The following is a 115343-nucleotide window of genomic DNA, read 5'->3' on the forward strand; positions in this document are numbered from 1 at the left end:
CCTGTCAATGGTTCAATTACCACCTGGATCAACACAAGAACAAACTCAAGCTGTATTAGATGAAGTCAACAATTACTACCATACTGACGAAAAAGACAATGTTGAATCTGTCTTTACCGTTGGAGGCTTTAGCTTTGCGGGTCAAGGTCAAAATATGGGTCTCGCCTTCGTCGTTCTGAAAAATTGGAGCGAACGTAAAGGTGATGAAAACCACGTTGATGCGATTGTACAACGCGCGAATATTGCGATGTCCAAGAAACAAGAGGCACTGATTTACGCCTTTAACCTACCCGCAATTGTTGAGTTAGGTACCGCAGACGGTTTTGACTTCGAGTTAGTGGATAAGGGTAACTTAGGGCATGACAAACTGATGCAAGCACGTAACCAATTACTTGGTTTAGCGGCTCAACATCCAGAAATGCTCCAAGGTGTTCGTCCAAATGGTCAGGATGATACGTCACAATATCGTATCTACATTGACCAACAAAAAGCGCAGGCACAAGGTGTCGCAATCAGCGATATTAACGCAACACTCAGCTCCGTCTTTGGTGGAAGCTATGTAAACGACTTTATCGACCGCGGTCGTGTTAAGAAAGTTTACGTACAAGGTGATGCAGAAAGTCGTATGTTGCCATCGGATATTAGCAACCTGTATGTTCGTAATAACCAAGGCAAAATGGTTCCATTCTCGGCATTCTTAGATGAATCCAAAGACCCTTGGAAATTTGGTTCACCACGCTTAGAACGTTATAACGGTGTGCCAGCAATGAATATTCAAGGCCAAGCAGCACCAGGAAAAAGTACGGGTGATGCGATGCTATTGATGGAAAAACTCACGACTGAAAACCTGCCAGAAGGTATTGGTTATGAGTGGACAGGTATGTCCTATCAAGAACGCTTAGCGGGTAACCAAGCTCCTGCTTTATATGCGATTTCCTTGATAGTGGTATTCCTCTGTCTGGCTGCTCTTTATGAAAGCTGGTCAGTGCCATTCTCCGTTATGTTAGTGGTTCCATTGGGTATTATCGGTGCATTACTCTTCACCAGTATTCGCGGTTTAGATAATGACGTTTACTTTAAGGTTGGCTTATTAACAACCATTGGGCTCTCAGCGAAAAACGCAATCTTGATTGTTGAATTCGCCAAAGACCTAATGGAAAAAGAAGGTAAAGGGTTAGTTGAAGCAACGCTAAATGCCGTTAAGATGCGTTTACGACCAATCCTGATGACATCACTGGCATTTATGCTGGGGGTTATCCCGCTAGTGTTTAGTAATGGTGCAGGTTCAGCTTCTCAGAACTCAGTAGGTACAGGTGTTCTGGGTGGTATGTTTGCTGCTACCTCTCTGGCTATCTTCTTTGTTCCTGTATTCTTCGTGGTGATCCGTCGCCGCTTCTCTAAGAAGTCTGAAGATATTGAACACAGTCATCCACCTGCAGCACACTAATTGCTGATAAGTAACATATTAATAAGAGCCACTGAAATGTGGCTCTTATTTTCTTCTTAACTCAATATAATTCCCCCCTTTTACCTGTTTCTATCAATCCCATACTATTTTTTGATTGCTTTGAAAAATGCATTCCCCCTTATACTCCTTAGCGATTACGGGATTTTTTAATAGCAGGGAGCTGATAAATGAAATCAATAACGACACAAACTATCACTGTCTTTTTCTTATTTTCGCCATTCATTACTAATGCAAATGAGCTCAGTATTAATAAAGCCAAAATCATCAATATCAATGCACCTCTAAAAAACCATATTTCATTCAATACGTTCGAGACCTTATCTTCAAATGAACATGGTTTGATTTTTAATAATGATGTAGCGAGCAATAATAACTTGGGTGATAAGGCAGCAAAGTTAATACTCGCAGAAGTGACAGGTACCGAAGAAACTCAGATTCAAGGGGTATTAGGTATCAAGGGACAACGAGCAAACCTTGTTATTGCAAACCCAAATGGTATTTCTTGGAAAAAAGGCACGATAAATAATATCAATAGCCTGTCTTTAATTGCAGGGAAATTAGAACAGCAATACGCTAGAAATAAAGAAAATAAGAAGCAACTTGAACCTAAAAAAAAGGAGGATTACAGTAATCTTAAATTTTCAACCCACCCGGCTGGGCTAATCAGCATAAGCCAACAACAAGGCAATCCTATTCAGTTATCTAAAATGAATATATTTGCCGATCAAATAAAACTGCAAAATAACCTCAATATCAATGCTGCCTTGCAAAACTACATAAGTACGTCAGGTAGTGGAACACTTTCACCAAGTGAAGGTGTGATAAAACATAACACTAAATTCAAAACAGATATCCCATATTTTCAAGGAAATCACTTTGAATTAAGTGAACAAGCGAAATTAACAGGGCATACTGTGATGTTAGAGAGTCATCAATATCAATGCAGTAATGATTTTCTTTGCCCTCAAAACAAAATCGATATTCATGGGACAATTAAAGCAATGAATTTCTCATTACGTGGTAACAGTGAAATAACATTTTCAAATACAGGAGTTCTTCAGATAGGGAAGAGTCAACAAGCACTCGTCGCACGCCCCCCTCAATAATATCGAAATGCAAAACAACAATGTAAAGCGGCCTCAAAAGAAGAGGCCGTAAGGTAGATTTTTGAATTACATCCAGAAGAACCAAGCAAATAATGAAATCACAATGATACAAGCGACATTCAGTACAGCTCCAACTCTCACCATTTCTATTTGGCGTATATAACCCGAACCAAACACAATCGCATTAGGTGGTGTTGCTACAGGTAACATAAAGGCACACGATGCACCGATACCAATAATCATGGTTAGCACAATGACAGGCATACCCAACGCTTCAGCCACTGTTGCAAAAATAGGAACTAATAACGCAGCACTTGCCGTATTACTGGTAAATTCTGTCAGAATGATAATAAAGGTCGTGACCGCTAAAATAATGACAAACCAATGACTTTGGCCAAATGTTAGCTGCATCCAATCCGCCATAATTTTACTTGCGCCAGAAGAGCTCAAAATTGCACTCAGTGTTAAACCACCACCGAATAACATCAATACGCCCCACTCTGTATTTTTTTGAATCTGAGACCAATTTGCGACGCCCGTGACACAAATTAGAATTGCGGCGCTCATCGCAATGATGGTGTCTAAATCTTTCACACCACCGAATGCATCGCTGATAAAAGTACTAGTGATCCAACAGACTACCGCTAACAAAAATATTATCATTGCAGTAATACGTTTACTGTTCCATTCAACATGTTCTAATTCAATTTCAAAGCGATGTTTAAGGTTTGGACGCAACATCATGTACATTAAAACAAACATCATCGGCAATAACACAACCATAATTGGAATGCCGTATTTCATCCAAGAAAGGAAGTCTAAGCCTAAAGCAGAAGCCGCAATGGCATTTGGAGGGCTACCAACGATCGTCCCTAATCCGCCAATACTTGCACTGTAAGCCACACCAAGCAAGACAAACACAAATGTATTACGTTCATGACGGACATCAAGATTGGACAAAATACCGAGCACAAGCGGTAACATCATTGCTGCTGTTGCCGTGTTACTGATCCACATTGACAAGCCCGCCGTTACACCAAATAACAGCAATACAGCAACTGAGAGACGCCCACGCGCAGCCATTAATAAGCGATTCGCGATAAGCCTGTCTAAACCTTGAATATGCAAGGCTGTGGCTAATGCAAACCCACCAAAGAATAAGAAAATAATGGGGTTCGCAAAGGATTTAAGCGCATCCCCAGTATTCATTAGCCCAAGTCCCACGGCTAAAATAGGAATGCATAGCGCTGTCACCGTAACGTGTATAGCTTCAGTAAGCCAAAGCACGCCAATGAAAACCATCATCGCTAACCCTGCATTCGCTTTCTCATCAAAAGGTAGGTATTTCAAAAGTAAAACCAACAGCACAATATCAATTGCTAAAATAATCCAACCACGCTTATTGGCGGGAGTTGGACTTACTGCCGGCGTCAAAGATTCAGAAGCATCCATGTAAGACTCCATAGCTCGGAAGCAAATTGTTTTCGAGTATTATTGTTAATATTTATTTACAAGGTCTGAAATATAGAGTTAATTGAATGGAATGAAAATGTGGAGTAACCAAAAGTGCGATCTATGCCGTGTAATTTGCTAATCTTTACCATAAACTCTAAAAAACCGAGCTATTGCATCGCAAAAATCGAAGAATTAAAAACCATCATATGAAAAGTCTGCAATATAAATCTCTTTTTATTCCCTTGGGTAAGAATAAACATAACTTGCTGATTTTTATATAATAAAATAACTTATTCCATTGGTTAATTTATTGCTATAAAAACCAGCTATGAAATCAATCAGTTAAATCTATAAGTAAGGTGATAAAAGTGGTGGCATCAAACTTAATGCACGTTCTGATGGAAAATAAGCACCAGTGTCTTGCTGTGATAAATCAAGGTCAAAATTAAACATCACTGCTTTTTCAATAATTAATTGAGTTTGATGTTCACTCATTGCGCTAAAATCACCTTGTTGTGCATTAAATAAACTTTCTGTATGTATTGTATCACGAGTAAATTCACTCAGACTCATAGAGTATGATTGATTGTGTATTCGGATCTTTAAATGATTATGTGTTTTAGCGTTTTGACCAAACACCTGCCTAATAACTAATGATGTTGATGAATTTATATCAAAAATAACTAAGTCATCATCCCGACGAAACGTCATAAGTGAACGGCGATTTAATGCAGGCAAAATGAGAAGATCCTCTTTTTCATCATAGCTATCATTATCAATAATAATCGTTTGGTAATTCAGCCATGATTCTTGGCTGATTAAATAACTATCTTGTCCTTCTCCGCCACTTAAAATAATATTTTTCACGTTTTTGATTATTGATGGGCTAAGAATATCATGCTCTTTTCCACCTTGAATAATCAAAGAAGAACTTAAATGATTAGCACTAAATTCATTATTTGACTGGCTGTTTAATAAACCAACATAAAGTATTTCTCCATTTTCAGCGGAAATTAATAAACCTTCATCTACTCGTTCTACTTTATTAATTTGAAAGCCAGAGTAAAGGTCAATTATAGCAGGTAAATCAGTTGGGTTATTGAGTACTGAGCCTTCAGAAAATGCAGCCATTAATTCTTTTTCTGTAGCGAAGTGTTGTTCATACAATTTTTTTTGCTTTCTATCAAAAATTAACCCTCCAGAACACGTTGCGTTCAGACCTAAAAATTGCAGTTCATTTTCTGAAGAAAGTTGATGTGCAATGATGACTTTCCCTTGAACACTCCATGCTGGAAGTATTTTGCTATTATCAACACTTCTAATACCAAGTAATGGAAGAACCGTTTTATCCCGATAATCAGATTCTAAGTCCCGCCACCAATATGCATGCTCTCGAAGCCATTTATCAGTCAATGCAACTGTAGATGAAGACCTATTAACATTTAACTGGCTAACAACACCAATGCTATCAACAAGTAGTAAATTTCCTTTCCATGTAAATACACGCTCTAAATTAGGCATGAACATAAACCAGGCTGAAGGTTTTATTACATTTAATACATCTTGCCCCGCACCTCTTTGTTGATATAGTGATTTTTCCTTATCACTATAAAAGTAAAAGACTTCAGTCCCATCGTTATCAAATAATGATGAGACTAAATGTAAATCCTCAGGGATTGCCCAATGACTTTGCCTCAAAGTACGATCGACGGGAAAATGACCAAACCCTAACGAAGCAGATAGGTTAGGCTTAATCAGTTTATTATCTTTGAGTCTAATCCAGTAGCGGTGCTGAGCTTGATTGTAGTCACTTCCAGATATCATCACCAAACTGGCTAAGCTGGAGTATTTCAATTGTGACATTCTAAAATTATTTTTATTATCAATTAAGTAACGCTGTAAAATTTCTTCAGGTTCAGTACTTCCTAACTGAGTATGAGTGCTAGCTAAATCGACTAACAGTTCAGGTGCTGAAACAAGACTCACCAATTCAATGTTGTTTTCTACAATTTGGTAATTTGCTACCTCGAGTGAATCTTGATAGCGACAAGAAAAATAAATAATATCTTCTTCTGACCATACTTTTAAAACGTCTAAATTACGTGCCATTTTGTTTTCTAATCGGTATTCAGAAAGAACCTTTCCACTATTAAGGTCTGTCACCCAAATCAGAGGCGAGCCTACTGAATAAAAAATAGCCTTATCTTTTCTAACCCACGCTAACAGTGCATTTTTTTTCTCTGCATCAATTGAGTCTGTAAATAGTATTTTTTCCGTTTTCACATCAAAATAAGCACGGCCTACATTGTTTCCATTATGCTGATAATTTTCAATAATAACATACTGTTGATGTGTTCTATGTTCCAAGGCTAAAGTGTGTAAATATGCATCAAAACCTTTTATGTTATTTTTCCATACTGTTTCATCAATACTCACAACTGTCATCGATTTTGTTTTGAAATTTATTTCGTTTACTTCATTCTCATTTCCAATAATATAATATTTACTTCCTGGATTTTTATTCTTGATAAAAAAATCAACCTCCCCAACGCTTACTCGATCATCAAATATTTTTATATTATTATTATCTTTTGAGTTAATTATCCATTGAGAAGAGTTCTGGCAGCTTGAGCAATCTGATAATAATACATTGACTCCTTCATTAATATTAATGGTATATTTTCCCCCACACCCTTCTAGATCATAACTAACAAATCCGTGCCACTCTTTTGGTAAATTAGGTATAATTAGATTACGTTTTTTATTGTCTAACCTAACACTTATTGGGGTATTAACATACTCATGGTAAATATGAGTAATTGTATTTTCGCTTGGGAAAATATAAAAATCATAATCAAATTTATCAGTCCGCTCTAGCCTACGAATAACATCAAAACCATTGTCGTGCCTTGTTGTTGCCCCAGGCCATAAATTATAGTCATACTTTATATATGATTTTGGTGTCACTGGTAAAAAAACATTCTCTTGTGAAGCGAAATCCACAGTATGGTACCTACTTACATAGCCTATTCCTGTACGAATATTAATTGCTTGTTGTCTATCATGTACCATAGTTGGAAAATTACCCGCCCAAAAAATATAATTTTTTCGCCCCCCGCCAGAAGATTTCTCACTCGTGCGATAAATATATTGACTATCAAATTCGATTTGATCCGCTTGTAAGTCGATAGTTTTAAATACAGCACCATATTTAGGTATTAAAGTTTTATTATCTTTCGAATATTCATAACCGTTACCTTGGTATGCTTTATCCAGTGCGCTAAAATACAAACCAACCGCTTTGGCATCCTCACCTATGATGGCAAAATTACGCGCAAGTGCTGTGAAACCAATCCCAAGCCCAGAAACAATGACCCCCATTCCACCGAAAGAGGCTGATGCAGTCGTGTAACCAAAAGCATCAGCACCTATAGCCATAGTATTAGCTAAAAAACTTGCAGAATCAAAAACGAGTTGAGTACTAAAAGTGATTGTCTGTGGCTCATTTTCAGCTTGTGTTATTTCATAAATATCAAACCCAATCAATGCACCATTAAATAATGTCGATAGCCCCTCATTAGCAACTTTAGCGAGTGATGATGAAAAGAGATTCATTGAGGGAGATACTGCTTTTGTTTGGTAACTTAATGCGGTTTTAGCTAATTGCGTTATATGAGCAATATCTTTTACTGTGCTCTGGGTGATTAATGCATAATTTACATAGGTATGAATTTTTAAAGCCATAGCTAAATTTGATGTATTCGAAGTCTTTGTATTTTCAATCCGGTTTCTGTCTTCTACCCATTGGATGATTGATTGAATCACAACCCCCGCATTTAAACCATCAATAGAATTACCTTCTACAGTTAGGCTTTTTTGTCTGAACTCTTCTTCAATAAAATGATAGTCGCGCCCAAACTCCGTCATTTTTTCAAGGCTATATTGGTGAAAATCTTTAAATGTTTTATCGGTTGTTTCAACCCATTGAGTTAAATCTGTGTCATCTAAGTGAATAAATTGAATACGATAATGCCCCTCTTTCTCTTCTTCTATATTAGAAAACAAGGGAAGCCATCGATCATCAAGGTTATTTTCTACAGATAGTTTAACGCTTGCTTCATGAATTTTTTCTGCCCACTGGTTTGCATCCAAGATGGATAGTGAACATTTTAATTGTAAATCTTCTTGGTATATTTCATTTTGGCCTCTTAATATTAATCTTGCTTTATTCTGCCTCGCTTCTATTGTGCTAATCTCATTTTCATCGCTTAAATTTTCAACGGTAAGCTGGTTACCTATCGAAACCCCACTCATTTTATGAGTATCGATATAAACCAGATTAAAAGCCGGCTTTCCATCTACGTCAAATGCAGAGTAATAAGGTGCAAATTTTTTCTCAATAAAGAACTTTGTTATTGCATTAAATAAACTTTGGCTATTATCAAATACAAAAATACCAAAGTTAGGATCATAAAAATAGTAGTTACTCTTACCATTTTCCACTTTTTCCCTAACATCATTGAATGACTATTAGTATTTAATGCAAACATCATTGTGTCATCACGAACAGTTAATAACTCTTGGATCTTGTTTAAGCTCATTTTCCCATAGGAAAAAGAAGATTCAACAGCACCGGTATTTGAGTGTAGGTTATTCAACCCCTCCTTTAATAAAATGGAATTTTCATCATCTGGATTTGCAGCAGCGACATAGAGTTTATCTATGAGCTTATCAGCACTATTTTGTCCCCCTTTTGCCAATGCAACAGACATCGCCCTAACCAGTGGATAACAGCGTCCACCAGATTCACTTTTAATAATTGATAAGTAAAAGTCCTGGGGGATCAACCTATTTCTTTTACTACCATTTTCATAAAAAAACTCACTGATCTTACCCGTTTCAATAAGAATTTTATCGATATACTCCGCATAATCAGCATCTTGAATCAATCGATATAATGCACCTCTTTCTTTTGCGGAAATCTCCGCTAATACATACTGTTTTTTTAATTGCCAAGACGTTGCATTACTATTAATTTCTTTAATTACAATATTATTATAATTTTTCATTCCTTCATTAAATTCATTTCTAAAATCAATATTCTTTGATGTTCTATGTAAATACAATAAATTTTCATAGCGCTCGATTATTGTTAGCCGACTACGTTCATCTGCTTTAGATGATGAAGACCCTGAGTTTATTCCTCGAACCACAAAGTCCATACCTTTATTCTGTTTAAGTGTTTGCAAATAAAAAGCATATTCAACCTCAAGCAAGCTCGAGTATATCTCATTAAATTGTTCGTTTTTTATTCTATCTAAAACCTGATTAACATCTATCGTTGCTTGCATATCAGAAATAATATTTTCATCATTAATTCTCTTTAAATTTAGTTCTATATTTCTAATTCTATTTTTTAACTCATCTGAACTCGCTTGGACTTTTCTTTTTAGTTCATTAGCTAAATTTACCCAATGAATAGAGTTAACTTTTTTTTCATCTGTGACTGAATACTCTTCAGCTGTAGAAAAATAGACGTCTAGTTTTTTTGCAAAAAGATTCAACTTTTCGTGTACATTTTTTCTGTAAAGATTAAATTCCGTTATTTTTTCATCTAAAAAATAACTCTCCGCTGATTTAATTTTTACACTATCAGGAAAAAAGTGTAATCCATCCTGATTCGTTCTATCTTGAAAAACCAACTTCCAATGTTCATCATCAAAATATAAAAAAACAAAGGGGCTATCATGCTCCCTATTTTTATAATCCCGCTCATCTATAGCCATGGTAACATTATCATAAAGTAAAGAACTGTTATAACGGCTATCATAGAAAACTCTATATTTTTCTGAATCTAACTCTGTTACAACAACAGAGCCTTTATTAACCTTACTTAAAAATAAAAATTTATTTTCTGGAGATGTTTTTTCTATATCAATATAATTAGAAAAGTCTTTATCTGCCCCTTTTGAGTTAGTATCTAAAAAATAACTCTCTAGCGCATAAGCAGGATTTGAATGATAAGTATCATCAACATACTTTATTTCATATTCGGATTTTTCATTACGGTAAAATACAACTTTCCCACTTACTGGTATTTCGTCTATATCATTGAGATAACCTGCATTAACTTTATATGAGTAGCAAAATTGCTCGGGGTTTAATACAAATTGTTGTATATCTCGACTTGGAGCAGCAGTACCTAACTCTAAATTTGAACCATTCAGCCCTGTTTTCAAAAACCTATCTTTAATCGTTTGAGAAATAAGCGCAGGGTCTTTAGGATCATAGCCAAAACGTTGTAATGTTCTTGGTAATGTGTTTATTAACCTTTCACCTGTTAATAACGATTCAGTGACTGCCTTGGCCATAATCACTGCCCTTAATTCACCATAGCTACTAGATTGCCCCTCTACCGTTTCAGAATAAGAGATCCCAGTCATTAGCCTTTTCATACCAACGGGCGTATGTTCAATAAGTGCATTTGGTGGTAACAGTGATTTTAATTGCTGGCTAACTTCTTTAGCAGACACAGAACTCGCCTCTGCAAGGTAAATAACGGCTTGATTGGTTCTGTTACCTAATTTTCTTGGCCCCATAATTTTTGATTGAAAGACATTTTTTTGCGGATCATTGTCATATAACTTAATTAAAGCATTTGCTAAATCAATGTAATTTTTCTTATTAACATTAACCGTTAATCGAGCCATTAATTTGGATCTACTCAAATAACGTTGACGGTAATCTTTTGGTAAAATACGATAAGCACTTGCATTCAATTGTTGTTCTGAACTTAATTTAAAAAAAGATTCTTCATTTTGCCCTTGGGCTCTAATACTGACTTTATCCCTAACCTCTGAATTTAGAAGAGTTTTAAACTCATCTAAAAATAAATTTCTTTCTTCAAGATTTAACCTACTTGATTCTGCCGGGATATCATTACTATATAATTGATAAATAATGTCAGTTATTTTATCTTCAATATACTTCTTTTTTTCTATTAGTGTCGAATCCCAATTAAAACTATTATTTTTATAACCAACTTTAATCTCTTTAATTAAATCGATAATTTCCTGAGCAGTTCTTGCTTTATCTCTGCCTTCCCTTGAAATGGCAAGTAACGACTCATAACCTTCCTTTTCCATATTCCACCATTTAATATCAAAATTAATTTATTTTAAAGACTTATTTCTATCACAGAAAATAAATATTATTGAATTCGTTTTAATAAAATAGGTAAATTTAAGATTAACTTTAATATGGAAAAAATGATTTTTTTATCGTTTTTTAAAATATCATTTATTTTAAGCATAAAAAACGGGAAGCCGATGCCTCCCGTTGCAATCAATTAGCTTAGCAATTAAATTATGCTTGGCCTTTAACTTCTTTTAAACCGTTGAATGGTGCACTGTTACCCAGAGCTTCTTCAATACGGATTAATTGGTTGTATTTAGCAACACGGTCAGAACGACTCATAGAACCTGTTTTGATTTGCCCCGCTGCAGTACCCACTGCTAAGTCCGCAATAGTTGCATCTTCAGTTTCGCCTGAACGGTGAGAAATAACAGCAGTATAGCCTGCATCTTTCGCCATTTTAATTGCAGCCAAAGTTTCAGTTAACGAACCGATTTGGTTGAATTTAATTAGGATTGAGTTAGCGATACCTTTGTCGATACCTTCTTTCAGGATCTTAGTATTAGTTACAAACAGGTCATCACCAACCAATTGGATTTTGTCACCAAGAACTTTAGTTTGGTATGCAAAACCATCCCAGTCAGATTCGTTCAGACCATCTTCGATAGATACGATTGGGTACTGTTTAGTCAGCTCTTCTAAGTAATGAGTGAACTCTTGAGACGTAAAGGTTTTACCTTCGCCTTTCAGTTCATAATTACCTGTTTCAGCGTTGAAGAACTCAGATGCTGCACAGTCCATCGCTAACGTTACGTCTTTACCTAATACATAACCTGCTTGTTCAACCGCTTCTTTGATAGCGGCTAACGCTGCTGCGTTAGATTCTAAGTTAGGTGCATAACCACCTTCATCACCTACAGCCGTGTTCATACCTTTAGATTTCAGTACTTTTGCTAAGTGATGAAAAATCTCAGAACCCATGCGAACCGCTTCTTTCAGCGTTGGTGCGCCAACAGGCTGGATCATGAATTCTTGGATATCAACGTTGTTATCTGCGTGCTCACCACCGTTGATGATATTCATCATTGGCAGAGGCATTGAATATTGACCGTGAGTCCCATTCAGATCAGAAATATGCTCATACAGAGGCATACCTTTTGCCGCTGCTGCTGCTTTTGCGTTTGCTAAAGAAACAGCCAGAATTGCGTTCGCACCAAATTTAGATTTGTTTTCAGTGCCATCAAGGTCAATCATGATTTTATCGATATTTGCTTGATCTTTTGCATCTTTACCGATCAGGGCTTCTGCGATTGGGCCATTAACTGCACCAACAGCTTTCAGAACACCTTTACCCAGGAAACGTGCTTTATCACCGTCACGCAGTTCCAGAGCTTCACGAGAACCTGTCGATGCACCTGATGGTGCAGCTGCTAAACCAACGAAGCCACCTTCTAAGTGAACTTCAGCTTCAACAGTTGGGTTACCACGAGAGTCAATGATTTCACGGCCGATCACTTTAACAATTTTGGACATTAGGTTTTCCTCAGTACAAGTTAAATTTCGGGAAGTTGGTGCCAATGCGCCGACTTCCCCATATCTTATTTCAACTCACCTTTCTGGTACTTACCAGCGGCTTTAACAAAACCTGCAAATAATGGGTGACCATCTCTTGGGGTCGAAGTGAACTCTGGGTGGAATTGGCAAGCCACAAACCAAGGGTGATTTGGGTTTTCAATAATTTCTACCAGTTTGTTATCTACTGAGCGACCTGCGATTTTTAGGCCCGCATCTTCGATGCGTTTCAGTAATAAGTTATTCACTTCATAACGATGACGGTGACGTTCAACGATGGTTTCAGCACCATACATATCACGCACTAAGCTACCATTCACTAAATGGCATGGCTGCCCGCCAACACGCATTGTACCGCCAAGGTCGCTCTCTTCAGAACGCACTTCAACGTTACCCTCTTCATCACGCCATTCTGTAATCAGCGCAACAACTGGATATTTACAATCTGCTTTGAATTCTGTTGAGTTTGCATCTGCCATATTGGCAACGTTACGTGCAAATTCAATCAGGGCAACTTGCATACCCAAACAAATACCTAAATAAGGGATTTTATTCTCACGTGCGTATTGCGCTGTCAGAATTTTCCCTTCTACACCACGCTCACCAAAACCGCCTGGAACTAAAATTGCATCAAGCCCTTTCAGTAATTCAACACCACGGGTTTCGATATCTTGCGAGTCGATTAGCTTAATATTCACGGTTAAACGATTTTTCAAGCCGCCGTGTTTCAGTGCTTCGATAACTGATTTATACGCATCTGGTAACTCAACGTATTTACCCACCATTCCGATAGTTACTTCCCCAGCAGGATTGGCTTCTTCGTAAATAACTTGTTCCCACTCAGACAGATTCGCTTCAGGCACATCGATACGGAAACGGCTACAGATGTATTCATCCAAACCTTGGGATTTTAACAAGGCTGGGATTTTATAAATAGAATCAACGTCTTTTAGTGAGATAACTGCTTTTTCTGGCACATTACAGAATAACGCGATTTTCGCGCGCTCGTTTGCAGGAATCACACGGTCTGAACGGCAAATTAATACGTCAGGTTGAATACCAATGGACAGCAATTCTTTCACAGAATGTTGCGTTGGTTTGGTTTTTACTTCACCCGCAGCTGCAAGATATGGCACTAAGGTTAAGTGCAAATATAGTGTGCGTTCACGACCCACTTCCGCCGCCATTTGACGAATAGCTTCTAAGAATGGCAGAGATTCGATATCACCGACAGTTCCGCCAACTTCAACGAGAACAACATCATGGCCTTCACCACCACGGATGATACGGTCTTTGATTTCATTCGTAATATGCGGGATAACTTGGATGGTAGCGCCTAAGTAGTCGCCACGGCGCTCTTTGCGCAGAACTTCAGAGTAGACACGGCCTGTCGTAAAGTTATTACGACGTGTCATTTTGGTACGGATGAAACGCTCATAATGACCCAAATCCAAGTCAGTTTCAGCGCCGTCTTCTGTAACGAAAACTTCCCCGTGTTGGGTTGGGCTCATTGTACCTGGATCTACGTTAATGTAGGGATCCAGTTTCATAATCGTTACATTGAGTCCACGGGCTTCGAGTATAGCCGCCAACGAGGCTGCGGCAATGCCTTTACCCAGAGAGGATACGACCCCGCCGGTCACAAAAATATAGTTAGTTTTCATGCTGAACCTGAAAGTTTAGGTTTAAAAGATGATGGATATAACAGGACGGGAAAACAGTATACCCGAACCTTAATTTCGCTACAAATGTTCTAAGCATAATAAGGCTAAATTTCATCAACACTCTAATATTATCAGCAAGTTAAAAACGAAAATTATTTATCGCTTCAAAAATAGTCATCTGCGTCTGTTTTTATACATTAACACAGTTTAAAGGCAAAAGCTAAATCCTTTCAGCTCATTCTATAGCGTAAAAAATGCAATTCTGCACTAAGTTTGATTTTGAATAACTATTTACTCTATCACTCGCTATTTGACGCCTAAAAATGCCATTCTATTCATTGTTTTTGAAGCTTTATTTGGGAATATTAAATAAATTACTTTTAGAATAAACCAACAACATCCAAATCTTAAAACGACAAATAGTTTCAATACTTACATGTAATGGCTCTAAATAGTTCGCATTACAGCTAGGCGGCAAGAGAGGATATCTCGGGGAGCATACATAAGTATGTGACCCATGTGCCGAACGCAGCCAACAACGCTGTAGTGTGAAATATGACGAGACATTTTATTCTTGGCTTTTAACCTGCAGCCAAAGTGCCTCCATCTCTTCAAGTGTAGCACCTTCTACAGACTTACCACTTTCGGATAAGCTTTTCTCGATTTGCCTAAAACGTCGTTCAAATTTATTACAGGCTTTTTGCAGTGCAATTTCGGGCTTATGGCCTAGGTGACGAGACAAATTTACTGTCGCAAACAGCAAGTCTCCAATTTCTTCTTCTAAGCGGTTTTGATCTACAACCACCTGAGTGGCTTCTTCCATGACTTCTTCAAGTTCTTCATGCACTTTTCCAACCACTGGGCCAAGCGTATCCCAATCAAAACCGACAGAAGCACAACGTTTTTGAATTTTATAGGCTTTCATCAGTGCAGGGAGTGAGTTTGGAATATCATCAAGTACAGAAAATTGAGACTTTTCAGCACGTTCTTTTGCCTTACGCTTTTCCCATCCCTCAATCACTTCGGAACTTGAAAGTTGGTTGTTCGCATCAAAGATATGTGGGTGACGATGCTCAAGTTTGTCACTCACCGCTTGGCAGATATCATTAAAATCGAAAAGTGATTTTTCATTCGCCATTTGTGCATAAAAAACGACTTGGAATAATAAGTCACCCAATTCGCCTTTTAGATCAGAAAAGTCCTCACGCTCTATCGCATCAAGTACCTCATAGGTTTCTTCAAGTGTGTAAGGTGCGATGGTTTTAAATGTTTGTACTTTATCCCAAGGGCACCCCGTTTTTGGGTCGCGCAGCTGTGCCATGATGGATAGTAAGCGTTCAATTTGGTGATTTTGCTGACTCATTGTATTACCCTTTGATTTTCTTTTGTTTCTACATTGCTACCTTTATTTCAAACTTACCAGATATAAAGGCTAATCAACAAAGAAAACTTGAAAAGGATCATTTCAAAATAGTTGATGTTGTCGCGAGGAGAGCGCGCAGCCAACAACGCTGCGGCTCAAAATATAAAAATGGTTAATTATAATGGTGCCGATTTTCAAAATAGTTTACGTTGTAGGTAGGCGGCAAGATTAGCTATCTCGAGGAGCATACATAAGTATGTGACCCGAGTAGCTAAGTGTAGCCAACACCCCTACAACGCAAAATATGAAGAAAACCACTGACAATATAACAGTACTGATTTTCAAAATAGTTTGAGTTGTAGGTAGGCGGCAAGATTAGCTATCTCGGGGAGCATACATAAGTATGTGACCCGAGTAGCTAAGTGTAGCCAACACCCCTACAACGCAAAATATGAAGAAAATCACTGGGAATGGCGTTTTGCCTCAATAACATCCGGCAACTGATTTAATTTTGCTAACACCCGGCTCAGCACCTCAATATTATACAGCTCAATTGTCATATCTATCGTTGCTAATTGCTGCTTCACATCGCTGCGGCTACTGACGCCAAGCACATTAACCTTCTCATTAGCTAATATTGTCGTGATATCACGTAGTAGACCACTACGGTCATTGGCGATAACTCTAACCACGAGAGAATAACCACTGGAATAGTTTTCTCCCCAAACTGCATCTATCACGCGTTCTGGTGCGTGACTTTGCAGCTCAGCTAATTGTTCGCAATCCGCACTGTGAATAGAAATACCTCGTCCTTTCGTGATAAAACCGACAATTTCATCCCCTGGAATTGGCTGGCAGCAACGTGCAATATGGTGCATTAGGTTACCAACCCCTTCAACCACCACTCGACCACTACCATGGGATGGTGCTCTTGGGAGTGAAGACTTACTTTCTAATGTCTTCATTGCCGCGCGGTCTTCTTCTTCCGCCGTTGCTTTATTGAATTTGCTTTGTAAGAAATTCACCAACTGGTTAATTCGAATATCACCGCCACCAATACCTGCTAATACTTCGTCCAGAGAATGAACGTTATAGCGGGCAATAAGCAGTTTTTCCGCTTCACGCAGGCTAATATCAAGCTGAGATAGTTCACTATCTAAAATCTGGCGTCCAGCAAGAATGTTTTTATCTCTGTCTTGTTTACGGAACCAGTTTTGAATTTTGGCACGCCCACGGCTGGTTGTGACATATCCTAAGTTTGGATTTAACCAATCACGGCTTGGGTTCGGATGTTTTTGGGTGATGATTTCAATTTGATCCCCCATTTGCAGTTGATAACTAAATGGCACGATCCGACCACCAATTTTCGCACCGATACAACGATGCCCTACATCACTGTGAATATGGTAGGCAAAATCAAGTGGAGTTGACCCTGTCGGTAAATCGACAACATCCCCTTTCGGTGTAAAGACATAAACGCGATCATCAAATACCTGGCTACGAACTTCATCAAGCATTTCACCTGAGTCTGCCATTTCTTCCTGCCATGCAATTAATTTACGCAGCCATGCAATACGATTTTCGTAGCTGCTTCCCTTGCCAATTCCTGTTGCGCCTTCTTTATATTTCCAGTGTGCAGCGACCCCTAACTCTGCATCTTCATGCATTTGGCGGGTACGAATTTGAATTTCAAGGGTTTTACCGTTGGGGCCCAACACAACTGTATGAATTGATTGATAGCCATTTGGCTTGGGGTTTGCTACATAGTCATCAAACTCATCAGGAAGATGGCGAAAATGGGTATGCACAATTCCCAGTGCCGCGTAGCAATCTTGCAAACGTTCAACCACGATACGTACAGCCCGCACATCGAACAGCTCATCAAACGCCAATGATTTCTTCTTCATTTTGCGCCAAATACTGTAGATATGCTTGGGACGACCGTAAATATCAGCCTGAATGTTTTCTTTTAGCATATATTTACGCAACGTACCGACAAAATTATCAATATAATCTTCACGGTCAATACGGCGTTCATGGAGTAACTTAGCGATTTTTTTGTATTCATCAGGGTGCAAATAACGGAAGCAGAAGTCCTCTAATTCCCATTTTAATTGCCCTATCCCTAAGCGATTCGCTAATGGCGCATAAATATTGGAGCATTCTTTTGCGGCTAATACGCGTTCATCTTCTGTGGCGTCTTTGACTTCACGCAAATGCGCGATACGCTCTGCTAGCTTGATGACAACACAACGAAAATCTTCCACCATCGACAATAACATACGACGGATATTATCGACTTGGACTGAGCTTGTTTCACTGGATTGTGTCGCTTTTAATTGACGAATAGCATCCATCTCAAGCACGCCTTTAACAAGTTCGTGTATCGAATTTCCGAACTGTTCAATGACTTCGTGCTCTTCCAGCTTGCCTTCTTCTACTAATGGAAATAATAATGCGGCTTGTAAGCTGCCGATGTCCATGCTGAGCGTAGATAAGATTTCGGTCATCTCGATGCCACGCCACAGCAATAAAGGCCCAATTTCTTGGCCTGCTAATTTATCGTGACAAAACTGCCAGGTATGGATGAGCTTTTCTTCTGATTGTTTATTGCTCAAACCCAGACCGCCTACCCATTTTTCTGGGGCAAACTCACCTGCTGGGGTAAGATGTGCGCTTCTTACTGCAACCATATATTCTCCCTACCTGTTAATGCTCTGGCCGACGGATAAATAGTGCCATTGATTCTAAATGGCTAGTGTGCGGAAACATGTCTAACATCCGCAAATGTAACAATTGATACCCCTCATCAAGCAAAACTTTACTGTCCCTTGCTAATGTCGTTGGATTACAAGAAACATAGACAATTTTTTCAGGCATCAGTTTAATTAAATGTTCCATCACGCCCGCCGCCCCTGCTCGTGCAGGGTCTAATAATACTTTATTGAACCCTTGAGCTGCCCACGGTTGTGTATGAATTTCGGCTTCTAGGTTCTCATTATAGAAGGTCGCGTTGGAAATAGTATTGAGCTGAGCGTTGTTTCGCGCCTGTTCGACTAAATTTTCGACACCTTCAACCCCAACAACTGATTGCGCTAATCGTGCTATTGGTAACGTAAAATTACCCATTCCGCAAAAAAGGTCTAATACCCTATCTTCACGCGTTAGATCTAACCATGCTAACGCTTGTGCCACCATCAATTGATTTACTTGCCCATTCACTTGAATAAAATTCAATGGGTTAAATTTAAGCACTTCACCTACCACTTGATATTCTGGCATTGGTGAGCTCGACGTCAGCGCTTCTAATGCATTGTCATTTCCTGCCAACCAGATAGACACGTCATATTGCCTTTCAAAATCGTTAAGTTTCTGTTTATCTGCATGTGAAAAAGGCACTAAATGACGGATCATGATGATATTGCTGTTATCCGCATGGATAAGCTCAACATGGCCTAATTTCGGCTTAATGCTAAGTTGGTTAAGACACTCAGAAAGGGGGGTAAGTAACATATCCAGTTCAGGCACTAACACTGGACAGTTTTTAATATCAACCAGCGTATTGGACTGTACTTGACGAAACCCCATCACCAACCGTTGATGTTTAGGTTGATATTGCAAGCCTAAGCGAGCACGGCGGCGATAGCCATAAGGTTCACCACTCATCACGGGAGCTGCACTTTTATCAACTCCCGTTTCTCGCATCATTAAATATTGTAAAGCCTCGGCCTTACTTGCTCTTTGTAATTCAATATCAATATGTTGCTGTTGGCAGCCACCACACTGATTAAAATAACGGCATTGTGGCTTCACTCTCTGTGGACTTGTTGATAAGCGCTTAACCACTTTCGCTTTCGCAAAACTACGCTTATCTTCCGTTAACTCAATCTGAGCTTCCTCCCCTGGTAATAAATCCGCAACAAAAATTGTTTTCCCGTCAAGACGTGCTATACCTTGCCCTGCTGCATCTAAGCTATCAGCAATGACCGTAAGTTGACGGCGTGGAGTGGTGCGGCGGTTCGGAGAGTAAAATTGAGCCATAAGTAGTCACAACGAAGTATTAGTTACAAAAAAGGGTCCTTGTTTGTTTCCATTTCAGGCATTTTTTATTTCTGAAAAGAGAAAAACAGACACACCTAGTATACCTGTTTTTCCTTTTATTTTATTGCCTGCTTTTCGATTTTATTACTTAGCGAATTAATATTATTAATTACTCACCATAAATTTTCTATATTCTTCATAAGCATAGTGATCTGTCATACCGCTGATGTAGTCTTGAATCAAGCGGGCTCGATAGTAAAACTCAAGAATAGATTTATCCGCTTCATTCGTTGCAGAGACTTTCTCAAGCGCCTCGTTATAGGATAAACGGTGCTTATTGGATAACTTATGGAATAACCGCGTTTCAATAAAAAAGTGTTTGTGGTAATTTTTTTCCACTAAATCTGCAAAGTCAGTTCGGTTCATCATTAGCAACGGACTATAAAAATCGAGTAATCCACTGATAATTTTATAACCTTGTAACTCTAGCTGCTCGACTTCGTGATGGTTAAATACATGTTTAAATGCAACGGTTTTCAACACTTTCAGCAAACGATGCTCAGGGCTTTTGTCTTCCAATAATGCGCTATTAAAACAACCATGATAAATTTCAGGTAGGTTTTTAATAAAGCGCTGGGCACTATAGTGCGCTAACTTACCTGTAATATTAACGCGTAAGTACATAAAAAACTGGTCTTGCTGAATCCGCCTTGTGTGGTTATCACTAATATTGTTATAAGCACGCATAATGGTTTGATCGAATAAATCATTCTGCTCAACTTTCCCCCACTCTGCGCGCAAATAATCAATTAATTGCTCAACGGTAAAGATCCCTTTTTCTGCAGCATCATCCAAATCAGCAATACAATAAGAGATATCATCTGCCGCCTCCATAATGTATGAAAGTGGGAAACGGCAATATTTCTCCATATCGAGTTTCTTGGTAAGTTCACTGACAAAATCCGCTTCAGACCAGTAATACCCTGGTTTTTTCATCAAATAATCAAATTCTGCTGGGATTGGTTCTAAATCATAAGCTCCTCGCGTATATTTCAAGATAGAACCAATTTGTGCGTAGGTTAGGTTAAGTTTCAACAAGCGGTGAGCCATTCGTAAACCTTGTGCATTCCCCTCAAATGAACATAAATCTCGCTTCAATTGGCGACGAAAAAGGTCTTGCTTTTCATTGCCTGTTAATTGCAAAGCTTCAATTTGACAAGGGTCGGGTAGGTCAGATGAAAATAGATACTCAGGGGCGAGTAGTTTGCTAAACCAGCGCTGAATAGCAGCCTCACCAAAATGTCCGAAAGGTGGGTTACCAATGTCATGCATCAGGCAGGACATCTCCACTAAGCTTTCAAAAGCATCACAACGCTCATCTAACCCATAGGTTTCTAACAATTTTTTCTTTTTCAGCTCACCAAGCACAGTTTTACTGATATAGCGCCCCACTTGCTGAACTTCAAGTGAATGAGTTAATCGGCTGCGCACCGCCGCATTTTGTTCTAATGGGAAAACTTGTGTTTTTTGCTGTAAACGACGAATAGCAGCGGAATTAATAATACGCCCACGGTCACTTTCAAATAAGCGGTTTACGGCGTCTTCATCCTGTGGTGAGACTTTCTGGTTTTTAGCACTGCTCATATAGTTACGCTGAAAGCTCAGTTTCTTTAGAAAATTAATTTCACCCACACTGCCACCTTCCCTATCTCAATTGATGCTTCATTATATAGCCTAAACACAGGAAAAATACTTCACGACTCACCTTTCAATGTTACACTTCGTGCATCTTTGTAATTTCGTTGTCGAAATTCGAGTTGTTGCAATAAAATTTGCGAACCCGCTCGAAGAACACAGCACTAACACAATAAAACATTATCTTCCCTAGTCAAAATATTGACACTAATCGTACAAATTGAGCAGGGAAAAGGAGACAAAATGAAAGTTGGGATCATTGGAGCGATGGAGCAAGAAGTTGCTATTCTTCGCTCACAAATTGAAGGCTGCCAAACCATTAGTCGTGCAGGTTGTGAAATTTACACTGGGAAAATTAACGGTGTTGATATTGCCCTATTAAAATCAGGTATTGGTAAAGTTGCTGCTGCTATTGGTACGACTTTGTTGTTAGAACATTGTCAGCCTGATGTTGTGATTAATACAGGTTCCGCTGGCGGGTTAGACCCTCGCTTAAATGTGGGTGATATCGTTGTTTCGACCGAAGTACGCTACCACGATGCTGATGTTACGGCATTTGGCTACGAGCCCGGCCAGATGGCACAATGCCCACCTGCTTTTGTCGCTGATAACAAACTCATTGATGTTGCTGAGCAATGCATTAAGTTGCTCGATATGAATGCAGTTCGTGGCTTAGTGTGTAGCGGTGATGCCTTCATTAATGGTGCAGAACCTTTAGCACGCATTAAAGCGACCTTCCCACAAGTTGCTGCTGTTGAAATGGAAGCGACGGCGATTGGCCAAGTCTGCCATCAATTCGGCGTACCATTTGTTGTGGTTCGCGCGATTTCAGATGTTGCAGATAAAGAATCGCATACCAGCTTTGATGAATTTCTTCCCGTTGCAGCTCGCCAGTCTTCACTGATGATCAATGCAATTTTAGCTAAGCTGGCTTAAATTCAACAAAAAAGGCATAACTAATTGTCAGGTATGCCTTTTATCGCCACATGATGATGCGCCATGAAAAAATTAACTGCCTATTCATCCCACGTTATTACTTTATTATTGGCTTGTTTTATCTCCTTTTCTGCTCTGTCTGAGCCAAAACAGCGCGTAGTTAGTTTATCCCCCGCAAATACAGAGCTCGCCTATGCTGCTGGGTTAGGTGATAACTTGATTGCAGTTAGTGCTTACTCCGATTACCCCGAACAAGCAAAGAAGCTGGAGCAAGTTTCTGATTGGCAAGGGGTTAATGTCGAACGTATTATCGCGCTTAATCCTGATTTAATTTTGGCATGGCGAGGGGGAAACCCGCAACGGCCGCTTGATCAGTTGGCATCCTTTGGCATTCCCATTATCTATTTTGACCCACAAACCATTGATGGAGTCATCGACGCTGTCAATGAGTTATCCCAATACAGTCCTAGACCTGAGCTGGCTCAGCAAAATATTAGCGCTATGCGAGCTAAGTTGACTCCTTATCGAAATCAAAAAAAGTCAGATCTCAAAACCAAAAAAATCTTTATCCAACTGGGGACTCAGCCTTTATTTAGTACGGGTAAACATACATTGCAAAATGATGTCGTGACATTTTGTGGAGGGGAAAATATTTTTGCTAACAGCGCCGTGCAATGGCCGCAAATTAGCCGTGAGCAAGTGCTCACTCGTAATCCTGATGTGATTGTAATGACTGGCTCAATTGAACAGGAAAAAGTTGTAAGAAATTTTTGGCAATCACAACTGGATGTCCCAATCATTCGTCTAAATGAAGATTGGTTCCATCGTGCAGGCCCACGAATCATCGACGCCACCGAACAACTTTGTGAGCAGTTAAACGCTTTATCCGATTGATAAAGAAGAATTACGAATTACGAATTACGAATTACGAATTACGGAAATTTTCTAAATAGTTCGCGTTGTGGCAAGGCGGCAAATGAAGATATCTCGGGGAGCATACACAAGTATGTGATCCGAGTAGCTGAATGAAGCCAACACCGCCACGTAGCAACTCTGCAAACAATAAATGTCTTATCCAATTAAGAATTAAAAATTAAGAATTAAGAATTAAGAATTAAGAATTAAGAATTAAGAATTAAGAATTACAGAAATTTTCTAAATAGTTCGTGGTGTGGCAAGGCGGCAAATGAAGATATCTCGGGGAGCATACACAAGTATGTGACCCGAGTAGCTGAATGAAGCCAACACCGCCACAGCACGAAATATGACGAAAATTAGACGCTAAAGGATGAACCGCATCCACACGTAGACTTAGCATTTGGATTTGTTACGATAAAACGAGAACCCTCTAAGCCCTCTGTATAGTCGACACTTCCACCCACCAAATATTGCAGACTCATTGGGTCGACGACCAGCGCAACACCTTGTTTCTCAATGGTCATATCACCATCGTTGATTTGATCATCAAAGGTGAAACCGTACTGGAAGCCGCTACATCCGCCACCAGTGATATAAACACGCAGACGCAGATTTGGGTTGTCCTCATCAGAGACTAAATCTTTAACTTTAATTGCTGCCGCATCAGTAAATTGCAATGGCAGAGCTGCATCATCACTCATTTTTCACTCCAAACCGGTGACCGGTAAATTCATGTGTGGGCTAAAAACCACTCAGATCAATTAACCCAATTATCCGCCACTTGACTAAATCGTTCAAGTGTTGTTACGCAATTAGACACATTGTGCATATCTTGCTAGCAACATTTGGTTTAATTGATGCAGTGCTTTAGAATGGTGGCAAATTTTTATTTCGCCCTTTTCTGGAGCCCTGCCATGTCGCAATCTGAAATTCTGTATGAGCAAGCAAAACAACAAATTCCTGGCGGTGTGAATTCGCCAGTTCGCGCCTTTAATGGTGTCGGTGGTACGCCTTTATTTATCGAAAAAGCGGATGGTGCTTATATTTATGATGTTGATGGTAAAGCGTATGTCGATTACGTTGGCTCATGGGGACCAATGGTCTTAGGTCATAACCATCCAGAAATTCGCGATGCGGTGATTAAAGCCGTCCATAAAGGTTTGAGTTTCGGCGCACCAACTGCCGCCGAAGTTGAAATGGCCGAATTAGTATGCGAACTTGTTCCTTCTATGGATTTAGTTCGCATGGTGAACTCTGGTACTGAAGCTACCATGAGTGCTATTCGCCTAGCTCGTGGCTATACAGGCCGCGATAAAATTATCAAATTCGAAGGTTGCTACCATGGCCACGCAGATTGCTTATTAGTGAAAGCAGGTTCTGGTGCGCTGACCATGGGCGAACCAAACTCGCCAGGTGTTCCTGAAGATTTCGTCAAACATACGCTCACTTGCACTTACAATGATCTTGCATCTGTGCGCCAAGCGTTTGAAAATTATCCTGAAGATATCGCTTGTGTCATCGTGGAGCCTGTTGCTGGGAACATGAACTGCGTGCCACCCACTGCAGAATTCCTACCTGGTCTACGTGCGTTATGTGATGAATTTAATGCCGTACTGATCATTGATGAAGTAATGACAGGCTTTCGTGTTGCATTAGGTGGCGCACAAGATTACTACGGTGTTGAGCCAGACTTAACCTGCTTAGGCAAGATTATTGGCGGTGGTATGCCTGTGGGTGCATTTGGTGGTCGTCTTGAAATCATGGAAAAATTAGCGCCTATAGGCCCTGTTTACCAAGCTGGTACTTTATCGGGTAACCCTGTTGCAATGGCAGCGGGCCTTGCTTGCTTAAAAGAAGTGTCCCAACCAGGCGTTCATTCACGTTTAAATGAGCTAACAGAAAAATTAGCCCGTGGGTTAAAACGTATTTCCCAAGAACAAGGCATTCCAATGGTCATCAACCATGTCGGGGGGATGTTTGGTATTTTCTTCACGGATGCAGCAACAGTGACTTGCTACCAAGACGTGATGAAATGCGATGTGGAGCGCTTCAAAAAATTCTTCCATTACATGTTAGAACAAGGCATTTACCTCGCACCATCCGCTTTTGAAGCTGGGTTTATGTCTATCGCACACAGCGATGAAGATATTGAAAAAACCATCAAAGCTGCTGAAACAGCGCTGGCGAAAATCAAAGCGAATTAATTTGCATTAAAAACAAAGAGGTGAAGCACTCTAGTTTCACCTCTACCTTTCTAAGGTTAACTTTTATAGTTATACATCTTACACAATAATTCCTTATATAGTTCGCCTTGTGATAGGTTTCGGGAAAATTATTTTCTAGGCATTGAAGTGGTCAATTAAAAGAATTAGATAGCAGAAAGTTAGAAAACTGAATATATCGTTAATTTTCTAAATAGTTCGAGTTGTGGCAAGGCGGCAAGTGAAGCTATCTCGGGGAGCATACACTAGTATGTAACCCGAGTAGCTGAATGTAGCCAACACCGCCACGGCTCGAAATATGACGAAAATTTAGGGATTATCGCCAAACATATCCTTCACCCAATCTGGCGCATCACTTTTTTGCTCATCATTATTGCCATTTAAATTCCACGTTGGTGCTTGGTCTTCTGAGGCTTGGCATAGACTGTCTGGGTTATCAGTCCAAATCGGCAACATTCTACCACCACCAAAGTTTGAGCAGCTTAACTGACCATCAGCCGTGACTTGCATATCGACAATGCCCTCTGGTGCACGATTAATCAGAGCTAATGGCGCTTGGTTATCAAGGTAGCGTTGGTAGACTTTTAAAGCCCCTGTTGCCCCTGTTAACTGTGTCGGACCATTGTTATCACGCCCTACCCAGACGATTGCCACCTCTTTGCCATCAATACCCGCATACCAGCTATCACGCAAATCATTGGTTGTCCCTGTTTTACCAGCCAAATTGTACTTACCGTATTTGGATAATAAAACGCGACCTGTTCCTTGATTCACCACTTGCTGCATACCATAAAGTGTTAAATAAGCAGCTTGTGAAGGTACAGCACGCTCTGCGGATGGGTAACTTTGATAAATTTCGTTACCATCACCGTCGATGACGGAACGCAGGGAGGACAATTTCGCCCGATTGCCTTCACCACCAATGGTTTGATAAACCTGAGCCACTTCCGCTGGCGTTAAGTTAACAGCACCTAAGAACATTGCTGGCACTTTTTCCATCGCTGCGGCTGGTGCCCCTAGACGAACAAACGTATTAAACACTTGGTCGAGGCCAATATCTAACCCTAAGTTTACGGTTGGGATATTCTGTGATTTTGCAAGCGCATCAACTAGCATCATACGGCCATTGAAATTACGGCTGTAGTTTCTTGGGCTCCAATTTTGGTTGCCGACTTTAACCGTCAGCGGTTCATCTTTTAACCATGTGTTCAAACGGTAACGATCAGGCTCACTCAGTGCGGCGAGGTACACAGGCGGTTTTGCTAATGAACCAATACTACGACGTGCGTTCAAGGCACGGTTAAACCCTGAGAATTGTGGCTGAGAACCACCCACCATGGCACGCACTTCACCGTTAATACGGTCAACCACCACCATTGCACCTTCAATATCGTCTAATTTACGGGTTTTGCGTAAATCTGCGACACCATTTTCTACGGCATTTTCCGCTGCAGTTTGCGCGACAGGGTCTAAGGTTGTGAAAATTTTCGCACCTGATAATTCTTTGACTTTATCGCCCAATTTTTCATTGAGTTCTAAGCGAACCATTTGCATAAAGGCAGGTTGGGATGCCACCAGCCCTTCTTTATTTTTCACGCCAAGTGGCCTTGCGCTAAGGACTTGGTACATTTCTTGGTCAATCACACCGCGCGTTTCAAGAATTTTCAACACGATATTACGGCGTTTGATGGCATTTTGTGGTTTTGTCCAAGGGTTATAGGTTGATGCCCCTTGTACCATTCCCACCAACAAGGCTTGCTGATCGAAGCTTAATTCATTAATTGGACGACCAAAATAGTACAAGCTCGCTAATGGGAAACCACGAATTTCATCATTACCATTTTGACCTAAGAAAACTTCGTTTAAATACAGTTCTAAAATACGTTCTTTGCTGTAATTATAGTCCAACAGGAGAGCCATATAGGCTTCGTTAGCTTTACGCTTTAAGGTTCGTTCATTAGTCAAAAACAGGTTTTTAACTAATTGCTGTGTCAGGGTACTTCCCCCTTGTACTGAGCGCCCAGCAGTTAAGTTAGCAACAACAGCACGGCCGATAGAGTACAAACTGACACCATCGTGCTCGTAAAAGTTTCTATCTTCGGTTTCAAGTAAGATTTTCACCAGAGATTCAGGAAAATCCGCTAATGGCAGCACCAAACGCTGCTCATTATTTGCAGATTGCATCATGGTGATAAGTTTTGGATCTAAACGGAAAAAACCAAATGAGCGGCCATTCTCCATATTTTCAATCTTACTTAAGGCATTATTTTCAAACACCATACGAGCCAGAATCTGCCCTTCTTTTTGATCAGGGAAGTTAAATGGACGGCGTAAAATTTCAATGGTATTGCCACGCACCACAAACTCACCCGATGTGGTGATTTTACTGACTTTGCGATATTGCATACCTTCGAGCAAGCGTGTCATTTCCGCTTGGCTATAATCCATCCCTGGCTCCAGGTTGACCATGCGACCGTAAACCGCAGCGGGTAGATCCCAAACTTTGCCATCGAGACGCTCTTTAATTTGTTGATTTAAATAAAAACCATACGCCGCTAATAGCACCGCAAACACGATCATCAACTTGACGAGTAGCCAAAACCAACGCCATTTGCTTTTTACTTTGCGCTGTTTTTTATTTTTTGAGCCTTTTTTAGCCATGTGCTCTTCTTCATCTTCATCATCGAGATATTGTTCTTCAATATCATCATCTTGGTATAAATCTTCATCATCATAATCATCGCGATCTCTACGGCGGCGTGATGAGGATTGTTTTTTATCAGCCGTTTTTTTATTACGTCGGCCAATTGGTTCAAAATCTTTACCGGACATGGTCGCTCCATATCACCTTACAAAATTACTTAACAACTTAATTATTCACTAATTGCTTAACGCCTAGTGGTTAATTTTGGCCCATAACCCTTGAGATTTCACCAAAGAAAGCTCTTAATTACATTTCCTTACTCTGCTTTGCCCATTCAAGCCCGTTTTGGAAACTCGCTATTAGAGCACAAAAATCGGTTATTTCGTACTCATCATCGCTTTTTTTGTTTGCCTTGTGGGTGCCGTATTCGCGGGGTCATCTGGCCACAAATGCTTTGGATAGCGTCCTTTCATCTCTTTTTGAATCTCTTTGTAGCTACCTTGCCAAAACGCACCGAGGTCTTGAGTAATTTGCAGTGGTCGCATGGCAGGCGATAATAAAGACAGCGTTAAGGTAAGTTTTCCCTGAGCAACAGTTGGGTTTGTTTTTTCACCGTACATTTCTTGCATGCGAATTTCGATAAATGGCGGTTTATCTAAGGCATAGTGAATACTCACATCGTGTAAGGATGGCGCGTGGTAAGTGTCTGGAAACTGACTCTGCAACCACTGCTGTTGCTGCCAATCCAAACGGTTGATTAATAACTTGGCTAAATTAATTTGCTGCAATTTTTGCTTGTTCGTCACGCCATCCAAATAGGGCTCTAACCATTCACCCAAAGAATCCAATAGTGCATTTTCATCAAAATCAGGGAAGTTAACTTCAGGAAACAACTGTTTCGCTAATGTGCAACGAATACACAATTGAAGTGCATCTTCCTGCCAATTCAGTTGTTGTAAGCCATTTTGCTTTAGCCAGTAAACCAATGCTTGGCGAATTTCCGTTTTATCTGGGTTAGTAAGCCGCTCTGATTTCACCACCAGTTGCCCACATTGCAAGCGTTTCCACGCTAATAAAGTGCCCTTTTGCTCATCCCATTCCACAGTTTCTTGCGACCTAAATAAAGTAGGGTTATCAACTTGCAACTGTTCAATTTCAATCGGATAAGCTAATGAAATTCGTGCATCTGCCGAATTTTCAGGCTGCCAAACCGAGACGACCATTAACCATGGCGAGCCAATAAGCGAATCCGATTCATTCAGGGATGCACCTAAGCCGCTAGCGAGTTGATAACGCAATTGGTTATCACGAGATTTGGCGATACGATCTGGGAAAGCCGCAGCTAACAATGTTGGTAACCACTCACTTATCAGCGCACCTTGTTGACTAATTTTATTCGATACTTTTTGTTCACTCAGCATTGATGCACGTTTACACCAATTGTCTGTCGGCCTTTCTATAAAACTACGTAAGTCGCATCCCCCATTACGTGGAGGTTCTTCAATGATTGCCGTTAACAATGCGGCGAGCTGCATCACATTTTTATTTTGACTTTCTTGCGCTTTACAGAGCATCGCAGCAGTTCGCACCTCGCTAGCGAAAACCGCCATCTTTTGCCCTAATACCGTTAACTTGCCTTGGCTATCTACAGCTCCTAATTTTGTTAATAACCCCTTCGCAGCGGCAATCGCAGGTTGCGGTGGTGGCGATAACCAATTTAGTTGCGCCGTATCATGACATCCCCATTGTAATAAAGAGAGCCATAACCCACTGAGATCGCTTTGGTTAATTTCAGCCTCGCTAAACTGGGCGGCACGTTCGGCTTGCTCCTCACTGAATAAGTGCCAACACATACCCGCTTCTAAACGTCCTGCTCGCCCAGCTCTTTGAGCCATTGACGCTTGGCTTATTCGCTGTTTTACCAATTTTGTTAACCCTGTACGTGGGTTAAACTGCCCAACACGTTCAAAACCGCTATCTACCACTAAACGAATACCCTCTATGGTTAAACTGGTTTCTGCAATATTGGTTGCCAACACCACTTTGCGTTTTCCTTTGGGAGCAACTTGGATGGCTTGTTGTTGAGCTTGCAGTGAAAGTGCACCATATAACGGACACAAAAGTATGTCCTCACTTACCATAGAGGAGAGTTCTGCTCTCACTTTCTCTATTTCCCCAACGCCTGGGAGGAACAAAAGTAGTGAGCCTGGTTCTTGTTGCAATAATTGCCACACCACTGATGCCACTTCTTTATGGAATAACTTGTTAGAGTTAATTGGATGGTATTCACGCACAACAGGGAAAGTACGACCTTGAGATGTAATGACTGGCGCTTCAGGAAATAACTGTGTCAGGCCTTGGTTATCCAATGTTGCTGACATTAATAAGATACGCAAATCATCTCGCAGTGCTTGCTGAGTATCTAATAACAGGGCAAGGCCGAGGTCTGCCTGTAAATTTCGCTCGTGAAACTCATCTAAAATCACCAACCCAATACCTTCAAGCATCGGGTCACTTTGTAACTGCCGTGCAAGTACGCCTTCCGTTACCACCTCTAGACACGTATGGCGGCTCACTTTCGTTTCCGAACGCATACGTAACCCTATCGTGTTACCTACCTCTTCGCCAAGCTGCTGTGCTAAACGCGTTGCGACTGAACGCGCAGCAAGACGACGCGGTTCTAACATAATAATTCGCCCATCAATGACGCCACTTTTGAGTATTTCAAGGGGTAATACCGTTGATTTACCCGCGCCTGTTGGGGCGTGTAATAAAACTTGTGGAGAAGATTTTAAGGCTGCCAGTAACGATTCACTGACTTCTAATATAGGTAACACGAAAGTAACTACTCCCTGCATTTAACTTTTGCTATCAGACATTGTAGCATTAGCCTCTTTCATCAGTCAGCTTATCACTGGTTAGCACCGCGGAGACCTTATGGAATTTCATCCCCCTTTACAACCTGCCACTTTAATTAAGCGTTATAAACGGTTTCTAGCGGATGTCACCTTACCTAATGGCGAAGAGATAACAATTCACTGTGCCAATACAGGTGCGATGACTGGATGTGCAACTCCTGGAGATACCGTCTGGTATTCCACCTCTGACAATGCAAAACGCAAATATCCCCACAGTTGGGAGTTAACTCAGACAACACAAGGACACTTTATTTGTATCAACACCCTTCGTGCAAACCAACTTGTCGCTGAAGCCTTAACCGGAAAGTGCATTCCAGAATTATCTGACTACAGCAAGATAAAACCTGAAGTGAAATATGGAACAGAAAATAGTCGCATTGATTTTCTTCTCTCACACGATGGGTTACCTGACTGTTTTATTGAAGTTAAATCAGTCACTTTACTGGAAAATGAACACGGTTTTTTCCCTGATGCGGTGACGCTTAGAGGACAAAAACACTTAAGAGAACTCATGCATATTGCGAAAGAAGGAAAAAGAGCCATACTATTGTTTGTTGCGTTACATACAGGTATTCACGTAGCATCAGCAGCGGCGCATATTGATAAGAAATATGCGCAATTATTAGAGGAAGCAAGGCAAGGCGGTGTTGAAGTACTTTGTTATCAGGCAGATATAACTGCTCAACAAATGTCGTTAAGTAAACAGATTAGTTTTACATCTATTAAATAATATTTTTTAATAGATTTTTATACGGGGCCGCTGAGTTCTGGGGCGCTAAAAGGGAATAAACACGCTCGCCCTCACAGCATTACAAAACTCATTGCATGAACGATTGCCAAGAGAGCTCTCTTCTGCTATTTATAGCGACCTTAAATTTTCCCCCTTGGGGTTTTTGTAAAATTTGCGTGTGTAGGAGAAGCATTATGCAAGAAGGGCAAAAACGTAAGACATCGTCCTTAAGCATTCTCGCCATTGCTGGGGTTGAGCCCTATCATGAAAAAGCTGGCGAAGAGTACATGAACGAAGCCCAATTGGCGCATTTTAAGCTCATTCTCGAAGCATGGCGCAATCAACTCAGAGATGAAGTGGACCGGACTGTTACTCATATGCAAGATGAGGCAGCTAACTTTCCAGACCCCGTTGATAGAGCCGCTCAGGAAGAAGAATTCAGCCTTGAATTACGTAACCGGGATCGTGAACGTAAATTGATTAAGAAAATCGAGAAAACGCTGAAAAAAGTTGAAGATGACGACTTTGGCTACTGTGAATCATGTGGTGTAGAAATTGGCATCCGTCGTTTGGAAGCCCGTCCTACCGCTGATTTATGTATCGACTGTAAAACATTAGCTGAAATTCGCGAAAAGCAAATGGCAGGCTAATTGCTCAAATGGAGTCCTGAACGGCGCATATTGCGTGCGCCGTTGTAAGGGTTTCGCCCCTTTAAAATCCCCTCTTTTTCACACAATCTAATACGCGCCTTTATTCATTCCTTATTTTTGCTATCATTTTTGATAAAATTCATGGCTAGCAAACGAATACGTTAATCAGATCTTAATAAAAATGCGATTTTTCAGTAAATTTTTTATTGAATTTTACAGTGTATTTTTCAGATTATGGTTTAAATAGCGCTTAATGTCTTTGTGGTAAAAACCCACTAAAATAAGGTATTCTGCGCCATAAGTGATGAAACCAAGAAAAATATCGCTTGTTTTTTAATCTATTTTTATTGATAAAAAAAATGATTAGACGTGACTTTTATTCGTTTAACCATTCTCAAAGAAACTTCTGTGAGCTATGATTAGCCGCTTATTTTGTTTATTGAACATTGGTAATCACATCGAGGTGTACTATTTTTAACCGAGTAGCAAATTTCTGCCGTCACATTTTATCTCGTAATACCACTGCATCGAATAGTGAAGATTCCTTGCAGCACACGCATACTCAGCGAGATACCTCGGCAGCCGGTAAAAGGCCAGTCACTCATTCCGATAAGGAGCAGACATCTCCTCGTACTCGGAACGCTAAACAAACGCCAAAAACAGCATCTATTAAAAAAACGGTTCGTCAATCTCAACGTGCCGATTCTTCGTCTGAGAAACACCCTACAATGACAACCGAAAATAACGAAAACATTACTGTTATTCCGCGTTCTGAACACTCTATTTCCCGCAGTGACATCAGCGATAATGCGCTGAAAGTCCTCTATCGTTTAAATAAAAGTGGCTATGAAGCCTACTTAGTGGGTGGTGGTGTTCGTGATTTATTATTAGGCCAAAAGCCAAAAGACTTTGATATCACAACAAATGCAACGCCAGAGCAAATCCGTAAGCTATTTCGCAATTGCCGCCTTGTTGGCCGCCGATTCCGCTTAGCGCATATTATGTTTGGCCCTGAGATTATTGAAGTTGCAACTTTCCGCGGACATCATGACCAGAATGCCTCAGATGATAAGAACTTGTCATCACAGGCACAAAATGGCATGTTGCTGCGCGATAACATTTTTGGTTCTATCGAAGAAGACGCTATTCGTCGCGATTTCACCGTTAATAGTCTGTATTACAACATTGATGATTTCACTTTACGTGACTACGTCAATGGATTGGCTGATCTTAAAGCGGGTGTTATTCGTCTTATTGGTGACCCTGAAACTCGTTACCGCGAAGACCCTGTTAGAATGCTCAGGGCAGTACGCTTTGCGTGTAAGTTGGACATGACTATTGAGCCAAAAACCGCAGACCCAATTTATCATCTTGCTCCATTATTAAGGGAAATTCCTTCTGCAAGATTATTTGAAGAGTCCTTAAAATTACTTCAAGCAGGTCAAGGTTATTCAACGTACAAGATGCTCAAGAAATTTGGTTTATTTGAGCAACTATTCCCTGTTATTTCGAGCCGTTTTAGTGAAACTGATGACTCGCCAATGGAAAAAATCATTGAGCAAGTCTTGAAAAACACAGACTTCAGGCTTAAAAACGATAAGCGTGTCAACCCTGCATTTTTATTTGCGGCCATGTTATGGTATCCCGTTACTGAACATGCAGAGAAGCTGTCCCAAGAAGGTGGCCTCGCTTATTATGATGCCTTTGCCCTTGCGATGAATGATATTTTAGATGAGCAATGTCGTTCAATTGCCATCCCTAAACGTATCACGACAACAATGCGTGATATCTGGTTACTGCAATTACGCTTACCACGCCGCCAAGGGCGACGCGCCAATAAATTAATGGAGCACCCAAAGTTCCGTGCCGCCTTTGATTTATTAGAGCTTAGAGCCAATGTAGAACATCGTAATGAGCTACAAGAACTGGCACTATGGTGGGCAGATTTTCAGCAAGCTAACAACAGCAAGCAGCGTGAGATGATTTCAGAATTAGGCAATGCCCCAACTCGCCGCCGTCATCGCCCGCAACGCTCCTCTCATGCAGGGGCACGCAAACCCAATAAATCGTCATAAATAGAGAGCCCGTTATGGAACAAGTCTATATTGCTGTAGGAAGTAACCTTGGTGAGCCTCTTAAACAGGCACAACAAGCTATTGCAGCATTAGACGCTATTCCTAATAGCCATGTTACTGCAACATCATCTATTTACCGCACGAAGCCGTTAGGCCCGCAAAATCAGCCAGATTTTTTAAATCTGGCTGTATGCCTTGAAACAACGCTTGAGCCAGAAGCACTACTCAACTATACCCAACAAATCGAGCTTGACCTTGGTCGTGTGCGCAAAGACGAACGCTGGGGGCCGAGAACCCTCGATCTCGATATCATGCTTTTTGGTAACCGTGTTATTAATACACCACGATTAACGGTTCCACACTATGGGCTGAAGGAGCGAGAATTTATGTTGTATCCACTCAGCGAACTTGCCCCTACTCTTGTTTTTCCAGATGGTGAATTGCTGTCTGAAAGACTCACACACGTCCCGCGTAACGGCCTAACATTTTGGGATATTAACGCCTAAAATAATCAACCTCTTCTGAGGTGTGGTCGTTGGGAGATCATTTCCGGAGGTTATTATAATGAAACCAATTTCTCTGGCTGATTTATGTCAGTTTAAAAAAGACAAACGCAAATTTGCTACCATGACCGCCTACGATGCAAGCTTTGCTCAATTATTTTATGAGCAAGGGATCCAAGTGATGCTGGTAGGTGACTCGTTAGGTATGACTATTCAAGGTGAAACCAGCACATTACCCGTTACTGTCGAACAAATTGCCTACCATACCCGCTGCGTCCGCAAAGGTGCACCAGACGCCTTTATCATCGCAGACATGCCATTTATGAGCTACGCTACCCCAGAGCAAGCCTGTGCTAATGCCGCTATTCTTATGCAGGCGGGAGCAAACATGGTTAAAATCGAAGGTGGTAGCTGGTTATGTGATACGGTCAAAATGCTAACTGAACGTTCTGTGCCTGTTTGTGGCCATTTAGGGTTAACACCACAAGCGGTGAATGTACTGGGTGGGTACAAAGTACAAGGTCGTGACGAAGTGACAGCTAATCAGCTAGTAAAAGATGCAATTGCCCTCGAAAATGCAGGGATACAGCTATTAGTACTTGAATGTGTGCCAACGTCATTAGCTAACCACGTCACAGAAGAATTGTTATTACCCGTTATTGGTATTGGCGCAGGAAATGGAACGGATGGGCAAATTTTGGTGATGCATGATGCGTTAGGGATTACCGCTCGCCCACCGAAATTTGCGAAAAATTTCCTTGCGCAGGCAGGCAACATGCATGATGCCATCCGCTTGTATATTCAAGAAGTGGAAGCAGGCATTTACCCAGCTGAAGCTCATTCATTTTCTTAATTGACTCATATATAAGGACGACTTGTATGCTTATCGTTGAAACGGCACTGATACTTCGCCGCGAAATTCGCCGTTGGAAACAAGAAGGCAAACGCATCGCACTTGTCCCAACGATGGGAAATTTGCATGATGGTCACTTAACGCTGATTGACCAAGCCAAACAGCAAGCTGATATTGTTATTGCGAGTATTTTTGTTAACCCAATGCAATTTGATAGACAATCAGACCTCGCAAATTACCCTCGCACACTGCAAGAAGACTGTGAAAAACTCAAACGTAAGGGCATAAATTTAATTTTTGCACCCTCTTCGCAAGAATTCTACCCTGACGGTATGGAAAAACAGACTTTTGTTGAAGTGCCTGAGTTATCAACGATGTTAGAAGGTGCAAGCCGCCCTGGGCATTTTAAGGGCGTAGCTACGGTTATCACAAAGCTGTTTAACCTCGTTCAGCCTGAAATTGCCTTATTTGGTGAAAAAGACTATCAACAACTGCAATTAATTCGTAAATTAGTTAATGACTTATCTTTTGATACCCAAATTATCAGTGTCCCAACAGTGAGAGCCAAAAATGGTCTAGCACTGAGCTCTCGTAATAACAATTTATCTGCCGATGAGCTAAAAACCGCACCTATGCTGTATCAAATTATGCAACAAGCGGGAGAAAAATTAGTAATTGAGCCAAGTTCATCTGACGATATTATTGCCGACATGAATAACAGCTTACGTGAAGCAGGTTTTACCCCTGACGAGCTGTTTATTCGTGACGCAGAAACATTATTGCCACTTAGTGATGCAAGCAAACGTGCTGTAATTTTAATGGCTGCATGGTTAGGTCAAACCCGTTTAATTGACAATTTACAAGTTGACCTGAAACGCGATATTAAATAAAACAATAAGACTTATAATACTTTCACAGCAACCATCTTGCTGCGTTGATAATCCAGTTACGACTTACATTGCACGTAGCCAACAACGCTGCAGTTTGAAGGCACAATGATTTCTTCAAAGTCATTCAGATTGCAGCTAGGCGGCAAGTAAGTGAGCTCCTGGGAACATACATAAGTATGTGACTAGGGCGAATGCACGTAGCCAACAACGCTGCAGTTTGAAGGACGAAGAAGAAAAAAATGTTAAGAAAAATGTTACAAGGCAAACTCCACCGAGTCACTGTCACTCAGGCTGACCTCCACTACGAGGGTTCTTGTGCTATCGACCAAGACTTTATGGACGCTGCGGGTATCCTTGAATACGAAGCCATTGATATTTATAACGTTGATAATGGTGAACGCTTTTCAACTTATGCTATTTCGGGGGAAAGAGGCTCGCGTATCATTTCCGTTAATGGCGCTGCTGCTCGTCGTGCTGCGGTGGGTGATAAGCTGATCATCTGTTCATATGTGAATATGAGTGATGAAGATGCTCGCACTCACAAGCCAAACGTCGCTTACTTTGATGAAAATAATGTGATGAGCCGAATTGCAAAAGCAGTCCCTGTACAAGTGGCTTAGCCCGTAACTTACATATTTAACTAACTGATAATTATGTTATTTAAATATAAAAAGCTGCTTTTGCTATATTGCATAGCAAAAGCAGCTTTTTCATACAGAATTCAATCGTCCATTCTTAGCTTCTAAGCCCTCTACCCTGCTCAATTAAATACCAGGTCAGTAAATAGAAAACGACTAAGAAAATCATTAGTACTCCAAGTGTAATTGCAATTGACACATCTGCAATACCAAGAAAACCATACCTAAACCCGCTAATCATATAAACGATGGGGTTTAACTTTGACACGGCTTGCCAGAATGGCGGCAATAACGATAAGGAATAAAATACCCCACCCAAGTAAGTTAAGGGTGTTAGTACAAACGTTGGTACAATACTAATATCATCAAATGTTTTTGCAAAAATCGCATTTAATAGCCCAGCAAGTGAAAACACAATCGCTGTGAGCAATAGTGTCACCACGACCATAATCCATGAATGCACCTGTAGTGGAATAAAAAACAAAGAAACCAATGTGACGAGGAAACCAACTAAAATTCCTCTCGCAACACCACCACCAACAAAACCAGCGATAATAATATGCGTTGGAACAGGCGCAACAAGTAATTCTTCAATATTTTTTTGGAATTTTGAACCAAAAAATGATGAACAAACATTTGAATATGAATTGGTAATAACAGCCATCATAATCAGACCAGGAACGATAAATTGCATATAATCTACCCCTCCCATATCACCAATTCTTGAACCAATTAAATTACCAAAAATCACAAAATACAGCGACATGGTGATCACGGGTGGTAATAATGTTTGTATCCAAATACGGCCAAACCGAGTGACTTCTTTTATCCAAATAGTTTTTAATGCAACCCAGTATAATGAGATCATCTTGTTATCTCCTTTTCGGTCGCATTACTTTCTTTTTTGACTAAACTAACAAATAATTCTTCCAAACGATTTGCCTTATTACGCATACTTAAAATTTGGATACCTTGTTCGCTAAATTGACTAAAGACACTATTTAGCCCCTGCTCTCTCTTTACATCCACTTCAATCGTTGATGTGTCTACCAAACGAGATTCATACCCTAATAATTGTGGTATAGGACTTTTTGGCATTAAATCAAAAATAAAGGTCTCTGACTCTAATTTGCTCAACAACTGTTTCATACTGGTATTTTCAACAAGTTCACCGTGTTGAATGATACCGATATTACGACACAGCATTTCTGCTTCTTCTAAATAGTGCGTTGTTAAAATAATTGTTGTGCCTTGTGCATTCAAATTCTTTAAAAAAGACCACATAGAACGGCGTAATTCAATATCAACACCCGCAGTAGGTTCGTCCAAAATTAATAACTTTGGTTGATGCATTAACGCTCGAGCGATCATTAATCGGCGTTTCATCCCGCCTGATAAATTACGAGCGCGTTCATCACGTTTCTCCCACAAATCCAATTGCGTCAAATATTGTTCAGCACGTTGGATGGCAACAGAACGCGGGACACCATAATAACCCGCTTGGTTTAGGACAATCTGCAAAACGGTCTCAAATGGGTTGAAGTTAAATTCTTGAGGGACCAACCCGAGTTGCTGCTTCGCAAGTACAACTTGTTTTTCTAAGTCATAGCCAAATACTTTAACTGAGCCGCTCGTTTTATTTACTAATGAGCTGATAATACCGATAGTTGTTGATTTGCCTGCGCCATTAGGCCCAAGCAAAGCATAAAAGTCACCATCTTCAACATATAAGTCGATTCCTCGCAGAGCCTTAACGCCACCTGAATAGGTTTTTGTTAACTGCGATAACTCAAGTGCATACGTCATATATAAAAAAACCCTTTATTCTTAGGACGGTTTGGAGGCAATATACTCTTATGATGCCACTTTTTTCTGCTCTATGTTATGCAGAAAAGAGATAATAGATTTATATAAGATAATTCAATATGTTACTAATTGAGGGTTGTCTTGTCTAAATGAGTGGTTCATTATACCAATGTTGTAATTAGTATAACTAATTATTAATTAATCAATAAATGTTGTATAAGATTTTATCGCACAGTAACACAACTAGGCTATAAGTCATGATGAGAAAAATCGAAGAGCTGTTTGCTAATAATGAAGCATGGTCAGCCTCTGTAAAAGAACAAGATCCTGAATTCTTTAAAGAATTATCAAAAGCACAAAAGCCAAGATTCCTATGGATTGGCTGTTCAGACAGTCGAGTTCCTGCTGAAAAATTGATCAATGCAGCGCCTGGTGATCTATTCGTTCACCGTAATGTTGCAAACTTAGTTATCCATACCGACCTTAACTGCTTATCCGTCATTCAATATGCTGTCGATGTTCTGCAAGTTGAACATATCATCATTTGTGGCCATTACGGCTGTGGTGGTATTGAAGCGGCTGTTGATAATACCGAACTTGGTTTAATTAATAACTGGTTACTTCACATACGTGACATATGGTATAGGCATAGCTCAATGTTAGGCGAACTCAAACCTTGTGAACGCTTAGACCGTTTATGTGAATTAAATGTTGTTGAACAAGTTTATAACTTAGGACATTCTACAATTATGCAATCAGCGTGGAAGCGTGGCCAAAAAGTGATGATCCACGGTTGGGTCTACGGTATTAATAATGGCCGTTTACAAGATTTGCATATTACTGCAGATAGCAGAGAAAAACTCGAACTTTGTTATAGGGAATCTATTGCAACATTAACACAAAAAAATAAATAAAGTTACAAATTGAAAGCTCTCTTATGAGGGCTTTTAATTACAAACATCCTAATTCAGAGTAATAAAAAATAAATAAAAATATAAATAAAAGAAACAAATAAAAATATAAAACAAAATTTAACATTAACAATAATTAAGAGTAAATAAGTAAGTATACAAGCATAAGTAATAACACATACCCACCCCGCCGCAGAGTAAACATTATCAATTGATAATAAAAGAATTAATCATTAAATATACACTTTAACCTGCTTTTATTAAATCCCCAACATTTTGTTTCATAAAAAAACCACAATCTCAATTAAGTATTTTTAAATATACTTATTTTTATTTTCACTCATAATTTATTGGTCATAATAAAATATCATTATTTTACAAATATTAATCTCAAATCATATTTAGGGATATTTCTATGAGTCAGCCTATTCAAATTGGGTCCTATACACCCACGTTAAAGCTAAAACCGATTGTTTTATGTGTTTCCGCCATTTTAGGTATTACTTCTGTCGCTCAAGCAGAAATAATTAATACCAATGGTGCTGGCGTCATGAATAACAGTAATGGCCCAACGATCGTCCATATTAATAAAGCCAGCGATAAAGGTGTTTCTCACAATATATACAGTAAGTTTGATGTTGATAATAAAGGGGTTATTCTAAATAATAGCAAGGATAATGTTAATACCCAATTGGGTGGAATGATTAACGGCAACCTTAATTTATCAGGTGGTGAAGCCTCCGTTATTATTAACGAAGTCAACTCCAATAATGCAACAAACTTAAACGGTATGGTTGAAGTTGCAGGTAAAAAAGCACAAGTGATTGTTGCTAACGCATCTGGAATTACTTGTAATAGTTGTGGATTTATTAATACCGAAAGTACCACACTCACAACAGGTAAACCTATTGTGACTAACGGAGAATTGCTTGGCTATAACGTAGCCAAAGGGCAAATTATCGTTAATAAAGGTTTAACTTCTGATTCCCCTACTGAAATTATCGCGCGTTCAGCGGTGATTAACGGCCAACTAAAAGCAAAAGAGCTCAAAATCGTCACTGGACATAACTTTGTCGATACTAACGGTGATGTTGTCTCTACTGTTGCAGCTACAGGTAGTAGACCTTCTGTGGGTATTGATGTTTCTGCGTTAGGTGGTATGTACGCTGATAAAATCACCTTAATCTCTACTGAAAATGGAGTCGGTGTAAAAAATAAGGGGATTATATCAGCGGGTGATAAAGGCTTATCGGCTAAATCTGCATGGGTTTTCTCTAATGAGAGTAACAAAATAGAGTCTTCTGGTGATATTGACTTAAACGTAAACACTTTTCATAACAAAGGGTTAGTCAGTGCTAAAAATGATCTTAATATTCTGACGAATGAAACTAATTCTGGATATGTAACCTTTGATAACGATAAAGGCAAACTTATTTCAACCTCAGGTGATATTAATTTACGCACCAATAATACTGTTTTAAACCGTAACGGTGGGAGCATCCAAGCTAAAAATAATATTAATATTAAAACCAATGAGATTCAAAATGGTGGCGGTTTAATCAAAGCCGAGACAGGTGATGTCAATATTGACGCTAGAGGTACAATTTATCAGTGGCGTGAATATTCAAGTGTCAGACCTGAAGATAGAATTATTGCTGGTAGAGATATTAATATTACCGCAGATAGAATTATTAGTGAAAATGCTAAAATTGATGCAGGCAGAGATGTCATTTTAAACACTGTATCCTCTATAGAAAATACTAACTCTGTTATCACGGCTAAACGGAGAATGAGCATTGATGCGAATAGTCTAACAAATAAATCATCATCGATTACTGCCACTAATGCTAAATCTGATTTAAATGTCACTAATTATATTACTAATGACGCAAACTCAGTCATCAGTAGTGGTCGTGGATTAAATATTACATCTGCAAGGCTCACTAATGCAGGTAAAATCATTTCCCCAACTAATGTACCAAATACGGTTCCAACGCCAACCTACGAGTCCAACATTAATGTTAAAGATATTGATAATAAAGGCGGTTTCATTGCTGGCGATAAACTAAGCATTACGTCTGATTTTATCTATAATGACCAAGGTTTTATTGATGCAAAAACACTTGATATCAATGCTAACTATTTAAACAATAACGGTGGATATATTCGTTCATATAACAATATGGCGTTAAATACTCATCAACTAAATAATTATAATTCAAGTAATTTTAGCCGAGTTTCCAGTAAATTTGGGTTAATCAATAAAGTGGGTGGTATTGAAACCTTAAATGGTGGCATTACCGTTACAGGTCATTACCTATATAATAACTACAGGTTATTCAAAAGCGCAGCCCAAGATAGAGCTGCACCTTTGGGTGGTATGGAGTTTAATTTAACGGGTGATTTTAATAATACTTATGGTGAACTAACCAGCGATAATAGTATTGCTATCAACACTAAATCACTCAATAATTACTGGGGTAAAATTAACTCTGGCAATAAATTAATCATTAAATCGACAGGTTCCATTAATAATTACTATGGAAAACTATCGTCACTAGGTGTTACTGAACTTTATACCCCTTCAGTTTTAACCTATGATTCAAACGAAACCTATAGTGTTGATGGTACTGGTATCATTTATAGACCTGATGGTCTAAATATTATTCACATCAAAAAGCCTACTGATAAAGGTATTTCACATAATACTTATCAAAGCTTCAATGTGAAAGATAAAGGAGTCATCTTTAATAATAGTAGTTCATTAACCACAACTCAGTTAGCTGGCAATATTAATGGTAATGACAATATAACAGCAGGAAAAGAAGCTCAAATTATTCTTAATGAAGTTGTCGGTAATAGCATCAGTACCATTAATGGTATGATGGAAGTTGCAGGTAATGCGGCTCAAGTCATTGTGGCTAATGCATCAGGTATTACCTGTAATAGTTGTGGCTTTATTAACGCAGAACGTGGGGCATTTGTCACCGGTACACCATTAGTCGTTGCTGGTAATTTAATTGGCTATAATGTTACTAAAGGACAAGTCACTATAAATAAAGCAATATCCTCAGCTGATGCAATTGATTTTATTGCTCGCTCAGTACTTATTAGTGGTGATGTTAATGCAAAAGAGTTAAATATCGCTACAGGTAATAACTTATTTGATGCAAATGGTAATGAGTTATCTACACTGACTAATACCAATATCTCTAGTAAAGGGGTGACCATTGGAGCTAATGGGAAATTAAATGCTGATAAAATCAATATTAATTCAGTCGGTTCAGGTTATTTACTTAATAACAATGGTTTAATTAATGCAGGAAGTACGGGATTAACCGTTAATTCGGATTCTATTTACAATACCGCAGTGATCCAATCTGTCGGTGACATTAATATAACATCGACTAGCAACATTGTATTTAATAATAAAAATTCCATTACATCTAGTGCCGGCAATGTTGATATAACATCTAATGGCCAAATGGTAAATCATCCTAGTGCATTAATTAGCGCTTACAAAAATGTCAGTATTAATTCCCTTGATAGCTTTTACGGTAGTGGAAGCTTAGTTAAATCAATCACTGGTAATATTGATTTTAATTTAGCAAAAAGTTTCATTCATTGGAGTGGATATTACAGTAAATGGGGTGCAGATACAGTTATTGCTGCAGGCGATATTAATATAAATGCTGCATCAGCGACTATTGAAAAAGCAAATGTTAGCGCAGGCAGAGACTTTACCTACACGGGTTCTAATTTAAGCATTGGTAAGTCTAGTACTGTGAGTGCTAATCGTCGTGTTATCATTGATACTGACAATTTAAATAATAGCGCTTCCGTTCTTAAGGCTGAAACTGGTCGTATGGATATTACCGCACGAAATGCAATACAAAATGACAGTACCTCAGTAATTAGTAGCGATAAACTGTTAAATATTACAACGCCTAAATTAACTAACACAGGTGTTATCGCCTCAGGAAATGGTAAATCAACATTCCGTGTCGATAATTTGGTTAATACTGCAGGTTATATTAAAGGTTTTAATCTTAACTTTATCTCTGAGTATCTAAACAATACAAACGGGTTGATTAAAGCTGATAATAATATTGTGATGGATGCAACGTATGTCTCTAATACTAATTCCTCTAACTTTAGCAGATATGCGACCTACCTTGGCTTAGTACAACAAAATGGTGGAATTATCGCTGAAAATGGCAGTATCAAAATGCAAGGTACCCAATTGAATAATACTTCTGGCATTATTCAAACCAATGCTGTCTTCCCTGCTTCTGGCGAAGCCGATATTAATATTACAATGGGTAATGAAATCATTAACAACTATGCTCAAATAAAAAGCGCAGGAAATCTGAAAGCAACTGCAAATACAATTTCCAACTATAGTGGTTTAATGAATGCAGACCTTGGCTTAACCGCTAAAGCTACGCATTCTATTAATAACTATAATGGAAAAATTAACTCAAGAAATGTCACTACAGTGACAACACCTAGCCTATCAAACACTAACGGGCAAATCTTGGGCAGCAATGTCATCATTAATACCCCCTAAAATATGACAGGTATGCCATAAAACAAAAAGGACAGCTTAGCTGTCCTTTTTTATGGGATTGCCCAGAATATTAATCTTCGAGTAACGTTACATGGCCAATATAAGGCAAATGACGGTACTGTTGTGCGTAGTCGATACCATAACCAACAACGAATTTATCTTCGATTGAGTAACCAATCCATTCAACTGGAACATCCACTTCACGGCGTGATGGTTTATCCAACAATGTGCAAATAGCGACAGATTTAGGGCCGCGTAATTCGAAAATCTCACGAACTTTATTTAAGGTATTACCAGAGTCGATAATATCTTCAACAATTAAAACGTGCTTATCACGAATATCTTCGTCCAAGTCTTTGACAATTTTAACATCACGGCTTGATGTCATCGCATTGCCGTAACTTGAAACAGTCATAAAATCAACTTCATGGGGAACATTAATTTTACGGCATAAATCTGCCATAAAAATGAATGACCCTTTTAATAAACCAACAAGGACTAAATCGCCTTCAAGTGGTTGATAATGAGCACTGATTTTTTCAGCTAATTCGCTGATTCGTTGAGCAATCTCTTCTTCAGAGATCATGACTTCAAGGGTATGTTTCATCTTCAATTACGCATCTATGGGAATGGAAAGCGCGTAATTTTACCATAGGCGAGGCGTAGATACTAATAAAGGAAAATGCAGCAATAACATTTAATGCTGCATTTCGTCCTAAAACTAAAGTATTTGGTTAACTCACTGTAAAACCAAGCATCATTCCTGTGTCTTCATGTTCTAATAAATGGCAATGTGCCATATACGGATGCTCTTTCGTCGCAGGGTGTTTAAATTCCACTAAAATTTCGCTCACCTGCCCTTCAACTTTAACAATATCTTTCCAGCCTTGGCGATGCGGCTCAACAGCCTGGCCATTTTCTTTCAGGATACGGAATCGAGTTCCGTGTACATGGAATGGATGCAACATCATGTCACCACGCCCTGAAACGACCCATATTTCTTGGCGGTTCATTGGCGCATCAAATGCTGGGTGTGTCATTGAGAACACTTGCCCGTTAATGGTATTCGCGTTATGGATATCTAAATCACCAGTCCCTGTGCCGCAATGCCCGCCATTCCCCATGCCACCTCGCATATTTCCACTACCCATATTACCTTGACTCATATTACCATGGTTCATGGTGCCATTGTTCATCATCGCGCCATGATCCATATTGCTCATCATCGCGCCATGACCGCCCATGTTCCCCATCGCTTGAGCACCATACTTTTCGCGCAGCATCATCATACCTTGCATGTCTAAACGCATATCCATCATAAGGTGGAAACGGCGGCGATTTAATCCTGCTAAAGAAGGGATTGCAGAAATTGCAGCAAGAGTTGAAGGTAATTTACCTTCACCATTTGTTAATGTAGTTTCGATACGTAAAACAGGTAGAGGTTGGTCAAATGGTGCAATAGTCATCCCCATTTGCCCTACGGGTAATGTCACTAAATCAAATGCACGACCATCTGAAGCATCAATTAGCACCTCAAAACGCTCTCCCATTAAGATAGGTAACTCTGTTACCGCAATCGGCTCGGCCAACAAACCACCATCACTCGCAACGACATACATGTTACGTCGATCACTGGTGGAGATATTTAAACTACGAGCGTTACAACCATTTAAGAGCCTTAAACGTAACCAGCCTTTGGGAGCGACATGTTTAGGATAAACTGCACCATTGGTTAACATTATGTCACCAAACCAACCTACCGCAGCGCTCATCACATCTAGTTGGTAATCGATTTGCCCATCATCTTTCAACCGTTTATCTTGTAAAATCACAGGGATATCATCAACGCCCCAATGGCTTGGTAAACCATGTTTTGCCGTGTCATCATCTTGAATTAGCACAAGGCCTGCCAGCCCCATCGCCACTTGGTATCCGGTTTTTCCATGAGTGTGAGGATGGAACCAACAAGTCGCTTCGCTTTGATTTACCGTAAAATTTACGTTACGACTGGCACCAGGTTGGATTATCGCTTGAGGGCCGCCATCTTGTTCACCTGAAATTTCTAAGCCGTGCCAGTGAACAGTGGTATCTTCAGGGAGCTGATTCACAATATTAATATTAACACTTTGGCCATTTTTTAAGCTGATTGCTGGGCCGAGCAAATCACCGTTATACCCCCATGTAGTCGTTTTCTTACCAGGGACAAATTGGGATGTTCCTTGCTTGATCGCCAATTGAATATGCCCTTGAGCATCAGGCTCTAGTAACGGGGGAATTGCCAATGTGGGATAGTTTTCAGCCGCTACTGCGATGCGGCTCCAAATAGGCAGCGCACTTGCAGCATATGTGATAGCACTTAATTTTAAAAAATCGCGACGTAACATTGATAACCTTCCTTTTATTATCAAATCAATAATCACTGGCAGAGTATGTTGAGGGAAATTACCCTTTCTCTGCAAAACATGGTTTAATAAAACAAATGATAAAGCCTCCCCTTACAGGAAGGTCAATAAACCCACTCAATAATTATGGGTTTATTACATTCATTTAAGAAAAATATAGTTGACTAACAATTCTATTCTTATGCTAACGTTACTTGACATAGAAACCCGATAGAATAAAGAATGCGCAAATTTATATTAATGATGTCATGCATAATGACTCTGTTAGGGATAACCAATTCTGCCAGAGCTCTTGCCCCTAACGAAGCTGAAGATCTGGCTGATCTGACGGCTGTTTTTATTTACCTAAAATATGACTGTGGGTACTCACAAATTCCCGATAGAGAAATTGAACGCGCTATCGTGTACTTTGCGAAAAGCAATAAATGGGATTTGAGCAACTACAACTCTGAAAAAATGACTCAGCTAAATAAAGAAAGTTATAACGACTTGAAGGGAATACCACTCACACAAGAGTTTAAATGCCAGTCACTCGCACGGGATTCACTTGGCCTTTTCGCCTACGTAAAATAACCCCATGCTCTAAGTCGAGAAAACATGCAAGGATTTAAGTGCATGTTTTCTTCTCCTACTAAGCACATTTATTGCATTTTTTTAGCCCTACGTTCTTGCCAAAATAAAACAACAGATGGAATGCTTTGAATAATCACCATGCGGATAATATGATTCGACATGACAAATCCTGCATCCAAATTCATTGTAATTGCAGCAAAAGTCATCGCTTCCATACTACCTGGCGCCCAAGCAAGTAATAATACCGAAATATCATACCCCGTTAACCATGCTGCAAATACCGTAATCAAGAATGTCAAAATAATATTGATGACGACAACTTGTGCAGAGGAGTAAATATTTTTAATTAATGATGAAAGCGGAAAAACTACAAAGTGATTACCGATATTCATCCCAATTAATACCATACTCAGTTCAGTCAGCATTAATGGGAAGTTTAATGGAATATCAACCCAACTTTGTATTAATGTTGCTGCGGCTAATGATGTGAGCATATAAGGTGCAGGAACTCTAAAACGCTGCAATATCAAGCCTGTAATCACCCCAACAACAACAATGAGCAATAACCACATTGTTGCAGCCAGCGTTAATGAAGGAAACTCAATAATCGGTTGCGGATCGCCATCGCTCCCAACCACAATCCCAGCTAATAAAATTAATATAATAAGGCGAATAGTATGGGAAATAACAATCTTCTGTGGTGGTGTGTGGGTATGGTCAGTTAAGGCCAAAATGGCAGCCATTGCCCCTGGTACAGACCCCAACATAGCTTCTTGTTTTGTCCAGCCAACCTTGCGGTAAAACCAAAAAAAACTAAAGGAAAATTGCACAGCTAGGCACACAACTAACATCAATAACAGCAAGAATAAATTATCAGCCTCATTGAGCGAAACCTGGTTAAACATCAAACCAACCGAGGTACCTAATGTCACTTGAACAAAAGAAATTGTGTGTTTTGGTATAGCAAAAGAAATGCCAAAGCGATGAAAAATGATAACAGCGATAATTGGGCCAAACATCAGTGCAAGTGGGACACCAAGGTAAGTTAGTCCCCCTCCAATCACTGCGCAAACAACGATCCCAATTATCATATTAAATAATTTCATCATACAACATTAACCGTTAAGATTATTTATAGTCTTAATTTATATCATATTATTAATGCCTGATGACCTTAGTTTTCATTTATTTATTATGATAGTGATCATTCACTGCGGTTTTACCATTATTAGTTTTTGATTTCCTTATTTTTACTGCCTCCCAATCTGTCTTTAAAGAGCCTTATTTTGACATTTAGCATTATCGGTTATGGCTTGGTTAATTATCGCTTTTGCCATCCATTGTGCTAATTCAATGACCTGCTCATTATCCATCTTCCAAATATCCTTTAGCACTAAGAAAATCTCCGAGCCATAAATAACGGAAAATGCTTTGATTACCTTATCAATAATTTCTTGCGGATATTCCGATTTCATCGGTGCTGTGACCATTGTTAAAATATCTTTGCGGTTTCCCCGTTCGAATTGCTTATTTTTTACCTCTTGCGGAGCAGAACGCCCTTGTGCCCATTGCTGCAATGAGGCTTGTAATGCAGCTCTTAAAGCGCCTTCATGCTCAAACATTCTTGGAAAAGCGAAGGTCAGCAGTTCATCAATACGCTCTTCCGTTTTTTCACTCTGAGGCCGCCATGTTAAAATGGGCCCTAAGCTTTCATTAACAGTTGCCGTGATTAAATCACTTTGAGTGGGAAAATACCGATAAGCGGTTGCACGGGAAACCCCCGCTTCAAGTGCTAGCTCAGAAACGGAAGGCATTGCCCCTTTTTCAAATAAATCTAAAGCCGTTGTTACCAATAATAGATAAGTCCGTTTTCGCGTTCCCTTATATCCCTGAGCCGAATTAGTTTTAGGCATTTTATTTATCCTTAAAATACTGTCTCTTACATCAAGTCTAGTCAATAATACTGAGAAAACACAAGCAAAAATAAGTTATCCTTCTCAGTGACATACCGTTAAATGTTTAATCTCCCAAACTATCCTGTATATACAATTAAATATTGTATCCCTATCACAAATTTAGCAACCCTATGATACAAAGCACTAATAATATTTCTGATGTTTTATCAATATGATATGCATAATATCAACTAATTGTTTCTTCAATAAACCCAAAATGAGACTGCAATCTCATTTTACAAACGTAAAAAATGATACTATAGTCTCATTACGGTGAAAAATTCAACGCGAACTCTAATCTGAAAGGATTTTTATATGAAAAAACACCCTGGTTTTATCTATATTGCCACAACGCTGGATACCAAAAGTGCTGAAATATTTTATGTCAGTGAATTAATTAAAAGCGCTGGGTTAGCTGTTCGCACCGTTGATTTAACCACTCAACCAACGCAATTAGAAAAAGAGGCAGATGTCAGCGCACACACCATCGCAAGCTTTCACCCTCTTGGTGTGGATGCGGTTTTTTGTGGTGACCGTGGCAAAGCGATTGAGGCGATGGCTCACGCTTTTAGCCTTTACCTTGCTGCACAAACTGATGTCGCGGCAATCCTTGGTTTAGGGGGCTCGGGCGGGACCGCATTAATCACCCCTGCAATGCAAGTGCTCCCTGTTGGTATTCCTAAGTTAATGGTCTCCACTATGGCGTCTGGGGATATCTCAGGTTATATCGGTGCAAGTGACATCTCGATGATGTACTCAGTCACCGATGTTTCAGGATTAAATATTATTTCTCGTAAAGTGTTAAAAAACGCAGCAAATCAAATAGCAGGTGCCGTCTGGTTTAACCAAGAAGAAGAAAATATTGATATCAAACCTGCCATCGCCCTAACTATGTTTGGCGTAACGACACCTTGCGTTCAACAACTTACCGCACAATTAGAAGAGCAATACGACTGCCTCGTGTTTCATGCCACGGGGAGTGGTGGTAAAGCGATGGAAAAACTGATTGATAGTCAATTACTGCATTCTGTGCTGGATATGACGACAACAGAAGTGTGTGACTATTTATTTGGTGGCGTTTTAGCCTGTGATGAAGACCGTTTTGGCGCCATTCAACGTACACAAATACCTTGCGTCATGTCTTGTGGTGCGTTGGATATGGTGAATTTTGGTCGCCCCGCCACAGTACCTGAAAAATACCAAGACCGCTTATTTTACCATCACAATGCGCAAGTCACATTGATGAGAACAACCAAAGAAGAAAACCAACAAATGGGTCGTTGGATTGCTGAGAGATTAAATCGCTGTGATGGCGAAATCCGTTTTATTGTTCCAACATCAGGGTTTTCCGCATTAGATACCGAAGGTGCACCGTTCTGGGATCCTATTGCGGACCAAGCGTTTATCGATGCACTGACAGAAAATTTGATAATAACAGAAAAAAGACAGCTTATTTTGAGTCCTCACCACATAAATTCCCAAGATTTTTGTGAACAGGTTATTCAGCTACACCAGGAAATTTTGAACAAATAATAGAGGTTAATATGAAACATAACCGCGCAGAGTTATTGAAAAAATTCAGAGAAATGATTGCTCGTGGAGAACCAATTATCGGCGGTGGTGCAGGTACAGGTTTATCCGCAAAATGTGAAGAAGCTGGTGGCATTGACTTAATCGTTATCTACAACTCAGGCCGTTACCGCATGGCGGGTCGTGGTTCACTTGCAGGCTTGCTCGCTTATGGCAATGCCAATGAAATCGTTATGGACATGGCAAAAGAAGTCTTGCCTGTTGTTAAGCACACTCCTGTTCTTGCAGGTGTTAACGGTACTGACCCATTTTGCCAGTTTGATAAATTTTTAGATGACATCAAAGCGACAGGCTTTGCGGGCGTGCAAAACTTCCCGACCGTTGGCCTGATTGATGGTAATTTCCGCGCTAATTTGGAAGAGACGGGAATGGGCTATGGCCTAGAAGTAGATATGATCCGCATGGCACACGAAAAAGATTTATTGACCACTCCGTATGTTTTTAGTGCTGATGATGCTGTTGAAATGACCAAAGCAGGTGCGGATATCATTGTGCCACATATGGGTTTAACAACAGGTGGGAATATTGGTGCCGAAACAGCACTAACGCTCAAAGACTGTGTACCTCTTATCAATGAATGGGCAAAAGCAGCTAAAGCGGTGCGTGATGATGTCATTGTCCTTTGCCACGGCGGCCCTATCGCAACACCTGAAGATGCCGAGTATATTTTAGCAAACTGCCCTGACTGCCATGGTTTTTATGGTGCAAGTTCAATGGAGCGTTTACCTACCGAAGTCGCACTAACAAAGACTACACAGCAATTTAAATCAATAACACGTTAATTTTTTTATTTTTTGCCAACACCAGGCGCCTATTTCGATAGGCGCTTTTTTTATCTCTTTTTTGGGTTTAAAAAACGCCACAAAACCCAAAGTAGCGATGTTGAATAATACAAAACACCGAATTGAATAATCATAAGCGGTTTTTCCGTCATCCCTGTCATTTTTAACATGCCATAATAGTTATTATCTTCAAGGTATTGATCCGTAAGCCCCCCTTCAGGCAAATAATGCGTTAAAAATACAGCAATAATAAAACACGCAACATAATGACGTAATTTAGCAATCCCTTCATCGAAGGCATTAAAATTATCAAACTCATTCCCTTGCTGACGCCCAATAATAATTCGGTTTATTAACGTAGCCGCGTAAATATAAAGAATGGCGGAAGAATTAATTTGCGTAGTATGAAAAATATAAGCCACGCCACCTAAAATAGCGGCCACAAAAATAAAGAAAAAACCACGCTGAAGTACTGCCATCATTGTGCCCATATGCACTAGAATAAACTCAAACAACAGTATTAATACCATATTGTAAACCACTTCAACACCTGACCAATCAGGGGAAAACCACAAAGACAATAAAAAACCGATATAAAAAATAGTTAAGCCGTGATCCACTAGCGAAGGTAGAAAGTGCATAACACCTTGAGGTTTACCTGATGCAATAAAATGGCGCTTCCCTTTTACTGAGAATGATGATGAATGCTTATTGGTATTTTTTTTGTTTCTTATCTTCCTTGCCACGAACTTACTTTCCTTTTTCTCGGTAAATAGAGTGACCTTTACACAAGAAATTCATTAAACAGGCCATAAAAATGGGTAACCCAAAGTAGAGCACTCCAAACGCAAAAGCGACATGAGGCTTGTCAGGAAACTCTCCCCCCGTGGAAATACTGGCGTAATAACCAATAGACCGCAAATACTCAGGTGTTAACCCACCATAAGGCACAAGGAAAGATAAAATTAATACGAGAAAAATACAAAACATAAAATTGAGCGCCATTAGCGCTGAATAGCCCATATTTTCATTGCGTTCTTGTTCGCTGCGGCTGGTTAAACCAAATAGCATCCGGTTCGCGACTGTCGCACTATATAAATAAAGTATCAAGGGTGAATTCCCTAATACTGACATATTAATTACCAATGCAAATAAGCCATAGAAAAGCGCAAATAAGGTTAATATTCGCCAATCACGAAATACCGCCATAAAGACGCCAGAGTGAATCAAAATAAATTCAAAAATTAGAATAATGGTCAGGTTATAAATAATTTCCACAGTGTAGTACTCAGGAAAGAACCAAACGGATAAAATAAACCCAACATAGAAAAGGGAAAAACCGTAATTAATTATTTTAGAAAAAGCACGAATAAGGCTAAAAGAGTGCGAGCTTTCTTTCACACTTTTTACTGAGGGTTGTTTTGGGAAGAAACCTTGATTTTTATTTTTTCCTGTTTTTAATTGCTCATTCCCTGACGGCTTAACCATGATCTCACTCCAGATTATCAATTTTACTTTCTGAATAAGCTACTTGATAACGCAAAAAATAAATAGTGGCCAAAATCCGAATGACAAAGTACAACCAAGATAAAGTGTAAAAAACATCAGCAAGATGGCATGAACTTAACGTTTCATGCCACAAATAGAAGCGTAATTAGACGAGTTTGGCAATCAATGTGTCTAAATCACCTTGCAGGAAATTCACCGGTGGGATTTCAATTACAGTATAAGCACCCGCCGCCTGCTTCATTGAAGCGCGCGCAGCTGAAACCATAAATTGTGATGTTAATGCAGGGTTATTGATACGCATTGAATATTCGAACAATTGGTTGTGTGTAGCACCCGAAACGCCTTTGTGCGTCATGTGTACACCGTGCCCAACGTCTTTTAATGCGTCAATGCTATCGACCTGGCGAATATGGGTTTCATCAGAGGCAAAATAGCTATCCGCTTTAATCGCTTGAGCAACATCATCAAATTTTGCGCCTGCGTCTAATTCAATGTACACCATACGGCGATGTACCCCAGTTCCTAATGGAATCGTTACCGATAACGCATCTTTCACGCCATCAATCGCTTTTGCCGCAACACTGTGCCCCATGCTCATACCTGGTCCAAAATTGGTGTAAGTCACCCCTTTTGGCGCCATGGCTAACATTAAAGTACGCATGATAGAGTCAGAACCTGGATCCCAGCCAGCTGAGACAACGGCGACGCTATTATGCTGCTTGGCAACATCATCGAGGCTTCTTTTCAGCGCCACAATGTCTGAATGCACATCAAAGCTATCAACAGTATTGATGCCTAATGCTAAAATTTTTGCCGCAAGTGGCCCGATTGCACGGGTTGGTGAGCACAGGAGCGCAACATCCACTTTCCCTAGTTTTTCAATATCATCGACGACTTTATACGAGGCAAGTTCAGCAGGGATATCTTGTGTATTGCGACGAACGATACCAACAAGCTCAAAATCATCAGCGGCCAGAACAGCTTCTAGCGCATAATGGCCAATATTGCCATATCCCACTATTGCTGCTTTAATTTTTGTCATTTTTACTCCTATACAGTTCTGATGTTGCTTATTAATTAATTTATAGCGAAATTAAATCTAACAGATTAATTAAAAGTAAACAAAACATTCACTTTACGAAATTGGGGGCATTTTAACCCTATTTTCATTAATGAATTCCATGTAGAATTCCCAGTTCAAACGACTATTCTTAATTCTCATAAATATATAAAGGTTCTCAATGCATCAGTCTGATGTGACTGAGCGGTCACTCTTTTCGCTCAGTTGGCCAATTTTTATCGATATTTTTCTGCATTTGGCCACATTATTAATTAATACTTACATGGTTAGCCATGTATCGACGGCTTACCTTGCTGCAATGGGGGTGGGTAACCAAGTCTTTGATCTTTTTATCACTATTTTTAACTTTATTAGTGTGGGATGCAGTGTGGTTATCGCACAATATTTAGGGGCAGGCCGCCGTGAAAAAGCCAGCCAAGCGATTCACATCTCCATCGCCTTTAACTTTATTCTGGGTTTTTCCAGTGCATTAGTCGCGGTATTCTTTGGCTATACCATCCTAAAAATCATGAATATGCCATCCCATTTAATGGCGGATGGTTATACTTATTTACGTATTTTAGGGATTTGTTTAATTCCTGAAGCAATTTCCATTATTTTAGCGGCATGTTTACGGGTTTATGGCAAAGCACAGCCTGCCATGTGGGTAACATTGATTGCCAACCTGATTACTGTTGTTGGTAATATCATTGTACTTTATGGTTTCTTTGGCTTGCCACAATATGGTTTAGAAGGTGTGGCATGGTCAACCGTAGTCGGACGTATTGTTGCTGTCATCTTACTTTTCTGCTTATTATTCTATGGGTTACGAATAAAGTTTGTCCCAATGATGCTCATTCATTGGTCACGTAAGATGCTCGGTAAAATTTTGCATATCGGTTTACCTTCAGCGGGGGAAAACCTTGTGTGGATTTTACATTTTATGACAGCATCTGCCTTTATTGGGTTAATGGGAGAAACTTCCCTCGCTGCGCAAACGCTTTATTTCCAATTATCTTTATTTATCATGCTGTTTGGTATTTCTGTCAGTATAGGTAATGAGATCATGGTGGGTCATCTGGTTGGCGCAAAACGCTTCCAAGATGCCTATATTCGCGGTATCAAGAGCCTAAAAATGGGCTTTTATGTCACTATCGGTGTTGTTATTGCTTTCTGGTTACTTCGCGATCCAATTCTAAACAACATTACCGATGACCAAGGTATTATCGATCTCTTATTACCCTTATTTTTACTCTCAGTATTTTTAGAGCCAGGGCGCACCATTAATATTGTCATGGTGAATGCGTTACGTGCCTCTGGGGATGCGCGCTTCCCATTATGTACTGCCATTATCTTTATGTGGGGAGTGGCGATTCCACTCGGCTATTTTTTAGGGATAAAAATGGAAATGGGCTTGCTGGGAATTTGGCTCGGCTTCTTTGCCGATGAATGGCTGCGTGGCTTAACTAATGCATGGCGCTGGCGCTCACGGAAATGGCAAAGTAAACGCCTTGATGTAGAGAGTTAATCGGTAAAACAATCACAATGTCCTGCCCTGTTTTATAGGCAGGATTTTTGTGACAAAGCTCAAATTTAAAAATATTTTATTTTTATCTCAACATTTGGAGATTTTTTTTCTCCATCTCCCCAATATATCCCCGAACATAGTGAAGTTTTTCTCCAACAGGTTGTTTAAAATAATAAAATCAAAGAAGATTTCATTAAGGGAAGCTGCCATGCATGCGCAATCACAACCATTACTTTGGCAATATTTTATCAATGCGGTAAAACAAGAAGTTAAGCCAGCTTTAGGTTGTACCGAGCCAATTTCACTGGCTTACGCTGCAGCAAAAGCAGCGTCCTTCCTTGACGGTGACATCACTCGCGTTTGTGCCTTTGTCTCCCCCAACCTGATGAAAAATGGTATGGGTGTCACGGTGCCAGGTACAGGCATGGTAGGGTTACCTATCGCTGCCGCTTTAGGTGCGGTTGGCGGCGATGCGGATGCGGGTTTAGAGGTTCTAAAATCCGCTTCGGCCGATGCCATTGCATGGAGTAAAACTATGTTAGCACAAGGACTAGTGACTGTTGATATCAAACACCCTTGCGAAGACGTTATCTATTCCGAAGCGACGGTACATACCCAAACAGGCTCAGCGACTGTGATTATCACGGGTTCACATACCAACATTGTGAAGATAACCCATAATAATGAAACTGTGTTTGATACCTTATCAAGAAAACCCCTAGAGGATCTTCCTGTTGATTGTGCAGCAGATATCCCTTTACCGCCCGTTACCGCAAAGGCCGTCTACCAATTTGCAACTGAAGCCCCATTAGACGATATCCGTTTTATTTTAGAAGCCGCCCAGCTAAATGAAGCCCTTTCCCAAGAAGGTCTGCGTAATGTCTATGGCCTACATATTGGGAAAACGTTGCAAACTCAGCGTGATCGCGGTTTGTTATCGAAAGACTTAATGTCCGAAATTATGATCCGCACCTCTGCCGCATCCGATGCCCGTATGGGCGGCGCGGTTTTACCTGCAATGAGCAACTCTGGCTCAGGTAACCAAGGTATTGCTGCAACCATGCCTGTTGTGGTAACTGCAGACTATTTACAATCCTCTGAAGAACAGTTGGCTCGTGCGTTGATGTTATCCCACCTAATGGCTATTTATATTCATAATCAGTTACCTGCGTTATCTGCACTGTGTGCGGCAACAACCGCTGCTATGGGTGCAGCGGCTGGGATTGCATGGCTATTGGAATCACGCTATGAAGTCGTCGCAATGGCGATTTCCAGCATGATTGGTGATGTCAGCGGGATGATTTGTGATGGTGCATCAAACAGTTGTGCAATGAAAGTCTCCACCAGCGCCAGTGCAGCCTATAAAGCTGTCCTCATGGCCTTAGATAATAGCTGTGTGAGAGGATCTGACGGTATTGTGTCGGATGATGTTGACCAGTCGATTGCTAATTTGTGTGCATTAGCAGCAGGGTCAATGAGGCATACTGATGTGCAGATTATTGAGATTATGGCGTCAAAAGCTCGTCCGTAGCGTTGTTGGCTACATTCACCAACCCTAGTCACATACTTGTGTATGCTCCTAGGGATTATTTCTTTTGCCGTCTTGCTACGCCGCTAATTCTTCGTCCTTAACGCCGTAGCGTTGTTGGCTGCATTCACCAACCCTAGTCACATACTTGTGTATGCTCCTAGGGATTATTTCTTTTGCCGTCTTGCTACGCCACTAATTCTTCGTCCTTAACTCCGTAGCGTTATTGGCTGCATTCACCAACCCTAGTCACATACTTGTGTATGCTCCTAGGGATTATTTCTTTTGCCGTCTTGCTACGCCGCTAATTCTTCGTCCTTAACGCCGTAGCGTTGTTGGCTGCATTCACCAACCCTAGTCACATACTTGTGTATGCTCCTAGGGATTGGCTCTTTTGCCGCCTTGCTACGCCGCTAATGACTTTGAATTTTTTTTGAATTTCTTTTTTTAATTGTTCTATTTTGAATTAACTTCTAGGGCGGCGAATTTTTCACGGATCATATCTTCGGGTAGGTCAATACCAATAAATACCAATACACTGCGGCGTTGTTCATCAACCTCCCAGTCTCTATCCCAGTCTGCACTATAGAGGCGCTGAACCCCTTGGAATAACAGACGTTTTGGTTCGCCTTTGATGGATAAAATACCTTTGTAACGCAATAAATTATCCGCAAAGCCGAGCAGTAAATCTTCCATTACCTGTGAAACTTCCATTAATTCAACAGGGTAATCGAATTCCACGACAATAGATTCCACTTCATTTTGCTGTTTTGGTGCAAAACGGAAAGTCGGTTTATTCACCTTCAGTTGCGAGTCTAATAAAAAACCTTCAATATCTAATAAAAGCTGTAAGTTAATGTCGCCATGAATAACTGGGTAAATTGGCGCTCTGGCATTAATACGTTGCAATCGCTCTAACAGGGCATCAGTATCTGGATTGATATCGGTTTTGGTTAATAAAATTCGGTCTGCATAGCCAATTTGGGCTTGAGCAATCGCAAAATCATTCAGTTGTTTCTCTGCATGAACTGCATCCACCAACGTAATAATGCCATCTAATAAAAATCGTTCGCATAACACGTCATGGGAAAAAAAAGTCTGCGTAATAGGGCCAGGATCTGCCATTCCTGTACATTCAATGACTAGGCGATCAAAATCCAATTTGCCACTGTCGAGGCCATCTAATAAATCCAATAATGCATTTTCTAATTCGCTTGAACGAGAACAACAAATACAACCGTTACTCAAGGTAGTGATTTGTGTGGCTCTGTCACCAATAATGGCATTATCAATGGGGACTTCACCAAATTCATTTTCAATGACTGCAATTTTATGCCCATGTTCTGCATGAAGAATATGGCTAAGGAGCGTGGTTTTACCCGCACCGAGAAAACCGGTTAGGATTGTGACATTAATTGGTTTCATTATTATCCTCTTTGCATCATTGTTTCACTGTGAGCATCAACAGCAGCGGAATCCGCCTTTACCACTTCCACCATACCGCGCATCTTGTCTTTCACGAAAAAATTCTTTGTAAGTCATGACAGGCTTATCAGGGTGATTGTCACTCATATGTTGAACATAAGTATCATAATCAGGAATACCAATCAGCATACGAGCTGCCTGCCCTAAATATTTGCCTGTTTTACCAAGGTTTCCAAACATCAGCCTCTCCAAATACAAATGCCCTACATCATGAACACACAATGTAGGGCTACCGTTCAGTTATCGAGCCACATTAACCGCTCGATGGTGTCGAATGGTCACTAGTGTGTAGATGAAACTTTCACGCCCTCTTTCGGTACAGGGACATATGGTGTTTCTTTGTCTGTACGCTCTGGGTTTTTGTGTGCTTTCATTCCCACGCGGATACCATAGAAAATGATACCGTAAACAACCACTAAGAATAGGATACTCAGGCCAGCATTGGTGTAGTTATTAATAATAATGTGATTCATATTAGTAATTTCTTGTGCTGTCAGCTCTGCACCACCTGCGGCAATCTTATCTTTATAAGATTTCGCTAAGTACAGGAAGCCTTCAAGCTGCGGGTTATCACTGAATAATTTCAGTCCTAACGCCCAAGTGGTACAAATCAATAACCATACCGCAGGTAATACTGTCACCATGATGTATTTACTGCGTTTCATCTTAATCAGGACAACCGTACTTAAGACTAACGCAACTGCGGCTAACATTTGGTTCGAGATACCGAACAGTGGCCACAGGCTCTTAACGCCGCCCAGTGGGTCAACAACGCCTTGATACAGTAAGTAACCCCATAAGCCAACACAACCTGCCGTACCAATGATACCTGCAACCAGTGAGTCAGTTTTCTTCAAGAATGGAACGAAGTTACCCAATAAGTCTTGCAGCATAAAGCGGCCAGAACGGGTTCCTGCATCCAATGCAGTTAAGATAAACAGCGCTTCAAACAGAATACCAAAGTGATACCAGAAGCCCATATTTGCCGCAGGCATGATTTCGTGGAATACGAATGCAATACCAACAGCTAATGTTGGGGCACCACCTGCACGGTTCAGAACAGACGGTTCACCGATATCTTTCGCCGTTTGCATGATTTGCTCAGGTGAAATCACAAAGCCCCATGAACTGACCGTTGCCGCTGCGTGAACAGAAACATCTTTCAGTTGAGCCATAATAGCCGCACCATCTGGGCCACCCAATTCATGCAGGTTAGGCATTGTAATGCCTAATGCTGCTGGTGGGGTGTTCATCGCAAAGTATAAACCTGGTTCGATAATCGATGCAGCAACCAATGCCATAATCGCAACGAAAGATTCCATTAACATTGCACCGTAACCGATGTAACGTGCATCTTTTTCGTTTGCTAACAGTTTCGGTGTTGTACCGGAAGAAATTAAGGCGTGGAAACCAGATACCGCACCACAGGCAATGGTAATGAACAGGAATGGGAACAGCGTACCTTTCCAAACTGGACCTGAACCATCAACAAATTGCGTCACAGCTGGCATTTTTAACTCAGGGTTTAGAATAACGATACCAATCGCTAATCCAACAATAACCCCTATTTTCAAGAAAGTCGCCAGATAGTCACGAGGTGCTAAAATTAGCCATACAGGTAATAGTGCAGAAACAAATGCATAACCAACCAGCGCATAAGTGATCGTAGTGTCTTTAAATGTCAGTGCAGGACCCCAGTATGGGTCGTGAGCAATAACGCCACCGAACCAAATGGATGCCACCAGCAACACGATACCGATGACGGAAACCTCACCAACACGCCCTGGTCGGAGATATCGCATGTATATCCCCATAAACAAAGCAATTGGTACCGTCGACACCACGGTGAATACACCCCATGGACTTTCTGCCAAGGCTTTTACGACGATCAACGCCAATACGGCAAGGATAATGATCATAATGAGGAAACAGCCAAAGAGTGCTAGCGTTCCTGGAATTGGACCTAACTCTTCTTTAACGATTTCCCCGAGTGAAGCACCATTACGGCGAGACGAAATAAACAACACCATAAAGTCTTGTACCGCACCCGCTAATACAACCCCTGCCAGTAACCATAGCGTACCTGGTAAATACCCTACTTGCGCTGCCAGTACAGGTCCAACTAATGGCCCTGCCCCTGCGATTGCCGCAAAGTGGTGACCGAATAGGACATTTTTATTAGTTGGAACATAGTTTAAACCGTCATTATTAATGACCGCTGGAGTCGCACGGGTTTCATCCAGCTTCATCACTTTTTTCGCGATATACAAGCTGTAATAGCGATAAGCAATAAGGTAAACCGCCACCGATGCGACGACTATCCATAGCGCACTAATGTGCTCGCCGCGCCTTAGCGCAACAACCCCTAAACAAATTGCACCGATGATCCCAAGGATCATCCACGGAACGTGCTTTAAAATACCATTTTTGTTCATAGAACACCCTTCTGAGGTAAAACGAACATGCCTTTGATTTTGTATTTACCATCACGCTAACAACATCATAGTGCTGCTTGTCATTGATGGTTTTTTAATTGGCAGTGGTTGAACTGTATTAAATCGAAAATTTTGAGCTCTGCCATGGTGTCTATGGTAAGAAATTACACTCTGCAAATGACTAAAGTTACACTAAGCGGTGCCATACAGAATTAAGCGGTTTGAATTTTGCCGTGAATGGTTTTAAGGAAGGTTTAACAGGATGAAAACTGTGATCTACATAACAATAACAACTGTTTTTCAATAAGTTAAGTAATATAAATAATATGGTTAAAATCGAATTAATTGTAAATAAATATCATGAAAATCGTAAAAAACGTCTTAGATACCCGGAAAAAGCGTATCTAAGTACTTAGTCCCCTTAGGGTAGTGTGATTGTTGTCCAATCCCCGCCAACCCACCAGCTGTGTTCACCATCTGTTTGCGTTTTACACCCTACCCCAACTTTAGCTTTGCCGTCTTCAAAGGGATAGGCGCAATCATATGTTGCCTCAATAACCACCTTCCCTGTTACGGCATCTGCAAAACCAATTTTATTTCCCTTTCGAATTCGATAAACCCCCTCTTGGGCTTCGTCAGGCCAATTATCAAAATAGTAAATTTGATAAACTTCTTGATTATGTTTATCCGCAACAATTAACTTGCCATCTTCTGATTGTTGTAAACAATATTGAAAAGGCGATTTGGCTTCAAAGCAACGAATTTGGCTTTTTTGGTCATCCACCCATAGGCTGTACTGTTGATCCAGATTTTGTGCAAACAAAGGTGCAGAGCCAAATAAGGCAAGTAACACAGCAATTTTAGATCGGTTCATCCTATTCCTTATTCCTTTATGGCTTATAATTTAGCGAAGCATCGCTGGATTGGTTAAAAGTCACTGGAATTAATAACACTTTATTTTGAGACGCTGAATTAAACCGCCACTGATAGGCAACTGAAATTAAGTCATCATCAAAATAATCCACACCACTACTCTGCTGTAACATGATAGAGCTTGGCACGCCCCCTTTTGGTACATCAATTTTCAAAATTGCTTCACCTTGCTTATTCCCCACAAATTCGGTTGAGATAATAGGAAGTTTCAATGTTTTTTCTTGAATACCAAAAGCCGAAGCATCTACATTTACTATCACTCTGTCAGTCAGGTTTTCATTTCTCATAGGCGAAATGCGGGGGGATGAAACAAAAGGTACTGCCGCAGGCATCACTTGTTGAGCCAACGCCTTTTGTTCTTCAAGCTCTTGACGTTCCTGCTCTGTAGCTGATGCAGGCAATTCACTTTTACTATACAGCAGTGCCATACGCGCATTAATAATATTCACCCGCGCTTTGGTTTCATCAGGCAAACCAAATAAAAAGAAACGAGATTGCGCCACCATCAAACGCTGATCTAGGCTATTACCCGCATTATAATGCATTAATGCAAATGCACCTGCCGCCAACTCAGGGTCTTCATCTATCATCGTCACCCCCCAAGCAAACCAGGCGTCAATGCGGTTTGGGTTAATGGTGATAATTTGTAGGTAGTGTGCCCGTGCACTCAATAGTAAATTACGCCAATGTTGCTCATCATCAACAAAGCCATCTTTTATGGCAGATGCTTTATTTTCGGTTAATAACGTGCGCGCCGCATTGAAATGCATTAATTCCATTCTTGCCGTTGTACTCAGCACTTCAATGTTATTTGGGTACTTTAGTAATAATGAACGAACTCTTTGCGTGTTACTTTCCCACGCTTCACCGTTGGATTTAGAACGGCTATCCGCTTGTCGCAATGTTGCGCGTATCTCTTTTGAGATCTCCTGCTGCTGCTGGTAATATTCATAAGATGAACCAGCGCTGCGTGTATATTTAGCGGGGACTGTATTATTCACATAACTCACGAGTCTTTTGATCACATATCCGAACGATTTTTCATTATGCCTTGCTAAAGCCTTACTGGCGCTCTCCACTAAAAGCCCAACTTCTTGCGCATAATCATCCAGGCTTTTCACCGTACTTTTAAAGCTAACAGTGACTAGGTGGCGAGCTGGCTGCTTTGTCGGCTCAAATCGTAATTGACTCACTGCATATTCTGCTGCGATATCATAATTTTTTACACCACTGGTGGTATCGATTAACGTGAATGCAGGAACACCTTCTTCATTCACATCTACCGCAACAGTTGCGGTAACATTATCGATGTCATATTTAATCGAAAGGTAACGAACGTCATTAATAGAGCTAGGCACAATCGCAGTTCCCTCTGTATTAATCGTCATTTTCCCAGGGTAACGAGGGTCACTTCGATCATAGTACGTCGCAAGCTCTACAACCCCATATATTCCTTTAATTGATAATGGTTGTTTTGCCAATACTTGTGTTTGTTCATCCACGGTTTCTCTGAACCAATCTAATACCTGTATATTGCTCCTTGCCTGCAAGATAAAAAAGTTTTGGCGTTCCACTGTAGAAAGATGTTGAATTTCTTTTGCAAATATTGCGGCGCTTTGCGTATCAAATAATTCAGAGGGGGATTCTGACCATTTATCACTGAGACTCAGATATTGTGCAAAAATAAGTGCAGCATACGCATTCTTTAAATTCGCATCGCTATTATCGACTTGGCTTTTTATCAAGCTATATGCGAGCCCCAAACCTTTCCAATAAGTGGCGTTATTCGGCTGCGCAGCAATAGCACGAATAAAGAAAATAAGGCTATCTTCTGCGGTCTCAGTTTTGCGTAATGTAAGCAAACCAACGGCGAAAGCAAGCGCCCCATCTTGCGGCAAATATTGGCTCGCATTTTGTAATTGAAAAATTTCGTCGTTTGAAACTGGCGCATTTGTTTGCAATAAGGGTTGCCATATTGCACGCATTGCTGCGCTTTGTGGCTCTAATTCTGCAAGCTTATCCATCTTATCAATACGCGCTTGCAATTCATGGTATCGCGCTTCAACTTCAGTGTTAGCTTCATGGTTATAAATAATTCCTGATAACACACCACTCACAGCCGTGTTTTGTTCATTCTGGAATAATTGCCAATCACGCTGTTCAATGAGTGTTTGTGCCCGCCAACGTTGGTTTGATTCCGAACTTAACGGAATATTTAAAAGTGTAATGACGCTAAATACTGCCAATGTAATAATAGCTGCCCGCCAATATTGCCTCGCTTGAAAGCGAACAGCACCTATCGACAATGCAATAATAAACGTCAATCCAAATAACCACATCACTGTCAGGAATAAGTTATCACTGACATTCAAAGCACTCGGCCAAATTAATTCACCGAGTTCAAATAACGCAATAAACACACCATAGCTAAAGAAAAAAGGCAATGCAGGCACAGCAAACAACAAGACCAAAGGTAATAAAAGAAGTGGGCTCAGTTTTATTTTCAACGTCATCCTTCCTTATGGCTTTTTGGTCAAAATCGATTTGATGGGTAAAAAGAGCCCCAACCAGAAAAATAAGCCCAGTCCCAATATGCTGACTAAAGTAATAAGACTCAGAGCCATATCAGCCCCTAAATTTTCCTGCGCCCAATGTTGATAAAAAGTCGCAGGTGATAATGTTTCGGGTTTCATGTTTTGAGTAATGCGACTAATAATAAACGCCATCAATAAGGGAACAGCGATAGCAAAAAATGTGTAAATATGTACCTTTTTAATCGCCGTAAACCACGCTGGTGGTGTAAAGGTAATTGGCGGTGCAGGTTGAGGACGAACAACTCGACGAGTTTGCGTTTGCCCCCTAACTTGTGTTTTATACACATTTTTTTGCTGCCGTGTTTTTTGTAATGCTTCACTGGCAACTTTTAATTGCTTAACCCGTTCACAGGCAGCACATTTCAATCCAACAAAATATTGATGTTCTTTATTTTTGCTACATACCACCATCTTCTTCTGGCTACGCAGTGCATAAGTGCGTAAACACTGTACCCACTCGGCTGCACTTGGCCTTTGCGCTGGAGAGCCACTAAACGCTTTATCAAATAATTGGCGAATATCATTAGGTAAGAAAGTATGTCCACTGGTTGGCACAGGGCTTATCCCTTGATGCGCCTTTACCCCATAGGCATAATATTTTCCTGCAATTCGGCTGGGTAAATCATTTGGCACTTGATTATGCAAAGGTCGACCAGAAAATGGATGAATGCCAAAATTCAATAATTGAAATAAAATCACGGCCAATGAAAATCGGTCTTGCTGGGATTCTTGAGATTGAGGAACACTTTTGGCGTGTTGAAATTCAGGGGCAAGGTAATCGACCGTAAATTGACCTGCGGCAAAACGTTCTTTTTCCCCTTGAATACTAAAGCCATCACAATCTAACATTGATACATATAAGCTTTCCCGATAAAAACGCAAATTCACGGGTTTCATGTCAATGATAAAGTGGTTTTGTTGATGAATCGCCTCAACCAATATTGCCAAATTGGTTGCGAGTTGAATTTTAGCCCCCAATCCAACGGGTAAATTATTTTCCCTCGCCTGCCTTTCTTGCAAAATATATTCAAGCTCAATGGATGCTCTCACATCCAGCTCAGGCATAACGAAACCAACAAACTGTTTTTTCTGGTTAAATAACTGGCTGATTGGCCATGCCAACTGAACGACGGGAATTGCAGTATCAGTAATCGGCGGTAAACTCGGCTTTAATGCTAACATTGCTGATGTCTTTCGACGATATAACGCTTTATCAATTTTATCGTGGTAAAGCTTAGCGACTTGCCCCTTCGCTGATGCAATATGATAAACACTGCCCGCCCCACCGCTTTTAATTAATTTACCCAGCTGGATAACTTGCCCTTGCCCATCGACAAGTTTTATCTTATTAACCACCGCCATTACATTTCCCTAAATGCTACAAATAAGGTTTTATCATCCCCAGTGATTGAATAAGTGCGAGGGTCATCAAGCGTCCCTTTTAGTGCTTCACTTCCCGTTTGCTCATCATTTTGCTGTAAAAAACGAGTGACAGGCTCAATAAAAGGGAGATAAAGCGCGTCACATTGTTTATTCATAGCAAAGGGTTGTACGCCATCAGACATTAAAATGATCCGCTCTATTTTTGTAACGATAGGCGTAATACGTAAGTGTTCCTGCCAATCACTTGAGGTTAAAAACCACGTTTGATTGGCATACTCCCCATTTTCTGGCACGGAAACCTTATCAATAAGACGCCCATTTTGTTGGTAAGAAGCGATGGCTACCCCATCGCCTAAATGAAAAAGAAAGCCTTGGCGTTTGCCAACCCATGCAGCGACAAGCGTGCAAGCAAAATCCTTTAACTCACCCTGCTTATCATTTGCAAGGGAAACCAATTGTTCACGAATAGCACTCAGTGTACGAAGAATAACAGGTTGTATTTCTTCAACACTTAAATAGTCAACATGACCAAATTCAGAAATTCGCTGAACAAATAACCTTGAAACATAACGTGAACCAATCTCACTATAACGAGCAGACCCTGCGCCATCACATACACAAGCCGCTAAGCCATTTGTGGTATGCTCCACAGACCATGCATCTTGACAAGGCTGGTTATTTTCCCGATGAGAGTGCCCTTGAACTGATGCGCAATAAATTGACCAACTCATACGTTATACCGACACTGTAGACCAGCTATCCGTTGAAGGGAGTTGAGCTTGCCCACCTGGTGTCGATTGGGAAACCACTTGCATACTCGCACTCAACCACAAAAAGAGTTCTTTAAATTGCAATCCTTTTAGCTTTTTCACGCCATTCAAGCCTGCAATACTGAACTCCCCCATAACTTGCGCACTTGCCCCATCAACCATAATAGGGAACATCGCCACTTTTTGATCTTTTTGCGCTTGGCGACAAACTTGTGCCGATTCTTCCCATAAATCTGTAGGAGCACCATCTGACATTAAAAATAACCAAGGACGGGTATAAGCGACGCCCGCTTGGCGAAAACGTTGTTTTTCAGCTTCTATTTCATCTAACGCCACCATAACAGCTTGCCCTGTTGGTGTTGTCCCATTCGCTTCTAATATAGGTGCAGTAAAATCCATGGCATCACACCAATCACCAATAATCGAACATTGGTCGTTTCCACCATATTGAATAACAAGGATCCTAACCCGCTTTGCCGCAATAACATCATCCTTCAATTCTTTTTCGAGTATCTGTAAACCTGCATTTAATTCATTTATCGGCTCGCCGTACATACTGCCAGAACAATCTAATACTAAAACCAATGGTGTTCGTTGCTCACTGTTATCAACTAGAGCAACATCAGGAATGATAAGTTGACTCATGCACTTTCCTTATTTTATTGGGACGAAAATACCAATATACAGAATCACACCACGAATGAAACTAAGAAAAAAAGAGGAATAGATAAATATAATAAGAATAATCTCAAGAATATGATAACTTTTATCTCTTATATATTTTATCTTAAATGAGAATTATCCTAAGTATTTAAACCTAAAAAATTAACCAATATAATTAAAAAAAAGAAAAACAATGAATATTTATAAAAATACCAGCTTAAAACTAAATGTTTCTAACATCCATTATTCATTAGTAACATCCCTTACCTATACGCACGATAAGCGTAAAAAAGAGAGACAAATTATGAATAATTGTTAATATAAGATTTATAGTCTTTATTTACAATCAAAATGGACAATTTTAAGAATAAAAACCCAATAAAGACAATGAAATTTAACTTAAGAAAATGAATAAAATTACAATACATTGAAATAAAACAAAAATAACATTTAGAAAACTATTAAAAAGCACTATAAAATTATTTTCACCTAGTTTGACAACAATAATGAGTACAACTAATATTAACCCCGTAGTCAGCGAGCAAGAGTTCGCAAATACTCAGAAAAAAACAAACTTTAAATTAAGCCGAAATAAATACTGTCTATTTAAATGAGATGGAAAATAAATTTAAATATTTATAATTTTCAAATCAAAAAAAATAGCAAGATTTAATGCTATTAAAGCAAATAAAAGCTTAATTGATATCTCTAAAAATTAGATACAAGAAACTTTAAATTTTTAAATTATCTATCTCACATACTTAGGAATGATTATTATGAAATTAAATAAACTTGCTTTCATCGGTGCTTTAACCGTTGCAACTCTTTCTTCACAAGCTTTTGCTGCACAAGATGCAACAGTAAACTTCAATGCTCGTTTAGTTGCTGCAACATGTGATATCAGCGCATCTAAATCTTTAGTTAATTTAGGTACACACTCAATTGAAAAAATTACTGATATCAACAAAGCATTAGCAGAATCAAACTTCAACTTAGTATTAAACAAATGTACTAAAACTTATTCTGATGACACTACTGCAACAGAAGTTTCAATTCTAGCAACAGGTGAAGCTTTAACAGGTCACTCTGATATGTTTGCAGATGCTCAAGCATCACAAGTTGGTGTTAAATTAAAAGCAGGTACAACTGAGTTAACACCTAATGCAGAAACTACTATCAATAACCTGAAAATTTTAGGTGAGAACGACTATATCGTTGAAGTAACTGCTGGTTTATATGCAACAACTAAAGATGCAGTCGCTCAAACGTTAAATGTTCCAGTAACTTTCAGCGTTGCATACGACTAATAACTACTTTTGTTAATTAGCTAGTTGAGCAGGCAGTATTTATTTACTGCCTGCAATAAAGGAAATAAAAATGACAAAATTAAAATCCTTATTTTTTATCTTATTAACTTTTTCATTTGCAACCCAAGCGGGTGTTGGCTTAAGCCAAACACGTATCGTTATTGAGGAAGCAACGAATTCAGCCTCTATTTCAGCACGAAATGAAGATGACAAGTCTTATTTAGTCGCTAATTTTATTACACAACAATTAGATAGCAAAACAGCTACTGAAGGTTTATTTGTTATTACTCCTTCAATTTTCAAATTAACGCCGAAACAACGCAATATCATTAAAATTAAGGCTATTACAAGTAAGTTTCCAAAAGATAGAGAGTCAATGTACTACTTTCACTCTCGTAATGTACCCGAATTAAACGAAAATGATGGTGTGAAAGTCGGCTTAGAAAATGTCATTAAGGTTTTCTATCGCCCAACAAATTTATCGATGCCACAAGAAACAGCTTTTAAAAATATAAAAACAAAAAGTACTGCAAACGGTATTAAGTTAATTAATGATTCACCTTACTACGTCAATTTAGCTGGATTATTTGTTAACAATAAAAGCATCAAACTCAATAAACAAAATAATGTGTTGGCCCCATTCTCTGAAATAAGCTATCCAAGCCAAATAAAGAATGGAGCAGTGAAATGGGCTGTTATCAATGATCTTGGAGGATATAATGAATACCATGGGACGGTTCAGTAAAATAGTACTCGCTCTATGTGTTATCCTATTTTCAAGTCAACTTGTTGCCCAAAACGGACAAATACAGTTCAAAACCCGGATTACAAAAGGAACTTGCGAATTCGACGATAACAGTGATTTAAATAAAACTATCGACTTTAATAAAATTGGAGTCCTTATTGCATCAGAGGTTGATGGGCAACCAATTAAAAAACCGATTTTAACTGAAAATTTCTCTTACACCATTATTTGTAAAAACTTCCCTGCTAATACTGAGAAGAATATAAAAGTAAAATCAAAATCAGCTGCTTCAACACTATTTAGCAATGGAATGTTTTACGGATCAAATGATACAACTAAAACGGGTTTTTTACTTGAATCATGTAACAAAAGCAACCAAACTTGTAAGGAAGTGAATGAAGAAGGTGTTGCTACTTTTCCATCCACAACCAGTGACTCAGTTGAAGTTAATTACCGAGTAAGTCTAGTAAAACGCGAAAATGGTGTAAAACCAGGTGATTCTAACGCTGCCGTGACTTTTGAATTTTATCAGGATTAGGTGTCATGAAAAAAATAGAACAAGTATTAATCACTTTTTTAATGTTTTTCATGTATTTCCCTGCAATAGCGGCTGATGATTACATGGTTAGATATGAATTCTCTGTTTTATTTTTAGCTAAAACTTGTGATATTGATGTTCCTTCTGAAATATTACTGGGTAATCAAGCAGGTATCACCACCGTAACAGAAATTAAAAATGATAGCGTAACCAAAAGCTTTACCATTGGTTTGAAAAACTGTAACAACCAATCGCAAAGTACGGCACTGGTTTATCTGTCATCAGGTAATACATTGAACGGAAGTAATAATTTTTTCAATGATGATCCAAACGGTGTTATTGGGGTTCAATTACTAGATGGAAATCGTGTTATCAATATTAACGGAAACCCTTTGGGTAAACCCAGTCCAGCATCAGTTATCTGGGAGAATATTGAAAGCACCAGCGCAACGAAAAACATCAATGCTAAGTTACGTTGTGTAGTAGATAATTGTGAACCTAATGAAGGTGATTTCTCTGCAACATTAACTATTGGTTATTACGCCGATTAATAATAAAGCGGAAATTTACATGAAGAAGATGGTAAAAGCTTTTCTGGGAATTTTTTTTATTACCCAAAGTTCTGTTGCTGCTGTTTCACTAGATCACTCAAGAGTTATATTTACTCAAGATGATAAAAGTCAAAGTGTAAGCGCTTATAACACAGCAAATAAAAAATACCTGATTCAAAGCTTAGTTTTTTCTGACTTAAGTTCAGAAAACGAACCAAGCCATAATTTTACGGTAATACCACCAATCGTAACATTAAATGAAAACTCTAATAATGCATTAAAAATCCTGCCAAAGGGATTGAATGAACTACCACAAGATAGAGAGTCGTTATTTTATTTGATGGTTAATTTTATACCTGAGACAACAAAAAAAAATAATGATCAAAATAATCAAATAAATACAAAATTTAATTTATCTACAAAGATAGTCATAAAAATGTTTTACCGTCCAACTGGCATTAAAGGTAATGTAAAAAACTATATTAATGAACTAACAGCTAAGCAGTCTGGGAATAAAATTATTATCAACAACCCATCTCCTTATCATTTTACGTTAGTTAATATCAAAATGGACAATGAGTCATATAACAGTGATAGAGCACCTATGGTCGCCCCTTTTTCTACAATTGAGATACCAGCAAATAAAAAAGTATCGAAATTAGAATGGGACATGATTAATGACTACGGAGGGGAAACCCCACTACAGCCAGTAATATTAGGTGGAACTAAATAATGATAAAAAATAAATTACTAATATTTTTTCTTTTGTCTGTTTGCTTGCCAGTAGCCGTATTAGCAAAATCGCCTACAGGCTTTGATTTTCTGCTTAAAAGATACGTCTATAACGAAAGTAATAAAAGTGGTATCAGTATCGAGATACTGAATGGAAACGACAAAAGTTATTTAATGGAAGCCTGGATAGCAAACGTTGATAAAGAAACGTTACTACCAAAAGAAAAAAAAGAGACTGAAATAGTTCCTTTTATTATCTTACCACCATTAAAAAATATGGGACCAGGATCCCAAACTTCATGGAATATAAGGCGTACAGGTATTGATATTAATGGCGTTAATATGCCAAAAGATAGAGAAAGTCTCTTTTGGATTGGAATCAGGGGCATTCCTAGTGAAGAAAAATCAAAAGAAGAAAATAGTATTCAGTTAAATGTTATCCCTAATTTCTACTTTAAACTACTGTACCGTCCAAAAGAAATTCAAAATTTAAAAACGAGTGACTTAGCTAAAAAAGTTAAACTAACTCAAAATAGCAGTGTATTAACAATAGAAAACCCAACACCTTTTTATTTAACATTTGATTATTTAAAAGTTGCAGGGCATGAAATTAAAAATGGCGAAAGAGAAATAACATTGACACCTTTTTCAACAAAGGAAGTCACGCTACCAAACAATAAAGTTGGAAAGATCGAGTGGCGATTCACGGATGAATATTTGATGGAATTAGATAAAGAGTCCTTAAATTAAATTTCAGTTGAAATATTATTAACTATAACGATTGACGATGAATGGTGATGCTGTGAAAGGGATGAAATTTAAAATAATAGCATTAGAAGTTTTTGCATGTTGTTATGCAATGACTCCTGCTTTTGCACACGCCGAATCTTATTTCGATCCCGGCCTGTTAATGCATGGTAGTGGTATTGATATCAATCAAATCAATTTAAACGATTTCGTACAAAACAACACCCTAACACCTGGTACTTATGACGTCACAATCAACGTTAATATGATCCCTTCAGGGGAGTTGAGTATCCCATTTACTAAAGCTGATGGTGATAAAGTTTCTCCCGTTTTTACTATTGAGCAATTGCAAAAACTCGGTATTAATACATCTGCAGTGCCAAGTTTAAGGGGCTTAGCTGAAACCACCGAGATTGCTAACTTATCTGACTATATTACTGATGCTTCGGTCACTTTTGATGTGCAAACCTTGACTGTCAATTTGTCTATCCCACAAATTGCGATGGTACCTAATTTTACAGGTTATGTTCCGCCAGATGCTCGCGATGATGGTGTAACAGCGTTAATTATGAATTATGTACTTAACTACAGTAATAACCGTCAGCTTTCCAAATACCACCAAAAAGCAAGCACCTCAGATTCAATATTTACGAATATTAACGTGGGGATTAACTTTGGTGCATGGCGCTTAAGAACGAGTTATTTGTACAACTACAGTAAAAATAGCGGGGCCTCAAGTTACAGTGATTCTGATTTCTCAAATACTTATGTATACAGAACCATTAATGCGATTAAATCAACCTTAAGAGCCGGTGAAATTTCATCTGGTGGTACAATTTTTGATTCAATCCCAATGAAAGGGGCGAGTTTAAAGTCAAACCCAAACCTTAATCCGAATAGCATGCAAGGGTATGCCCCTGTTGTTGAGGGTTTTACCAACTCAAATGCGACAGTGACTGTACGTCAAAATGGTAGTGTTGTTTACCAAACGTTCGTTGCACCAGGTAGATTTGTGATCCGAGATATTCCTGCCAGTGGTTTAGCTGGGGATATGGAGGTCACCATTGAAGAAGAAAATGGTAAGCAAACGGTTTATACACAAGCTTATTCATCATTACCAATGATGGAAAGACAGGGTATGTACAACTATGAAATTGTTGCAGGCCGCTATAACGGAGGTATCGCTACGGACTCCAAAAGAAAAACATTTACCTTAGGTACGTTCAGTGTTGGTTTACCATACAACATAACGAGTTACGGTGGTTTATTGGTCTCCAATGGTTATAACTCTATCGTGGGGGGGCTTGGCTTTTCTTTAGGTGTACTCGGCGCTTTATCTACGGACGTGACTCATTCTGATGCGAAATTTTCTAATCAGCGCTTAAAAGGGCAATCTTACCGTATTCGTTATTCGAAAAGTTTACTCTCAACAGGAACATCGTTTGACTTAACAGCATTACGTTATACCACAGAAAATTTTTATTCATTCTCTGACTATAACAATACGGGTTACGATATTAAAGAGGGGTTAGCGCCGTGGACAGGCTCAAGGCAGCGTTATAGTTTCCAAACATCAATTAGCCAGTCCTTTGATTCTTATGGTTCTTTATCATTAAGAGCAGCGAAAAATACCTATTGGGGTGGGCAAAGCTCAAACACCTCTGTTGGTATGTCATACAATAATAACTACAAGGGTGTATCTTACAGCTTAAGTTATATGGTTGACCGCGTGAAAAGCTACAATAACTCATGGCCAGAAAACCGTGTTGTTTCTTTAGATATTTCAGTACCTTTAAGCTTACTGACGAATAGCGAGATGGCTCAAACCATGAGTGCTCGCTATGGTATCAGCGTTGATAACCATGGTGAAACACGAAACCAAGCAGGTTTGACGGGAAGTGCGCTGGAAAATAAATTCAGCTACGGTTTATACCAAAACTATAACAGCCAAGGCAGTAACTACGGCGGTAGCGTAAATGGCACATACTCAGCAGATAACTCCACATTATCAGCAGGTTATAGTTATTCTGACTCGAACCGTACAATGAATGCAAGTATGAGCGGCGGAATGATCGCCCATTCAGATGGTATCTCACTATCCCCAAGTGTGGGTGATACTCTCGCTATCATCACTGCGGATGGTGCTAGAGGTGCAGAACTCACCATGGGTGCCAAGTTTGACCGTTTTGGGAACGCGATTATTCCACAGTTAGCAAGCAACGCGGCGAACCAGATTTCAGTCAACGTTAATACGTTGCCAGATGATACTACCTTTAAAGATACCTCAATGATGGTGTACCCAACGGAAGGGGCAATCATCAAACGTAACTTTAAAACGAAAATTGGTTACCAAGCCATGATTAATATTAACACAACGGGAAAAATGCCACCATTTGGGGCGATTGCAACACTCGTCTCTACTGATAAAAATAATGATATTAATACAGGTATTGTTGGCTCTAATCATCAGCTGTACATGAGCGGTTTACCTGATTCAGGAAAACTGAATATCAAGTGGGGTAATCAAGGTGATCAATGTTCAATCAGCTATGCTTCATTGGAAAGTATTGCTGTCACCGCTGACTCACCAGTTAGAACAATAACAGCTGAGTGTAAATAATAAATATTCACTGTCAAATTGACGAGCAAAAGAATAACTATGAAAAAATGACATCCTATTTCTCATTTTCACACAAAGTGGCATCCGGCTTTCTACTAGCGCTTTTATTTGGAGCACGCACTCCGATAAGCTAACCATTCGTGCGGGGCAGATAGGTTATTTAGTACCCAATTGGCGGGTAATAGAACCAACCAGTTGCTAGAAACGCGTCCTGCGTCAATGTCAATAGACTGTGTTACCACGGGTAAATTGCTGATGGTGTTATCCGCTAACCAACAACTGCATGGACAAAGCAATGCAGGAACTGGATCAAGTACTAACCTTGCAGGTATGGCATTAGACTCGGTGACAGGTAACTCATCTAACTAGACTGAACGCCCTTATATCGTGACGTCGAAAGTTCCACCGTCTTCAGATATCTGTAGAAGAGGAAACTCAGATGCTTTAGTGTATTATGACCGTATAAAGCTAGGGGATATTGCCACGACCAATTTACGCCAAAACCTATACTTTAACCTTTGCCAAAATGGGAACGTACAAGCGGGTGGCTATAGAGGTAGCATCGACGTCTCTTTCTACCTTGAATAATCGCTTGTTATTATTTTCATTTTTTGGCCCATTAATTTTTATATTAAAGGGCCATTTTTCATATCATATCTAACCTGACACATTTACTGCACTTGCCGCTTTTTTTGCCCTTTCGAGTGCTTTTTCGATTGAATCTGCAATGGCTAACGCAACACCCAACCTGCGAGTTCCTGCAATTTCAGGCTTACCAAATAAACGTAGTTGGATATCAGAATCGAATGCATTCTTAATATTAGAGAACACCACATTTTGGCTATGAAGTTCAGGTAAAATAACCGCAGAAGCACTTGGGCCATATTGGCGAACGTTACCAATAGGGAAGCCTAGAAATGCACGTACATGTAAGGCAAATTCAGAAAGATTTTGCGAAATCAGCGTCACCATTCCAGTATCATGAGGGCGTGGGGATACTTCATTAAAAATGATGTCATCACCACACACAAATAACTCAACGCCAAACAAGCCGTAACCACCTAACGCAGAAACGATTTTTGCAGCAACATCTTGAGCCTTTTTCAGCGCTTTCTCGCTCATCACTTGCGGCTGCCAAGATTCGCGATAGTCACCTTTTTCTTGACGATGTCCTACAGGAGCACAAAAATGGATCCCATCTACAGCGCTAACCGTTAACAGGGTAATTTCAAAATCAAAATTGACCATTTTCTCAACAATGACTCGACCTTGCCCTGCGCGCCCCCCCTCTTGAGAATAATGCCACGCCTTTTCTAAGTCTGCACTTGAACGAATGACACTTTGCCCTTTTCCTGATGAACTCATGACGGGCTTTACAATACATGGGAAACCCATTTTTTCAGCGGCTTCAATAAAATCTGATTTATTTTCTACGAAATAATATTCCGATGTAGGTAAACCTAATGTTTCAGCAGCAAGACGACGGATACCTTCTCTATCCATTGTTAAAAAAACGGCTTTTGCAGAAGGGACGATTTTTTGCCCTTGCTCTTCGAGTTCAACTAACGTTTGGGTCGCAATTGCTTCAATTTCAGGCACAATAAAATCAGGCTTTTCTGCGATCACTAACTGTTTTAGTGCCTCACCATCCAGCATATTGATGACGTGGCTACGGTGAGCAATGTGCATAGCGGGTGCATTTTTATAGCGGTCTACTGCAATCACTTCGATACCTAAGCGTTGGCATTCAATGGCAACTTCCTTACCTAACTCCCCTGCGCCCAGTAACATAACTTTTGTTGCAGATGCACAAAGTGCCGTACCTAACTGTTCCATGATTGATGACCTTATATGCGAAAATAATACCGATGATTATATACGCAAACGTTTGCTTTTGCTATCCACGTAATAAAAAGGCCATGATAAAACATATTCGTGTCTTGAAATTAAATGAAATATTGTCTAATTCTGCGGGGTTTCATCTCGCCCGGTAATAAAAGGTTCTTTTTGGGAAAATTTGGCATATTGCTTATGCAATAAAGCCAAAATACAAAATAGTAAACCAATCCAGATTAATGCAAAGCTAATCCCTTTAACCCAATCAAACAGTTCATTAAACAAGAACACAGCGAGTAAAAATTGGATAGTTGGCTCTATATATTGGGCCAAACCAATAACAGTGAGTGATGTGCGTTTGATAGCCGCAGTAAAAAACAGCAAGGGAATAATCGTCACAGGTGCCGCTAACATATACAAAATACGAAGCTGCCAATCTCCCGCCTCCACTGCGCTTAACCCTTTTGACGATAACCACCAAGTAATACCCATTGCAATAGGCAACAACCATAATGCTTCTAAAAACAATGAAGTAATAACATCAAACCGAATAAATTTACGGATCAATCCATATACCGCAAACGCACTCCCCATCACGAGTGCTAAAATAGGCAATTCACCATATTGCCAGATTTGATAACCAACCCCAGACAAAATAAACGTAACGGCCATTTTTTCCGCAAAAACTAACCTTTCACGTAAAAAAACAACACCGAGCAAAATAGAGAATAATGGATTGATAAAATAGCCCAAACTTGCGGCTAACACTTGCCCATGAGTGAGTGCATAAGTGAATGTGGTCCAAGAGATAGCCATAATGGACGAACTAAAAAGGCAAAGGATAATGGACTTTTTATCAACCCATACTTGTTTCCATATTGTTTTATTTTTAATGACTAAACGGATTAAAAATAGCAATGGAATTGACCAAATAAGACGTTGGGCAAGGAGTTCTAGCGGTTCAGCTTCAGGAAGCAGCCGATAAAATAAGGGCGTTATTCCCCATAAAATATAGGAAAAAATAGCTAGAGCCACACCTGAACGCAGCAACATAATATAGCCTACAATAAAGTCAAATAAGGTAAAATTTGCTCCACATCATACGCCAATATAAAGAAAATAAAATGTTACTAACGCTCATTCTAAAGCTATCTATTTAAGATTATATGCAAATAAAAAATAGCATATAAAGCCAAATTTTATTTGCACGTTAACTCTTCACATTAAAAAATCTGTTTTTGGTGCAATGGCGGCTGCTGCTGCATAAATTCAACAAGCTCTTGAGATGTTGGCGCTGCGGAAATTGCCCCTTTTTTAGTTGTGGCTAAAGCCCCACAAGCTGTTGCCTGAGAAATAATCTTCATCAAATTATCTTTTGTATTAGCCATGCCATATTGATTAATTGCCGCTAACAATCCAGCCATAAAAGCATCTCCAGCGCCCGTGGTATCAATACTATCGACTAAATAAGCACTTACTGAAAAATAATACTCTGTCGTAAATACCCTGCACCCTTGCGAACCTTGCGTCACGACCTTAAGCTCCGCAGGATAATCACGCAATTTTTCAACCGCCTTATCAAATAGGCTCTCACCCGTTAACCAAAGTAATTCATCATCAGAAAGCTTTAAAATGTCAGCCTGTTTTGCAAAGGTGTCCACAACTTGATGCATTTCTTCGTGATCTTCCCACATTTGTGGACGAATATTTACATCAAAACTTAATCGGCCCCCAGCTTGCTTAATTTGAATTAACCCTTCCGTTAATGATGTACGGCATATTGGGTGAACAAGCGCGAGTGAGCAAAAATGCAATATATCCTGACCAAACTGAGGTAAGTTTTTTGAACTTAAAAATTGATCTGCTGAAGGCGAAACTAAAAAAGTAAACTCACGTTCGCCATTTTCATGTAATGAAACTAATACTGTACTTGTTCGATATTCTTCATCAAATTCCATGGCCTGTGTATCAACACCTAGGTCAAATAAGGTTTTTTGCATAAAATGACCAAATGTATCTTCTCCGACTCTACCGATAAATCCGCTTGGATGGCCAAGCTTAGCAACGCCAGCCGCAACATTGACAGGGGCCCCCCCTGCACAAGCTTGATACCGCATATTTTCTAATGGAATTAAATCAATAACAGCATCGCCCAATGACCATATTTTCATATTTTCACCTTTTTAGTTTCCGACCAGGAAAATTTAAGCTAGTAAATCTAAGTTGTTAACGTTAACATAAAGTATAAAGTGATCGATTAGAAAACACACGTATTATCTCACCCCATTTTATCCATTTCAGATTTGTTATAGCAAAAAAGGTTAGGGATCCATTATGGAAAAACAGATTGAACGAGCAAATCAAGCCATTAAAAAAAATGCAAAACAGCTAAATACCCTGTTTTATCCGCACTATCATTTAGCACCACAATCAGGTTGGATGAATGACCCTAATGGATTAATTTATCATCAAAACCTATACCATGCTTTTTACCAACATCATCCCTACAGTTCCGTGTGGGGGCCAATGCACTGGGGTCATGCAACAAGCACTGATATGGTACATTGGCAACACCAACCGATAGCGCTTGCTCCGAGTGAGGACTATGACCGTGATGGCTGTTTTTCTGGCTCAGCCGTCAGTCACGAAGGTAAACTGTATTTATTTTACACGGGCCATATTTGGTTAGCCGAAGAAGGCGATGACAGCCAAATTCAGCAATCTCAATGCTTAGCAGTAAGTAATGATGGCATTCATTTTGTGAAAAAAGGTATTGTTCTTCCCGCCCCTGAGGGATACATGCACTTTCGCGATCCAAAAGTGTGGCAACAAGAGGGCAAATGGTGGATGGTTGTTGGTGCAAGGGATACATTTGACCAAGGGAAAATTCTGTTATTTAGCTCAATGGATTTACTTCACTGGGATCCTAATTTTCAGATACTCGCTAAAACAGATGACAAAAATGTCTACATGTGGGAATGCCCTGACTTCTTTCCACTCGATGACCAATTTATTGCTTTATTTTCTCCTCAAGGAAAAAAAGCAATAAATTTCCAATACAGAAACCTCTATCAAAATGGTTACCTTATTGGGCGTTGGTCTCCCAATTCACCTTATAAGATTACCCAACCCTTTACTGAATTAGATTTTGGACAAGATTTTTATGCACCTCAAACTTTTTTAGCAAAAGATGGGCGCCGTATTGCGATCGCATGGATGGATATGTGGGAAAGTCATATGCCTTCAAATAAACATGGATGGTCAGGTTGTTTCACATTACCAAGGGAGCTTACCTTATCAAAACAAGGTAAAATTATCGCAAAGCCCATTCGTGAATTAAAAAAATTGCGACGGTCAGCGGTCCATTTTCCAGAAATGTGCTTGCAAAAAAACACCACACTTTTGCTAAGTGAAGATGCAAGTAGCTGTGAAATTGAATTAATTTGGGACTTAACACAAAGTGCTTCAGCAGAAAAATTTGGTTTCTGGATTGGAAATGGGCTGCAATTTTATGTTGATAACCAAAGCCAGCAGTTAACATTAATGCGACACTATCCTGAATATATTATCAGTGATAGTCGTTGCGCACCTTTACCACAAGTCAAACAACTCAAAATTCATGCCTTCGTTGACCAATCTTGCCTCGAGATTTTCATCAATGAGGGTGCAATAAATTTTAGTTGCCGCATCTATCCAGAGCTACAGCAGAGAAAACTACAACTATTTACGATAAACCAGTCAGCGCACTTGAAAGAAGCTACTTATTGGCCGATAAACAACGCGATTGAATAAGTCGTTATGTTCGTTGGAATAGTTTGAATGCCGTTAAAATGAGCTGCGCTCAAGAAGGTCACATGCCACATATTGAATATCTTGTTGCTGACGCCCTTCTATTATGTGAAGCGCAGCTTGTTGCCCCAACTGATAGTGCGGCAATACAACTGTGCTCAATGGGGGATAAAATAAATGCCCCACCCCAATCATGTTATCGTAACCAAGAATGGCAATATCATTTGGGATATGTAAACCCCGACTTAATAAAATTTGATATGCTAAAAAAGCAACACGGTCATTTCCACAAATAATAACATCAAAATCAGGCTTATTATTTTGAAAATGAGAATCAATTAGAGAAATAATATCAATATAATGCTCATCGCCAAGCTCAAGATGATATTGCATCAAGTCTTCGTGCGGTAAATTAGCATTTCCCCATGCTGTTTCCACTGCTTCACGGCGTATTTTCCCTGCTAACGTCTCATATGGAATATATAAACATAATGGCTTTCGGTAACCTTTCTCTATTAATCGCTCCACCGCTCTGTATTGACCATTAAAGTCATCAGGAATATAAGCAGGGAACAATTTATTTTTATCAACGCAGTTCGCTAAAACCAACGGGCTTTGATGCAAAGCTTCAGGAATTGTGACTTCCCTTAACCCCATTGTCGTAAAAATAATACCATCAGGACGTTGAGACAATAGCTGTCGAACCGCCCTGTCGTTATCTTCCTTTGATGTAATATTCACAACAAAACTGTTCCAACCATATTGCCTAGCTGTTTGCTCTATTGACAAAATAATTTCAACAGAAAAAGGCGTCGTTGCTGTATCTAAAGCTAGTACCCCTACCGTTGAAACCTTAGAACTTTTTCCTCTAATTTTTCGCGCTGAAAAATCAGGAATGTAGTTGAGTGCATTAATTGCTAGCTGAACTTGTTTTAATGTATCTGGTTTTAACAATTCAGGGCTATTAATTGCCCTAGAAACTGTCATTAAAGATACATTTGCAAGTCGAGCAACATCTTTTAAAGAAGCCATTAAGTATATTCACTCAGTTAAAAAGGTTTGTAATAAATTCTACCATGTCAGAAGCAAAAAGCACCTTAACTTCCAAAACTACATATCGCCCCCCTTACTTAATAAAATCGCATAAAATATACTCCTTAGGCTTTTTATGACTTACTATTTAAGATATTATTGAGCCAGTCATAAAAATTTCAATCTGATTTTTGAGCCTAAAAAACTCGCCAAACAAGTAAAAGCACCTAAAATGTTACATAAGATTAATCGATTCTTACGCATTGACACAAAATTTAACCATTGTTTCTATTTTATATTAAATTTAACTAGATGATAATTTTAATATAAATTAAGGTCAGTAATACATTAATAAAAAAAACAACGTTCTGTAGAAAACATTATCGCTAAATTTATTTTTAACGATATTTATCTACTTATTTTATCAAATTAATATGAATATCAAATCAGTTCAACAGGAGTATGGTGATGAATAACACCATTCACGTAATCATAGATAGTGATAATGTCTTTAAGAATAAACTGAAATTAATGATGGAATCATTTGGTTTTGTCTTTAATTTTTATAATAACGAAGACACATTTATTAGTAATTATACTTACCCTTTAGAAAGCAATGTAAAGGAATGTATTTTGTTATTTTTAAAAAATAACGAAAATCGTATTAGCCGATTAACCAATATAAATAACTCTTTTGGTATTGTTCCTTTTATTGTCCTTGCTGAAGAACCTTCGGTTAGCCTCTGTAAAGAAAGCTTTAAGTCTGGCGCTTATGACTTCTTCCCTTTTCCATTCAAAGACATTGAGATTCTCAATGCAATCAATAGTGCCACAGAGCAATTTTTAAGTTCATATGAAAAGCACAAGAAATATACCTATCTATCTGACAAATTTGAGCGTTTATCCGTCAGGGAAAGAGAAATAATGGATATGATCTTAGAAGGTAATACCAGTAAAGAAACTGCAGAAAAACTTTCATTATCTCCGAGAACTGTTGAAGTACATCGTTCGAACATCTATACAAAATTAGGTATAAAATCACTCCCTCAACTTATTCAAGAATACGAATATATTAATACCTATTCAAAATATAGGTAATATATACTATATGCTTTTACAATCTAGTAGTCATTATATCTGATGGTTTTATTTCAAGCCGTCAGATATTATTTCTCACAAAATATTAACACATAAGAATTTTGATAAACATAGATTAATATGCTATTAATTTCACAAATTACCCTTACTCTCATGAATAAGGGCAATTTGATTACACGACTATTACACAAAATGCACTTAAGTTAATTAATGATTACAGATGTAATAATTACATAGATTATTTACTATTTTAGATGGAGTAATATTGTTTATATTGCACATTTCCATTAAGCCCTCATTGATAAAAATCTAAATTACACCTCTCATGCATTATTTTGACATCTATTTTCTTAAACTAAAAAAATAAGGCTGCTATTAACATACTGACAAGTAATATTGAAAGATAATGCAGTCTCTTTTTCATTGCTCTTTATCTCAATACAGCCAACTTCAGAGGCTATTTGCAGTAAGTGTTGGTCAGCCTTTTACGCTTCAGCTATTTTAGATGATACATCTCCATCCAAAATACGCCGAAGCATTTTTTTTACATAACCACATGAAAAAACACCGAGCGTGACTACTTATATTCTTTAATATTAATGTCATATTGCTTCAGTTTTCGCCACAGCGTCGTTCTTCCCATGTTCAAAATCTGATGCATTTGCTGAACTTTACCTCGACAGTTTTTTGCCACTTCAATAATGAGAGCTTTTTCAACCGACTGAATATTCAAATCTGCAATGCGTGGAGCCTGAAATGGTTTCGTTGAGGATGGTTGTATATAAGATTGGCATTTCAGCTTTGCAGTAGATTCTCTTGCCAATGATTGCAAAAGAGCAAGAAGAATATTGCTATTCATTTGAGCTGTTGATAAAGCCACAATCAACCACAACTCGCCAAATTGCGAATATATCGGCGCTAAATAATAAAATTTCCCATGTAATTCAATAGGATTAGCAAAAAGACGCTCCTGAGCGTTCTTGCTCATTTCACCTGATAGTAAATCAGCTATTGCAAAATAGTCTTGTGACTTTTGGCTTAACCATAATGTTTCACCTTGAATATTCAGCAAAGAAACATCGGCGTTAAGTTCATGAAGTGAAGACAACCCTGATAAAACAGTATCTCGTATTAACGAGATTAGAAGCTCATTATCATCTAAATAAGCTGTATTTTCTTCTATTGGTGTATTTGTAAATAATGAATGAGCCGACATAGTTATCCTTATTCTTCGATAAGAGTTATTTGATTATGTCAACTTGCCATTTAATTTTTATATTCTAGATCAAGTTATTCTTTAATAGATTTTCGACGCTTGATCTACGTCAATTTTGAACAAAAGATAAGGAATGATTTCAAAATGAAACCAAAAAAGCCTACTTATTAAACAATAAGTAGGCTCGAAAAGATACAAACAATCTTTGTCTATTATTTAGTAACGATTGCGCCCCATAGGTCATACTCATCAGCGTGCTCAACAAGCACTTTAACGATATCCCCGACTTTTACATCAAACTCACCGTTTAAATACACCATCCCATCAATTTCAGGTGCATCTGCCATGCTACGGCCAACAGCCCCCTCATTATCAACCTCATCAATAATCACCCAAATTTCACGACCAATTTTATCTTGCAGCCTCTGCGTTGAAATTTGTTGCTGTAATTGCATAAAGCGATGATAACGTTCTTCTTTGACGTCTTCAGGAACTTGATCGGCAAGTTCGTTAGCTTTCGCGCCCTCCACTGGGCTATATTTAAAGCAACCAACGCGGTCTAATTTAGCTTCAGTTAAGAAATCCAACAACATTTGGAAGTCTTCTTCTGTTTCGCCTGGAAAGCCCACAATAAAGGTTGACCGTAATGTTAATTCAGGGCAAATTTCACGCCAGCGCTTAATACGCTCTAACGTCCTTTCCACCGCACCTGGGCGTTTCATTAATTTTAATATTTTAGGGCTTGCATGCTGCAAAGGAATATCCAAATAAGGTAAAACCTTACCTTCTGCCATAAGTGGAATAACGTCATCCACATGCGGATAAGGGTAAACATAATGTAAACGAACCCAAACACCCATAGAAGCGAGTTGTTCACATAACCCAATCATGCTTGTTTTAACTGGCTGACCATCCCAAAAACCTGTGCGATGCTTAACATCCACACCATAGGCAGAGGTATCTTGTGAAATAACCAAGAGTTCCCTCACACCAGAAGCGACTAAACGTTTCGCTTCATTTAATACATCACCAATTGGGCGGCTATCTAAATCACCACGCATCGAAGGAATAATACAGAAGGTGCAACGGTGATTACAACCCTCTGATATTTTTAAATAAGCATAATGCTTTGGCGTTAACTTAACGCCTTGTTCAGGCACTAAACTCAAGAAAGGATCATGTTCTGGTTTCGGGACATAATGATGAACATGGTTTAATACTTGCTCATAACTATGCGGCCCCGTTATCTCCAAAACTTTTGGATGGACTTCACGAATTTGGTTTTCTTTTGCACCAAGGCATCCTGTCACAATGACTTTACCGTTTTCATTTAACGCTTCGCCAATCGCTTCTAACGATTCTTGTACCGCGCTATCGATAAAACCACAGGTGTTTACAATGACCAAATCAGCATCATCATAGCTTGGGACAACTTGATAACCATCAGTACGCAATTCAGTTAAAATACGTTCTGAGTCCACCAAGTTTTTTGGGCAGCCGAGTGAAACGAAGCCAATTTTTGGCACCGGATTAGTATTTTGCGACATAACTCACTTCTTTTATTGTTTTAAAAAATGGGCGAAATTTTACCTGAAGAATAGTGGAAATTGTATAATTTTCTGCCAAAAAAATGATTTTCCGAACGAAAAATAGATTGTCATTCGCTCGGAAATAAAAGAGATTTAGCGGTTAATTGACCGCGCAATTCGAGCGTAAGTATGGCGAACACCACGGATAACAATGCCATAATTTAAAATATTTTCAGGTAAGGCAATTCCGTTGTACCCTGAGTCACCAATGTGGTGCAAATCAGTCCCTGCCATTTTGCACATCAGGGCAATTTGACGGATCGTCTGTATATCCGCACCTTCCTGTGAAGTGCCAATTGCCGTCATTGTCATCACACCTTGGGAATGGCAGTAACTCACCATTTTTTGCACAAATTCTAATGAAATACCTGGAACCGTTCCTGGCGCTGGCAATAAAATAATATCTGCGCCACTGGCAATAAATGCCCGAATATCATCCTCAGTGATAAGTTGCTCTGCCGATGCATTTAACACACCTGCGGCATGCATTTTTCCTGTAATCAAAATGACATCCTTGCCAACAACCGCCTTCAATTCTTTCAAGCTTTGATTAATTTCTTGGTTGGTGACACCATTGCCAGGATTCCCCGTCAGAACAATAATATCGACCCCCATTTCTTTTAATTTCATCGCATTTTTAACGGTTGCTAAACGCCCTTCAGACATTTTCCACTGAGCATCTTGAGTTGGGTTATTAAACCCAGCAGGGACCGGCTCTAAATTAACACCTATCGCACGCCCTGTTAAATGTTTCAATGTGCGGATAATTTCCTCTGGTGCAATACCTTGGGGTAAACCTTGCATAATAGGTTGATTAACATCGAAAACGTTTAACAACAAAATATCAGCGCCTTGGCTTGCTGCAAGTTCTGCATTCGTTACCGTCATTAAAACAGGCTGAATCGTCCCGATAGTTTCAGAGACGAGTAACCGCCCTTCACTGGCTTTTATTGCTTCTAACAGACTCTTTTTACTTAAATTTGCAATCTCTGAAGCTGAACAATCAAGATAACGTTTTTGCATTTGCAACACCTTTATTTATCAACAGATTTCTCAGTAAAATAATTTCCTTTAATGGAATATATCATGTAATAAATAATAAACTGTTTTACAGTGCACATTCTGTATAAAGTTATTTTTCAAAGAATAATAACTTTATCTAACACCTAGATTTTTATCAAAAAACAACCATTTCGTGCATTTAAATGGCCACTCATCGAAAATACTCACTTGTAATCTTACAATAGTAATGATTATCATTACGACTCTAACTTAAATAATGGTAAGGACGTAATAATGAAACTCGCCTACAAAGCTGCTGTTTCGGGTCTCGCGTTGTTTTCAATTTCTGCATTTGCTCAAGAGTATCCGCTTGGCCACCCAGTGATTAAAAACGGAATGGAAATTCAAGGTGTCTATTTACAACCCATTACAATGGATACTGAAGAAGGGCATCATAAAATGGCCCACTTAGCGGCAGATAAAGCCGATATCCACTTAGAAGCTGACATCCATGCAGTAGAAGATAATCCGAATGGCTTCGCAGAAGGCGATTGGATCCCTTACCTAACTATCGAATACTCCGTGACGAAACTAGGTGATAAACCGCAAACTCAAACAGGCACTTTTATGCCTATGGTTGCCAGTGATGGCCCTCACTATGGGGAAAACATCAAGTTAGATGGCAATGGGAAATATCGTGTGACCTATAAAATTTACCCACCTTCACATAATAAAGATGTTGCCTTTGGTCGCCACATTGATAAAGAAACGGGTGTTGCTCCTTGGTTCCAACCCTTTGAAGTCTCTTGGGACTTTGACTACGCAGGTGTAGGCCGTAAAGGAAGCTACTAGTTTTATCTAAAGTGAGCAAAGGGTCTTGTAGGAACTCTCATTGTCTGCAAGCCCTTTTTCTGTTTGCGCTAATAAATGGACTCCCTAAGCCAAAATGAAAATATTACTGAGCTTTTTACTGGTTATTGCCTGCTCTTTTTTGCCTCAATCTGTTTTTGCGGCAGAAAAATACACCGTGGAATTAGAAATGAAAAATGGCGATTTAATTCCACGCGTACTGGAAGTTCCTGCAAAAACAATCATCCGTATTAAAATAACCAACACAGGAACTGAACCCGCTGAATTTGAAAGCATTCAACTACGTAAAGAAAAAGTGTTAGCGCCAGGAGCCAGCTCCGTCGTTGTTATTGCGCCTCTCAAACCAGGTACATATACCTTCTTTGATGATTTCCATCTTTCTAGCCCTAAAGGCGAAATTGTAGCTAAATAGAGGGGTTAAATATGGGACAAGTTCTGTTTGTTGTTTGGCGAGAAAGCTTTGAAGCCCTACTCGTTATTGGCATTATCTATGCGTGGATAAAACGCCACCCAGATGCCCGTAATGGTATGAAATTCCTGTGGGGTGGTGTCGCTCTTGGTGTCATCATCTCAGTCTTGCTCGCCTTGCTTATTTATGGCGTGTTTAATGTTCTTGATGATACTGGCCAATCCTTATTCATGATCTTCATGGAATTACTTGCCTGTATATTAATCGTCCAAATGGTGTACTGGATGAATAAACACGGCAGCTCGATGAAATCAGAAATAGAATCGGGTATTAACCGTAATGCTGCACACCATAATTGGTGGGGAGCCGCATTGATTATTGCCATTGCTATCGCACGTGAAGGCAGCGAAATTGTGGTGTTTCTCTCCAGCTTTATCATGTCGCTTACATCAGCAAATGCATCTGCATTTTTTGCCGAAGTGGGAGGAGGAATTGCCATTGCAGGCTTAACGTTATATCTATTCCTTCTCACTAACCGCCTTATTTCATGGGCAATTTTCTTCCGAGTAACTGGCGTTATCCTGTTATTTTTAGCCCTATCCTTGCTACTTAAAGGTGTCGAAGAAAGCGCGAATTTATTCATTGAATATGATTATTCAATCCCTGAGTTTTTAATCTATCCTGCATGGGATACCACTGGATTACTCGATGATTCAGGCATTGCAGGGAACTTTATTTCATCTTTCTTCGCATATCGTTCTCAGCCTATTTGGTTAAGCGTAATCACTTTTGTCCTTTATTGGCTCATTGTTATTCCATTATTTGCACGGAGCAAAAAACATGTACAGCTCGCTAAGGCATAAGACGAGATGGATTTTTTTTAGTTTAATACTCACCATAACCATTTCAACAACGGTTCAAGGTAAGGCGCTACGCTCCCCTGTGCAAACAGGGGATGAGATTATTGTTGCCAAAGGGGATATCCCAACCCCCGAAAAATACCAAACGAGTATCCAAACTTATCTTAATTTTGCCAACGCTGAGTTGGCAGAAATGGTTGAAGAATTAAACCTACTACAACAGTCGCTAAAAAAAGGGGATTTAGCCAAAGCCCAATCCGCCTATATTGCGGCCCACCAGCATTATGAAACAGTGCGTCCAATCATTGTGCTATTTGGTAATACAGATAGAACCATTAACCCTCGTGCTGATTATTTTCTCGATAAAGAAAAAGATTATCGCTTCACTAGTTTTCATCTCGTTGAATACCAATTATTTGACCAAAAATCTGCCCAACAAGCGCTTGCTCCTGCCGAAGAACTATTATTAAAAGGGCATGACTTACAAAAGCGACTCATGACAGAAACGATTGAAATTCCTAAGCTAGTTCAGGCCTCTGCTGACTTTATGGAAATGATTATTGAAACAAAGTTAGACGGTAAAGAAAATATCTACAGTTTGTCAGATTTAACCGATATTGCAGCAAACCTCAAAGGTTCTCAAGAAATCATTGAAATTCTTAGCCCTTTTATTGAGCCTAAAACCTTAGATCAAATAAAAGAAAATGATCAAAAAATGAATAAGATTGTGCAGGCCTATCAAGTTTCAAATGGTCTGTATCAACCTCACAGCCAATTACAACAAAAAGACAAAATGGCACTCTACTCCTTATTAACTCAACAAGCTGAAATCTTAGCGACATTAAGAGCGCAGCTCGATGTTGATGTTTACTATAAATATTAAGGCATAAATTTATGCAAGCTAAACTTAGAAGCCAACCCCCTGCCAATGGGCTATCTCGCCGTTCTGCATTAAAAGCCCTCGCGATTGGTAGTGCCATTTTTGCAGCCCCTGCGTTAAAAGCGAAAGAGCAAATCGCTAACTGCCAGTTAAATTACGATAAAACAATAAATTATCTCGGTCAGCACCAAGCTGGGGTATTAACACCCGAGCAAAAAAATGCCTCTTTTATTGCTTTCAATATCACCACGACCAAGTTTGATGAACTACAAACTGTTTTTTCGCTTTTATCGCAGAGGATAGCCTACCTAACACAACCTCAGCAGGCACCATCAACCACAAATGATAAAATGCCACCTGCTGAATCAGGTATTCTTGGTACCCACCTACAACCTGATTCGCTCACCGTCACCGTAGCACTTGGAAATAGCCTGTTTGATTCACGCTTTGGATTAGACAAAATAAAACCAAAACAGCTCGTGGAAATGGCCAGCTTCCCAAATGATCGGTTAGAAGCAAAATGGTGCGGTGGTGATATCATGCTGCAAATTTGTGCGAACAGCCAAGAAAGCGTCATCTATGCCTTAAGAGACATCTTGCGTCATATTTCACCTTACAGTTTTCCACTGTGGAAAATTGATGGTTTCTTGCCTTCCCGTGACATCGATAACCACAGTACACCTATTAACCTATTTGGTTTCAAAGATGGTACAGGAAATGCTTCAGCCGATGATGCCGCGCTGATGAATGAATTAATTTGGATCTCTGGCGGTAAAGAGCCCGCATGGTGTGATGGTGGGACTTATCAGGCTGTGCGCTTGATACGTTTTAACCTTGAATTTTGGGATAGAACGCCTTTAGAAGACCAAGAAAATGACTTTGGTCGCCATAAAGCTACTGGGGCACCAATGGGCATGAAGCAGGAACATGACGATCCAGCTTTTGATAAAGACCCTCATGGCGATCGTGTGTTATTTGATTCCCACATGCGTCGTGCTGAGCCGCGTAATCCTGAACGCCATACCGCCAAGTTAAGACGCCGAAGTTACAGTTATTCATTAGGATTAACAGACGCTGGCGCTCTGGATATGGGGTTAATTTTTATTTCTTACCAAAGCAATTTAAAAGCAGGCTTTATTGATACTCAAAAACGGTTAAATGGTGAACCGCTTGAACGCTATATTAAACCATTTGGCGGGGGATATTATTTTGTTTTACCAGGCATGCAATCACCACAAGATAGCCTTGCAAAAACAATGTTTGACGCACTAAAACAAGTAAACTAATTGATAAATGCCCTTAGGATATAAACTATTCTTAAGGGCATTTTAGTCTACAACTTCACATTCATTTATGGATCCAATCTTATGTTAGCCTATCTCCTGCGGCTACTCATCCCTGATTCCCCATCCTTGATAAACTCCCTCTAGGCTTGGTTACCTTATTATTTTTTGCGTTCCTTCACATCAGCTTCAACTTCCTGTTTCCAATCCTCTGATATTGGTGCAGCTTGTTGCTTCGCTTCGACGGCTTTATTTACAGCGCGATACGCTTTATCGTACCCTTCACCGTCTTGTACATATCCCGTTGCATTCGAACTTTTAATACCAATATTTTCAGCTTCCGAAATCGCATCAATATTGGCACCTAAGAAAATAAAGTCCCATTTATCTTCTGTTTCTGCCGATTTAATCATGGCTTTAATTTTAGAAGATGAATATTTGCGGCTACTATTCTCTTGTCCGTCTGTAATAATGACAAAAAGAACATTATTGTTTTTGGTGATTTTTCTATTTTCACGCATTTTTTCGATGCCCTCACCAATAGCATCAAGTAATGCGGTATATCCACCAACAGAATAATCATTCAGCGTTAAGTTAGCCACTTTGCCAATTGGTTCACGATTATGCAATAAACTTGTTTTGTCATTAAATAAAATAGTCGTGATATAAGTTTTTGATTTTTTATCTTTGTTTTCAGCAAGTACGCTATTGTACCCACCAATAGTGTCTGACTCGAAACCAGACATCGAACCGCTTTTATCGAGAATAAAAACTAAATCTAATACTTCAGGATCTTGTTTCGTCTCAATCACAGTTTTACTGCTTGAAACCGAAGAAAACAGCAATAAAAATGCTGTTGATATGACGGTGAAAATTGATTGTTTAGATAGGTTCATCGCCGAGTTCCTTGGTGAGATTAATATGAGTATTGCCACACCAATGTCTCGTTTTATGACATTATTTCACATAAGATTACTCTGCTTGCTGAATAAGCATATTCTGAATTAAAAACAAACAAAATAGATTACCTTAAACACGCAAAATTAAGGTAATCAACGAGAAATATCTATAATAAACTTAATTATTGGATTTTACCCATATACCATTTCCTCTAAGCATATTAACTTCTTGAATAAAATCGTTATATTTTATATTTTCCTCAACTGTATTATTGGTGGCACTCACAGCATGCTTATCAACTAACTCAATCGTTGCCTGATGAAATTCTTTATTTAATTTTTTATGAATATCAACATCATCTGTATTTTTCAACTGTTCAGTAAGCGCAACAAGTTGTTGCGCTTTTAATTGTACATTTTTATCATTAAATACAACTTTCGGTATGTCATAATTAAAAACCATATTAATAGAATTAATACCTTCGTCACCGAGCGTAGCTGGCATTAAATTTTGGTCATATTCATTAGCCATATACTTAACCAATTCAAGTTGGTCAAAACATTTAGATTTAATATTACCATCTGAGTTATCATCATAAAGTGTAATTGAATCAGGAAAAGCTTCTCCTATTGGGTAACTACATCTAAATAAATTAGTATCAATGATTACTGCATTAGCACTGCGGATCGGTAAATCTAACTTATGACCATTAATAGTAATAGGGTAGCTTACAGGTTTAAAGCGGTCTGACTTTTCATCTACGGCATAAACCTCAGATAAGGTATAATAGATAAAATGATTTGGGTTAAGGATACCCCCAGAGTTATTTTCAAAAATCATAAACTCGGTCATTTCGCCTTTATCATTTTCTAAATGATGGACACCACTAGAGAGCATAATAACGCCACTTCCATTAGGTAAAATTTCATAGCGTTTCCCATCAACTTTAAACCAAATATTACTGGTACTTGGGTTGCTATAATAAAACTTACCTTTACTTCCAATGGCATCAAAATCGTCACAAGCTGAAAGTAGTAGCAACGAAACCGTTAAGCAGCTGAATCTCAGGAGTGTTTTCATTAAATATTCTCAATAGACTGAGCATTATAGTAATATATTTAAAATCAATTGGTTATATTTTATAATATTAAACATCTACTAAAATGCATTTTTATTCATCTATACGATTTAAATATAAATAGACAAAAATAACTTTACGTTAAATGCTTTAATCTTGAGTGTGTACTGAGTTATGTTTTTATAATAATAAATAGCGTTACACTCGATAAGAAAAAAGTGTAATAATTTCGTTACCCTCTCTTATCCTTTAATGCATTTAAAAGCACCTGAAAAATAGACTCTATCATTGGTGTCTCCGCTGCATTATTGCGAATTAACGCTACAGTTCGAGCAAGTTCAGGTTGTTGTAGTTGCAGTACTTTTAGTTCAGGGTCACGTAAATTGACAGTATACAGTTGAGGCAAAATCGCAATGGCTAATTTTGATCGTACCAAACCATACAGCGTTTCAATATAATCCACTTGATAGCGTGGATTTAGTTTCAATCGATGACTTTCAATTGTTGCAGTCACCAACCGCTGGATATTTCCTTTTGAAAAAACAGCGATATCACGACCATTAAGTAATTTCCAAGGTAAATGAAACTCATTACTAGCCAATACATCATCGGAATGAATTACCGCTACAAATGGGTCATCTTGTAGAGGGAAAATACGTAAGTCTTGTGGAACAAAGCTATCAATGACCCCTATCCCAAAATCTATTTCATGATTAACCAATTGGTTTACCAGCGAATCATTGGTTTGGTCATAAAATTCAATTTTTAACCTCGGAAAATGTTGGCTTAATAATTCAGGCACCGCAGGAAACAATAATGAACTCACTGAAGGAACAAGGCCAATCCGTAGTGTGCCATCGCCCCCCTCTTCGATAATTTTTTGAATTTCACTAAATGCGCGATGGGAAACACTCAATATCTGTTGAGCATGAGGCAAAATAGCAATCCCTAATTCTGTTAAAGAGACGGATGAAGCCGTTCGGTTGATCAATTTCCCGCCTAAAACAGACTCGATTTGCCGTATCGCGCTACTCAACGCAGGCTGACTGACAGATAAGCGGCTTGCCGTTTCTGTGAAATGACGTAACTTTGCCAACGTGACAAAATACTGAAGTTGCTTAAGCGTGAGCGCGGGCAAGCGTTGCCAAGGTTCAGTCATAGCGGCCTATTATTAAATTGATTAAATATTCCTGAAGTATTCATCGCATTATAACCTTTTCTTATGAACTGATAAATTTTATCATCTTGGCAAACGTTTGCGTTACTCATAAAGTAACTGTCATAAATTATAGGGATGGTGTCTTATGTGCAAAAAAGAGCAAAGTCGACGTCACGTCGTTCAGTCTGCAAAAGGGGATATTCCTTTTGACCTTTTACTGACCAATGCCAATATCATTGATATGGTCACGGGGGAAATTCGCCCCGCGGATATCGGGATCACGGGTAATCTTATCGCTAGCGTTCATCCAACAGGTACACGTACAGATGCAAAAGAGACTCATAATTTATCTGGCTATTTTATCTCTCCAGGGTTGATTGACACACACGTGCATTTAGAAAGTTCCCATTTGCCTCCTGTACGCTACGCAGAAATTGTCTTAACACAAGGCACGACAACCGTCTTTTGGGATCCCCATGAGCTTGCTAATGTATTAGGCCTTGACGGTGTACGTTATGCCATTGATGCTAGTCGAAATTTACCACTGGATGTCATGGTCGCCGCACCGTCTTCAGTGCCTTCCACTCCTGGATTAGAAATGTCAGGTGCCGATTTCGAAGGTGAAGAGATGTCGACTATGCTGAGCTGGCCAGAAGTCCACGGCGTCGCTGAAGTCATGGACATGTTTGGTGTGCTTCATGGCAGTGAACGCATGGAAGAAATCTTAGAAGCGGGATTACGCTCAGGGAAATTGATTGAAGGGCATGCCCGCGGGCTAAAAGGGGCGGATTTACAAGCCTATCTTGCAGCAGGTGTCACATCTGATCATGAGCTGACGTCAGCGGAAGATGCCCTCGAAAAATTACGCGCAGGGCTCACTCTCGAAATTCGCGGTTCACACCCTTACCTGTTACCCGACATTGTCACCACGTTGAAATCACTGCCCCATTTATCTTCACAAATTACCGTGTGCACGGATGATGTACCACCCGATATGTTATTGGAAAAAGGCGGTATTATTGCGCTACTTAACTTATTAATTGAACACGGAATGCCCGTGACTGATGCACTACGCTTTGCGACACTGAATGGCGCAATCCGTTTACAACGTAATGACTTAGGTTTAATTGCTGCAGGTCGAAAAGCCAACTTGGTGACTTTTGATTCACTACAAACATTAAAAGCCCATTCAGTGTATGTTGCAGGCCAAAAAATTGCCGAAAAGGGTAGGCTACTCACCTCTATCCATTCACCAAGTGATGTTTTACCTCCTCGTGAAACGATGCGACTTTCCCCGATTACTGCCGATGATTGCCAACTTAGAATTGATGGAGTCAATAACGGTACGGCGCGTTTACGCCATATTCAAGGCGCCCGTTTTACCCAATGGGGGGAAGTTGATGTAGAAATTAATGAGGGTGTTGTCCAGCTTCCTGATAATTTTAGCCTTATTAGAGTTCAACACCGCCATGCACGCCATGAATCAAAGCCCCAAATCGCGCTACTAGCAGGTTGGGGAGAGCTCCGCGGAGCCATAGCAACAAGTTACTCCCATGATTCCCATAACCTTGTTGCATTAGGCCGTGATCCACAAGATATGGCCATTGCATGTAACTTACTAATTGAAAGCGGCGGTGGTATGGCATTAGTGCAAAATGGCAAAGTCTTAGCCCATGTTGCGATGCCAATTGCGGGAATGTTATCAGACCTCCCAGCTCCTGAGCTTGCAGCACAATTTCGACAACTCCGTGATTTAAGCAGTGAAATTGCGGATTGGGAGCCACCTTACCGTGTATTTAAAGCGATTGAAGGCACTTGTCTTGCGTGTAATGCAGGGCCGCACTTAACCGATTTAGGGCTCACCGATGGCACAACGCGCCAAATTGTTGATGCAGTTATCCACCGTAATGAACATGCATAACGTAATTAAAATAATAAAAGGAGAGCCAACTCATGGCTGACAATTCAATTAATAAGCCAGTATCAGGGAATTGGCTTGAAAAACGCTTTGCCTTGCGTGAACGCGGCAGTTCAGTCAAAACGGAATGTTTAGCGGGGATCACAGGTTTTTTGGCTGCGGCTTACCTTCTTGTGGTGATCCCTGGGTTACTGGCTGCGGGCGGGATGGATAAAGGCGCTGCAACCACTGGCACTATTATTGTGTTCGTACTCGCGAGCTTATTAATGGCTTTTTATGCGAATTTACCTTTTATTGTCGGCCCTGGAATTGGCGGTTCAGTCTTAGTCGGGATCACCCTTGCTGGCAGTGAAGGCATTGATTGGCAAATCGGTTTAGGTATCGCTTGTTGGTCGGGTATTTTATTTTTCCTGCTCACTAAGTTTGGCTTGCGTGAGGTCGTGACGCGCTCTGTACCGCAATCCATAAAGCTTGGGCTTACCGCATCAATAGGCTTGTTTGTCGCGATATTAGGCTTTCGTAATGCAGGGTTAGTCCTTGCTAACCCAAAAACAAATGCACTGATGTTAGGGGATTTTTTGTCGCCTGGAGCCCTGGTTGCACTTGCAGGATTTTTTGTCGCCATAGCCTTGCAAGCTCGTAAAATTCCAGGCGGTATTTTGTGGGCCATCTTATTTGCCACCCTTTTAGGTATCCCTTTTGGTGTGACAAAACTACCTGAAAGCTTTATTGGCGTGCCACATTCTGTTGCCCCAGTATTAGGCCAAGTGGACTTAATTGGCGCCTTAAATATTGCCTTTTTACCGTTTTTATTTGTCTTTTTTGCCGCCGAATTCTTTTCCACAATGGGCACCACCTTAGCCGTCGGCGGGGAAGCAGGTTTATTAGATAAAGAAGGCAATATGCCTAATATTAACCGCCCGTTTATTGTGGACTCCATTGCGGCAGCATTAGGGCCATGGGTAGGAATTCCTGCAGCAACAGCATTAATTGAATCATCCGCTGCCGCAGAAGCGGGTGGCAAAACAGGGATGACTGCGCTGGCCGCTGCAATTATGTTTTTATTGATGCTACTATTTACCCCAATCGCATTAATGATCCCTGCGCAAGCCACTGCACCAGCCCTGATTTTAATCGGCTTAAATATGTTCAGCGGATTACGGAAAGTCGATTTAGCTAACTTTACCGACGGATTGCCTGTATTAATGATGGTAATGATTACGTTAATCGCCAATAGTTTCGGGACAGGCATTGCTGGTGGGCTGCTATTTTACATTTTAATTAAAGCCGTTGCAGGGCAATGGCGAGAAATTCCAATTAGTTTGTGGATACTTGCAGTTCCGTTAGTTTACTACTTCTCAACGCTCGTTAAACACTAATAAGCTGTGATATGAAAAAGCTGATTTGATTATCGGCTTTTTCAATTTTTTCGGGTTAATTTAAGACCGCATGGGCTTCAATTTCAATTAGCCACTCAGGTAATGAAAGTCCTGTAACAATAATCCAAGAAGAAGCGGGTGGTGCATCACCAAACTTTTCTTTTAATGCCTTAGCGATGTCTAATTGTTCTTCGTGGCTATTCGCCCCATCTTTAATGTAAATACGCAAAACAGTCACATTCGATAAGTTTCCCCCCACCTCACGCAGCACATGTTCGATATTTACCAGTGACTGAACAGTTTGTTCATAAATTCCCCCCGCCACTGTTTCTTGATTAGCGTTTACGCCCACTTGGCCTGATAAAAATAATTGGCGAGTTCCCGTTGTTTCTATTGCTTGGCTAAAACCATACTGCAAAGAATTAAAGACAGTTGTAGGGTTAATTGATTTTTTTTCCACGTTTTTGTTCCCTCGTTAATCAAACAGCAAAGCAGTATAAATCATGTATTTTTTAGATTCTTTAAACATCCAACAAACAGGGTTTTAATCGCACTTAAAGAGCACCAAAACACACATCGATTGAGCTCATCTAAGAACAAGTACGAATACATTCAGCTAAATAATCAACACACGGCTTAATGCCCTCTGTTTGGTCTGCCCAGTCAGTAGAAGCCCCCGTTAAATAGTCATTTTTGGCCATTATAATTATCGAGGATAACGCCGTAGGCATTAAATCTATTGCCCAATTGGCAGCCCCATCCTTTGAAATAAATAACCCTGTCTTCATGGTGTACCACATTCGCACAAGGGTGAGTAACACATTGCGTTCATCCCCCTTCAAAGATAACAGTAAGTTAGGAAGAGCATCTAATATCGCTTTTCGTATATCAGGCTGGCCTATCATGGGTAAACTGTGCATTTCCTTATGCCATAAAGCGACCGCATCTTGTGCAGCTTGCGCTAACATCAATGTAAATTCAGGGTCTTGGGTTTGCCCTTCAAATACCCCTTGTTCATACTCTGTGCGTAACCACTCCCCGTACATTAATTCACATTTTGCTGGGGAAGAAAGCATGTTTAATTCACTTGATAAAAACACGGCAACTTCAAGTGGTCGGCGCCCTTCTGGATCAATCGGGTATAAGCCAGAAATCGCCATTAGCCCTCGCACAAGCTGTTCACGGCATATCTCTGTCAGCGGCTTGTCAACCACAACAAGTAAATCAATATCACTCGTTGGTCTTAGGCCACCCGAAACAGCCGATCCATGCAGATAAACTGCAATTAATGAATCAGATAAATATTTTTGCAAAATAGCTAAAGCGAGCTTTGCTTGAGGATGGGGCGTCATAAATATCGAGTCCTGTCTAACTTTATTAAATAAACATCATAATTTATCGACTCTATCTATTCCTTGAATAAAACATAGATAAAAAAATAGCCCCTAACGAGGAGCTATCCAATAAAGTCACTAACATTAAATGAGTGGTGGAATTGAAGGCAAAATAGGGACTTCAATTACCGTCGGCCCATTACGCTTAAACGCCTCTTCACACGTTTTTTTCACATCCTCCACCGTTTCAGCTCTCACCGCAGTGCAACCATACCCCTTACCTAAAGCCACAATATCTAAGTTTGGAATATCAAGCCCTGGCACGCCTGGGGTCTCTTCCAATACCGCAAATGATTTTAAAATTGCATATTCATTGTTTTTCACAATGATAAACACAATTGGTAAATTCTGCTGCGCTGCACTCCATAAACCTTGAATAGAGTACTGCATGGAGCCATCTCCAATAATGGCCATCACTGGGCGATGACGCCCACTATCCCTTTCTGCTAATGCAATCCCCACACTTGCAGGTAAATTCCAACCTAATGAACCGCTTGCAAATGTATAAAATGAATCAGGGGATTCAATTGGCCATTCACGATGAAGCTCACCTAGGTTTGAAGGTGATTCTTCTACTAAGACAGTCTCTTTCGGTGAAACTTCCCTTAACGTGCGAAATAACTCTGTTGCACTCAATATTGAGCTCTGGCTCGTTTGTTCAGGTGCTGCTGGGTGCGGCGCCAAACCATGAGGCTGTTTCACCACACTGTTTGATGCAGCACGCGGTGCAACTAAGTTGATTAACCCTTCTAGAGCAAGCACCGCATCACTTAATAAGCTATCGCCAACAGGGGCTCTCCCAGCTTCTATGGGGTCATCCGTGATATGCAATAATCGCAACTTTTCAGGAATATAACTCCCTGCAACATAAGGGTAATATCTAAATACTGGCGCACCAATAACAATGGCTAAGTCATGTCCTTCCAGTTTTTCAGATAATGGTTTAGTCGCAAAAGGTAACCCGCCTGCATATAACGGGTGCGTCTCAGGGAATGGCGGGCGTTCAGAAGCAGGCGCCGCCCACACGGGGACATTTAATTTCTCTGCAAGCTTAATGCCGATATCCCACCCTTGCCCTCGAGCAATGGCGGAACCATAAATTAGCACGGGATTCTTTGCATTAGATAACGCAGTGGCAAACTCTTGTAATCGAACAGGATCATAACCAATACGCTGTGGCACTGAACGAACGACTGCCTCTTGTGCTAATGCAGGTTTGTCCCAATCATCCAGCGGGATTGACAAAAATACGGGCCCTGCAGGCGGTTGCAGCGCCATCGCATAAGCACGCATAAAAGCCGCGGGGACATCTTCTGCACGTACTGGCTGATAGCTCCATTTTACCCACGGTTTCGGTAAGGTTTCTGGCTCAATATTGGTAAGCCAAGGTTCCATTAATAACATTTCTCGCGTTTGGTTCCCCGCTGTAATGATTAATGGCGTGCGGTTCATATATGCCGTCAAAATATTACTCATGGCGTTGCTTAAACCTGCAGAAGTATGTACGTTGACCATTGCAACCTTACGCATTCCTTGAGCATAACCATCAGCGGCAGCGACAGCGGAGGCTTCTTGCAAGGTTTGGATATAACGAAAATCACTTGGGAAATCTTTCAAGAATGTTTCTTCTGTTGAACCTGGGTTCCCAAAAACGGTTGTAATATCCAACTTACGTAATAAATCAAAGGTGACTTGGCGGATCGTTTTTTGCATTTAAAACACTCCATAAAACAACATTAAAAACACCTAATAAAAAAGAAATTTTGAATTAAAGATATGCTTTTAGATTTGCACACCACTGCATGATTAAACAACCTAAATATAACCTAACCTATTGTAATTAGGCCATCATAGCAAACAATTGACTGACGAGATATCCGAGTAAATTTGACTTTTATATGGGTTTAAAACAATTTAAATAATAATAATCTTATAAAAACAATCTATTAATAAACAAGCCAAATTCGATGGCCTTAATAAGATGGTAAAATAAACCAAATATAAGCCTGAAACAAAATTATCAAATAACGTTTGTTTATTATATTTGTACTTATTCCATTTAAAAGTAACCATCCACAATTTATCATCGATAAAAGATTGATGTGTATTACTTAAAATCAAGAGGTTAATAAAATACCTGACACTTAATTGTCGATGGTTTTTTAGACGACACTTTCGACAAAATTTGTACAATGCATCAAAAATAGATTATGTGCCCCATATTCCACTCCTACCTGTCTATTTTCTTTTATGTTGTACATCACATTTCTTATAATTACTTATGCTGCATGGCGTTCAGGTACATCCGTTTAAATTTCATTGTTATATCGCCACCTTCAAATAAATAAGTTCTTTGGAAACCTGCTATTCACGCTACTTCTCGCGATTTTCGCTTAATAAATACCATATTTTCATCCTGCCTAATACACAGCCTAGAGTTAACTAAAGGTTATAGATACCCAAACAAAACTCATTGTTAAACAAAGGTTGCGCAAAGTAGCTTAATTTATCATTAATGTTAAATAACGATAAAAGAAGCTCTGGTAAGCTTATTTGAGGTAAAATAATGATTTTAGATGCCAGCTACACATTATTAGTCGCTTGTTTAGCGCTATTGATTGGGATGTTTGTTGTTAAATACACGCCCTTTTTACAGAAAAACCATATTCCTGAAGCCGTTGTTGGCGGTTTTATTGTGGCCATTATTTTATTGATTATCGATAAAACTGCAGGGTATTCTTTTACTTTCGATGCATCCTTACAAAGTATTCTGATGATCACCTTCTTCTCATCCATTGGGCTAAGTTCGGATTTTTCACGATTAATAAAAGGCGGCAAGCCACTGGTATTATTAACTATCGCCGTCACCATTTTAATTGCAATTCAAAATACTGTGGGTATGGGCATGGCTGTCATGCTAAATGAGAGCCCATTTATTGGCTTAATAGCGGGTTCAATCACCTTAACGGGTGGCCACGGAAATGCGGGGGCTTGGGGGCCAGTATTAGCCGATAAATATGGTGTTACAGGTGCCGTTGAATTAGCGATGGCATGTGCTACTTTAGGTTTAGTATTGGGTGGTTTAATTGGTGGTCCAGTAGCTCGCCATTTATTGAAAAAAGTGACAATCCCAAAAGCCACTGAATTAGAAAAAGAAACGATTGTTGAAGCATTTGAACAACCTAGCGTTAAACGTAAAATCAATGCCAACAATGTCATTGAAACTATCTCAATGCTGATTATCTGTATTGTTGTTGGTGGGTATATTAGTGCCTTATTCAAAGATACAGTTCTGCAATTACCGACCTTCGTTTGGTGTTTATTTGTCGGTATTATCATCCGAAATGTATTAACGCATGTATTTAAACATGAAGTGTTTGAGCCTACCGTTGATGTTCTTGGTAGCGTTGCCTTGTCATTATTCTTAGCGATGGCATTGATGTCTTTAAAATTCGGTCAATTAGCCAGCATGGCAGGCCCTGTTTTATTAATTATTGCTGTGCAAACTGTAGTTATGGTGCTGTTCGCCTGCTTTGTGACCTTTAAGATGATGGGCAAAGACTATGATGCGGTAGTGATTAGCGCGGGACATTGTGGATTCGGTATGGGGGCAACGCCTACTGCTATTGCAAATATGCAAACCGTCACAAAAGCATTTAGCCCGTCCCATAAAGCTTTCTTAGTCGTGCCAATGGTGGGGGCATTTATCGTGGATATTTCAAACAGTATCTTAATTAAAATATTCATCGAAATAGGTACCTATTTCGCCTAACCTACTTTATAAAGTGCCAGTTTATAACCAAAAGATATAGACTGGCATTTTCCTTTCTCGTTAAAGTATCTCCTTATGCAAAAAATTCTTTTCTCGTATCCCATCACAAAATGACGACCGCATCGGATTAAATAGGATTAATTCGGTAAAATACCTTGATAAACAAAAATGGTAGGTTTCATAGCATGAAATTACGGCATCTTGATATATTTTACGCAGTCATGACTTGTGGTTCTTTAACACGAGCGGCAGAAGTCCTTCATATTTCTCAACCCGCGGCGAGTAAAGCGTTAAAACATGCAGAACAGCAGCTTGGATTGGTTTTATTTCAACGAATTAGAGGAAAACTAATCCCTACAGATGAAGCGAATTTATTGTTTGAAGAGGCAAAAGAAGTTTATCAAAATTTAGATAAGCTCAGAATTTTAGCACAAAATTTATCCCGTAATCCGCAAGGTAAATTAGCTATCGGCTGTTTGCCAAGCCTAGGGTTAAACCTAGTACCCGAAGTCACCGCCCTGTTTATTAAAAAACATCCCAATATAAAACTCACGATTGGAACCCACCACACAACAGATATTCTGCAATTATTAACACAGCAAGATTTGGACATTGGTATTGGCTTTAATCTTGAAATCGAAGGGGGGATTACTGTGCTGCCAATTGCTGATGTTCCCTTAGTCTATGTTGACAGTCAGCCACCATTACACACCCCCGTTTCCTTAGTTGATATTGACCAAGAACGTTGGATCCATCCTGGCTCTGATTCATTGTCTCAGCTTTTACAAAAGCGTCATCAATTCGCTGAATCAAATATCAGCGTACACACTTACCATATGGCTGCCGAGTTTGTTCAAGCAGGGTTAGGTTGCAGCATTACGGATATTTTCTCAGCAGAACACACACTACCAGAATCGATGATCTATCCGTTAAAAGAAGGACTGCGATTAGCGGTTTCTGTTTTCCACCGTGCAGATAAACCATTAACCAAAGCCGCACAAAATTACGTCAATACATTAGCGTTAACTCTCGAAAAAAGGAATAAAGTCGTTAACCAAAAGTTATACTCTGGTAATGAAAACTCAATTGTTTAGTTAGCCTATTCGCCGTTAAATATTCATTCCTACATTATTATAGGTTGTGGAATATTATGGCTAAACATGTGGTGATTATTGGAGCGGGTGTGATTGGGTTAAGCACCGCATACGCGTTAATTAAAGCGGGTCAAACCGTCACCTTGCTTGAATCTGATTCAGATGTCGGAATGCAAACCAGCTTTGCTAACGGTGGGCAGCTGAGTTACCGCTATGTTTCGCCACTTGCCGATTCTGGCGTTCCCTTACAAGGGCTGCGCTGGATGGGGAAAAACGACTCCCCGTTGAATCTGAAAATAACCCCATCAATTCAGCAATGGTCATGGTTAGCGCAATTTACCCTAGCGTGTAACCGTAAAACCAATAAAATCAATGGTGCACATATTCTGCGCTTATCACTATTAAGCCAAAACATAATGAATATGTGGCGGAAAAATGGTGATATCGCTGACTTTGCTTGGGAAAAATCAGGGAAATTAATTATTCATCGCGATAAAAAAAGCTTTCAAAAAGCGTGTGAAACGGCTGATAGTCAATTTCAAAAAATCTTAACGCCCGCTGAAATTACTGAGTTAGAACCCTCTCTAAAACATATCCAATCACAGCTCGTTGGCGCAATTTATGCCCCTGATGATGAAAGTGCCGATTGTTATTTATTTTGCAAAAACGTGCTGCAATATTTAAACACGCAGCCACAGTTTACTCTCTGCTTGCAACGTAGTGTCAAATCCTTTACCCAACACAATAATTGCATTACTGGAATAGTCACTCACCAGGGAAATATTCAGGCTGATGAGGTTATTGTTTGTGCTGGCAACGGCAGCCGAGAATTACTTAAACCGCTGGGAATTGATGTCCCTATGTTAGGCTTAAAAGGTTATAGTCTTAGCGTTGAATACCCACAAGCTGAGCATTGTGTCCCTAAGATGAATGTGACTGATTATGGTAATAAAATTGTTTATGCCAAATTGAATGACCAACTGCGCATCGCTGCCATGGTCGATATTGGTTATGATGATTCAGGGCTGCGCGATAACCGCGTGAATGCCTTAAAGGACATTGTGAAAAAAACGTTTCCACATTTACCTAAAGTGGATGATGCCCCTGCATGGTATGGGTTACGGCCATCAACACCAAAGGGCCCTCCACTATTAGGAAAAACTACCTATAAAAACCTTTGGTTAAATATTGGCCATGGTAGTTTAGGGTTTACTCTAGCTGCGGGCAGTGCAGAAATATTAAGTCAATTGATTACGACAAAAACATCCCCCATTTCTCTTGCAGGATTAACGAGGTAAATATGAGTATTAAACGAAATAATCCAAAGCCACGCCTAGCAGACAGTGTTGAGTTTGGTGGCCTTGTGTACTTATCTGGCCAAGTTCCTAGCGATTTAACGGGTGACATTACACAACAGACTCAAGACGTTCTTGATAAAATTGATGCATTATTAGCAGCAAGTCAAAGCGATAAAACGTGCATTTTATCCGCTCAAGTTTGGATTAAAAATATGCATCGGGACTTTGCTGCATTTAATGCGGTTTGGGAAAGCTGGATGCCTGTTGAGCACAGCCCAGCACGAGCAGCTGTTGAAGCGAATATGGCGCGGGAACAAGTACTTGTAGAAATCATGGTGACTGCTGTACAACGATAACATCAGATATCATTAAAGACAGGGCGATAAACTGGCCGCCCTATCTTAAACTTTAACCTATTGATTTACCGCCGATAAATGATTTTTTATTTGTTTATCGTTCTGGCCTTTCACACCATTTTTGTATGCGACAATGTCTGCCATTATCGCTAACGCAATTTCAGGCGGCGTTTTGCTACCAATTGGAATACCAATAGGCGCGTGAATACGGTCGATTTCCGCCAATGACATTCCGCCAGCGCCCAATAACCGTTCACGTCGACGTGCACTTGTGCGGCTTGACCCCATTGCACCAATATAAAACGCAGGGGTATTCACAGCCTCCATCAATGTTAGGTCATCAATACGAGGATCATGTGTTAAAGAAACAATGGCCGTATTTGGCGTACAACTTTGGGACTCTAAATAACGGGCAGGAAATAATTTAATCACCTCAAACTGGCTAGAAAGCTGCCCAGAAAAACGCCCTAATTCATCCTCACGGTGCTCGCAAATGATCACTTCGAACCCCAATGTTGCCGCAAAACTTGCACAATAAATCCCAACATTCGAGATCCCTGCAATAATTAACCGTGGTGGTGCGGCAATATAAAATTGAATGTCATCACCAACACGCTCTATTTGGGTTGGAATCTGTTGATTATTGGCTGTACTAATTTCACCGCGTTGGGGCAAGATGATTTTTTTATTAATTGCGGTATATCCTAACAGTGCTTGATGTATTTCAGTGAGATAACTAACACTTTCGTCACTCTTAGGTAAATATTCAATTAAAACATCTAAACTACCATCACAAGGCAAATTCACTTTCGCCTCTAATCCACCGCGACCATAGCGAACAATTTGACTACCATTTAGGTATTTCGCATCTTGAATACGCTGAATAAAATCTTCCTCAATACAACCACCTGACAAAGAACCAACATACTGGCCATCCGCTTTTGCGACAAGGAGCGACCCTGGGCTGCGAGGAGAAGAACCATACGTACTCAGCACAGTACACAACCAAATGGGCTCTTCTTTTATCCAAGAAAGGGCTTGAGAGATAACAAAAACATCTTCACGCAGCATACTTACTCCTATTCATTATCAACTATTGGATAATCAATATCTTTAATAACACTTTCATCATTTATCTCTAATTCATAAACAAAATTGTGACGTAATATTGATTTTGCCCCTTCATCCCCTGCTAATTTAATTAATTCTGAATAATACTTTGCAGATATTCCCACTGGATGACCAGGCAATCCACCATATACAGGTCTAACGAGCGAATGGTGATTGAGGTTATTGGCAACACAGAGGAGTAGACTGCTACTTATATAAGGCATATCCGCTAATTGAATTAACCAACCATCTAAATAAGATGTATTTTTAATGCCCAACGCTATAGATTCGCCTAATCCATCACTATCCAACAATGAGAATGGAATATTATATTGTAAGCAACTGTGAATAACCCCCTCATTATCAGGCCTGGTTACAACATGAACAGCAAGCTTGCTATCCATTGAATTTAAAAGTGTTTTTTCAAAAACAGTTTGTTCACCTAATAGAAGATTCAATTTACTGCCTTTTCCACCTGCATTTTTAAAACGCTGGCTGCGACCAGCTGCTAATATTAATATGCCAATATTCATAATTGTAATTATTCAGACGTATATTTATTTATGCTCTAATAAATAAGGGATATTCAATAAGATAACAAGTTATTGTTAATAGTAGCTTGCCAACCATTCACAATTAGACAATATTTGAATCAGTATGTAATAATTTTCAGAGTAATGATAAATAAAACAATATAGATGTAATATAATAAGTGTAAGGGTTTATTATGAGCAAAAGCAATGTCGAACTCTCCCGCAGACACTTTCTAAAATGTGCCGTTGTTGCTGGAATTTCAGTGTATCTCGCCCCTTTATATAGCCGCGCTTTTGATGTGCTATTTGAGGAAAAAATTCTTCAGTCCCCAGACTGGAACCCCGTTGATAAGCGAATAAAATTTCGTATTGATGCCTTTTCTAAAGTGCAAGGTGAAAAAGTTTTCGCCAGAGACATCCGAGCACGGGATATTCCCCACTGGCCAAAACAACAAGGCCACGCATTTTTACTCAGAGTGACCCAAGCGGACAAAATTTACCAAGGTTTTAACCTCGATAGGCTCAGCGATGGCTTGATGCCAGACCGCATTGTGACGGCAAGTGACTTAGAAAAAGACGGTGTTGCTTTCCCTGAGTTTTACGGAGAAGACTTGCTTCTTCCCGAAGGGAAAACCCCTGCCTATTTAGGCCAAGCTGTGGCACTGCTCATTTACCATGACTTTGCAAAATTCCGCTTTGCCAAAGAAACGCTTAAATTCCACGATGATATTATTCAATATGGTGCATTTACAGGGCCATTAGAACGTGACCCTTGGGGCACCTATCGTGGAGTACGTATTGGAAGTGAAAACCCTTACGACCCAGATATTTATTCCAGTATGAAAGACATGCCGATATCACCCATTGGGATGAAAAAACATCTTCCCGTATGGCCTGAAGGCCGTGAAGGTGGAAAACTGGATGAAGAAGGTATGTTTTTTGCCGATGCGCTAGCCAAACAATTGGAAAATCCCCCTGAAGACTGGTTAGTCATTAAACGCAAATATTCAACTCAATCCATTGATACCGCTGCATTAGAGCCTGATAATGCCAATGGTTGGTATGATGCAAAAACGCAATCATTCCACCTTGTGATCCCAACTCAGTCACCACAAGAAGTGGCGGCATCGTTGCCTGAAATGCTGGCTAAATCAACGTTCCCAATTAAGCAAATATTCCTACATCCTTGTTTTACAGTGGGTTATGGTTCAAAAGACCACGCCCCATTCCCTTATTATGGCGCCATGGCAACACTATATGGCGATGGCGTACCTATTCGCCTAGCTAATGACCGCTATGAGCAATTCCAATCCAGTATCAAGCGCCACGCTTTCGATATGGATTACACATTAGCCGTCAACAAGAAAACACATAAAATTGAAGCTCTCAGCGCCTCATTTATTGGTGATGGCGGTGGACGCTGTAACTTTACACCATCCGTTGTGATGGTTGGTGCCACGGGAGCACAGGCGATTTATTATATTCCTCGTAGTGACCTTTCTGCAGTTGGTATTGCATCACGAGCGGTCGATGCTGGCTCTGCTCGAGGTTACGGCACACTGCAAGCCATGGCTGCTACCGATATGTTAATGGAGGAAGCTGCGAAGCTGCTCAAGGCTGACCCCATTGAATTTCGCCTAAACAATCTAATCAAATCAGGGATGAAAAATACCCAAGGGGCAATCCCGGGCGGCGCGATCCGTGCCGATGAAGTATTAACGCGCTGCGCAGCTCACCCGATGTGGACCGAAAGGGCCAAACGCAAAGCCGATTACGAAGCCAAAAATAGTGGGAAATTTTTTGGTACAGGGATTTCCTGTGTGCAAAAAGACTTTGGGACAGGCGCGGAATCGTCATTTGCTCGTGTAGAGCTAACGCGAGAAGGCAAAATTGCCATCTACCACAGTGGGGCTGAAATGGGAACGGGCATGTCTACCTCTCAAGCCGTTGTATGCGCAAAATGGCTTGGAAAACCCGCTGAACTTGCTCACTTTTCTGTAGCTGACTGGTCGATTTTGCCTATGATATCAACGGGTAACCCGTTTGCCATGGCACAGGAAGAACAAGACCGCTTAGCGCAAAACCCACTCTGGACGCCAAATTATTGCTCACCGTCAAGTGCCAGTAATTCCGCATACTACTTTACCCACAGTACAGAAGAAGCGGCTCGACTCGTGTTCGAACATGGACTGTGGCCAGCTGCAATGTCAATTTGGCAAGAGGGCATTGGCGGAGGGCAAGCCGCACCATTAGTTGTACGCCGCGAAGATGCACGCTGGGTTGCTGAAGGGCTAACTGCCGATGGATTAGAGGTGTTAAGTTTACAGCGATTAATCGATCGCACCTTTGAAATGGGGGGTGTGACAGGTGCAGTTAGCCACGTATTTAACCGCTGGCAATGGGCTGAAGCCGATTTTAGCATTCAAGGCGAAATGCGCCGCTTACCCGTCGATGGGCTCGCGTTGCGTTTTGCTGAAAAGGATTACCAAGTCTGTCATCGTGAAAAAGCCTATTACCCTGATACGCAAAGAAATAACGCAGGTGTAACCTACTACAGTGCAGTAGCGACTGTCACAGAATTGTCCATTGATAAAGCCACGGGGCAAGTTGAATTACTTGACCATCACACCGTTGTGGAATGCGGTAATTTAATCGTTCCACAACTGGTTTCAGGGCAAATCCAAGGTGGTCTCGCAATGGGTATCGGTCATGCCCTCCATGAATATTTACCTCTGTATGAAGACGGCCCTGGTAATGGAACATGGAACTTCAACCGTTACCATCTTCCACTCGCCAGTGACGTTGCAGTTTGGCAGCAGACCAGTGAAATCCTACCAGGACTCTCAGAAACCGATCCCCCAAAAGGGGTTGCTGAGGTAGTGATGATCCCTGTGGTTTCATCTATCGTCAATGCTATCGCCGATGCAACTGGCCACCATTTCTTGCACCTCCCTGTGCGAGCTAAAGACATTCAAGAGGTATTATCATGAGCTTAAATTTCCTTCCGCTGACATTAACCATTAATGGTCAATCTTATGGGCCAATGGATGTACCTGAAGGCCTCATGATGATTGATTTCCTTCATGAATATGTTGATTTAACGGGTTCACGTCTAGGTTGTGGTCAAGGTATTTGCCACGCCTGCGTGGTGATCTTAGACCACCCTTCAGGTACCAGTGAAGAGATCCGCACCTGCATCACAGGCGCTCACTTTTTTAACAACAAAAGCATTCGTACCATTGAGGGGGCTGCAACTAAAGCGGAAAATGGGGATGTGAAATTATCCCCTGTGCAACAAGCTTTTATTGAGCATTTTAGCTTCCAGTGTGGCTATTGCACTCCTGGTTTTGTCAATGCAGCAACCGTTTTTATTGAGGAACTTCAACGTAACCCAATTAAAGAGGAAGAATTAGAGGAAGCCATTAAGCAGGCTCTGAACAACCATATTTGCCGTTGTACAGGCTACGTTCGTTATTATGATGCGGTGCGAGAAGTTGTTCTTGCCACTCCTGGGCTTATCAAGGAGGCAATCAAATGATCAAAAAAATCATTTTATGGCTGATTGCGATAATTATCGTCGTTTGGGCTGTACTTTACTGGTATGAAAGCCGTACATTGGATGGTCCCGCTCAAAAAGTGACCTCAACTCCCCAAGAAATTGAACGAGGTCGCTACCTGACTCTCGCTAGCGACTGCGCAGCTTGCCATACCAGCACTAACGGCGCACCACTTGCGGGCGGATTTCCCCTTGATACGCCTTTTGGTACCATCTATAGCAGTAACTTGACCCCTTCTGCAGATTTTGGGATTGGCCGCTGGACAAAAGATCAGTTTTATAAGGCGCTTACTCAAGGGATCTCACCGCCGAGTAAACACCTTTACCCTGCGATGCCATATACCTCCTACAAAGGTATAACCCGAGAAGACTCCGATGCAATTTACAGCTACTTGATGAGCCGCCCAGCAGTGGATGTTGCACCACCCGAAAACTCATTGCCTTTCCCGCTAAATCAGCGCATGGCAATGATTGGTTGGAACCTGCTATTTTTTAACGATAAACCGCTTCCAGACAGCTCTCAAGGCAGCTCTCCTGAATGGCAACGTGGAAAATATTTAGTTAACGTATTGGAACACTGCTCTGAATGCCACACGCCAAGGGGAGCTTTAGGTGAAATGGATTTGGACAACTATATGAAAGGTGGTGCATTAGGGCGCTTTATCGCACCTGACATTACGCCAGAGGCGCTCGCTGCACGTGGCTGGACAAAACAGGATTTACAGCAATTTTTCATGACGGGTATCGCCCCACAAGGTTCAGCCTATAGTGATATGCACCCTGTGATTTACCTGAGTTCACAGCATTTAACTCCTGAAGATAATAGCGCAATCGCCACTTATCTGATGGGCGACAACCCACCGACCACATTGCCACTAAAAATGGGCGAAGGTAACCCACAAGGCCGACAAGTGTATTTAGAAACTTGTTCTGGCTGCCACGCTTACGATGGTGGCGGTAAACCGAATGTGGCCGTTGCGATGAAAGGCAATTCAACATTACGTGATGTAGACAGTACCAATCTGATTAATGCTATTTTGGATGGTTTACCAGAACAACAATTTCCAAATAACCAAAGCCTACAAAGCATGCCAGGTTTTGCGAATAAGCTGACCGACCAACAAATCAGCGAATTAGTCAATTTTCTACGTGTTGAATGGGGTGGTCAACCTGCTGATGTAACGCCAGAACACGTTAAAGCCTTACGTCAATAACCTAAAAAAGCCAGACTAACAAAATGAACCGGTCAGTCTGGCTTCTCATTAAAATTAATAACAATCAAAAAATAGAATCGTTATATATTTAATTATATATTGAATTTATTTAAAAATAATCAAAATGATTTTACCCCATTAACTCAACATGAATTTTAGGCAGTGATTTTTGTTAAAACTGTCCAATTAAGATTACTCCACCAAGATTATTCACTTTCTTGTATAAAACCCTTTACTCATTTCCCATAACCCTTTATAGATACCCATACTATTTATGTAACTTATTGAGTAGTCACATATTAACCATCTAAATGTGATTTGATTTATTCGTCATAAAATAATCTTATATTTAATTATACAAACACATTATTTATTACTACCTCTAATGCAAATCCCCCTAATAATAAAATTTGGGAGTACATAATGACGGGACATATTTCTAGGCGTAATTTTATTAAATTAGGTACCATCGCAGGGATTACCGTCATGGTAGGTAAACTCCCTTTTGCCCTTGCGGTTGAATTGGATTCAGATTCACCGAAAACCGACTGGATTGGGCAAAATGGTAAAGCGCGTTTTCGTTGGGATGGCGTTGAAAAAGTCACGGGGAGAAAAAACTTCGCCCGTGATTACCGCGCCAAAGATATTCCAGGCTGGCCAAAAAAACAAAGTTATGCCTTTATGTTAAAAGCCACCAATGCGGATAAAATATTTGAAGGTATTGATATTTCAATGCTAGGGCCAAACTTACAGCCTGATAAAGTCATCTTACAAGAAGACCTCATCCGTGATGGCCTGAATATCCCCCAAGATACAGGGATGGGCAAAGGTTTTTACGGTACCAATGTGCTAGTTCCGTTAGGGGAAACAGCACCAATTATTGGCCACCCAGTTGCCATTTTGATTTACCAAGACTTTGATAAATACAGTGCAGCGCAGCGTATGTTGCGCTTTGCAACGAATACAGTGAAATATGGCGCCGTTACAGGCCCTAAACCACCTGCAAACTATGGGGCGGCCCGCTATGTACGAATTGGTGGGGAAACGCCGCTTTCCCCATCAATTTTCTCCCCTTACCAGGATTCTGGGATTAAAGGCGGTTTTGATGGCAATACACCTGTTTGGCCTCCTTATGACCCTAAACATGCCATCACCGTTCCCCCTGTTATTCGCAAAGATCGTGGTGGAGGCTTTATTCAAGCCCTTCATCAAGCAGAACAACGGCCTGATAAGCAAGAAAGAGCCATGGATTACGCACGGGAAATTGAGCAAGAAATTGCCGCAGCACGCCAAAACCCAGACAAATTTGTGCTTGAACGCCACGGTTTTTCGCAATCCATCGACCCTTGCGCCATGGAGCCTGATAACTGCAACACATGGTATGATGCCAAAACCAAAACTCTGCATATTTTGACGGCGACACAATCTCCCGCAGGTGTCGTCAATGCAGCGGCAGAATTATCGAAAAATAACAAACACTTTCCTGTTGAAAACATTGTTTTATTAACAGGCTCAACGGTGGGCTATGGTTCGAAAGATTATTCGGTTTTTCCATTCTATGCCTTAGTTGCCAGTTTTTACGCAGATGGCCTGCCTGTGCGCATGGCTAATGACCGTTATGAACAGTTCCAAATGGGGATGAAGCGCCATTCGATTGAAATGGACGTGACCATTATCGGCGATAAAAAAACGGGGAAATTTGATGTTTTAAAAGGCACATATAACTGCAATGGCGGAGGGCGTGAAAACTTATCCGTTGCGGTTTCTCATGTTGCGGTACGGGGTGCACAATCTATTTATTATTTCCCAAAATCTGATTTAACCGCGCTCGCCATGGCAACGCCTGCGGTTGAAGCTGGTTCAATGCGAGGTTTTGGGTCGCTGCAATCCATGGCAGTAACTGAATTGATGGTAGATGAAATAGCGCATAACCTGAATATCGACCCAATAGAGCTACGCCGCCGTAACGCCATTTTAGAAGGTTATCCGAATACCCAAGGTGGCGTAATCGCAGGAGACCCACGCAATGTGGAAATGCTGAACTTGGCAGAAAAGCATCCGATTTGGCAAGATCGTGAGAAAAACAAAACCGAATATGATGCCAAAAACCCTGGCAAGCTGTACGGTGTTGGCTTTGCTCAAGTTCAACAAGTGTATGGTTCTAGCGGCGTACCTACCATCCTTTCCCTTGAATTTGATGCCGACGGTAAACTGACCATGCGCCACTGCATGCAAGAAATCGGCACAGGGGGAACGACTGCTCAACAAGTGATGGTATGGCAAGCTCTCAGTAAAGCTCCTGATGTAGTGGAGTTTGGCGTCACCAAATTTGCTGAATTACCGTTAAAAACCAGCTGGGCAGATCAGAAAAAACAAGACGAACTTGCCAAAAGCGACCCGTATTGGACACCTGCGTTAATCCCTGATATGAGCTCATCCAGTGGAGTCTACTATATCGGTTTTGGCACACGCCAAGCGGGTCACTTCTTACTGGAAAATACCTTATGGCCTGCGGCAAAAAGCATTTGGAGCGAAGGCCCTGGAGGCGGTGCATTTAACGGTCTAAATGTTGAGTTTTCAGATATTCGAGTGGGGCCCGATGGCATTGGAGGTGGTGGTATGAAGCCCATCCCTTTCAATATTTTAGCCAAGCGTGCCCATGAAATGGGACTAATCACGGGGATTGCAGTACATGGTTATTCCAGCTGGCAATGGGCTCGCGCTGATTTTGATATTCCAACCGTGGGGCTAAAAAACCTGCCTCTTGATGCCATATCCATTCGTTATGGTGATGGTGCGCCAAATGAATTGAAAAAACAAATGACAACAGGCGGTTACCACTTTATCAAACGTAAAATGGCGTACTACCCACCGACTCAACGTGCGAAAGCAGACCCAACAACGGTCACTCCCGCGTGTTGCTTAGTCGAGCTCAACGTCAACACTATGACAGGAGAAGTGGATGTAATGCGCCATCATATGATTATGGACCCCGGTACCATGATAGTCCCTGAGCTGGTTTCTGGGCAAATTCAAGGTGGTACGGCAATGGGCATCGGGCATGCATTGATGGAAGAACTGCCACTGTATGAAGATGGCCCGGGTAACGGTACGTGGAACTTTAACCGCTATGTTTTACCCCGTGCAAAAGACGTGGCCGTTTGGCAGCAAACCATCGATTATTTGCCTCCGTTGTCTGAAACCTCGCCGCCGAAAGGTATGGCAGAACTAGGGATGATCCCTATCCTTCCCGCCACTAGCAACGCACTCACCCACGCGACAGGGAAACGTTTTTATGAATTTCCTATTACGGTAGATAAAATTAAAAAGGCCCTCTCATGAATATCAAAAATGCCGTTCCGATTATTGAGCGCAAGCCATTAACCTTAACCATCAATGGTCAAAAAATTGGCCCTATTGACGTCCCTGTTGGGATGCCAATGATTGAGTTCCTTCATGAATATCTAGACCTAACAGGAACTCACTTTGGTTGCGGACAGGGGATTTGCCACGCCTGCACCATCAT

Annotated in this window: 90 protein-coding genes (2 of these 90 cut by a window edge); 46 read left to right on the forward strand and 44 right to left on the reverse strand. The window is 40.0% G+C overall.

Translation table 11 applies throughout. From position 1 onward, the window contains the following. A protein-coding gene (locus tag PR808_RS13400) for an efflux RND transporter permease subunit (RefSeq protein WP_206082939.1) crosses the window boundary here: on the forward strand, nt 1-1447 show its end. Its footprint begins 1712 nt before the window's first position; the window shows 1447 of its 3159 coding nt (coding positions 1713-3159); the start codon falls outside the window, past its left edge; its stop codon occupies nt 1445-1447. A gap of 188 nt (nt 1448-1635) precedes the next feature. Then, complete coding sequence (locus PR808_RS13405) at nt 1636-2574, forward strand: two-partner secretion domain-containing protein (protein ID WP_272539466.1); 939 nt, start codon at nt 1636-1638, stop codon at nt 2572-2574. Nucleotides 2575-2640: 66 nt separating this feature from the next. Here PR808_RS13405 and PR808_RS13410 read toward each other — a convergent pair whose 3' ends face one another. The 9 genes from PR808_RS13410 to dgt form a co-directional block, all read right to left on the reverse strand. Next, complete coding sequence (locus PR808_RS13410; RefSeq protein ID WP_206082941.1) at nt 2641-4026, reverse strand: SLC13 family permease; 1386 nt, start codon at nt 4024-4026, stop codon at nt 2641-2643. Between the two features lie 351 nt (nt 4027-4377). Next, entirely contained in the window at nt 4378-8532 is a 4155-nt protein-coding gene (locus PR808_RS13415; RefSeq protein WP_272539467.1) for a TcdA/TcdB pore-forming domain-containing protein, read from the reverse strand. Continuing rightward, the gene (locus tag PR808_RS13420) at nt 8442-11174 is read right to left on the reverse strand and encodes a T3SS effector HopA1 family protein (RefSeq protein ID WP_272539468.1); all 2733 of its coding nucleotides are present in this window, start codon (nt 11172-11174) and stop codon (nt 8442-8444) included. Before PR808_RS13420 ends, PR808_RS13415 begins: the two co-directional genes overlap by 91 nt. A gap of 220 nt (nt 11175-11394) precedes the next feature. Further along, entirely contained in the window at nt 11395-12696 is a 1302-nt protein-coding gene (gene eno / locus PR808_RS13425) for a phosphopyruvate hydratase (protein ID WP_206082943.1), read from the reverse strand. Between the two features lie 65 nt (nt 12697-12761). Next, nucleotides 12762-14399, reverse strand: a complete 1638-nt coding sequence (gene pyrG / locus PR808_RS13430) for a glutamine hydrolyzing CTP synthase (RefSeq protein ID WP_206082944.1) — start codon at nt 14397-14399, stop codon at nt 12762-12764. Nucleotides 14400-14967: 568 nt separating this feature from the next. Further along, the gene (gene mazG, locus PR808_RS13435; RefSeq protein WP_206082945.1) at nt 14968-15762 is read right to left on the reverse strand and encodes a nucleoside triphosphate pyrophosphohydrolase; all 795 of its coding nucleotides are present in this window, start codon (nt 15760-15762) and stop codon (nt 14968-14970) included. Between the two features lie 461 nt (nt 15763-16223). Then, nucleotides 16224-18455, reverse strand: a complete 2232-nt coding sequence (gene relA, locus PR808_RS13440) for a GTP diphosphokinase (protein WP_206082946.1) — start codon at nt 18453-18455, stop codon at nt 16224-16226. Between the two features lie 16 nt (nt 18456-18471). Next, the gene (gene rlmD, locus PR808_RS13445; protein WP_206082947.1) at nt 18472-19803 is read right to left on the reverse strand and encodes a 23S rRNA (uracil(1939)-C(5))-methyltransferase RlmD; all 1332 of its coding nucleotides are present in this window, start codon (nt 19801-19803) and stop codon (nt 18472-18474) included. Between the two features lie 165 nt (nt 19804-19968). Beyond that, nucleotides 19969-21495, reverse strand: a complete 1527-nt coding sequence (gene dgt / locus PR808_RS13450; protein WP_206082948.1) for a dGTPase — start codon at nt 21493-21495, stop codon at nt 19969-19971. A gap of 246 nt (nt 21496-21741) precedes the next feature. On the opposite strand from dgt, the gene mtnN reads away from it, so the two are divergent. Further along, complete coding sequence (mtnN, locus tag PR808_RS13455; protein ID WP_206082949.1) at nt 21742-22434, forward strand: 5'-methylthioadenosine/S-adenosylhomocysteine nucleosidase; 693 nt, start codon at nt 21742-21744, stop codon at nt 22432-22434. 63 nt (nt 22435-22497) lie between these two features. After that, nucleotides 22498-23328, forward strand: a complete 831-nt coding sequence (btuF, locus tag PR808_RS13460; protein ID WP_272539469.1) for a vitamin B12 ABC transporter substrate-binding protein BtuF — start codon at nt 22498-22500, stop codon at nt 23326-23328. 380 nt (nt 23329-23708) lie between these two features. Here the strand turns inward: btuF and erpA are convergent, their stop codons facing one another. After that, nucleotides 23709-24053, reverse strand: a complete 345-nt coding sequence (erpA, locus tag PR808_RS13465) for an iron-sulfur cluster insertion protein ErpA (protein ID WP_154623408.1) — start codon at nt 24051-24053, stop codon at nt 23709-23711. Nucleotides 24054-24266: 213 nt separating this feature from the next. Here erpA and hemL point away from each other — a divergent pair, with 213 nt between their 5' ends. Next, nucleotides 24267-25556 carry a glutamate-1-semialdehyde 2,1-aminomutase gene (hemL, locus tag PR808_RS13470; RefSeq protein WP_272539470.1) on the forward strand — a complete coding sequence of 430 codons (1290 nt, stop codon included), beginning with the start codon at nt 24267-24269 and terminating at the stop codon, nt 25554-25556. 327 nt (nt 25557-25883) lie between these two features. Here the strand turns inward: hemL and mrcB are convergent, their stop codons facing one another. Together mrcB and hrpB are read right to left on the reverse strand one after the other, a co-directional pair. Then, complete coding sequence (gene mrcB / locus PR808_RS13475; protein ID WP_206082952.1) at nt 25884-28406, reverse strand: bifunctional glycosyl transferase/transpeptidase; 2523 nt, start codon at nt 28404-28406, stop codon at nt 25884-25886. A gap of 189 nt (nt 28407-28595) precedes the next feature. Beyond that, nucleotides 28596-31055 (reverse strand): ATP-dependent helicase HrpB, encoded by a 2460-nt coding sequence (gene hrpB, locus PR808_RS13480; RefSeq protein WP_272539471.1) that lies wholly within the window; start codon nt 31053-31055, stop codon nt 28596-28598. A 100-nt stretch (nt 31056-31155) separates the two neighbouring features. Here hrpB and sfsA point away from each other — a divergent pair, with 100 nt between their 5' ends. From sfsA to panD, 7 genes are all read left to right on the forward strand, one after another. Further along, nucleotides 31156-31866, forward strand: a complete 711-nt coding sequence (gene sfsA, locus PR808_RS13485; protein ID WP_206082954.1) for a DNA/RNA nuclease SfsA — start codon at nt 31156-31158, stop codon at nt 31864-31866. A 194-nt stretch (nt 31867-32060) separates the two neighbouring features. Further along, nucleotides 32061-32516 carry an RNA polymerase-binding protein DksA gene (dksA, locus tag PR808_RS13490; protein ID WP_004260494.1) on the forward strand — a complete coding sequence of 152 codons (456 nt, stop codon included), beginning with the start codon at nt 32061-32063 and terminating at the stop codon, nt 32514-32516. A 728-nt stretch (nt 32517-33244) separates the two neighbouring features. After that, the gene (pcnB, locus tag PR808_RS13495) at nt 33245-34591 is read left to right on the forward strand and encodes a polynucleotide adenylyltransferase PcnB (protein WP_241016797.1); all 1347 of its coding nucleotides are present in this window, start codon (nt 33245-33247) and stop codon (nt 34589-34591) included. A gap of 14 nt (nt 34592-34605) precedes the next feature. After that, nucleotides 34606-35097: a 2-amino-4-hydroxy-6-hydroxymethyldihydropteridine diphosphokinase gene (gene folK, locus PR808_RS13500; protein ID WP_206082956.1), complete on the forward strand. Its 492-nt coding sequence runs from the start codon at nt 34606-34608 to the stop codon at nt 35095-35097. A 58-nt stretch (nt 35098-35155) separates the two neighbouring features. Next, entirely contained in the window at nt 35156-35947 is a 792-nt protein-coding gene (gene panB / locus PR808_RS13505) for a 3-methyl-2-oxobutanoate hydroxymethyltransferase (protein ID WP_206082957.1), read from the forward strand. Nucleotides 35948-35973: 26 nt separating this feature from the next. Next, nucleotides 35974-36837, forward strand: a complete 864-nt coding sequence (gene panC, locus PR808_RS13510) for a pantoate--beta-alanine ligase (protein ID WP_272539472.1) — start codon at nt 35974-35976, stop codon at nt 36835-36837. A 239-nt stretch (nt 36838-37076) separates the two neighbouring features. Then, a complete protein-coding gene (gene panD / locus PR808_RS13515; protein WP_206082959.1) occupies nt 37077-37457 on the forward strand; it encodes an aspartate 1-decarboxylase in 381 nt (126 codons plus the stop codon). A 115-nt stretch (nt 37458-37572) separates the two neighbouring features. On the opposite strand, the gene PR808_RS13520 is transcribed toward panD, so the two are convergent. Together PR808_RS13520 and PR808_RS13525 are read right to left on the reverse strand one after the other, a co-directional pair. Continuing rightward, entirely contained in the window at nt 37573-38343 is a 771-nt protein-coding gene (locus PR808_RS13520; protein WP_206082960.1) for an ABC transporter permease, read from the reverse strand. Beyond that, complete coding sequence (locus PR808_RS13525; RefSeq protein WP_206082961.1) at nt 38340-39281, reverse strand: ABC transporter ATP-binding protein; 942 nt, start codon at nt 39279-39281, stop codon at nt 38340-38342. Before PR808_RS13525 ends, PR808_RS13520 begins: the two co-directional genes overlap by 4 nt. Before the next feature lie 257 nt (nt 39282-39538). Here PR808_RS13525 and can point away from each other — a divergent pair, with 257 nt between their 5' ends. Further along, a complete protein-coding gene (gene can, locus PR808_RS13530) occupies nt 39539-40195 on the forward strand; it encodes a carbonate dehydratase (protein WP_206082962.1) in 657 nt (218 codons plus the stop codon). A gap of 412 nt (nt 40196-40607) precedes the next feature. Further along, nucleotides 40608-44762: a two-partner secretion domain-containing protein gene (locus tag PR808_RS13535; RefSeq protein ID WP_272539473.1), complete on the forward strand. Its 4155-nt coding sequence runs from the start codon at nt 40608-40610 to the stop codon at nt 44760-44762. Nucleotides 44763-44832: 70 nt separating this feature from the next. On the opposite strand, the gene hpt is transcribed toward PR808_RS13535, so the two are convergent. Together hpt and cueO are read right to left on the reverse strand one after the other, a co-directional pair. Beyond that, a complete protein-coding gene (hpt, locus tag PR808_RS13540; protein ID WP_206082964.1) occupies nt 44833-45369 on the reverse strand; it encodes a hypoxanthine phosphoribosyltransferase in 537 nt (178 codons plus the stop codon). A 127-nt stretch (nt 45370-45496) separates the two neighbouring features. Next, the gene (gene cueO / locus PR808_RS13545) at nt 45497-47146 is read right to left on the reverse strand and encodes a multicopper oxidase CueO (protein WP_272539474.1); all 1650 of its coding nucleotides are present in this window, start codon (nt 47144-47146) and stop codon (nt 45497-45499) included. 240 nt (nt 47147-47386) lie between these two features. Here cueO and PR808_RS13550 point away from each other — a divergent pair, with 240 nt between their 5' ends. After that, nucleotides 47387-47737, forward strand: coding sequence for a YacC family pilotin-like protein (locus PR808_RS13550; RefSeq protein WP_206082966.1), 351 nt, complete (start codon nt 47387-47389; stop codon nt 47735-47737). Between the two features lie 68 nt (nt 47738-47805). Here PR808_RS13550 and PR808_RS13555 read toward each other — a convergent pair whose 3' ends face one another. Together PR808_RS13555 and PR808_RS13560 are read right to left on the reverse strand one after the other, a co-directional pair. Beyond that, nucleotides 47806-48846 carry an AbrB family transcriptional regulator gene (locus tag PR808_RS13555; RefSeq protein WP_206082967.1) on the reverse strand — a complete coding sequence of 347 codons (1041 nt, stop codon included), beginning with the start codon at nt 48844-48846 and terminating at the stop codon, nt 47806-47808. A gap of 162 nt (nt 48847-49008) precedes the next feature. Beyond that, a complete protein-coding gene (locus PR808_RS13560) occupies nt 49009-49650 on the reverse strand; it encodes a TetR/AcrR family transcriptional regulator (protein WP_206082968.1) in 642 nt (213 codons plus the stop codon). A gap of 357 nt (nt 49651-50007) precedes the next feature. On the opposite strand from PR808_RS13560, the gene PR808_RS13565 reads away from it, so the two are divergent. Continuing rightward, entirely contained in the window at nt 50008-51225 is a 1218-nt protein-coding gene (locus PR808_RS13565; protein ID WP_272539475.1) for a Tm-1-like ATP-binding domain-containing protein, read from the forward strand. 11 nt (nt 51226-51236) lie between these two features. Then, nucleotides 51237-52064 (forward strand): phosphoenolpyruvate hydrolase family protein, encoded by an 828-nt coding sequence (locus PR808_RS13570; RefSeq protein WP_206082970.1) that lies wholly within the window; start codon nt 51237-51239, stop codon nt 52062-52064. Nucleotides 52065-52114: 50 nt separating this feature from the next. On the opposite strand, the gene PR808_RS13575 is transcribed toward PR808_RS13570, so the two are convergent. From PR808_RS13575 to PR808_RS13585, 3 genes are all read right to left on the reverse strand, one after another. Then, nucleotides 52115-52810 (reverse strand): hypothetical protein, encoded by a 696-nt coding sequence (locus PR808_RS13575; RefSeq protein WP_272539476.1) that lies wholly within the window; start codon nt 52808-52810, stop codon nt 52115-52117. Nucleotides 52811-52814: 4 nt separating this feature from the next. Then, on the reverse strand, nt 52815-53552 hold the full coding sequence (locus PR808_RS13580; protein WP_272539477.1) for a hypothetical protein: 738 nt from the start codon (nt 53550-53552) through the stop codon (nt 52815-52817). A gap of 166 nt (nt 53553-53718) precedes the next feature. Continuing rightward, nucleotides 53719-54615 (reverse strand): diaminopimelate dehydrogenase, encoded by an 897-nt coding sequence (locus tag PR808_RS13585; protein WP_206082973.1) that lies wholly within the window; start codon nt 54613-54615, stop codon nt 53719-53721. A gap of 199 nt (nt 54616-54814) precedes the next feature. On the opposite strand from PR808_RS13585, the gene PR808_RS13590 reads away from it, so the two are divergent. Continuing rightward, nucleotides 54815-56161, forward strand: coding sequence for an MATE family efflux transporter (locus PR808_RS13590; RefSeq protein WP_206082974.1), 1347 nt, complete (start codon nt 54815-54817; stop codon nt 56159-56161). A 208-nt stretch (nt 56162-56369) separates the two neighbouring features. Beyond that, nucleotides 56370-57692 carry an L-cysteine desulfidase family protein gene (locus tag PR808_RS13595; RefSeq protein ID WP_272539478.1) on the forward strand — a complete coding sequence of 441 codons (1323 nt, stop codon included), beginning with the start codon at nt 56370-56372 and terminating at the stop codon, nt 57690-57692. Between the two features lie 453 nt (nt 57693-58145). On the opposite strand, the gene yjiA is transcribed toward PR808_RS13595, so the two are convergent. The 8 genes from yjiA to PR808_RS13635 all read right to left on the reverse strand — a co-directional run bounded on the left by yjiA (nt 58146) and on the right by PR808_RS13635 (nt 67934). Then, on the reverse strand, nt 58146-59114 hold the full coding sequence (gene yjiA / locus PR808_RS13600; RefSeq protein ID WP_206082976.1) for a GTPase: 969 nt from the start codon (nt 59112-59114) through the stop codon (nt 58146-58148). Nucleotides 59115-59150: 36 nt separating this feature from the next. Next, on the reverse strand, nt 59151-59354 hold the full coding sequence (locus PR808_RS13605) for a YbdD/YjiX family protein (RefSeq protein WP_004260586.1): 204 nt from the start codon (nt 59352-59354) through the stop codon (nt 59151-59153). A gap of 101 nt (nt 59355-59455) precedes the next feature. Further along, the gene (locus tag PR808_RS13610; RefSeq protein ID WP_206082977.1) at nt 59456-61609 is read right to left on the reverse strand and encodes a carbon starvation CstA family protein; all 2154 of its coding nucleotides are present in this window, start codon (nt 61607-61609) and stop codon (nt 59456-59458) included. Between the two features lie 421 nt (nt 61610-62030). Then, a complete protein-coding gene (locus PR808_RS13615; RefSeq protein ID WP_272539479.1) occupies nt 62031-62483 on the reverse strand; it encodes a WG repeat-containing protein in 453 nt (150 codons plus the stop codon). 16 nt (nt 62484-62499) lie between these two features. Continuing rightward, a complete protein-coding gene (locus tag PR808_RS13620; protein ID WP_272539480.1) occupies nt 62500-65049 on the reverse strand; it encodes an energy transducer TonB family protein in 2550 nt (849 codons plus the stop codon). Between the two features lie 12 nt (nt 65050-65061). Further along, nucleotides 65062-66498, reverse strand: coding sequence for a protein kinase domain-containing protein (locus tag PR808_RS13625; protein ID WP_272539481.1), 1437 nt, complete (start codon nt 66496-66498; stop codon nt 65062-65064). Beyond that, nucleotides 66498-67250, reverse strand: a complete 753-nt coding sequence (locus tag PR808_RS13630; RefSeq protein ID WP_206082981.1) for a PP2C family serine/threonine-protein phosphatase — start codon at nt 67248-67250, stop codon at nt 66498-66500. Before PR808_RS13630 ends, PR808_RS13625 begins: the two co-directional genes overlap by 1 nt. Nucleotides 67251-67253: 3 nt before the next feature. Continuing rightward, a complete protein-coding gene (locus PR808_RS13635) occupies nt 67254-67934 on the reverse strand; it encodes a vWA domain-containing protein (protein ID WP_206082982.1) in 681 nt (226 codons plus the stop codon). A gap of 794 nt (nt 67935-68728) precedes the next feature. Here PR808_RS13635 and PR808_RS13640 point away from each other — a divergent pair. The 9 genes from PR808_RS13640 (at nt 68729) to PR808_RS13680 (ending at nt 75780) form a co-directional block, all read left to right on the forward strand. Beyond that, complete coding sequence (locus PR808_RS13640; protein ID WP_272539482.1) at nt 68729-69259, forward strand: fimbrial protein; 531 nt, start codon at nt 68729-68731, stop codon at nt 69257-69259. A 70-nt stretch (nt 69260-69329) separates the two neighbouring features. After that, nucleotides 69330-70004: a fimbrial biogenesis chaperone gene (locus PR808_RS13645; protein ID WP_206082984.1), complete on the forward strand. Its 675-nt coding sequence runs from the start codon at nt 69330-69332 to the stop codon at nt 70002-70004. Beyond that, nucleotides 69979-70542 carry a fimbrial protein gene (locus tag PR808_RS13650; RefSeq protein WP_206082985.1) on the forward strand — a complete coding sequence of 188 codons (564 nt, stop codon included), beginning with the start codon at nt 69979-69981 and terminating at the stop codon, nt 70540-70542. Before PR808_RS13645 ends, PR808_RS13650 begins: the two co-directional genes overlap by 26 nt. A 5-nt stretch (nt 70543-70547) precedes the next feature. Then, complete coding sequence (locus tag PR808_RS13655) at nt 70548-71093, forward strand: fimbrial protein (RefSeq protein ID WP_272539483.1); 546 nt, start codon at nt 70548-70550, stop codon at nt 71091-71093. A 19-nt stretch (nt 71094-71112) separates the two neighbouring features. Further along, nucleotides 71113-71826 carry a fimbrial biogenesis chaperone gene (locus tag PR808_RS13660; RefSeq protein ID WP_206082987.1) on the forward strand — a complete coding sequence of 238 codons (714 nt, stop codon included), beginning with the start codon at nt 71113-71115 and terminating at the stop codon, nt 71824-71826. Further along, the gene (locus PR808_RS13665; protein ID WP_272539484.1) at nt 71826-72575 is read left to right on the forward strand and encodes a fimbrial biogenesis chaperone; all 750 of its coding nucleotides are present in this window, start codon (nt 71826-71828) and stop codon (nt 72573-72575) included. Before PR808_RS13660 ends, PR808_RS13665 begins: the two co-directional genes overlap by 1 nt. A gap of 37 nt (nt 72576-72612) precedes the next feature. After that, nucleotides 72613-75192, forward strand: a complete 2580-nt coding sequence (locus PR808_RS13670) for a fimbria/pilus outer membrane usher protein (protein WP_272539485.1) — start codon at nt 72613-72615, stop codon at nt 75190-75192. A gap of 171 nt (nt 75193-75363) precedes the next feature. Further along, nucleotides 75364-75561, forward strand: coding sequence for a hypothetical protein (locus tag PR808_RS13675; RefSeq protein ID WP_272539486.1), 198 nt, complete (start codon nt 75364-75366; stop codon nt 75559-75561). A gap of 18 nt (nt 75562-75579) precedes the next feature. Further along, nucleotides 75580-75780: a hypothetical protein gene (locus tag PR808_RS13680; protein ID WP_272539487.1), complete on the forward strand. Its 201-nt coding sequence runs from the start codon at nt 75580-75582 to the stop codon at nt 75778-75780. A 69-nt stretch (nt 75781-75849) separates the two neighbouring features. On the opposite strand, the gene purT is transcribed toward PR808_RS13680, so the two are convergent. The 3 genes from purT to PR808_RS13695 form a co-directional block, all read right to left on the reverse strand. Next, on the reverse strand, nt 75850-77028 hold the full coding sequence (purT, locus tag PR808_RS13685; protein WP_272539488.1) for a formate-dependent phosphoribosylglycinamide formyltransferase: 1179 nt from the start codon (nt 77026-77028) through the stop codon (nt 75850-75852). A gap of 126 nt (nt 77029-77154) precedes the next feature. Beyond that, a complete protein-coding gene (gene rarD, locus PR808_RS13690; protein WP_272539489.1) occupies nt 77155-78081 on the reverse strand; it encodes an EamA family transporter RarD in 927 nt (308 codons plus the stop codon). Nucleotides 78082-78251: 170 nt separating this feature from the next. After that, entirely contained in the window at nt 78252-79199 is a 948-nt protein-coding gene (locus PR808_RS13695; protein ID WP_206082992.1) for an aminoimidazole riboside kinase, read from the reverse strand. Between the two features lie 163 nt (nt 79200-79362). Between PR808_RS13695 and PR808_RS13700 the strand changes: the two genes are divergently transcribed. Continuing rightward, complete coding sequence (locus PR808_RS13700) at nt 79363-80820, forward strand: glycoside hydrolase family 32 protein (protein ID WP_206082993.1); 1458 nt, start codon at nt 79363-79365, stop codon at nt 80818-80820. 33 nt (nt 80821-80853) lie between these two features. On the opposite strand, the gene PR808_RS13705 is transcribed toward PR808_RS13700, so the two are convergent. After that, on the reverse strand, nt 80854-81849 hold the full coding sequence (locus PR808_RS13705; protein ID WP_206082994.1) for a LacI family DNA-binding transcriptional regulator: 996 nt from the start codon (nt 81847-81849) through the stop codon (nt 80854-80856). A gap of 468 nt (nt 81850-82317) precedes the next feature. Between PR808_RS13705 and PR808_RS13710 the strand changes: the two genes are divergently transcribed. Next, nucleotides 82318-82947 (forward strand): response regulator transcription factor, encoded by a 630-nt coding sequence (locus PR808_RS13710; RefSeq protein WP_206082995.1) that lies wholly within the window; start codon nt 82318-82320, stop codon nt 82945-82947. Nucleotides 82948-83524: 577 nt separating this feature from the next. On the opposite strand, the gene PR808_RS13715 is transcribed toward PR808_RS13710, so the two are convergent. The 3 genes from PR808_RS13715 to PR808_RS13725 all read right to left on the reverse strand — a co-directional run bounded on the left by PR808_RS13715 (nt 83525) and on the right by PR808_RS13725 (nt 86775). Beyond that, the gene (locus PR808_RS13715) at nt 83525-84163 is read right to left on the reverse strand and encodes a helix-turn-helix domain-containing protein (protein WP_206082996.1); all 639 of its coding nucleotides are present in this window, start codon (nt 84161-84163) and stop codon (nt 83525-83527) included. A gap of 212 nt (nt 84164-84375) precedes the next feature. Further along, the gene (gene rimO, locus PR808_RS13720) at nt 84376-85710 is read right to left on the reverse strand and encodes a 30S ribosomal protein S12 methylthiotransferase RimO (protein WP_206082997.1); all 1335 of its coding nucleotides are present in this window, start codon (nt 85708-85710) and stop codon (nt 84376-84378) included. Nucleotides 85711-85845: 135 nt separating this feature from the next. Then, complete coding sequence (locus PR808_RS13725) at nt 85846-86775, reverse strand: DUF7916 family protein (protein ID WP_272539490.1); 930 nt, start codon at nt 86773-86775, stop codon at nt 85846-85848. Between the two features lie 273 nt (nt 86776-87048). Here PR808_RS13725 and PR808_RS13730 point away from each other — a divergent pair, with 273 nt between their 5' ends. From PR808_RS13730 to efeB, 5 genes are all read left to right on the forward strand, one after another. Beyond that, on the forward strand, nt 87049-87606 hold the full coding sequence (locus PR808_RS13730) for an iron transporter (RefSeq protein ID WP_206082999.1): 558 nt from the start codon (nt 87049-87051) through the stop codon (nt 87604-87606). Nucleotides 87607-87700: 94 nt separating this feature from the next. Further along, entirely contained in the window at nt 87701-88036 is a 336-nt protein-coding gene (locus tag PR808_RS13735; protein ID WP_206083000.1) for a cupredoxin domain-containing protein, read from the forward strand. 11 nt (nt 88037-88047) lie between these two features. Beyond that, nucleotides 88048-88896 carry an FTR1 family iron permease gene (locus PR808_RS13740; RefSeq protein ID WP_206083001.1) on the forward strand — a complete coding sequence of 283 codons (849 nt, stop codon included), beginning with the start codon at nt 88048-88050 and terminating at the stop codon, nt 88894-88896. Continuing rightward, nucleotides 88874-89776, forward strand: a complete 903-nt coding sequence (locus tag PR808_RS13745) for an EfeM/EfeO family lipoprotein (protein ID WP_272539491.1) — start codon at nt 88874-88876, stop codon at nt 89774-89776. The genes PR808_RS13740 and PR808_RS13745 overlap by 23 nt, the downstream gene beginning before the upstream one ends. A gap of 11 nt (nt 89777-89787) precedes the next feature. Beyond that, the gene (gene efeB, locus PR808_RS13750) at nt 89788-91059 is read left to right on the forward strand and encodes an iron uptake transporter deferrochelatase/peroxidase subunit (RefSeq protein ID WP_272539492.1); all 1272 of its coding nucleotides are present in this window, start codon (nt 89788-89790) and stop codon (nt 91057-91059) included. A gap of 158 nt (nt 91060-91217) precedes the next feature. On the opposite strand, the gene PR808_RS13755 is transcribed toward efeB, so the two are convergent. From PR808_RS13755 to PR808_RS13765, 3 genes are all read right to left on the reverse strand, one after another. Then, the gene (locus PR808_RS13755; protein WP_272539493.1) at nt 91218-91952 is read right to left on the reverse strand and encodes a vWA domain-containing protein; all 735 of its coding nucleotides are present in this window, start codon (nt 91950-91952) and stop codon (nt 91218-91220) included. A gap of 181 nt (nt 91953-92133) precedes the next feature. After that, complete coding sequence (locus PR808_RS13760) at nt 92134-93036, reverse strand: hypothetical protein (RefSeq protein WP_272539494.1); 903 nt, start codon at nt 93034-93036, stop codon at nt 92134-92136. Between the two features lie 230 nt (nt 93037-93266). Beyond that, the gene (locus tag PR808_RS13765) at nt 93267-94193 is read right to left on the reverse strand and encodes a LysR family transcriptional regulator (protein ID WP_225819553.1); all 927 of its coding nucleotides are present in this window, start codon (nt 94191-94193) and stop codon (nt 93267-93269) included. A 145-nt stretch (nt 94194-94338) separates the two neighbouring features. Between PR808_RS13765 and PR808_RS13770 the strand changes: the two genes are divergently transcribed. Further along, the gene (locus PR808_RS13770) at nt 94339-96114 is read left to right on the forward strand and encodes an adenine deaminase (protein WP_272539495.1); all 1776 of its coding nucleotides are present in this window, start codon (nt 94339-94341) and stop codon (nt 96112-96114) included. A 32-nt stretch (nt 96115-96146) separates the two neighbouring features. After that, entirely contained in the window at nt 96147-97490 is a 1344-nt protein-coding gene (locus tag PR808_RS13775) for an NCS2 family permease (RefSeq protein ID WP_206086836.1), read from the forward strand. Nucleotides 97491-97545: 55 nt separating this feature from the next. Here PR808_RS13775 and PR808_RS13780 read toward each other — a convergent pair whose 3' ends face one another. The 3 genes from PR808_RS13780 to mdlC form a co-directional block, all read right to left on the reverse strand. Continuing rightward, complete coding sequence (locus PR808_RS13780; RefSeq protein WP_206086837.1) at nt 97546-97950, reverse strand: RidA family protein; 405 nt, start codon at nt 97948-97950, stop codon at nt 97546-97548. Between the two features lie 130 nt (nt 97951-98080). Continuing rightward, nucleotides 98081-98842 carry an aminoglycoside adenylyltransferase family protein gene (locus PR808_RS13785; RefSeq protein ID WP_206086838.1) on the reverse strand — a complete coding sequence of 254 codons (762 nt, stop codon included), beginning with the start codon at nt 98840-98842 and terminating at the stop codon, nt 98081-98083. A 126-nt stretch (nt 98843-98968) separates the two neighbouring features. Continuing rightward, the gene (mdlC, locus tag PR808_RS13790) at nt 98969-100597 is read right to left on the reverse strand and encodes a benzoylformate decarboxylase (protein ID WP_206086839.1); all 1629 of its coding nucleotides are present in this window, start codon (nt 100595-100597) and stop codon (nt 98969-98971) included. Between the two features lie 853 nt (nt 100598-101450). On the opposite strand from mdlC, the gene gltS reads away from it, so the two are divergent. The 4 genes from gltS (at nt 101451) to PR808_RS13810 (ending at nt 105404) form a co-directional block, all read left to right on the forward strand. Continuing rightward, entirely contained in the window at nt 101451-102656 is a 1206-nt protein-coding gene (gene gltS, locus PR808_RS13795; protein ID WP_206086840.1) for a sodium/glutamate symporter, read from the forward strand. 185 nt (nt 102657-102841) lie between these two features. After that, on the forward strand, nt 102842-103750 hold the full coding sequence (locus PR808_RS13800) for a LysR family transcriptional regulator (protein WP_272539496.1): 909 nt from the start codon (nt 102842-102844) through the stop codon (nt 103748-103750). 56 nt (nt 103751-103806) lie between these two features. Beyond that, the gene (locus PR808_RS13805; RefSeq protein WP_272539497.1) at nt 103807-105048 is read left to right on the forward strand and encodes a D-amino acid dehydrogenase; all 1242 of its coding nucleotides are present in this window, start codon (nt 103807-103809) and stop codon (nt 105046-105048) included. A 2-nt stretch (nt 105049-105050) separates the two neighbouring features. Continuing rightward, the gene (locus tag PR808_RS13810; protein ID WP_206086844.1) at nt 105051-105404 is read left to right on the forward strand and encodes a RidA family protein; all 354 of its coding nucleotides are present in this window, start codon (nt 105051-105053) and stop codon (nt 105402-105404) included. A gap of 57 nt (nt 105405-105461) precedes the next feature. Here the strand turns inward: PR808_RS13810 and PR808_RS13815 are convergent, their stop codons facing one another. Beyond that, nucleotides 105462-106475 (reverse strand): XdhC family protein, encoded by a 1014-nt coding sequence (locus PR808_RS13815; protein ID WP_206086845.1) that lies wholly within the window; start codon nt 106473-106475, stop codon nt 105462-105464. Between the two features lie 8 nt (nt 106476-106483). Then, nucleotides 106484-107047 (reverse strand): nucleotidyltransferase family protein, encoded by a 564-nt coding sequence (locus tag PR808_RS13820; protein WP_272539498.1) that lies wholly within the window; start codon nt 107045-107047, stop codon nt 106484-106486. Nucleotides 107048-107241: 194 nt separating this feature from the next. On the opposite strand from PR808_RS13820, the gene PR808_RS13825 reads away from it, so the two are divergent. From PR808_RS13825 to PR808_RS13845, 5 genes are all read left to right on the forward strand, one after another. After that, a complete protein-coding gene (locus PR808_RS13825; RefSeq protein WP_206086847.1) occupies nt 107242-110037 on the forward strand; it encodes a xanthine dehydrogenase family protein molybdopterin-binding subunit in 2796 nt (931 codons plus the stop codon). Further along, entirely contained in the window at nt 110034-110585 is a 552-nt protein-coding gene (locus PR808_RS13830) for a (2Fe-2S)-binding protein (protein WP_206086848.1), read from the forward strand. Before PR808_RS13825 ends, PR808_RS13830 begins: the two co-directional genes overlap by 4 nt. Continuing rightward, nucleotides 110582-111817 carry a cytochrome c gene (locus PR808_RS13835; protein ID WP_272539499.1) on the forward strand — a complete coding sequence of 412 codons (1236 nt, stop codon included), beginning with the start codon at nt 110582-110584 and terminating at the stop codon, nt 111815-111817. The genes PR808_RS13830 and PR808_RS13835 overlap by 4 nt, the downstream gene beginning before the upstream one ends. A 423-nt stretch (nt 111818-112240) precedes the next feature. Next, a complete protein-coding gene (locus tag PR808_RS13840) occupies nt 112241-115159 on the forward strand; it encodes a xanthine dehydrogenase family protein molybdopterin-binding subunit (protein ID WP_272539500.1) in 2919 nt (972 codons plus the stop codon). Further along, nucleotides 115156-115343 carry the 5' end (the start) of a (2Fe-2S)-binding protein gene (locus tag PR808_RS13845; protein WP_272539501.1) on the forward strand. 379 nt of this gene lie beyond the right edge of the window, so the window shows 188 of its 567 coding nt (coding positions 1-188); it begins with the start codon at nt 115156-115158; the stop codon falls past the right edge of the window. Before PR808_RS13840 ends, PR808_RS13845 begins: the two co-directional genes overlap by 4 nt.

Origin of the sequence: Providencia sp. PROV197 (genome assembly GCF_028479625.1) — a bacterium.
In the GTDB taxonomy this organism is placed as follows: domain Bacteria; phylum Pseudomonadota; class Gammaproteobacteria; order Enterobacterales; family Enterobacteriaceae; genus Providencia; species Providencia vermicola.

Bases quoted from the DNA above. Each gene is read 5' to 3' on its own strand.
- PR808_RS13565 (WP_272539475.1), top strand. From the start codon at position 50,008: ATGAAAAAACACCCTGGTTTTATCTATATTGCCACAACGCTGGATACC.
- PR808_RS13595 (WP_272539478.1), top strand. From the start codon at position 56,370: ATGCATGCGCAATCACAACCATTACTTTGGCAATATTTTATCAATGCG.
- efeB (WP_272539492.1), top strand. From the start codon at position 89,788: ATGCAAGCTAAACTTAGAAGCCAACCCCCTGCCAATGGGCTATCTCGC.
- gltS (WP_206086840.1), top strand. From the start codon at position 101,451: ATGATTTTAGATGCCAGCTACACATTATTAGTCGCTTGTTTAGCGCTA.
- rimO (WP_206082997.1), bottom strand. From the start codon at position 85,710: ATGTCGCAAAATACTAATCCGGTGCCAAAAATTGGCTTCGTTTCACTC.
- PR808_RS13840 (WP_272539500.1), top strand. From the start codon at position 112,241: ATGACGGGACATATTTCTAGGCGTAATTTTATTAAATTAGGTACCATC.
- PR808_RS13555 (WP_206082967.1), bottom strand. From the start codon at position 48,846: ATGATGAAATTATTTAATATGATAATTGGGATCGTTGTTTGCGCAGTG.
- mtnN (WP_206082949.1), top strand. From the start codon at position 21,742: ATGAAAGTTGGGATCATTGGAGCGATGGAGCAAGAAGTTGCTATTCTT.
- PR808_RS13695 (WP_206082992.1), bottom strand. From the start codon at position 79,199: ATGAAAATATGGTCATTGGGCGATGCTGTTATTGATTTAATTCCATTA.
- PR808_RS13645 (WP_206082984.1), top strand. From the start codon at position 69,330: ATGACAAAATTAAAATCCTTATTTTTTATCTTATTAACTTTTTCATTT.
- can (WP_206082962.1), top strand. From the start codon at position 39,539: ATGATGAGAAAAATCGAAGAGCTGTTTGCTAATAATGAAGCATGGTCA.
- PR808_RS13560 (WP_206082968.1), bottom strand. From the start codon at position 49,650: ATGCCTAAAACTAATTCGGCTCAGGGATATAAGGGAACGCGAAAACGG.
- PR808_RS13420 (WP_272539468.1), bottom strand. From the start codon at position 11,174: ATGGAAAAGGAAGGTTATGAGTCGTTACTTGCCATTTCAAGGGAAGGC.
- PR808_RS13610 (WP_206082977.1), bottom strand. From the start codon at position 61,609: ATGAACAAAAATGGTATTTTAAAGCACGTTCCGTGGATGATCCTTGGG.
- PR808_RS13725 (WP_272539490.1), bottom strand. From the start codon at position 86,775: ATGCAAAAACGTTATCTTGATTGTTCAGCTTCAGAGATTGCAAATTTA.
- PR808_RS13765 (WP_225819553.1), bottom strand. From the start codon at position 94,193: ATGACTGAACCTTGGCAACGCTTGCCCGCGCTCACGCTTAAGCAACTT.
- PR808_RS13525 (WP_206082961.1), bottom strand. From the start codon at position 39,281: ATGACGTATGCACTTGAGTTATCGCAGTTAACAAAAACCTATTCAGGT.
- PR808_RS13640 (WP_272539482.1), top strand. From the start codon at position 68,729: ATGAAATTAAATAAACTTGCTTTCATCGGTGCTTTAACCGTTGCAACT.
- PR808_RS13830 (WP_206086848.1), top strand. From the start codon at position 110,034: ATGAGCTTAAATTTCCTTCCGCTGACATTAACCATTAATGGTCAATCT.
- hemL (WP_272539470.1), top strand. From the start codon at position 24,267: ATGTCGCAATCTGAAATTCTGTATGAGCAAGCAAAACAACAAATTCCT.
- btuF (WP_272539469.1), top strand. From the start codon at position 22,498: ATGAAAAAATTAACTGCCTATTCATCCCACGTTATTACTTTATTATTG.
- PR808_RS13635 (WP_206082982.1), bottom strand. From the start codon at position 67,934: ATGAGTCAACTTATCATTCCTGATGTTGCTCTAGTTGATAACAGTGAG.
- PR808_RS13550 (WP_206082966.1), top strand. From the start codon at position 47,387: ATGCGCAAATTTATATTAATGATGTCATGCATAATGACTCTGTTAGGG.
- PR808_RS13630 (WP_206082981.1), bottom strand. From the start codon at position 67,250: ATGAGTTGGTCAATTTATTGCGCATCAGTTCAAGGGCACTCTCATCGG.
- PR808_RS13805 (WP_272539497.1), top strand. From the start codon at position 103,807: ATGGCTAAACATGTGGTGATTATTGGAGCGGGTGTGATTGGGTTAAGC.
- PR808_RS13670 (WP_272539485.1), top strand. From the start codon at position 72,613: ATGAATGGTGATGCTGTGAAAGGGATGAAATTTAAAATAATAGCATTA.
- PR808_RS13605 (WP_004260586.1), bottom strand. From the start codon at position 59,354: ATGTTTGGAAACCTTGGTAAAACAGGCAAATATTTAGGGCAGGCAGCT.
- folK (WP_206082956.1), top strand. From the start codon at position 34,606: ATGGAACAAGTCTATATTGCTGTAGGAAGTAACCTTGGTGAGCCTCTT.
- mdlC (WP_206086839.1), bottom strand. From the start codon at position 100,597: ATGCAAAAAACGATCCGCCAAGTCACCTTTGATTTATTACGTAAGTTG.
- eno (WP_206082943.1), bottom strand. From the start codon at position 12,696: ATGTCCAAAATTGTTAAAGTGATCGGCCGTGAAATCATTGACTCTCGT.
- PR808_RS13615 (WP_272539479.1), bottom strand. From the start codon at position 62,483: ATGAACCGATCTAAAATTGCTGTGTTACTTGCCTTATTTGGCTCTGCA.
- PR808_RS13580 (WP_272539477.1), bottom strand. From the start codon at position 53,552: ATGGTTAAGCCGTCAGGGAATGAGCAATTAAAAACAGGAAAAAATAAA.
- sfsA (WP_206082954.1), top strand. From the start codon at position 31,156: ATGGAATTTCATCCCCCTTTACAACCTGCCACTTTAATTAAGCGTTAT.
- hpt (WP_206082964.1), bottom strand. From the start codon at position 45,369: ATGAAACATACCCTTGAAGTCATGATCTCTGAAGAAGAGATTGCTCAA.
- PR808_RS13760 (WP_272539494.1), bottom strand. From the start codon at position 93,036: ATGAAAACACTCCTGAGATTCAGCTGCTTAACGGTTTCGTTGCTACTA.
- mrcB (WP_206082952.1), bottom strand. From the start codon at position 28,406: ATGTCCGGTAAAGATTTTGAACCAATTGGCCGACGTAATAAAAAAACG.
- PR808_RS13570 (WP_206082970.1), top strand. From the start codon at position 51,237: ATGAAACATAACCGCGCAGAGTTATTGAAAAAATTCAGAGAAATGATT.
- PR808_RS13785 (WP_206086838.1), bottom strand. From the start codon at position 98,842: ATGACGCCCCATCCTCAAGCAAAGCTCGCTTTAGCTATTTTGCAAAAA.
- panB (WP_206082957.1), top strand. From the start codon at position 35,156: ATGAAACCAATTTCTCTGGCTGATTTATGTCAGTTTAAAAAAGACAAA.
- PR808_RS13410 (WP_206082941.1), bottom strand. From the start codon at position 4,026: ATGGATGCTTCTGAATCTTTGACGCCGGCAGTAAGTCCAACTCCCGCC.
- yjiA (WP_206082976.1), bottom strand. From the start codon at position 59,114: ATGAAACCAATTAATGTCACAATCCTAACCGGTTTTCTCGGTGCGGGT.
- PR808_RS13825 (WP_206086847.1), top strand. From the start codon at position 107,242: ATGAGCAAAAGCAATGTCGAACTCTCCCGCAGACACTTTCTAAAATGT.
- cueO (WP_272539474.1), bottom strand. From the start codon at position 47,146: ATGTTACGTCGCGATTTTTTAAAATTAAGTGCTATCACATATGCTGCA.
- pyrG (WP_206082944.1), bottom strand. From the start codon at position 14,399: ATGAAAACTAACTATATTTTTGTGACCGGCGGGGTCGTATCCTCTCTG.
- PR808_RS13730 (WP_206082999.1), top strand. From the start codon at position 87,049: ATGAAACTCGCCTACAAAGCTGCTGTTTCGGGTCTCGCGTTGTTTTCA.
- PR808_RS13775 (WP_206086836.1), top strand. From the start codon at position 96,147: ATGGCTGACAATTCAATTAATAAGCCAGTATCAGGGAATTGGCTTGAA.
- PR808_RS13735 (WP_206083000.1), top strand. From the start codon at position 87,701: ATGAAAATATTACTGAGCTTTTTACTGGTTATTGCCTGCTCTTTTTTG.
- erpA (WP_154623408.1), bottom strand. From the start codon at position 24,053: ATGAGTGATGATGCAGCTCTGCCATTGCAATTTACTGATGCGGCAGCA.
- PR808_RS13655 (WP_272539483.1), top strand. From the start codon at position 70,548: ATGAAAAAAATAGAACAAGTATTAATCACTTTTTTAATGTTTTTCATG.
- PR808_RS13755 (WP_272539493.1), bottom strand. From the start codon at position 91,952: ATGAACCTATCTAAACAATCAATTTTCACCGTCATATCAACAGCATTT.
- PR808_RS13535 (WP_272539473.1), top strand. From the start codon at position 40,608: ATGAGTCAGCCTATTCAAATTGGGTCCTATACACCCACGTTAAAGCTA.
- mazG (WP_206082945.1), bottom strand. From the start codon at position 15,762: ATGAGTCAGCAAAATCACCAAATTGAACGCTTACTATCCATCATGGCA.
- PR808_RS13700 (WP_206082993.1), top strand. From the start codon at position 79,363: ATGGAAAAACAGATTGAACGAGCAAATCAAGCCATTAAAAAAAATGCA.
- PR808_RS13770 (WP_272539495.1), top strand. From the start codon at position 94,339: ATGTGCAAAAAAGAGCAAAGTCGACGTCACGTCGTTCAGTCTGCAAAA.
- PR808_RS13815 (WP_206086845.1), bottom strand. From the start codon at position 106,475: ATGCTGCGTGAAGATGTTTTTGTTATCTCTCAAGCCCTTTCTTGGATA.
- purT (WP_272539488.1), bottom strand. From the start codon at position 77,028: ATGGAACAGTTAGGTACGGCACTTTGTGCATCTGCAACAAAAGTTATG.
- PR808_RS13705 (WP_206082994.1), bottom strand. From the start codon at position 81,849: ATGGCTTCTTTAAAAGATGTTGCTCGACTTGCAAATGTATCTTTAATG.
- rarD (WP_272539489.1), bottom strand. From the start codon at position 78,081: ATGTTGCTGCGTTCAGGTGTGGCTCTAGCTATTTTTTCCTATATTTTA.
- PR808_RS13405 (WP_272539466.1), top strand. From the start codon at position 1,636: ATGAAATCAATAACGACACAAACTATCACTGTCTTTTTCTTATTTTCG.
- panD (WP_206082959.1), top strand. From the start codon at position 37,077: ATGTTAAGAAAAATGTTACAAGGCAAACTCCACCGAGTCACTGTCACT.
- PR808_RS13665 (WP_272539484.1), top strand. From the start codon at position 71,826: ATGATAAAAAATAAATTACTAATATTTTTTCTTTTGTCTGTTTGCTTG.
- PR808_RS13800 (WP_272539496.1), top strand. From the start codon at position 102,842: ATGAAATTACGGCATCTTGATATATTTTACGCAGTCATGACTTGTGGT.
- dksA (WP_004260494.1), top strand. From the start codon at position 32,061: ATGCAAGAAGGGCAAAAACGTAAGACATCGTCCTTAAGCATTCTCGCC.
- PR808_RS13820 (WP_272539498.1), bottom strand. From the start codon at position 107,047: ATGAATATTGGCATATTAATATTAGCAGCTGGTCGCAGCCAGCGTTTT.
- PR808_RS13740 (WP_206083001.1), top strand. From the start codon at position 88,048: ATGGGACAAGTTCTGTTTGTTGTTTGGCGAGAAAGCTTTGAAGCCCTA.
- PR808_RS13585 (WP_206082973.1), bottom strand. From the start codon at position 54,615: ATGACAAAAATTAAAGCAGCAATAGTGGGATATGGCAATATTGGCCAT.
- PR808_RS13590 (WP_206082974.1), top strand. From the start codon at position 54,815: ATGCATCAGTCTGATGTGACTGAGCGGTCACTCTTTTCGCTCAGTTGG.
- pcnB (WP_241016797.1), top strand. From the start codon at position 33,245: ATGACAACCGAAAATAACGAAAACATTACTGTTATTCCGCGTTCTGAA.
- relA (WP_206082946.1), bottom strand. From the start codon at position 18,455: ATGGTTGCAGTAAGAAGCGCACATCTTACCCCAGCAGGTGAGTTTGCC.
- PR808_RS13745 (WP_272539491.1), top strand. From the start codon at position 88,874: ATGTACAGCTCGCTAAGGCATAAGACGAGATGGATTTTTTTTAGTTTA.
- PR808_RS13650 (WP_206082985.1), top strand. From the start codon at position 69,979: ATGAATACCATGGGACGGTTCAGTAAAATAGTACTCGCTCTATGTGTT.
- rlmD (WP_206082947.1), bottom strand. From the start codon at position 19,803: ATGGCTCAATTTTACTCTCCGAACCGCCGCACCACTCCACGCCGTCAA.
- PR808_RS13810 (WP_206086844.1), top strand. From the start codon at position 105,051: ATGAGTATTAAACGAAATAATCCAAAGCCACGCCTAGCAGACAGTGTT.
- PR808_RS13660 (WP_206082987.1), top strand. From the start codon at position 71,113: ATGAAGAAGATGGTAAAAGCTTTTCTGGGAATTTTTTTTATTACCCAA.
- PR808_RS13710 (WP_206082995.1), top strand. From the start codon at position 82,318: ATGAATAACACCATTCACGTAATCATAGATAGTGATAATGTCTTTAAG.
- PR808_RS13625 (WP_272539481.1), bottom strand. From the start codon at position 66,498: ATGGCGGTGGTTAATAAGATAAAACTTGTCGATGGGCAAGGGCAAGTT.
- PR808_RS13715 (WP_206082996.1), bottom strand. From the start codon at position 84,163: ATGTCGGCTCATTCATTATTTACAAATACACCAATAGAAGAAAATACA.
- PR808_RS13835 (WP_272539499.1), top strand. From the start codon at position 110,582: ATGATCAAAAAAATCATTTTATGGCTGATTGCGATAATTATCGTCGTT.
- panC (WP_272539472.1), top strand. From the start codon at position 35,974: ATGCTTATCGTTGAAACGGCACTGATACTTCGCCGCGAAATTCGCCGT.
- PR808_RS13520 (WP_206082960.1), bottom strand. From the start codon at position 38,343: ATGATCTCATTATACTGGGTTGCATTAAAAACTATTTGGATAAAAGAA.